This window comes from Sphingorhabdus sp. M41, assembly GCF_001586275.1.
GTDB lineage: Bacteria > Pseudomonadota > Alphaproteobacteria > Sphingomonadales > Sphingomonadaceae > Parasphingorhabdus.
The window spans coordinates 832501-946142 of the sequence record NZ_CP014545.1; the positions used below are offsets into that span (position 1 = coordinate 832501).

112 protein-coding genes, 1 tRNA gene, 2 rRNA genes and 2 pseudogenes (2 of these 117 only partly in view) are annotated in these 113642 nt (G+C 56.2%); 82 read left to right on the forward strand and 35 right to left on the reverse strand.

From position 1 onward, the window contains the following. The 7 genes and pseudogenes from AZE99_RS03990 to AZE99_RS04020 all read left to right on the forward strand — a co-directional run. Positions 1 to 1017 (forward strand): 23S ribosomal RNA (locus AZE99_RS03990); it begins 1786 nt to the left of the window's first position. Between the two features lie 157 nt (positions 1018 to 1174). After that, positions 1175 to 1289: ribosomal RNA gene (gene rrf, locus AZE99_RS03995) — 5S ribosomal RNA — on the forward strand. Between the two features lie 133 nt (positions 1290 to 1422). Further along, a tRNA-Met gene (locus AZE99_RS04000) sits at positions 1423 to 1499 on the forward strand. A gap of 129 nt (positions 1500 to 1628) precedes the next feature. After that, a pseudogene (locus AZE99_RS04005) lies at positions 1629 to 2330 on the forward strand (alpha/beta fold hydrolase); the annotation flags it as partial. Between the two features lie 262 nt (positions 2331 to 2592). Continuing rightward, positions 2593 to 3207: a hypothetical protein gene (locus tag AZE99_RS04010; protein ID WP_156472100.1), complete on the forward strand. Its 615-nt coding sequence runs from the start codon at positions 2593 to 2595 to the stop codon at positions 3205 to 3207. A 51-nt stretch (positions 3208 to 3258) separates the two neighbouring features. Next, positions 3259 to 3789, forward strand: coding sequence for a hypothetical protein (locus AZE99_RS04015; protein WP_067198273.1), 531 nt, complete (start codon positions 3259 to 3261; stop codon positions 3787 to 3789). 51 nt (positions 3790 to 3840) lie between these two features. After that, complete coding sequence (locus tag AZE99_RS04020; RefSeq protein WP_067198275.1) at positions 3841 to 4800, forward strand: FecR family protein; 960 nt, start codon at positions 3841 to 3843, stop codon at positions 4798 to 4800. Positions 4801 to 5132: 332 nt separating this feature from the next. Here the strand turns inward: AZE99_RS04020 and AZE99_RS04025 are convergent, their stop codons facing one another. Continuing rightward, positions 5133 to 6569 (reverse strand): glutamate synthase subunit beta, encoded by a 1437-nt coding sequence (locus tag AZE99_RS04025; protein WP_067198277.1) that lies wholly within the window; start codon positions 6567 to 6569, stop codon positions 5133 to 5135. Between the two features lie 21 nt (positions 6570 to 6590). After that, positions 6591 to 11243: a glutamate synthase large subunit gene (gltB, locus tag AZE99_RS04030; protein WP_067198278.1), complete on the reverse strand. Its 4653-nt coding sequence runs from the start codon at positions 11241 to 11243 to the stop codon at positions 6591 to 6593. A gap of 303 nt (positions 11244 to 11546) precedes the next feature. On the opposite strand from gltB, the gene AZE99_RS04035 reads away from it, so the two are divergent. The 4 genes from AZE99_RS04035 (at position 11547) to AZE99_RS04050 (ending at position 20024) form a co-directional block, all read left to right on the forward strand. Continuing rightward, on the forward strand, positions 11547 to 12497 hold the full coding sequence (locus AZE99_RS04035; protein WP_067198280.1) for an XdhC family protein: 951 nt from the start codon (positions 11547 to 11549) through the stop codon (positions 12495 to 12497). An 84-nt stretch (positions 12498 to 12581) separates the two neighbouring features. Then, positions 12582 to 15788, forward strand: coding sequence for an amidohydrolase family protein (locus tag AZE99_RS04040; RefSeq protein WP_067203258.1), 3207 nt, complete (start codon positions 12582 to 12584; stop codon positions 15786 to 15788). 278 nt (positions 15789 to 16066) lie between these two features. After that, positions 16067 to 17314, forward strand: a complete 1248-nt coding sequence (locus AZE99_RS04045; RefSeq protein WP_067198282.1) for a hypothetical protein — start codon at positions 16067 to 16069, stop codon at positions 17312 to 17314. Between the two features lie 397 nt (positions 17315 to 17711). After that, a complete protein-coding gene (locus AZE99_RS04050; RefSeq protein ID WP_067198283.1) occupies positions 17712 to 20024 on the forward strand; it encodes an ATP-binding protein in 2313 nt (770 codons plus the stop codon). 839 nt (positions 20025 to 20863) lie between these two features. Here the strand turns inward: AZE99_RS04050 and AZE99_RS04055 are convergent. Next, positions 20864 to 22294, reverse strand: coding sequence for an amidohydrolase (locus tag AZE99_RS04055; protein WP_067198285.1), 1431 nt, complete (start codon positions 22292 to 22294; stop codon positions 20864 to 20866). A gap of 215 nt (positions 22295 to 22509) precedes the next feature. Between AZE99_RS04055 and AZE99_RS04060 the strand changes: the two genes are divergently transcribed. After that, positions 22510 to 22773, forward strand: a complete 264-nt coding sequence (locus AZE99_RS04060; RefSeq protein WP_067198287.1) for a hypothetical protein — start codon at positions 22510 to 22512, stop codon at positions 22771 to 22773. A gap of 61 nt (positions 22774 to 22834) precedes the next feature. Here AZE99_RS04060 and mobA read toward each other — a convergent pair whose 3' ends face one another. From mobA to recF, 3 genes are all read right to left on the reverse strand, one after another. After that, positions 22835 to 23425 (reverse strand): molybdenum cofactor guanylyltransferase, encoded by a 591-nt coding sequence (gene mobA, locus AZE99_RS04065; RefSeq protein ID WP_156472101.1) that lies wholly within the window; start codon positions 23423 to 23425, stop codon positions 22835 to 22837. Between the two features lie 40 nt (positions 23426 to 23465). Next, positions 23466 to 24062, reverse strand: a complete 597-nt coding sequence (locus AZE99_RS04070) for a CHAP domain-containing protein (RefSeq protein ID WP_231862687.1) — start codon at positions 24060 to 24062, stop codon at positions 23466 to 23468. A 170-nt stretch (positions 24063 to 24232) separates the two neighbouring features. Continuing rightward, entirely contained in the window at positions 24233 to 25306 is a 1074-nt protein-coding gene (recF, locus tag AZE99_RS04075; protein WP_067198290.1) for a DNA replication/repair protein RecF, read from the reverse strand. Between the two features lie 614 nt (positions 25307 to 25920). Between recF and AZE99_RS04080 the strand changes: the two genes are divergently transcribed. The 4 genes from AZE99_RS04080 to AZE99_RS04095 all read left to right on the forward strand — a co-directional run bounded on the left by AZE99_RS04080 (position 25921) and on the right by AZE99_RS04095 (position 28877). After that, positions 25921 to 26100: a PspC domain-containing protein gene (locus tag AZE99_RS04080; RefSeq protein WP_067203260.1), complete on the forward strand. Its 180-nt coding sequence runs from the start codon at positions 25921 to 25923 to the stop codon at positions 26098 to 26100. A gap of 126 nt (positions 26101 to 26226) precedes the next feature. Beyond that, positions 26227 to 27186, forward strand: coding sequence for a cation diffusion facilitator family transporter (locus AZE99_RS04085; RefSeq protein WP_067198292.1), 960 nt, complete (start codon positions 26227 to 26229; stop codon positions 27184 to 27186). Between the two features lie 258 nt (positions 27187 to 27444). Continuing rightward, positions 27445 to 28083 carry a lysophospholipid acyltransferase family protein gene (locus tag AZE99_RS04090; protein ID WP_156472105.1) on the forward strand — a complete coding sequence of 213 codons (639 nt, stop codon included), beginning with the start codon at positions 27445 to 27447 and terminating at the stop codon, positions 28081 to 28083. Continuing rightward, the gene (locus AZE99_RS04095) at positions 28080 to 28877 is read left to right on the forward strand and encodes a DUF1295 domain-containing protein (protein ID WP_335339229.1); all 798 of its coding nucleotides are present in this window, start codon (positions 28080 to 28082) and stop codon (positions 28875 to 28877) included. The genes AZE99_RS04090 and AZE99_RS04095 overlap by 4 nt, the downstream gene beginning before the upstream one ends. 5 nt (positions 28878 to 28882) lie before the next feature. Here AZE99_RS04095 and AZE99_RS04100 read toward each other — a convergent pair whose 3' ends face one another. The 3 genes from AZE99_RS04100 to AZE99_RS04110 form a co-directional block, all read right to left on the reverse strand. Beyond that, complete coding sequence (locus tag AZE99_RS04100; protein ID WP_067198294.1) at positions 28883 to 29542, reverse strand: DsbA family oxidoreductase; 660 nt, start codon at positions 29540 to 29542, stop codon at positions 28883 to 28885. 20 nt (positions 29543 to 29562) lie between these two features. Next, positions 29563 to 29901, reverse strand: coding sequence for an ATP-dependent Clp protease adapter ClpS (gene clpS, locus AZE99_RS04105; RefSeq protein WP_067203265.1), 339 nt, complete (start codon positions 29899 to 29901; stop codon positions 29563 to 29565). A 220-nt stretch (positions 29902 to 30121) separates the two neighbouring features. After that, entirely contained in the window at positions 30122 to 30985 is an 864-nt protein-coding gene (locus tag AZE99_RS04110; RefSeq protein ID WP_067198295.1) for a phasin family protein, read from the reverse strand. Positions 30986 to 31242: 257 nt separating this feature from the next. On the opposite strand from AZE99_RS04110, the gene AZE99_RS04115 reads away from it, so the two are divergent. The 3 genes from AZE99_RS04115 (at position 31243) to AZE99_RS04125 (ending at position 33550) form a co-directional block, all read left to right on the forward strand. Further along, entirely contained in the window at positions 31243 to 32292 is a 1050-nt protein-coding gene (locus tag AZE99_RS04115; protein ID WP_067198297.1) for a type III polyketide synthase, read from the forward strand. Next, complete coding sequence (locus tag AZE99_RS04120) at positions 32289 to 32819, forward strand: isoprenylcysteine carboxyl methyltransferase family protein (RefSeq protein WP_067198299.1); 531 nt, start codon at positions 32289 to 32291, stop codon at positions 32817 to 32819. Before AZE99_RS04115 ends, AZE99_RS04120 begins: the two co-directional genes overlap by 4 nt. Before the next feature lie 350 nt (positions 32820 to 33169). Then, positions 33170 to 33550 carry a DUF1304 domain-containing protein gene (locus AZE99_RS04125; RefSeq protein WP_067198301.1) on the forward strand — a complete coding sequence of 127 codons (381 nt, stop codon included), beginning with the start codon at positions 33170 to 33172 and terminating at the stop codon, positions 33548 to 33550. A 130-nt stretch (positions 33551 to 33680) separates the two neighbouring features. Here AZE99_RS04125 and AZE99_RS04130 read toward each other — a convergent pair whose 3' ends face one another. The 3 genes from AZE99_RS04130 to AZE99_RS04140 form a co-directional block, all read right to left on the reverse strand. Further along, complete coding sequence (locus AZE99_RS04130) at positions 33681 to 34379, reverse strand: tryptophan-rich sensory protein (protein WP_067203267.1); 699 nt, start codon at positions 34377 to 34379, stop codon at positions 33681 to 33683. A gap of 199 nt (positions 34380 to 34578) precedes the next feature. Beyond that, on the reverse strand, positions 34579 to 35757 hold the full coding sequence (locus AZE99_RS04135) for a GGDEF domain-containing protein (protein ID WP_067198303.1): 1179 nt from the start codon (positions 35755 to 35757) through the stop codon (positions 34579 to 34581). A gap of 312 nt (positions 35758 to 36069) precedes the next feature. Next, a complete protein-coding gene (locus AZE99_RS04140; RefSeq protein ID WP_156472106.1) occupies positions 36070 to 38409 on the reverse strand; it encodes a TonB-dependent receptor in 2340 nt (779 codons plus the stop codon). A 343-nt stretch (positions 38410 to 38752) separates the two neighbouring features. On the opposite strand from AZE99_RS04140, the gene AZE99_RS04145 reads away from it, so the two are divergent. The 6 genes from AZE99_RS04145 (at position 38753) to AZE99_RS04170 (ending at position 42055) form a co-directional block, all read left to right on the forward strand. Next, positions 38753 to 39145 carry a host attachment family protein gene (locus tag AZE99_RS04145; RefSeq protein WP_067198304.1) on the forward strand — a complete coding sequence of 131 codons (393 nt, stop codon included), beginning with the start codon at positions 38753 to 38755 and terminating at the stop codon, positions 39143 to 39145. A 266-nt stretch (positions 39146 to 39411) separates the two neighbouring features. After that, a complete protein-coding gene (locus AZE99_RS04150; protein WP_067198306.1) occupies positions 39412 to 39771 on the forward strand; it encodes a hypothetical protein in 360 nt (119 codons plus the stop codon). 351 nt (positions 39772 to 40122) lie between these two features. Then, positions 40123 to 40404, forward strand: coding sequence for a hypothetical protein (locus tag AZE99_RS04155; protein ID WP_067198308.1), 282 nt, complete (start codon positions 40123 to 40125; stop codon positions 40402 to 40404). A gap of 251 nt (positions 40405 to 40655) precedes the next feature. After that, positions 40656 to 41288, forward strand: coding sequence for a PAQR family membrane homeostasis protein TrhA (gene trhA / locus AZE99_RS04160; protein WP_082788232.1), 633 nt, complete (start codon positions 40656 to 40658; stop codon positions 41286 to 41288). A 141-nt stretch (positions 41289 to 41429) separates the two neighbouring features. After that, positions 41430 to 41723: a type II toxin-antitoxin system RelE/ParE family toxin gene (locus AZE99_RS04165; protein ID WP_067198311.1), complete on the forward strand. Its 294-nt coding sequence runs from the start codon at positions 41430 to 41432 to the stop codon at positions 41721 to 41723. A gap of 50 nt (positions 41724 to 41773) precedes the next feature. Next, positions 41774 to 42055 (forward strand): addiction module antidote protein, encoded by a 282-nt coding sequence (locus AZE99_RS04170; RefSeq protein WP_067198313.1) that lies wholly within the window; start codon positions 41774 to 41776, stop codon positions 42053 to 42055. A 16-nt stretch (positions 42056 to 42071) separates the two neighbouring features. Here the strand turns inward: AZE99_RS04170 and AZE99_RS04175 are convergent, their stop codons facing one another. Then, positions 42072 to 43514, reverse strand: a complete 1443-nt coding sequence (locus tag AZE99_RS04175; RefSeq protein WP_067198315.1) for a hypothetical protein — start codon at positions 43512 to 43514, stop codon at positions 42072 to 42074. Positions 43515 to 43787: 273 nt separating this feature from the next. Here AZE99_RS04175 and rpsL point away from each other — a divergent pair, with 273 nt between their 5' ends. The 31 genes and pseudogenes from rpsL (at position 43788) to rimK (ending at position 64391) form a co-directional block, all read left to right on the forward strand. Continuing rightward, positions 43788 to 44159: a 30S ribosomal protein S12 gene (rpsL, locus tag AZE99_RS04180; protein ID WP_067198316.1), complete on the forward strand. Its 372-nt coding sequence runs from the start codon at positions 43788 to 43790 to the stop codon at positions 44157 to 44159. A gap of 23 nt (positions 44160 to 44182) precedes the next feature. After that, complete coding sequence (rpsG, locus tag AZE99_RS04185) at positions 44183 to 44653, forward strand: 30S ribosomal protein S7 (RefSeq protein WP_067198318.1); 471 nt, start codon at positions 44183 to 44185, stop codon at positions 44651 to 44653. Positions 44654 to 44854: 201 nt separating this feature from the next. After that, on the forward strand, positions 44855 to 46948 hold the full coding sequence (gene fusA, locus AZE99_RS04190; RefSeq protein WP_067198319.1) for an elongation factor G: 2094 nt from the start codon (positions 44855 to 44857) through the stop codon (positions 46946 to 46948). A 152-nt stretch (positions 46949 to 47100) separates the two neighbouring features. Continuing rightward, positions 47101 to 48291, forward strand: a complete 1191-nt coding sequence (gene tuf / locus AZE99_RS04195; RefSeq protein WP_067198321.1) for an elongation factor Tu — start codon at positions 47101 to 47103, stop codon at positions 48289 to 48291. Between the two features lie 121 nt (positions 48292 to 48412). Continuing rightward, a complete protein-coding gene (gene rpsJ, locus AZE99_RS04200) occupies positions 48413 to 48724 on the forward strand; it encodes a 30S ribosomal protein S10 (RefSeq protein ID WP_066744965.1) in 312 nt (103 codons plus the stop codon). A gap of 195 nt (positions 48725 to 48919) precedes the next feature. Then, entirely contained in the window at positions 48920 to 49771 is an 852-nt protein-coding gene (gene rplC / locus AZE99_RS04205; protein ID WP_082788233.1) for a 50S ribosomal protein L3, read from the forward strand. Positions 49772 to 49774: 3 nt separating this feature from the next. Continuing rightward, positions 49775 to 50401, forward strand: a complete 627-nt coding sequence (gene rplD, locus AZE99_RS04210; RefSeq protein ID WP_067198322.1) for a 50S ribosomal protein L4 — start codon at positions 49775 to 49777, stop codon at positions 50399 to 50401. Next, positions 50394 to 50702, forward strand: coding sequence for a 50S ribosomal protein L23 (locus AZE99_RS04215; protein ID WP_067198324.1), 309 nt, complete (start codon positions 50394 to 50396; stop codon positions 50700 to 50702). The genes rplD and AZE99_RS04215 overlap by 8 nt, the downstream gene beginning before the upstream one ends. 6 nt (positions 50703 to 50708) lie before the next feature. Then, complete coding sequence (gene rplB, locus AZE99_RS04220; RefSeq protein ID WP_067198326.1) at positions 50709 to 51545, forward strand: 50S ribosomal protein L2; 837 nt, start codon at positions 50709 to 50711, stop codon at positions 51543 to 51545. 2 nt (positions 51546 to 51547) lie between these two features. Beyond that, the gene (rpsS, locus tag AZE99_RS04225) at positions 51548 to 51823 is read left to right on the forward strand and encodes a 30S ribosomal protein S19 (RefSeq protein WP_067198327.1); all 276 of its coding nucleotides are present in this window, start codon (positions 51548 to 51550) and stop codon (positions 51821 to 51823) included. Further along, positions 51823 to 52206, forward strand: a complete 384-nt coding sequence (gene rplV, locus AZE99_RS04230) for a 50S ribosomal protein L22 (RefSeq protein WP_067198329.1) — start codon at positions 51823 to 51825, stop codon at positions 52204 to 52206. The genes rpsS and rplV overlap by 1 nt, the downstream gene beginning before the upstream one ends. 2 nt (positions 52207 to 52208) lie before the next feature. Then, the gene (rpsC, locus tag AZE99_RS04235; RefSeq protein WP_067198331.1) at positions 52209 to 52910 is read left to right on the forward strand and encodes a 30S ribosomal protein S3; all 702 of its coding nucleotides are present in this window, start codon (positions 52209 to 52211) and stop codon (positions 52908 to 52910) included. A gap of 24 nt (positions 52911 to 52934) precedes the next feature. Then, positions 52935 to 53366, forward strand: coding sequence for a 50S ribosomal protein L16 (gene rplP / locus AZE99_RS04240; RefSeq protein WP_067198333.1), 432 nt, complete (start codon positions 52935 to 52937; stop codon positions 53364 to 53366). 5 nt (positions 53367 to 53371) lie between these two features. Continuing rightward, a complete protein-coding gene (rpmC, locus tag AZE99_RS04245; protein WP_067198335.1) occupies positions 53372 to 53590 on the forward strand; it encodes a 50S ribosomal protein L29 in 219 nt (72 codons plus the stop codon). A 9-nt stretch (positions 53591 to 53599) separates the two neighbouring features. Next, a pseudogene (gene rpsQ / locus AZE99_RS16250) lies at positions 53600 to 53851 on the forward strand (30S ribosomal protein S17); the annotation flags it as partial. A 192-nt stretch (positions 53852 to 54043) separates the two neighbouring features. Next, positions 54044 to 54412, forward strand: a complete 369-nt coding sequence (gene rplN / locus AZE99_RS04255) for a 50S ribosomal protein L14 (RefSeq protein WP_067198338.1) — start codon at positions 54044 to 54046, stop codon at positions 54410 to 54412. A gap of 2 nt (positions 54413 to 54414) precedes the next feature. Next, positions 54415 to 54738, forward strand: coding sequence for a 50S ribosomal protein L24 (rplX, locus tag AZE99_RS04260; RefSeq protein ID WP_067198340.1), 324 nt, complete (start codon positions 54415 to 54417; stop codon positions 54736 to 54738). Further along, positions 54731 to 55318 carry a 50S ribosomal protein L5 gene (gene rplE / locus AZE99_RS04265; protein ID WP_067198341.1) on the forward strand — a complete coding sequence of 196 codons (588 nt, stop codon included), beginning with the start codon at positions 54731 to 54733 and terminating at the stop codon, positions 55316 to 55318. The genes rplX and rplE overlap by 8 nt, the downstream gene beginning before the upstream one ends. A 37-nt stretch (positions 55319 to 55355) precedes the next feature. After that, positions 55356 to 55661, forward strand: a complete 306-nt coding sequence (gene rpsN, locus AZE99_RS04270) for a 30S ribosomal protein S14 (RefSeq protein ID WP_067198343.1) — start codon at positions 55356 to 55358, stop codon at positions 55659 to 55661. Positions 55662 to 55673: 12 nt separating this feature from the next. After that, complete coding sequence (gene rpsH, locus AZE99_RS04275; RefSeq protein ID WP_067198345.1) at positions 55674 to 56069, forward strand: 30S ribosomal protein S8; 396 nt, start codon at positions 55674 to 55676, stop codon at positions 56067 to 56069. Positions 56070 to 56071: 2 nt separating this feature from the next. Beyond that, positions 56072 to 56605 (forward strand): 50S ribosomal protein L6, encoded by a 534-nt coding sequence (gene rplF, locus AZE99_RS04280; protein ID WP_067198347.1) that lies wholly within the window; start codon positions 56072 to 56074, stop codon positions 56603 to 56605. 3 nt (positions 56606 to 56608) lie between these two features. Then, positions 56609 to 56962 (forward strand): 50S ribosomal protein L18, encoded by a 354-nt coding sequence (gene rplR, locus AZE99_RS04285; RefSeq protein ID WP_067198349.1) that lies wholly within the window; start codon positions 56609 to 56611, stop codon positions 56960 to 56962. Position 56963: 1 nt separating this feature from the next. Beyond that, positions 56964 to 57734 (forward strand): 30S ribosomal protein S5, encoded by a 771-nt coding sequence (gene rpsE / locus AZE99_RS04290; RefSeq protein ID WP_067198350.1) that lies wholly within the window; start codon positions 56964 to 56966, stop codon positions 57732 to 57734. A gap of 6 nt (positions 57735 to 57740) precedes the next feature. Continuing rightward, positions 57741 to 57920: a 50S ribosomal protein L30 gene (rpmD, locus tag AZE99_RS04295; protein WP_067198352.1), complete on the forward strand. Its 180-nt coding sequence runs from the start codon at positions 57741 to 57743 to the stop codon at positions 57918 to 57920. A 45-nt stretch (positions 57921 to 57965) separates the two neighbouring features. Continuing rightward, positions 57966 to 58520, forward strand: coding sequence for a 50S ribosomal protein L15 (rplO, locus tag AZE99_RS04300; RefSeq protein ID WP_067198354.1), 555 nt, complete (start codon positions 57966 to 57968; stop codon positions 58518 to 58520). 199 nt (positions 58521 to 58719) lie between these two features. Then, positions 58720 to 60093, forward strand: coding sequence for a preprotein translocase subunit SecY (gene secY / locus AZE99_RS04305; protein ID WP_067198356.1), 1374 nt, complete (start codon positions 58720 to 58722; stop codon positions 60091 to 60093). A gap of 57 nt (positions 60094 to 60150) precedes the next feature. After that, positions 60151 to 60798 (forward strand): adenylate kinase, encoded by a 648-nt coding sequence (locus tag AZE99_RS04310; RefSeq protein ID WP_067198357.1) that lies wholly within the window; start codon positions 60151 to 60153, stop codon positions 60796 to 60798. Between the two features lie 23 nt (positions 60799 to 60821). Further along, complete coding sequence (locus tag AZE99_RS04315) at positions 60822 to 61466, forward strand: hypothetical protein (RefSeq protein WP_067198359.1); 645 nt, start codon at positions 60822 to 60824, stop codon at positions 61464 to 61466. Positions 61467 to 61597: 131 nt separating this feature from the next. Beyond that, positions 61598 to 62953, forward strand: a complete 1356-nt coding sequence (gene gdhA / locus AZE99_RS04320; protein WP_067198361.1) for an NADP-specific glutamate dehydrogenase — start codon at positions 61598 to 61600, stop codon at positions 62951 to 62953. Between the two features lie 49 nt (positions 62954 to 63002). Continuing rightward, positions 63003 to 63482 (forward strand): ATP-dependent zinc protease family protein, encoded by a 480-nt coding sequence (locus AZE99_RS04325; protein ID WP_443027805.1) that lies wholly within the window; start codon positions 63003 to 63005, stop codon positions 63480 to 63482. Positions 63483 to 63485: 3 nt separating this feature from the next. After that, positions 63486 to 64391, forward strand: a complete 906-nt coding sequence (gene rimK / locus AZE99_RS04330) for a 30S ribosomal protein S6--L-glutamate ligase (protein ID WP_067198362.1) — start codon at positions 63486 to 63488, stop codon at positions 64389 to 64391. 78 nt (positions 64392 to 64469) lie between these two features. Here rimK and AZE99_RS04335 read toward each other — a convergent pair whose 3' ends face one another. From AZE99_RS04335 to AZE99_RS04345, 3 genes are all read right to left on the reverse strand, one after another. After that, positions 64470 to 65522: a succinylglutamate desuccinylase/aspartoacylase family protein gene (locus tag AZE99_RS04335; RefSeq protein ID WP_067198364.1), complete on the reverse strand. Its 1053-nt coding sequence runs from the start codon at positions 65520 to 65522 to the stop codon at positions 64470 to 64472. Between the two features lie 131 nt (positions 65523 to 65653). Then, positions 65654 to 66415, reverse strand: a complete 762-nt coding sequence (locus AZE99_RS04340) for an SDR family NAD(P)-dependent oxidoreductase (protein ID WP_067198365.1) — start codon at positions 66413 to 66415, stop codon at positions 65654 to 65656. Positions 66416 to 66421: 6 nt separating this feature from the next. Continuing rightward, positions 66422 to 68053: an FAD-dependent oxidoreductase gene (locus AZE99_RS04345; protein WP_067198367.1), complete on the reverse strand. Its 1632-nt coding sequence runs from the start codon at positions 68051 to 68053 to the stop codon at positions 66422 to 66424. A 367-nt stretch (positions 68054 to 68420) separates the two neighbouring features. Between AZE99_RS04345 and rpsM the strand changes: the two genes are divergently transcribed. The 7 genes from rpsM to AZE99_RS04380 all read left to right on the forward strand — a co-directional run bounded on the left by rpsM (position 68421) and on the right by AZE99_RS04380 (position 74676). Beyond that, positions 68421 to 68789 (forward strand): 30S ribosomal protein S13, encoded by a 369-nt coding sequence (gene rpsM / locus AZE99_RS04350; RefSeq protein ID WP_067198368.1) that lies wholly within the window; start codon positions 68421 to 68423, stop codon positions 68787 to 68789. Between the two features lie 50 nt (positions 68790 to 68839). Further along, a complete protein-coding gene (rpsK, locus tag AZE99_RS04355; protein ID WP_067198370.1) occupies positions 68840 to 69229 on the forward strand; it encodes a 30S ribosomal protein S11 in 390 nt (129 codons plus the stop codon). 104 nt (positions 69230 to 69333) lie between these two features. Further along, a complete protein-coding gene (locus AZE99_RS04360; RefSeq protein ID WP_067198372.1) occupies positions 69334 to 70392 on the forward strand; it encodes a DNA-directed RNA polymerase subunit alpha in 1059 nt (352 codons plus the stop codon). A gap of 118 nt (positions 70393 to 70510) precedes the next feature. Beyond that, complete coding sequence (gene rplQ / locus AZE99_RS04365) at positions 70511 to 70933, forward strand: 50S ribosomal protein L17 (protein WP_067198374.1); 423 nt, start codon at positions 70511 to 70513, stop codon at positions 70931 to 70933. Positions 70934 to 71018: 85 nt separating this feature from the next. Beyond that, positions 71019 to 73163, forward strand: coding sequence for a prolyl oligopeptidase family serine peptidase (locus AZE99_RS04370; protein WP_067198375.1), 2145 nt, complete (start codon positions 71019 to 71021; stop codon positions 73161 to 73163). A 229-nt stretch (positions 73164 to 73392) separates the two neighbouring features. After that, positions 73393 to 73935, forward strand: coding sequence for a hypothetical protein (locus AZE99_RS04375; protein ID WP_067198377.1), 543 nt, complete (start codon positions 73393 to 73395; stop codon positions 73933 to 73935). A gap of 129 nt (positions 73936 to 74064) precedes the next feature. After that, the gene (locus tag AZE99_RS04380) at positions 74065 to 74676 is read left to right on the forward strand and encodes a hypothetical protein (protein ID WP_156472108.1); all 612 of its coding nucleotides are present in this window, start codon (positions 74065 to 74067) and stop codon (positions 74674 to 74676) included. A gap of 11 nt (positions 74677 to 74687) precedes the next feature. On the opposite strand, the gene AZE99_RS04385 is transcribed toward AZE99_RS04380, so the two are convergent. The 6 genes from AZE99_RS04385 to AZE99_RS04410 form a co-directional block, all read right to left on the reverse strand. Further along, positions 74688 to 75479, reverse strand: coding sequence for an SDR family NAD(P)-dependent oxidoreductase (locus AZE99_RS04385; RefSeq protein WP_067198380.1), 792 nt, complete (start codon positions 75477 to 75479; stop codon positions 74688 to 74690). A gap of 1 nt (position 75480) precedes the next feature. Continuing rightward, positions 75481 to 76542, reverse strand: coding sequence for a phosphotransferase family protein (locus tag AZE99_RS04390; RefSeq protein WP_067198382.1), 1062 nt, complete (start codon positions 76540 to 76542; stop codon positions 75481 to 75483). A 16-nt stretch (positions 76543 to 76558) separates the two neighbouring features. After that, complete coding sequence (locus AZE99_RS04395) at positions 76559 to 77644, reverse strand: Zn-dependent alcohol dehydrogenase (RefSeq protein WP_197460249.1); 1086 nt, start codon at positions 77642 to 77644, stop codon at positions 76559 to 76561. Between the two features lie 9 nt (positions 77645 to 77653). Further along, entirely contained in the window at positions 77654 to 78955 is a 1302-nt protein-coding gene (locus tag AZE99_RS04400) for an acyl-CoA dehydrogenase family protein (protein WP_067198385.1), read from the reverse strand. Positions 78956 to 79059: 104 nt separating this feature from the next. Further along, positions 79060 to 80484 (reverse strand): MFS transporter, encoded by a 1425-nt coding sequence (locus AZE99_RS04405; protein WP_231862723.1) that lies wholly within the window; start codon positions 80482 to 80484, stop codon positions 79060 to 79062. Between the two features lie 2 nt (positions 80485 to 80486). Further along, positions 80487 to 81323, reverse strand: a complete 837-nt coding sequence (locus AZE99_RS04410) for an SDR family NAD(P)-dependent oxidoreductase (protein WP_067198389.1) — start codon at positions 81321 to 81323, stop codon at positions 80487 to 80489. 231 nt (positions 81324 to 81554) lie between these two features. On the opposite strand from AZE99_RS04410, the gene AZE99_RS04415 reads away from it, so the two are divergent. The 5 genes from AZE99_RS04415 to AZE99_RS04435 all read left to right on the forward strand — a co-directional run bounded on the left by AZE99_RS04415 (position 81555) and on the right by AZE99_RS04435 (position 86163). Next, positions 81555 to 82748 (forward strand): acyl-CoA dehydrogenase family protein, encoded by a 1194-nt coding sequence (locus AZE99_RS04415; protein ID WP_067198391.1) that lies wholly within the window; start codon positions 81555 to 81557, stop codon positions 82746 to 82748. Between the two features lie 81 nt (positions 82749 to 82829). Further along, on the forward strand, positions 82830 to 83966 hold the full coding sequence (locus tag AZE99_RS04420; protein ID WP_067198392.1) for an acyl-CoA dehydrogenase family protein: 1137 nt from the start codon (positions 82830 to 82832) through the stop codon (positions 83964 to 83966). Between the two features lie 12 nt (positions 83967 to 83978). Further along, complete coding sequence (locus tag AZE99_RS04425) at positions 83979 to 84770, forward strand: SDR family oxidoreductase (protein ID WP_067198394.1); 792 nt, start codon at positions 83979 to 83981, stop codon at positions 84768 to 84770. Positions 84771 to 84841: 71 nt separating this feature from the next. Beyond that, positions 84842 to 85372, forward strand: coding sequence for a hypothetical protein (locus AZE99_RS04430; protein ID WP_067198396.1), 531 nt, complete (start codon positions 84842 to 84844; stop codon positions 85370 to 85372). Positions 85373 to 85482: 110 nt separating this feature from the next. After that, positions 85483 to 86163, forward strand: coding sequence for a DUF4197 domain-containing protein (locus tag AZE99_RS04435; protein ID WP_197460250.1), 681 nt, complete (start codon positions 85483 to 85485; stop codon positions 86161 to 86163). Between the two features lie 2 nt (positions 86164 to 86165). Here AZE99_RS04435 and AZE99_RS04440 read toward each other — a convergent pair whose 3' ends face one another. Continuing rightward, positions 86166 to 86474 (reverse strand): hypothetical protein, encoded by a 309-nt coding sequence (locus AZE99_RS04440; RefSeq protein WP_067198399.1) that lies wholly within the window; start codon positions 86472 to 86474, stop codon positions 86166 to 86168. A 727-nt stretch (positions 86475 to 87201) separates the two neighbouring features. On the opposite strand from AZE99_RS04440, the gene AZE99_RS04450 reads away from it, so the two are divergent. Both AZE99_RS04450 and katG read left to right on the forward strand, forming a co-directional pair. Further along, positions 87202 to 88098, forward strand: a complete 897-nt coding sequence (locus tag AZE99_RS04450) for an SDR family oxidoreductase (RefSeq protein ID WP_067198402.1) — start codon at positions 87202 to 87204, stop codon at positions 88096 to 88098. Positions 88099 to 88607: 509 nt separating this feature from the next. Beyond that, a complete protein-coding gene (gene katG, locus AZE99_RS04455; RefSeq protein ID WP_067198404.1) occupies positions 88608 to 90845 on the forward strand; it encodes a catalase/peroxidase HPI in 2238 nt (745 codons plus the stop codon). 918 nt (positions 90846 to 91763) lie between these two features. Here the strand turns inward: katG and AZE99_RS04460 are convergent. From AZE99_RS04460 to ligK, 5 genes are all read right to left on the reverse strand, one after another. Then, the gene (locus tag AZE99_RS04460; protein ID WP_067198405.1) at positions 91764 to 92591 is read right to left on the reverse strand and encodes an FAS1-like dehydratase domain-containing protein; all 828 of its coding nucleotides are present in this window, start codon (positions 92589 to 92591) and stop codon (positions 91764 to 91766) included. Beyond that, positions 92591 to 93739 carry an acyl-CoA dehydrogenase family protein gene (locus tag AZE99_RS04465; protein WP_067198407.1) on the reverse strand — a complete coding sequence of 383 codons (1149 nt, stop codon included), beginning with the start codon at positions 93737 to 93739 and terminating at the stop codon, positions 92591 to 92593. The genes AZE99_RS04460 and AZE99_RS04465 overlap by 1 nt, the downstream gene beginning before the upstream one ends. Before the next feature lie 188 nt (positions 93740 to 93927). After that, a complete protein-coding gene (locus tag AZE99_RS04470; RefSeq protein ID WP_067198409.1) occupies positions 93928 to 94815 on the reverse strand; it encodes an amidohydrolase family protein in 888 nt (295 codons plus the stop codon). Beyond that, positions 94812 to 95879 (reverse strand): 4-oxalomesaconate tautomerase, encoded by a 1068-nt coding sequence (locus tag AZE99_RS04475; protein ID WP_067198411.1) that lies wholly within the window; start codon positions 95877 to 95879, stop codon positions 94812 to 94814. The genes AZE99_RS04470 and AZE99_RS04475 overlap by 4 nt, the downstream gene beginning before the upstream one ends. Next, positions 95872 to 96546 carry a 4-carboxy-4-hydroxy-2-oxoadipate aldolase/oxaloacetate decarboxylase gene (gene ligK / locus AZE99_RS04480; RefSeq protein ID WP_067198412.1) on the reverse strand — a complete coding sequence of 225 codons (675 nt, stop codon included), beginning with the start codon at positions 96544 to 96546 and terminating at the stop codon, positions 95872 to 95874. Before ligK ends, AZE99_RS04475 begins: the two co-directional genes overlap by 8 nt. A 99-nt stretch (positions 96547 to 96645) precedes the next feature. On the opposite strand from ligK, the gene AZE99_RS04485 reads away from it, so the two are divergent. From AZE99_RS04485 to AZE99_RS04535, 11 genes are all read left to right on the forward strand, one after another. Further along, positions 96646 to 97791: a LysR family transcriptional regulator gene (locus tag AZE99_RS04485; RefSeq protein WP_067198414.1), complete on the forward strand. Its 1146-nt coding sequence runs from the start codon at positions 96646 to 96648 to the stop codon at positions 97789 to 97791. A 71-nt stretch (positions 97792 to 97862) separates the two neighbouring features. After that, positions 97863 to 98645 carry an NAD(P)-dependent oxidoreductase gene (locus tag AZE99_RS04490; RefSeq protein ID WP_067198416.1) on the forward strand — a complete coding sequence of 261 codons (783 nt, stop codon included), beginning with the start codon at positions 97863 to 97865 and terminating at the stop codon, positions 98643 to 98645. Further along, positions 98642 to 99664: an amidohydrolase family protein gene (locus AZE99_RS04495; RefSeq protein ID WP_067198418.1), complete on the forward strand. Its 1023-nt coding sequence runs from the start codon at positions 98642 to 98644 to the stop codon at positions 99662 to 99664. The genes AZE99_RS04490 and AZE99_RS04495 overlap by 4 nt, the downstream gene beginning before the upstream one ends. After that, a complete protein-coding gene (gene ligA, locus AZE99_RS04500; protein WP_443027815.1) occupies positions 99658 to 100113 on the forward strand; it encodes a protocatechuate 4,5-dioxygenase subunit alpha in 456 nt (151 codons plus the stop codon). The genes AZE99_RS04495 and ligA overlap by 7 nt, the downstream gene beginning before the upstream one ends. A 1-nt stretch (position 100114) precedes the next feature. Further along, positions 100115 to 100957, forward strand: a complete 843-nt coding sequence (locus tag AZE99_RS04505; RefSeq protein ID WP_067198422.1) for a class III extradiol dioxygenase subunit beta — start codon at positions 100115 to 100117, stop codon at positions 100955 to 100957. 18 nt (positions 100958 to 100975) lie between these two features. After that, positions 100976 to 101914, forward strand: coding sequence for a Gfo/Idh/MocA family oxidoreductase (locus tag AZE99_RS04510; protein WP_067198423.1), 939 nt, complete (start codon positions 100976 to 100978; stop codon positions 101912 to 101914). After that, entirely contained in the window at positions 101911 to 103080 is a 1170-nt protein-coding gene (pobA, locus tag AZE99_RS04515) for a 4-hydroxybenzoate 3-monooxygenase (protein ID WP_067198425.1), read from the forward strand. Before AZE99_RS04510 ends, pobA begins: the two co-directional genes overlap by 4 nt. Then, complete coding sequence (locus tag AZE99_RS04520; protein WP_067198427.1) at positions 103077 to 104072, forward strand: aldo/keto reductase; 996 nt, start codon at positions 103077 to 103079, stop codon at positions 104070 to 104072. Before pobA ends, AZE99_RS04520 begins: the two co-directional genes overlap by 4 nt. Beyond that, complete coding sequence (locus tag AZE99_RS04525) at positions 104072 to 104863, forward strand: CmcJ/NvfI family oxidoreductase (protein ID WP_067198429.1); 792 nt, start codon at positions 104072 to 104074, stop codon at positions 104861 to 104863. Before AZE99_RS04520 ends, AZE99_RS04525 begins: the two co-directional genes overlap by 1 nt. Positions 104864 to 104928: 65 nt before the next feature. After that, complete coding sequence (locus AZE99_RS04530; protein WP_067198431.1) at positions 104929 to 106398, forward strand: carotenoid oxygenase family protein; 1470 nt, start codon at positions 104929 to 104931, stop codon at positions 106396 to 106398. Then, positions 106395 to 107315, forward strand: a complete 921-nt coding sequence (locus AZE99_RS04535; protein ID WP_067198433.1) for an NAD(P)H-binding protein — start codon at positions 106395 to 106397, stop codon at positions 107313 to 107315. The genes AZE99_RS04530 and AZE99_RS04535 overlap by 4 nt, the downstream gene beginning before the upstream one ends. A gap of 10 nt (positions 107316 to 107325) precedes the next feature. On the opposite strand, the gene AZE99_RS04540 is transcribed toward AZE99_RS04535, so the two are convergent. From AZE99_RS04540 to desA, 6 genes are read right to left on the reverse strand one after another with little or no spacing between them, the layout of a single operon-like run. Continuing rightward, a complete protein-coding gene (locus tag AZE99_RS04540) occupies positions 107326 to 107820 on the reverse strand; it encodes a DUF3237 domain-containing protein (RefSeq protein WP_067198435.1) in 495 nt (164 codons plus the stop codon). Between the two features lie 12 nt (positions 107821 to 107832). Next, a complete protein-coding gene (locus AZE99_RS04545; protein WP_067198437.1) occupies positions 107833 to 108855 on the reverse strand; it encodes a methyltransferase in 1023 nt (340 codons plus the stop codon). Positions 108856 to 108867: 12 nt separating this feature from the next. Further along, a complete protein-coding gene (locus AZE99_RS04550) occupies positions 108868 to 109740 on the reverse strand; it encodes a CmcJ/NvfI family oxidoreductase (protein WP_067198439.1) in 873 nt (290 codons plus the stop codon). A 12-nt stretch (positions 109741 to 109752) separates the two neighbouring features. Continuing rightward, positions 109753 to 110145 carry a nuclear transport factor 2 family protein gene (locus AZE99_RS04555; RefSeq protein WP_067198441.1) on the reverse strand — a complete coding sequence of 131 codons (393 nt, stop codon included), beginning with the start codon at positions 110143 to 110145 and terminating at the stop codon, positions 109753 to 109755. A gap of 5 nt (positions 110146 to 110150) precedes the next feature. Continuing rightward, positions 110151 to 110861 carry a nuclear transport factor 2 family protein gene (locus tag AZE99_RS04560; RefSeq protein ID WP_067198442.1) on the reverse strand — a complete coding sequence of 237 codons (711 nt, stop codon included), beginning with the start codon at positions 110859 to 110861 and terminating at the stop codon, positions 110151 to 110153. A gap of 33 nt (positions 110862 to 110894) precedes the next feature. Beyond that, positions 110895 to 112298 carry a syringate O-demethylase gene (gene desA / locus AZE99_RS04565; RefSeq protein WP_067198444.1) on the reverse strand — a complete coding sequence of 468 codons (1404 nt, stop codon included), beginning with the start codon at positions 112296 to 112298 and terminating at the stop codon, positions 110895 to 110897. A 143-nt stretch (positions 112299 to 112441) separates the two neighbouring features. Between desA and AZE99_RS04570 the strand changes: the two genes are divergently transcribed. Next, positions 112442 to 113563, forward strand: coding sequence for a cobalamin-independent methionine synthase II family protein (locus AZE99_RS04570; RefSeq protein ID WP_067198445.1), 1122 nt, complete (start codon positions 112442 to 112444; stop codon positions 113561 to 113563). Between the two features lie 22 nt (positions 113564 to 113585). Here AZE99_RS04570 and AZE99_RS04575 read toward each other — a convergent pair whose 3' ends face one another. Continuing rightward, positions 113586 to 113642, reverse strand: the 3' end of a protein-coding gene (locus AZE99_RS04575; protein WP_067198447.1) for a PQQ-dependent dehydrogenase, methanol/ethanol family. The gene runs 2118 nt beyond the window's last position; the window shows 57 of its 2175 coding nt (coding positions 2119–2175); its start codon lies beyond the right edge, outside the window; the stop codon is at positions 113586 to 113588.

A 113642-nucleotide genomic window follows, 5' to 3' on the forward strand; every position in this document is an offset into this window, starting at 1 on the left:
AGGAGTGCAAGCTCTGAATTGAAGCCCGAGTAAACGGCGGCCGTAACTATAACGGTCCTAAGGTAGCGAAATTCCTTGTCGGGTAAGTTCCGACCTGCACGAATGGCGTAACGACTTCCCCACTGTCTCCAGGATATGCTCAGCGAAATTGAATTCTCCGTGAAGATGCGGAGTACCCGCGGTTAGACGGAAAGACCCCGTGCACCTTTACTGCAGCTTCAGAGTGGCATTAGGAAAGAATTGTGTAGAATAGGTGGGAGGCTTTGAAACTTGGGCGCCAGTCCGAGTGGAGCCATAATGTGAAATACCACCCTATTGTTTTCTGGTGTCTAACTTCGATCCGTTATCCGGATCAGGGACCCTCTGTGGCGGGTAGTTTGACTGGGGCGGTCGCCTCCTAAAGAGTAACGGAGGCGCGCGATGGTTGGCTCAGGACGGTTGGAAACCGTCTGTTAGAGTGCAATGGCATAAGCCAGCCTGACTGCGAGACTGACAAGTCGAGCAGAGACGAAAGTCGGTCATAGTGATCCGGTGGTCCCTCGTGGAAGGGCCATCGCTCAACGGATAAAAGGTACGCCGGGGATAACAGGCTGATGATTCCCAAGAGCTCATATCGACGGAATCGTTTGGCACCTCGATGTCGGCTCATCACATCCTGGGGCTGGAGCAGGTCCCAAGGGTTTGGCTGTTCGCCAATTAAAGTGGTACGTGAGCTGGGTTCAGAACGTCGCGAGACAGTTTGGTCCCTATCTGCCGTGGGCGTCGATAATTGAGAGGAGTTGACCCTAGTACGAGAGGACCGGGTTGAACATACCTCTGGTGTACCAGTCATGCCGCCAGGCGTGCAGCTGGGTAGCTATGTATGGACGGGATAACCGCTGAAAGCATCTAAGCGGGAAGCCTCCCTCGAGATAAGTTATCATAGAGTCGTGGAAGACCACCACGTTGATAGGCTGGGTGTGGAAGTGCGGTAACGCATGAAGCTAACCAGTCCTAATTACTCAATTCGCGCTTGTAGAATCCCGCCATCAACAACAATGTTGGAAAGCATTTTGTCGATGAACGGACAATTAAGCTCGGCCCATGGTCAACATGCACGGTATCAAACCCCGTGCATCATCTTGCCACATCGATTAAAAGACCCGTGATTACAGCTTATGCGCCTGCTTCATTGCTTGGTGGCCATAGCGCCTGTGCCCCACCCGATCCCATCTCGAACTCGGCCGTGAAACCAGGTTGCGCCGATGGTACTTTGTCTCAAGGCATGGAAGAGTAGGACGTCGCCAGGCATTGCAGCAGGCGCATAGACTATAGTCACGTGGAAATAACCCATTCACCTTTTCAAAAGCGGCCTGTCCCTCAAAGGGCCGGCCGCTTTTTTGATTCTCTGGACCGGCACATTAGCCAAACCAGAAACGTTGGCGCGGGATGGAGCAGTCCGGTAGCTCGTCAGGCTCATAACCTGAAGGTCGTAGGTTCAAATCCTACTCCCGCAACCAACAAACTCAATATATTCAAATCATTACAAGCCTCGCTGTCACCAGTGAGGCTTTTTTGCGTTCGACCTGTAAGCGTATAGGAAGCAGGATTGAGCGCCCTTATGGGCAACCGGGAGTAGGCTAGGCTTCGGCAATTCGGATAATCTGAAGGACATTGATAACGAACAGCTACTGGACCAGGTCGCGGCCGATATTCAGGAACTGATCAATCATCTCGGTATTTCGAAAGCCGAGATTGCCGGACAGACGATTGGAGCCGTCTTCGCTTTGCGCTTTGCTCGCGTCTATCCAGCCTCGGTCACCAGCCTGTTCGCCATTTCACGCGCGCCGGCATGGCGAGAAGAATGGGCGGCACAAATGCCAAAGCGTCAGCGCTTCATATTAGGCCTCGCCAAGCATATGCCGCAACTCTTGCCGCTCATCATGCGAGCCACGGTTGCCTTTATGGACAAGGGCCATGCAAAAAAACTGGTGCTTTCGTCATGCCAGATTAGCGCCGCGGATATGCAGGCTTTGAGAAATGCCGAAATTCTCGGGCTGATGGCCAAGGGATGTGAAGAAGGGCTGAAGCAGGATGTCGAGCCATTTTGCCGGGATTGCCAGCTGGCGATCATGGATTTTAGCGACGAAGCGAAGCTTCTGAAGAGGCCTTCTCACATTCTGCAGGGCGACCTCGATCAAATTGTAGACATATCGCAGTCCAAATATTTTGTGGCCAATGTTCCCGGTACGACACTGGAAATAGTCAAGGGAGCAGGACAGCTGCTGATATATAGCCACTGGGACCATGTCTTCAGAGCGATTAGAAAAAGCAAAAAGAACAGCAACTAATTGTGGCTTGTACCCAATATTGGGTATGACGGGTTTCGCCGGTCGAGCTATAGGATCCTTGGTCTGTGGAGCAGAGCCTATGCAAAAATATCTAGTCTGTGCGATTGTCTTGGCGGCCCTCTCCGGGTGCTCCGAAAACTCCCGTGCTTTTGACGAAGTTCCCGGCAATCGAGTCCAAATGGCGGAGCTGGCAAGCACAGATTCGAAAAGGAGCGATGCCGGCGGGCAGTCCCTCTGTCCCGACGACGGACCGGTCCTGCCTATGACAGGGATTTGCGAAGGCCGCGCGACCAATTATCTCAACATAGTAGATGGCGATGCACCGCAGCTTCCCGATAATTGCCACTGGTCGGTCAACGAAACCGCCGTAGCAGATCAACTTCTGCTCTATCTCGCCGCGACTTGCGATGGTAAAAAAGCCGAGCTTGGATTTGCTGGCGGCGCACATTTTGCCGAACTCAACCTGGCCTGGTCTGCGGTAGCGAATGAATCGCTGGAAGATACGGTTTTGATCCGCATTGGTAGCGCCGAACCCGGTCGCCCGTATCAAAATATCCTATTTTATGCTCAAGATGCGATGGATGATTCCGCCGCTGCCGAACAATGTATGGTCCGTCCGGCAGGAGTGGACGGATGGCCTGCCGACGCCATGGTCATTGATGTCAGCCCGGAAGAGGCGGCGAAAGCTCCAAGTGACGAACCGCGGACCGCTTGTGGCATGTTTGGACTTGATCAGGATAATTCGTCTTATTGGCGGGTGTTCCAGGGCTATAGCTGGTGGTTTCAGTTATCGCAGGATGCTTACCAGGATATAGATCCACGCTCCTTGACGCTTGTCCAACCGGACGGGACAGGTGGCTGGATGACGGTCGAATGAATTTGTCTGCACGTTAAACGGGTCCAATGGAAAATGAGGGAATAACGAGATATGTCCAAGAAAATCACTGTCGGTCTGATCGCGATGTTGGCTTTGTCCGCCTGCGGGGACGCAAAAGACGAAGGCGAGACTGACAGGATCGCTACCCAGCCGGACTCGACCGCTGAAGGCAACCATGAAACGGCGGACGCGATAAAAAGCCCAGAGACGGCGCCTGTAGAAACCAAGCAAAGCAAGGTGAGCGATAAAGCAGATCAATCGAACTCGTCGGTCAAATCTGATTCCGGGTTAAAAACTGCCGATTGCAAAATCACGTCCATACCGGGGGACACCCACTATAAGGGTGACTGCGATTTTCTTCCTCACGGGGGAGGGAGCTTCACGGTCAAGCGGTCCAATGGCCAATCATTTGTCGATGGCGTTACCGCCTTTGTTTTGGAACTTGATACCAAAACCGCAGCCGGGCTTTCCGTTCGGGATGCCAATGGTGATCTGACCTATCTGGGCACAGCCGAAAAATCCACCATCGACGGGGCCTGCTGGGAAAGCGAAAACCATTCAGTCTGTGCTTATGCGAAGTGAATCTCCGGCACCTTGATGATCACCTCACCGCTATTGGCTCAAACCGTAGGGATGAACTCTGCCATTCGGAACAATGTTGCGGTTCAGCAAACGGCAGGCGCGACAGCCCAGAAAGCGCGGATCAGACAGCCCGTCAAGATGCGCAATGTCATTACCACTCAGGCTGCGAGCACGCTTCAGATCACATTGCTGGACAGATCATCGCTGACCGTTGGTCCGAATGCCCGGTTAACCGTCAATCGCTTTGTTTATGACCCAAAGACAAAATCCAGCTCCGTTGGTACTACGGTGGTCAAGGGCACCTTGCGCTTTTTATCCGGCAAGTCGGCACGCGGCGGGCGGAACAGCATCAACACCCCCGCTGCCTCAATTGGTGTCAGAGGGACAATGGTGGAACTGGCCGTCGGTGAAGACGCTATCACAATCGGTAAACTGCAGGCTGGCCTAGCGATGGGTAGCAATGTTGATCCCCAAACTGCTTCTCTGATCGTCCTCCGGGGCCCAGGGCCCAAAGCCCAGCTCGGAGAGAAAAGCGGTATTATTGACGTGACGGCAGCAGGCAAAACCGTAACGATCACGCAACCGGGAATAGCGGTCTTCGTGCCCTTTCTGGGCGCTGCCCCTTCCGCACCTTTCCAATTGTCAAACGGCGCATATGGCGGCTTTGACAATATGCTAAGAACAACGCCAAACGCTGGTGCGGCTTCTAGCCAACAGTCATCGAACCAGAACTCTAACACGGCGAACAATTCGGCTGGGGCGGAAAATACGGCGCCGGGTCAGGGCACAGAGGCATCACAGGGAGGCAGCACCGGCAATGCAGGCGCTGGTACATCTGGTTCAGCTGGCGGCACCGGTGCAGCAGGAGCCGGATCAGGTGCTGGAATTGGCGGCGGCGCACTTGGCGGAATATTAGGCGCTCTTGCTGCTGCGGGTCTGGTTGCGGTGGCTGCGGGCGGTTCGAACGATTCGAACGTTTCGGATGGGGACGATAATCCCGTCAGCCCATAATCTGGCTTGCCTCATATATTCGCGCTCAAGCCAAATTATTGCTGCAGCGGTGAGCGGGAAGTTAAGCGAAATTGTTCGCTCTATGACTTCTCGCTCGCACGGCCTCAATCTGGAAATTGACCTGACCGGTGACCAATTTGGCGCGGCCAATAGTGCCCCCGTTCAGGTCTATTAATTGGCGACCCCGTCCGCCTCAGTGGCTGCGGCGTTGAAGGCTCCGTGGCTCTGGCGTGACTGACAGGGAAATTGCTCAGGCCCGGCGCTGATGGCCGGGACTAGTTAAGCATTAACCTGCAAGTCGCTCCGACGCTGCTTCTAGAGCAAGGACGCGGTTAGCGCGGCAGTAAACTCTTTCCCATCAGCTCCAGGTCGACGGCGCGAGCGCACTGCCGGCCTTCGCGGATCGCCCAGACAACAAGACTCTGGCCCCGGCGCATATCGCCACAAGCGAAAACACCGCTTTTGCTGGTTTTGTAGCTTACGACATTGGCGGCAACATTGCCACGGGCGTCGAGCTCAACCTCCGATTGATCGACAAGCCCCATCTTGCGCGGGCCGACAAAGCCCATGGCAAGCAGGATCAGGTCGGCTTTGATGATGAACTCGCTTCCCGCGACTTCCTGCATCTGGCCATCCACCCATTCCAGGCGAACACATTCCAGGCCTTCGACATTTCCATTCGTTCCGACGACGCGCTTGGCGAGAATGGACCAGTCGCGTTCGCAACCTTCCAGATGGCTGGACGATGTGCGCAGTTTCAACGGCCAATCGGGCCATGAGAAAGTCTTGTCTTCTTTCTCGGGTGGCTTGGGCATGATTTCAATCTGGGTGACCGAAGCGGCGCCCTGGCGATTGGAGGTGCCGACACAATCCGACCCGGTGTCGCCGCCACCAATGACGATGACATGCTTGCCGGTAGCGGTAATAGTTCCGCGCGGTGCGGCCCGCATTTCGTCATCGCCTGCGTTGCGCTTGTTCTGCTGGGCCAGGAATTCCATCGCCAGGCGAACTCCGGCCATTTCATAGCCCGGGATATCCAGCGTCCGCGGCTTTTCTGCGCCACCGGACATGACCACGGCATCGTAATTTTCCTGCAGCGATTCCATGGAAACGGTTACGCCGACTTCGGCGCTGGTACGAAATTCGACGCCTTCCGCCTCCATCTGTACCAAGCGGCGATTGATCAGATGCTTTTCCATCTTGAAGTCGGGAATACCGTAGCGAAGCAAGCCGCCCATCCGGTCGTTCTTTTCAAACAGGGTGACATTATGTCCGGCGCGAGCCAGTTGCTGGGCGCAAGCCATGCCGGCAGGGCCAGAACCAACCACCGCAACCGATTTGCCGGTTTTTTCTTCGGCGATCTGGGGTGTGATCCAGCCTTCTTCCCATCCGCGATCGACAATCGCGCATTCGATGGATTTGATATTCACTGGCACATCATCGATGTTCAATGTGCAGGCGGCTTCGCAAGGAGCAGGGCAGATGCGGCCGGTAAATTCGGGGAAATTATTGGTCGACTGCAGCGTTTCGAGTGCCGTTTTCCAGTCTCCTTCATAGACCAGATTATTCCAGTCCGGGATGATGTTGTTCACCGGACAGCCGTTATGGCAATAAGGAATACCGCAATCCATGCAGCGAGCGGCCTGATTCTTGATTTCAGATTCCGGCAGCGGAATCGTGAATTCCTCATAATGCGTCAGCCGCTCCTTGGGATCGGCATAAGTCGCTTCTTTGCGATCAATCTCGAGAAAGCCTGTTACTTTACCCACGGTCTACTCCAATATCTTCAATTATTCTGCAGCAACGATAGCGTCGAGACGCTCGGCTTCGAGTTGTTTCAGCGCCGCGGAATAATCGCGCGGCATGACTTTCACGAAACGGCCAAGGGCCTCTTCCCAATTGTCGAGAAGTTCGCTTGCTCTCTTGCTGCCGGTATAAAGTTTATGACGTTCCAGCAAAATCCTTAGCCGGGCTGCATCATGATAGAGCATGTCACCCATGCCATAATCATTCACATCGACGGGAAGCTGTTGCGGTGGTGTGGTGCCTTCGCCATCATCGCCAGCGCCATCAATCGTCTCGATGTCCACCATCGCCATGTTGCAGCGCTGACGGAACAGTCCGTCCTCGTCATAGACATAGGCGACACCACCGGACATGCCGGCCGCGAAATTGCGCCCCGTCTTGCCCAGCACGGCAATTACGCCGCCGGTCATATATTCACAGCCATGATCGCCCGTGCCTTCGACAACCGCGACCGCGCCGCTATTCCGGACCGCGAAGCGCTCGCCCGCAACGCCGTTGAAATAGGCTTCACCGGCGACCGCGCCGTAGAGCACGGTGTTGCCGACAATGATATTCTCGGTTGGATTGCGATCGACATGGCCCGGCTGTTTGACCACCACACGGCCACCGGAAAGGCCCTTGCCGACATAATCATTGGCGTCGCCGACCAGTTCCGCCGTGATACCGTGCGCGAGAAAAGCCCCAAAGCTTTGTCCTGCAACACCTTCAAACGAAAGTTGAATAGTGTTGTTCGGCAGGCCGGCATGACCATATTTTTTCGCAACTTCGCCCGACAGCATGGCACCGACCGTCCGGTTGACGTTTTTCACTTTCCGTTCGATCTTGACGGTCTGGCCATTTTCAAGAGCCGGCATCGCAGCAGCAATCAGGTCTTTGTCCAGCGCTGCTTCGAGTCCGTGGTCTTGCGTTATCGTCTGATGCAGCGGCTCACCCTCGGCGAGTTCAACCTGATGCAGCAGGCGCGACAGATCAACGCCTTCCGCCTTCCAGTGATGCAGCGCCTTGTTCATGTTGATCCGGTCAACCCGGCCGACCATCTCCTCGATCGTCCGGAAGCCCATATCGGCCATGATCTGGCGCAGCTCTTCAGCGACGAAGAAGAAATAGTTGATCACATATTCCGGCTGGCCGGTGAATTTCTTGCGCAGTTCCGGGTTCTGCGTCGCAACGCCCACGGGGCAAGTGTTGAGATGACATTTGCGCATCATGATGCAGCCGGCAGCAATCAGCGGCGCAGTCGCAAAGCCGAATTCATCGGCACCCAACAGGGCGCCAATGGCAACATCGCGACCGGTACGCAGCCCGCCGTCGACCTGCACAGATATTCTCGAACGCAATCCGTTGAGCAACAGGGTCTGCTGGGTCTCGGCCAGGCCGATTTCCCATGGCGAACCGGCATGAGTCAGCGAGGTAAGAGGCGAAGCACCCGTGCCGCCGTCATAGCCGGAAATGGTCAGGTGATCGGCGCGTGCCTTGGAAACGCCCGCGGCAACCGTGCCGACGCCGACTTCGGAAACCAGCTTCACCGAAATGCGCGCACCGGTATTCACATTTTTCAGATCATGGATCAGCTGCGCCAAATCCTCGATCGAGTAGATGTCATGATGCGGTGGCGGAGAAATCAGGCCAACGCCCGGAGTCGAGTGGCGAACCTTGCCGATATTCTTGTCGACCTTGCTGCCCGGCAGCTGGCCGCCTTCGCCCGGCTTGGCACCCTGCGCCATCTTGATCTGGATATCATCTGCATTGACCAGATATTCCGCAGTAACGCCGAAACGGCCACTGGCGACCTGCTTGATCGCCGAACGCATGCTGTCGCCATTGTCCATCGGAATGAAACGATCCGGTTCTTCTCCGCCTTCACCGGTATTGGATTTTCCGCCAATCCGGTTCATCGCGATCGCCAGCGTCGTATGCGCTTCCCGGCTGATCGAGCCGAAGCTCATCGCGCCAGTGGCAAAGCGTTTCACGATTTCGGTCGCTGGCTCCACTTCGCTGATGTCGAGCGGCTCATTGGCCAAGGTCAGTTCCATCAGTCCGCGAATGGTCAGCAACCGTTCGCTCTGCTCATTGATGGATTGGGCAAATTCGGCATAATTCTTGGGGTCATTACCGCGCACGGCATGCTGCAAATTCGCGACATTGGCGGGCGTCCATGCATGTTCTTCGCCGCGGATCCGATAGCCATAGATGCCACCCACATCGAGCATATTCTTGTATATCGGATTATTGCCATAGGCTTCGCTATGCCGGAACACGGTTTCCCCGGCGATCTCTGCCAGCCCCACGCCTTCAATCATGGTTGCCGTACCGGTGAAATATTTCTCGATAAATTCACTGGACAGGCCAACCGCATCGAAAATCTGCGCACCGCAATAGCTTTGATAGGTCGAGATGCCCATTTTCGACATGACCTTCAAAATGCCCTTGCCGATCGCCTTGATATAATTCTGCTCGACCTGTTGCGTGGTCAGCGGCAGTTCGCGGCGCACGCGAATTTCCTCGAGCGTTTCGAAGGCCAGATAGGGATTTACCGCCTCTGCGCCATATCCCGCGAGCACGCAGAAATGGTGCACTTCGCGCGCTTCGCCGGTTTCGACGACGAGGCCGGTCTGCATCCGCAGGCCCTGACGAACCAGATGATGGTGAACGGCTGCAGTTGCCAGCAAGGCCGGCATGGCGATCCGGTCCGGTCCCTTGGCGCGGTCTGAAAGGATCAGAATATTGCGGTCGGCGAGCACGGCTTCTGTCGCCGCCCAGCACATTTCCTTGAGCGCCATCTCCAGGCCGTCCGCACCGCTTGCGGCATCCCAGCTGATGTCGATGGTTTCGGTCCGGAAGGCCCCATCCAGTGCGTCTTCAACCGAACGGATCTTCAGCAAATCGGCGTTGGTCAGTACCGGCTGGTCGACCTCGAGCCGCTTGTGCGTGCCTGCGTCATGGCCGAGCAAATTGGGGCGTGGCCCGATCATCGAGACCAGCGACATCACCAGTTCCTCGCGGATCGGATCGATCGGCGGGTTGGTCACCTGGGCGAAATTCTGTTTGAAATAGTCATATAGCAGGCGCGGTTTGCCGGACAGGACGGCAATCGGTGTGTCGGTTCCCATCGACCCGATCGGATCGATACCGTCACTCGCCATGGGTTCGAGGAATTTGGTGATATCTTCCTGGGTGAAGCCGAACGCCTGCTGTCGGTCGAGCAGCGCCGCAGGATTGTCCAGCCCGTTGGCTTTCGGAGCATCCACATCGTCGAGATCGTCGAGATCGAGATCCTTCAGATTATATTGGGTCGATTCCAGCCATTTCGCATAGGGCTTCGCCTTCGCGAGATCGGCCTTGATCTCTTCATCCTCGATGATCCGGCCCTGTTCCATGTCGATGAGCAGCATCTTGCCGGGCTGCAACCGCCATTTGCGAACGATATTGTCTTCCTTTACCGGAAGCACGCCGGATTCCGATGCCATGATCACATGGCCATCATCGGTGACACAGAAGCGGGCAGGGCGCAGCCCGTTGCGGTCCAGCGTCGCGCCAACCTGGCGTCCGTCGGTAAAGGCGACCGCGGCCGGCCCATCCCATGGTTCCATCAGGGCGGCGTGATATTCGTAAAAGGCTCTGCGGTCCGCATCCATCGTCGGATCGCCGGCCCAGGCTTCCGGAATCAGCATCATCACCGCATGGGGCAGGGAGTAGCCGCCCGCGACCAGCAGTTCCAGGGCGTTGTCGAGGCAGGCAGTGTCGGATTGACCGTGCGGGATCAGCGGCCACATCTTGTCGAGGTCGGCGCCCAAAAGGTCGGACTCCATGGTCCGGCGACGGGCATTCATCCAGTTGACATTGCCGCGTACCGTGTTGATCTCGCCATTATGGGCGATGAAGCGATAGGGGTGTGCTAATTTCCACGATGGGAATGTATTGGTGGAGAAGCGCTGATGGACCATCGCCACCGCAGACGTAGTGAGCGGATCGAGCAGGTCCTTGTAAAAGGACCCTACCTGATCGGCGAGCAACAGGCCTTTGTAGACAATCGTTCGGGTCGAAAAGGACGGCATGTAAAATTCGGACAGGCCGGGCATGCCGTTTTTCTCAGCGATACCATCGAGCGGATTATGGACCTGTTTGCGGATCGCCAGAATTTTGCGTTCAAATGCATCCTGATCGGCAATGGATTCGCCTTTGCCGACGATCGCCTGGCGAATCAGGGGCATCTGGTCGAGCACGGCTTTGCCTATGCCGGTCGTGTCGATCGGCACGTCGCGCCAGCCAATAAACACTTGCCCTTCTTTGGCGATGAAGCGCTCGAAATGGGCCGTAGCATATTCCGCTTCTGCCGGGTCCGAGGGGAGGAAGCACATCGCAACCGCATAGTCACCAGCCGCCGGCAGCGTCAGCTTATCCGAATCCGCCCAATCCCGCAGCAGAGCGTCAGGAATCTGCAACAAAATCCCGGCGCCATCGCCCAGAAGCGGGTCGGCACCAACAGCTCCGCGGTGATCAATGTTGACCAGAATCTCGAGGCCACGTTTGACCGTGAGATGTGATTTCTCACCCTCGATATTCGCGACAAAACCAACGCCACATGCGTCATGTTCGTTCTTTGAATCGTACAGGCCTTGCCGTGGCGGGAAACTCATATTCCGTCCTCATATTTCAATAGGATTTTTGTAATTAAAATGCTCCTAGATGGATTTTTATGTATTTTGAAGACAAGATTTCTGCAAGCGGGCAAAGAAACATTGCGTAAGCGTCAGTTGCCGCTACGGACAACCTGCGAACTTGGCGGAAATAGGGCGCGATCCCATGGTCATTGCCGTTGTTGAAACCGGTGCCGTCACGGCTTCTTCGCCTCCAGCCAGTATGGCGATTGCCGAAATTGTCCGTATGAGGCATGAACCCGTCCGTCGGGTTTATATCGACAAGCTGCAGGACCGTCACGTTTGAACAATATTTTGCCCATCTTCGATTTTCTGCAGGTAAAAGCGGCAGCGAACCAGAAAACAGTCTTGATCACGCTGATCGCGGTAACGGGTGCGTCTACGCGCAATCCGGGCGCGCATATGGCCGTGGCAGAGGATGGCTCGTCGACGGGCTCTTTCTCCGGTGGTTGTGTGGAGGCCGCTGTGGTTGCCGAAGCGCTGGACGTGATCAATGCGGGGAAGCCGCGCGAGATCAGATTTGGTTCCGACTCTCCCTATCTTGATATCCGGCTGCCATGCGGCGGCGGCATCGACCTGCTGTTCACCCCGATAGCGGATCGCACGATTGTCCCCGATATTTTTGGCCGGATTGAACGGCGTGAGCCATTGACGCTCATTCTCGATAGCGAAAATGCTGATATCCGCTGCGAAGCAGAATCGGCGCACCGGACGTCGGTGGAGCGTTCGGGTTCGCAGATCTTGGTGCACCATCTCCCAGCAGCCAAGCTGAACATTTTGGGACACGGGCCATCGGTCGAAAGCCTGGTCAGACTGTCGAACAGCTATGGCATTGACTGTGCCGTTCTGTCTCCAGACCCCGGTGTGATAGATGCTGTTGAGGCCTTGGCGACGACCACCGATCTGCTGAAAACGCCGCAAGCGAAAACGCTGCTCGATCCTGATCCATGGACGGCCTGCATTTTCTATTTTCACGATCATGACTGGGAGGCGCATCTCATGAAGCAAGCCCTGTCTTCCCCGGCCTTTTTTGTCGGCGCAATGGGCAGCCGCAAAACCCACACACTACGGTTGCAATATCTGGCCGACATCGGTGTTTCGGCGGAACAGAGTTCACAAATGGTTGCGCCAATTGGACTGATCCCGTCCACCCGGGACCCGGCGACATTGGCCTTGTCGACTTTGGCGCAGGTGGTGGAGAGCTATCACCGGCACTTCGGTTTCAAGACATAGTCTCCAGACGCTGTTCTTTGTTTCTTCCGAAGAAAAACTGGAATAGACGATGGAAATCAGTGGATGTTGATTCCGGGGAATATCATGAAATATAGTCTTGTTACGGTTCTTGCGACGTTGCTCTTTTCAGGTGCAGCGCTGGCGCAGGACAATCCCAAAAAATCCGAAAAGGACAAATGGGATGTCAACGCGCCTACTGGCGCAACGATTAAACAGGTTCCGATCAACGTTGACGAGGGGAGCTGGATCGATGTCGATGTCAGCCCTGACGGCCAGAGCATTGCCTTTGCCTTGCTCGGCGATATTTACACCATGCCGATTTCAGGCGGAACGCCGACCCGGATCGCCGAAGGCCTGGCTTGGGAAGTACAGCCGCGTTTTTCCCCCGACGGCAAGCGCATTGCCTTTACCTCGGATCGTGCCGGGGGTGACAATATCTGGATCATGAACCGGGATGGCAGCGACAAGAAACAGGTCACCAAGGAAGAATTCCGTTTGCTCAACCAGCCGAGCTGGAGCCCCGACGGCCGCTATGTCGTGGCGAAAAAGCATTTCACCACCCAGCGCTCTCTGGGCACCGGCGAAATCTGGATTTATCACGTGTCCGGCGGTGGCGGGGTGCAACTGGTCAAGAAACCCAGCGAAAAGCATCAGAAGGAACTCGGCGAACCAATTTACGCTCCCGACGGCAAGTCGGTCTATTATACGAAGAATATCACGCCCGGTGGCACGTTCATCTATGCGCAGGACAGCAACAGCGACCTGTTCAATATCGAAAAATATGATCTGGAATCGGGTGAGGTTATCACTGCTGTATCCGGTCTAGGCGGTTCCGTACGTCCAAACCCTTCCCCCGACGGCAAGAAAATCGCCTTCGTCCGCCGCGAGATGACTCAGTCCAAACTTTATGTAAAAGATCTGGAATCCGGGATCGAACGCAAGATCTATGACGATCTTGATCAGGATGTGCAGGAAACCTGGGCAGTCACCGGCGTCTATCCGAATATGGACTGGACGCCCGACAGCCGCGAGATCGTCTTCTGGGCGGGTGGCAAGATCCGCCGGGTCGCCGCTGACGGCGGCACCTCGTCGATCATCCCGTTTCAAGTCAGCGACAGTCGTGGCGTCGCCGATGCCCCGCATCCGACAATCCCTGTAGCACCCGACAGCTTTACCACAAAAATGCCGCGCTTCGCTGCGGTGTCGCCGGACGGCCGGACCGTTGTTTTCGAAAGCCTCGGCAAGCTTTACAGCAAACCGATGAGCGGCGGGTCCGCCAAGCGGCTGACCAGTGGTTCGGAACTAGAGCTTTTTCCTTCCTGGTCGCGCGATGGCCGCTCGATCGTATTTGTCGGCTGGACCGACGCCGGACTGGGCCAGATCAAGATGGTTTCAGCAAGCGGCGGTTCGCCGCGCACCGTCACCAACCGGCCCGGCCACTACGCCCGCCCGCATTTTTCTCCTGACGGCAAGACCATCGTCTTCGAGATGAAGGATGGCGGCTATATGACCTCGCCCAAATGGTCGGTCGAGGATGGTGTCTACCGCGTGCCGGCCAGCGGCGGATCCCCCGTGCGCGTGGTCAAGGGTGCAGCCGGGCCGCAATATGGCGCGACCAGCGAGCGGATTTTCATGCTGCAGAATGAAGAAGACCAGCGCATCCTGATCAGCACCGATCTGAATGGCGAAGCCAAGCGCACCCATGCCAAGGGCGATCTGACCAACGACTATATCGTGTCGCCCGATGGCCTGAATGTCGCGTTCCGGCAAAGCTATGAAGCCTATGTCATGCCGCTGATGCCTGGCACCCAGGCAGTAGAGATCAGCCCGACCAGCACATCGCTGCCGGTCACGCGGGTCAGCGCCAATGGTGCCGACTATATCAACTGGTCCGACAATGGGCAGAAGCTGCACTGGAGCATCGGGCCGATGGTCTATTCGGCCACGACCAGCGCGCTGTTCCCCAATGCTCCCGCCGCGAAGGACGCGCCTAAATATCAGCCGCCAACCAGCGGCATCTCGCTCGAACGGACGATTGCTGCCGACAAGCCTTCGGGAACGGTTGCGCTCGCCGGCGCGCGGATTGTCACCATGGCGGGCGAAAATGGCGGGATCATCGATGATGGCGTGATCGTCATTCAGGGCAATCGCATCGCCGCTGTCGGCCCGCGCGGCGCGGTCAGTATCCCGGCTGGGGCGACCACCGTGGATGTCACCGGCAAGACCATCATTCCCGGCCTGATCGACGCGCACGCGCACGGCCCGCAGGGCAGCGACGAACTGGTGCCGCAGCAAAACTGGTCGCTGTTGCAAAATCTCGCGCTCGGCACGACCACGATCCACGATCCGTCGAGCCGCGCCAGCGAGATATTTGTCGCGGGCGAGATGCAGCGCGCCGGGATGATCCTCGGTCCGCGCATTTTCTCGACCGGCGAGATTGTCTATGGCGCGAAAGCCGCCGACGTCTATGCCGAGATCAACAATCTCGACGACGCGCTTGCCCATGTTCGCCGGCTGAAGGCGCAGGGTGGCCACAGCGTCAAGAATTACAACCAGCCGCGCCGCGAACAACGGCAGCAGGTGGTCGAGGCCGCGCGGCAGGAAAATATGCTGGTCGTGGCCGAAGGCGGTTCCCTTTTCGGCATGGACATGGCGCTGGTCGCCGACGGCAATTCGACGCTGGAACATAATATCCCGCTTGAGATTTTCTACGACGATGTCGTGCAGATGTTCTCGCAGTCGCAGACCAACTATACGCCGACCCTCGTGGTCAGCTATGGCGGTCTGGCCGGCGATCCTTACTGGCGTCAGGCCACCAACGTCTGGGAAAACCCGCTGCTCGTCCATACTCCGCCAACCATCTTGGCGGCAGATACGGTCCGCCGTACCACAGCGCCGGTAAGCAATTTTGTCGATGACGACAATGCCCGCGAAGCCAAAAAGCTGGCCGATGCCGGGGTGAAGGTCTCGATCGGTGCGCATGGCCAGCAAGCCGGTATCGGCAGTCACTGGGAACTCTGGTCCTTCGTCCGCGGCGGCATGAGCCCGGTGGAAGCGCTGGCGACCGGCACCATCGCCTCTGCCCAGTCGCTTGGCATGGCCAGTGAAATCGGTTCTCTCGAAGCGGGCAAGCTTGCCGATCTGTTGGTCCTCGACGCCGACCCCACTGCCGATATCCGCAACAGCGACAGGATCAATCGGGTGATGCTCAACGGCCGGCTCTACGATCCGCTGACAATGAACGAGGTCGTGACGGGATCCAGGAAACGCGCGGCTTATTGGTGGGAGTGACAGGTTGGGCGGTTGGCAACAGCCACAACCGTCACCCTGTTCATAAGGCCATGATCGCCAACATCCCGCCTAAAAGAACATATCTTCTTTAATTATTCAATTAAAGTCACGGTAATTGGATGAACGCCAGTTTAACAGACGTGTGAATTCGGTGAACGCCGAATGAATAGCGCGTTCAGGAACTCCGTTCGTCTCCTTTTTCAGCTCATACTGTCCCTCAGGCGGGATATTATGATCATCCTCATGTGTTGATTGTTCACCACATTAGGAGAAATGAAATGACCAATAGCATCAAGATGACCAAAAGCATCAGTGCGCCCCGGAGTGAAGGTCTGCAGCTGAAAACCGCTGACAATCTGTCCATGATCAGCATGTTGGCGATTTCGGTCAGCATGGCCGCTGGGCCCGCGCAGGCTCAGGAAATGACAGCGCCGGCTATGATTTCGCCGGTACAGGCACCACCGGCCATCACGCCGCAGCCTGCACCGACGACCCCGACAATTGCCGCACCTCCGGCAAGCAGCCCGGCTACCGTGAAGACGGCGACTAAGCCGTCCGTGACTGAGGAGCGCGCCGATGATCTTGCAAGCAAGGGCGGTTTCGACGCCGCAACCGTAGCACCTGAAGCGTTGGCCCAAATTGACAAAGAACAGCAGGAACGGAAGGCAGCAGCAGCAAAGGCTGCAGCAGCATCAGCCAGAGCGCCGGTCAAGACATCGACGCGCGCCAGCAGCGGCTTCAATACCGCCAGCATGGCCTCCAATAGTCCCGCAGATAGCCGGATTGCGGCGCAGCAGCCTGGTGCCATGGCGGGAATGACGCCCACCCCGGCTTTCGGGGCGGAAGGCGCACCCGCAACGAGTGCGGCAATCCCGAATAATATAACCACGCCGGAGACTGCGGCATCGACCGAAGCTTTCCGCGGTGAAACCGATACCGACTGGAACCTGCTTGCTGCACTGGCAGCTTTGCTCGGCGTCGGCGGTGCCGGTGCCTATGCCGCCAGCCGTCGCCGCAAAAGCAAAGGTCGGGCAGCAACCGCCGAGCGTGGCGCCAATCCCCTTCCTGCTTCGCTAAGCGCGGCAACGCTGTCAGAGGCGCGCCAGGATAGGGTCGAGCCACTGGCCCGGCCAACTGTCGACGCCGAGCAGACCGCTGTGCAGTCGCTTGAGAGCAGGGCGACGACCAAGGCGGATTTTGCCGAATTTGTCGCGAGCATGCCGGCATTTGAGACGCCGCTCGACCAGGCCAATAGCAGCGCGACACTTGGTCAGCGGCGTGTCGCAGCAGCGCCAAGGCCCTATCTGGCCAAAGCTGACCTGTCCCGCACGGCAGGATATTTTACGGCCAATGTCGACGCCATGCCGACTCCGCAAAACCCCTTCCTGACGCGGCAAAAGCGTTTGAAACGTGCCCGGTTCCTTGACGAAAAACTGTCCGGCACCAAATCGTCCAGGAGCGCTGGCCGGACAAATATAATTGGCAGAATGACAGTGTCGCGCGCGTTGGAACCGGCTTTTAGCTAAGACCGTTGCTCACCGCCGACGAGACAGGGTGATCCGTTAATTCGGGTCACCTTTTTTTTGTCTCAATAATCGCATCCGCGCCACCGCTCACGCGGATCGTCAGACCTTAATCGGTAGGCCCGTTTGACGTATATGATGCACGATCAGAAAAAAGACGGGAGGCTGTCGCATTGGGCTTCCGGGGAAATAAGAATGATGTTGCAAGACTTGGCTCCGCGCGAACTGTTTCCACATCAGGCCGTGCTTCAACCGGACAATCACCCAAGCGAGCCTGGGCGACTGGACGGACGACAAAATTTGCCAAGGCCGCTGCCAGCCGCTTTTGCTGTCGATATCTGGTGTCAGTGGGGCGGTGCCAAATGAAGACGATTTCCCTTGGGACTGAAGGACATCCTATATGCCGACGCTAGTGGAACAGCGCAATATCAAACCACTAGCGCTGCTGGTGATAAGCGTGGCGCTCATTGCGGGAATGACGACCTATTCCTTCGCCAGCATCCAGCGCTATGGGACTTTGCTGGACGAATCCGAGCAGATTGAAAAAAGGCTTTTCGCGCTCACACGGTTCGTTTCTCTCTTGAAGGATGTCGAGACCGGTTCGCGGGGCTATGCGCTTACCGGACAGCGCGAATATCTGGAGCCCTATGACCAGGGCAGAATTCAGATCGGACAGAATATGTCCCGGCTGCGGAAGTTGATGTCGGGTGATTCCGCCCTTTTTCGGCAGTTCGAGCAGCTGAGTAAATTGTCGGACGAGCAGCTGCAAAACAGCGGCCGCATCGTTGCCCAGGGATTCATGGTTCCGTTGACGGCAGCCGATCAGCTACTGCTCGACGATGGGAAGGTGACCATGGATCAGCTGCGTGATCACGTCGCCGGCATCGACGAGGCCCAGCGCGGTCTGCTTCAGCAGGCAAGCGGTGCCGCCAGTCGACAAGCCCGTTTTACGGTCGCTATCGTGGCACTCGGCATCTCGTTGAGTCTGGCTGTTCTGGGCCTGCTTGCCTTTTTCCTGAATCAGGAAGTTATCAGGCGGATGAAGGCGGAAAGCGATCTGGGTGACCTAGGTACCGAACTCGATGATCATACCGAACTCGATGATCGTATCAAGCTGCGGACCGGGCAGTTGCGCAAGAACGAAGCCCGGTTGTCGGGCATATTGGCCGCAAGCCCTGACGCGCTGATTGTCGTTGAAACCAGCGGTCTTATCTCCTTCGCCAGCAATCGGTTGCAGGACATATTCGGCTATGATCCCAAGGAAATCATAGGAAAACCGATTGAAACGCTGATGCCGAAGCGCTTCCGGAATGGGCATTCGGGCCATTTGCGGCAATTCCTGAGCGCTCCCCAGGCGCGAGAGATGGGTGCCGGATTGCAGCTGTTTGCAACCCGCAAGGACGGTAGCGAATTTCCCGTTGAAATCAGTCTGAACCCGGAAACGGAAGGCGAGGATCTGTCCGTTGTCGCCGCCATTCGCGACATCAGCGAGCGTGCCGCTGTCATGGAAAGCTTGCGCCAGGCAACCAATAAGGCGAAAATGGCAGAACTGAAATCGGAATTTCTCGCCAACATGAGCCACGAACTGCGCACGCCGATGAACGGCGTTATCGGCTTTACGGATCTTTTGCTCACCTCCGATCTGAACGAGGAGCAAAAATATCATCTTCAACTGATCGCGGAATCCGGCAGCTCGATGCTCGTTTTGTTGAACAGCATATTGGATCTTGCCAAAATAGAATCAGGCAAGTTGAAAGCTGATAACGCGCCCTTCGACATTCAGGAAGCAATCGGCAGCTCTTCCCGGTTGATGCGGGTAGCGGCGGAACAGAAGGGGCTGGCGCTGAACCTGAAGATCGACAAGGATGTTCCGCAATATATACTGGGTGACGAATATCGCACCAAGCAGGTCCTCACCAACATCGTCGGCAACGCGATCAAATTTACGTCCAGCGGCTGGGTCAGCATATCGGTTTCGGTGACTGGCGCGCCCGAGGCCCGAAAGATCGAGATCACCATCACCGACACCGGCATCGGCATTGCCCGCGAGCGCCAGAAAGAGATTTTTGACGAATTCGTTCAGGCCGACAGTTCGATTGTCCGCCGTTTTGGCGGCTCAGGCCTTGGCCTAACGATCAGCCAGCGACTGCTCGAGGTGCTCGGCGGCGGAATTTCCTGCGAAAGCGAACCGGGCAAGGGCACGAGCTTTGTCGTCACCTTGCCTCTGATAGAGGCCGGTCCGCTCCGCGATGACAGCTCCGACCACGCCGACAGGGGAGCGGAGCCGAACAAAGCCGCTCGCAACGCGCGGATACTCGTTGCCGAAGATCATGATATCAACCGGGTGCTGATAACCGCCCTGTTGCAGCAGCTTGGATATCATCCCGACATCGCCGAGGATGGCGCCATAGCCATTACAAAGATCGAACAGGCGATCGCCGAAAAACAGCCCTATTCGATCGTATTGATGGACCTGCAGATGCCCAATGTCGGTGGCATGGAGGCGACCCGCAATGTCCGCCGGATGGGTGTCTCCGGCGAAGAGCTCCCGATCATCGCCGTGACCGCCCATGCCTATCAGGAGGATATCAAGGCCTGTCACACAGCGGGCATGCAGGATCATCTGGGCAAGCCGATCATCAAGGATGATCTGGGCAGAGTGCTGGAAAAATGGTTGCCGGCGTCGATGGGGGCGGAGAAGGCCTTGGTGTAGAGACCTCGCTGCCAAAAATCCGCACGATCCAGACCGCGCCACGGCAGCACCCGCTCCGCTTATATTGCCATGATCGGCCGGTTTCTGCGACCTGCTGACCGACGCCCTGCTAAAGATCGCGCACGCCGCCGATCATCTCGGGATCGCGATGGTGATGCTTGATGTGCTGGATTGTGGCGACCCCGAGCGCATGGGAAACTAAAGGCTCTTTGTGAGAGCTATGTTTTCCGGGAATTGGCAAAGAAGAAGCCATGATTTCGAAGCTAATTTTCAACACGGATTAGCATCGCATTTGTTCATTGATGCGATCCGTGAGTTCTAAACATTGCAGTGGCAGTCGTCACAATGCCCAATCTCATCCGCTGAAAACCCCTTTCCTACACTCGCTCCAATCTTCTATCGTCCCCACCGGTCCCTTGACGCGCGCCGGACAGGCTCTTTGACAATCTGGATAAGCGGAAGACCCTGTCGCGCGCCCGAATGGATTCAGTGCACTGGATTAGCCGGCGATTCCAAAGGTTACACTAGGCGCGAGATTGCGGCCCAACAAAGCTAGGATATCTGCGCCTTTGGGGCAAAAGTCACAGAAAACAAAAGCAGGCGCCTGTGTAAAGTTCGCAGCAAGCCACAAAAATGGTCAGGCTCGCACAAAGCCACAAAGCCGCGAAGAGTTTAAAGAAGCCGCGCGATCGCTTTGCGGCTTCGTGTCTTCGCGCGAGTCCAATTTATGACCCGATCAAAATGACGGCGAGATTATTCGCACGGCTGCCAAAACAGGCTGTCCTACACCCGACCCCATGACCTAAACTCTCTTCATGAAGTCGATTCACGCGTCCCGATTATTTCCGGTAATCCAGCGGTGGATCGCGGTCGCCGAGCAGCGACTTATATTGGTAATCCGGCCCCCGCGCCTTGTCGAATTCGGCTCTGGCCTCGGCGCGCAATTCGGGGTTGGTGTACAATTCTATCGCCGCCAGGGTCAGCGTCTTGGCCGCGACCTGCACGCCCTTGAAGCCGATCGACATGCCGCTCGCCGCAGAAGACTGCCAGCTGTGTGCCGAAGTGCCGGGCACCCATGTGGCAGTGCGCAGGCCAACGGTCGGGGTGGCGTAGGAGACATCGCCGACATCGGTCGAGCCATAGCCGAGCGTCACGTCATAAGGCTGGACCTCTTCCTGACTGCCCAGCGGCAGGTCCGGCTTGTCAAAGCTGGCATATATGCCCTCGGCAAATTTCTGTTCTTCGGGCGTATAGATGACGCCGCCGACCTGCCGCAATTTGGCATCCATCATTTTCGCCAGCGGCTCGTTGACCAGCAGCGGATTGTTGCCGTGGATCACTTCCCAGTCGACCTTGGTGCCGGTGCCCATCGCCGCGCCGCGCGCCGCGTCTTCCAGCCGCGTCCAGATCGCGTCGACCTCGGCCGGATCGGGGTGGCGGACATAGTAGAAGACTTCGGCAAAGTCGGGCACGACATTGGGCGCGGTGCCGCCCTCGGTGATGACATAATGAATCCGCGATTGCTGCGGCACATGTTCGCGCATCATGTTGACCATCATGTTAAAGCCCTCGACGCCATCCAGCGCCGAGCGGGCCTTTTCCGGTGCACCGGCGGCATGGGCGGAGACGCCGCGAAAGCGGAATTTGGCCGAACGGTTGGCCAGCGTAGTGCGGGCGGCTGCCGAATTTTCATCATCGGCGTGCCAGTGCAGCGCGATATCGACATCGTTGAACAGGCCGGCGCGGACCATATAGACCTTGCCGCTGCCGCCTTCTTCCGCCGGCGTACCATAGAGCCGGATGCGACCCGGCGTGCCGGTCTGTTTCAGCCATTTGCTGATCGCGATGGCGGCTTCCACCGAACCGGCGCCGAACAGATTATGGCCGCAGGCATGGGCGGCGCTCTTGCCCTCGACCGGGCTGCGGCTGGCGACGGCGTCCTGGTTGATGCCCGGCAGCGCGTCATATTCCGCCAATATTGCGATTACCGGACCGCCCTTGCCAAATTCGGCGGTAAAGGCGGTCGGAATGTCGGCAACGCCGGAGCTGATTGTGAAGCCATTGGCCTTGAGCGATTGCTTGAGCAGATCGCTGGATTTCTGTTCCTGATAGCCGACTTCGGCCCATTCCCACAGCTGCCGCGCCGTCTTTGCCGATTCTGCGGACCGTGCATCAACCAGCGCCGATATCTCGGACATCGTGTCGGTGGTCTGGGCTTGGACGGTTGCCGGTGCAGCCGCGAGGGCCAAAATCAGGGAGAAACGGATCATAGGGGCCTCATATGTTGCGTTGGGTATGGGGTAAGTGTCGGGGCGAAGATGGCACATATGGGGGGAAGCGAGCAACAGGCTTCTTGTGCTCCACCGGTTGCGGCAAATGAGGGTCAATTGCAAAAATGCAACTCGCAGGTGCAACATTTCATATTGCAACTTAATTTCGGTCGGTCATAGTCGGCCCACAAGTTACAAACCACTGGAGTAAAACCATGCGTAAACTATCCTCCCTGATCCTCGCGGCAACCGCGCTGTCCTTCACCGTTCCAGCATCGGCTGCTGAAGCAGAGCGCAACGACCGGCTGTTTGATGCAACCGGCGCCAGCGTCGCCAAAGTGAACCGGGTAACCGATGCCGGCGATCTTCTGGTCATCTACAAGGGCAAAGTGCGGCGCATCGAAGCTTCGACTCTGTCGAACACCGATGGCAAGCTGGTTACCAGCCTGACCAAGACGGAAATCCGTCGTCTTGACTAAGCATTTTGCTTGCTAAAGATCGGCAGTGATCATCACTGCAATAGAAAGCCGGTGCTTCCCCTCAAGCGCCGGCTTTTTTTGCGTCCGCTGCGGCGGCCAGGTCTTCCGGACGATTGATGTTCAAGAACGGCTGGTCATCCGGCCAAGTCACTGATTTAGCGTCACATTGTCTGGCCAGCCATTGCAGCGACGGTGCTCGCTCTCCGGGCTGATAGGCAGCGCGGACGGCATTGACGATATCGCAGCGCCAATAGGCAAAGGTCGGATGCACGCGCTGCGGATCCCGCGCCACGGTACAGCTGCCGCTCGCCGAGAGCCGTTCGATCAGGTCCACGGGGGCAAAAGGCGCGTCGACCGGGACCGTGACAAATCCCTCGATCGCTGGCAGCATGGCCTGCAAGGCGGCTGCTACCGAGAAGATGCCGCCGACCGGACCGGCTGGCGCATCCGGATCATCTCTGATGATCGCCAGTCCGGTCCCGTAATCTTCCCGCGCCGACAGCAATATCCGGTCCGCCTTGCCGGCATATCGGCCGATCAATATGTCTACCAGCCGTTGTCCGTCAAAGCTGATGACTGCCTTGTCGCTGCCCATGCGGATCGACTGGCCGCCGGCCAGGATGACGAGGCAGGATGACGGTGGCTTGATCATATCTGTATATCGGTTTGAAGCATATCGCTTCAATCTGACCTCAGCTGCCCACTCTGTCCAGCAATTCTCCGATCAGATCCCTGGGTTCCGGATCGATTGTTCGTTCCTGATCGGCGGACTGGACCAGTTCCGCTTTCAGATTGCGGTCAAACAGTGTGCGACTTGGCCTCTGACTACCATGCTTGGAATTGGAAGATGCCCATTGCCGGCCGGTTCGTTGGGACGGCTGCGCAGGATAGATGAAGCCATTGACCGGGAAAGCGGTTGTGCCAAGCTTGCCGATCGGGGCATACCAGATACGGACCAGGCTCCAGTCATTGGCCTCTGAAACATCTTTTGCCGCGACCCGGCGCTCGATCTGACCGCGCCGACCATTGATCGGCGACCAGTTGGCATGGCTGATCAGGATCGTGCGGTCGTCGATAATTTTGCGGACCACCGCGACATGGCCGAGCCGCATGGCGCCATGGCTGGGCAAAGACAAAACTGCGCCTTCTACCGGCATTATGCCCCGCTGGTAGGTTTCCGCGGCCTGATCCCACCAACTATGGGCGTCGCCGTAAATTTTTATGCCGCTCAATTCCCGGGCAAACGGTACGCATTGCAGATAGTCATTGGCTTTGGCTGGCGCGGGCATCAAGATGGCCTGCAATACCAGCAGGACCGGAATGATTGCATTCCGAAGTGATATTACAGATTGTTTTAGAGCCGGTGTGTTCATTCAGCCGGACATAGAGGTCCGGCGGAAAGCCTAAGCTAAGGGACACCGTGAATCACTCGTAAACCATATTGCGTCCGCAGGTCAGTCTAACGTTGCGTTACCGTCCCGTCTGAAACTTCGAAGTGCAGCGATTCGTCCGGAATATCTCTGAATAAATCCGGTTCCGTGCCGGTGAGCCAGACCTGGCCACCGCGCTCGGCCAGCTTGGCGAAAAGGGCCGCTCTGCGTTCGGGATCGAGATGGGCGGCAACTTCATCGAGTAGCAATATCGGTCGCCTGTCTCGTCGATCGGCGATCAGGTCGGCGTGCGCCAGAATGATCGAGAATAGCAACGCTTTCTGTTCACCGGTCGAGCATTTTTCGGCTGGTTGCTGTTTTGCGGAATGAAAGACTTTGAGGTCGGCCCGATGAGGGCCTCGAATGGTTCGTCCCGCTGCACGGTCTGCCGCGCGATTTTGCTGGAGCATCTGAATAAGCTGCTGCTCGGAGTGTAACTGCTCATCCGCGAGACCAACCGCCGGCGTAGCGAATATCTGGCTGTCTGATTGTTCCAGTCCTTGATTCAGGGCGGATACCATGCGGTGGCGAGCCTCTGCGACTAGCGAGCCGTATCGTGCCAATTGCACATCCAAGCCGTCCATCCAGTTTTTTTCCGCTGGATGTGTATCGGCGAGGAGCCGATTCCGTTCACGTCGCGCCGCTTCGTAGCGGGCGCAGTTTCCGGCATGAGCGGGCTCTAGCGCGGTGACCAGCCGGTCGAGAAAATTCCGTCGTCCCGACGCACCCTCTGTGAACAGGCGATCCATCGCTGGCGTCAACCACAATATAGAAAGCCACTCGGCCAGATCATTGGTCGGTACAGCCGTTTCGTTGATCCGGGTTTTGCGTCGTTCTGGTGCCTCCGTGGTCGTACCGCTTCCCAGATGGACATCATCGAGTTGCGCGGCGACAGCGAAATCACCGGGGCCATTCTGACGAGCGATATCGCGGAGCGAAGCGCGACGGAGGCCGCGCCCTGGAGCGAGCATTGATACTGCTTCCAGAATATTGGTCTTGCCCGCTCCGTTCGCACCGCTGAAAACCATGAACCCGGGCGCGGCGTTCAGACGCAATTCCGGATAGTTGCGAAAGTTGTGCAGAGTGAGCTGTGACAAGGTCATGACAGAGCCGGTCACTAGCTTTCGTCAACTGTGAAGAGAAGCAAATTCGGCGAGGGCATATGTGCGGTCGGCCTTTGGAACCTCAGGGGCTAATAGTTGGGAAAAGTCACTAAATATCAGCCTAACCTAATTTGACAAGCGATGCGCGTTTTGAGCAAGGCATTGATTCATTTTGATAATCTAAAACTGGCACAGGCCGTGCAATGTATCGAACATCTTCGCAACGATACGAAAAACAGTTTTAATTCGAAAGGAAATCAAAATGTTCTCCAATGTCTCCATGAACTTCTCCGCCGCGGTAGCCGCCATTTTCACGGCCGCAGTATTTGTTGGCGCCAGCGTCGGCCCCGCAATCAGCAACGCCGCTTCGGTTGTCGCTTAAGCCCGCTTCAACACAGGAAAGGACAACTCATGTCACATAGTCTTCAAAATTCATTCTCCGCAGCTTTCGCTGCTGTCGTTTCAGCAGCACTGCTTGTTGGTGCCAGCGTCGTGCCAGCGTTGCACAATGCGTCGTCGATGGTGATCTGATGGACAGCAAAAACAAAAGCTCGGAATCCGTTCCCACCAGCTGGCCGAAATCGGTCTCATCGAACAAAGGAAGCAAACAGCCCATGAAAAATAAACTGAAACTCGACAAAGCCAATGGCAAGCTTATGGGCGTCTGCTCTGGGCTGGCCAACTGGAGTGGGATGGACGCCAATCTGCTGCGCATCATATTCGTTCTCGCAACGGTATTTGGTTTTGGTTCGGCGATTATCATCTATTTGGCGATTGGTTTGATTGTCGATTAAACCCAGTGTCTCGCCATCATATTATGATATAACATACGGAAAATATTGTATAAAAATCATAGACCGCTCTGACTAATCTGTGTAATCGAATATTTGAACATTCGCATTGCAATAGTCGGAGCGCAGATGTCCGCAGGTCATCATCACAGCCACGGGCATGTCGCCCACAGCCATCACGACCGTCATAGCGTGCATGGTCATATGCCGACAAATTTCAGTCGAGCCTTTGCGCTCGGAATTACACTCAACATCATATATATCCTCGTCGAGGTTACATTCGGCCTGCTGGCCGGATCGATGGCATTATTGGCGGACGCTGGCCATAATCTGTCCGATGTTCTCGGACTAGCCGTTGCCTGGGCTGGTGCAGAGCTGGCAAAACGGCCACCCAGCAAGCGATTTACTTACGGGCTCGGGGGTTCATCGATTCTGGCTGCATTGCTCAACGGACTATTTCTGCTGGTCGCTTGCGGCGCCATTGCCTGGGAGGCGATCGAACGTTTTAGCGCCCCCAGCCCGATTGCGTCGACCACCGTCATCATTGTCGCCTCGCTCGGCATCGTCATCAATTTTGGAACCGCGATGCTTTTCGTGCGCGGGCAGAAAGAAGATATCAACATTCGCGGTGCCTTTCTGCATATGATGGCTGATGCAGGTGTCTCGGCAGGCGTCGTGGCTGGTGGTATCGCGATCTATTTCAGTGGATTTAACTGGATTGATCCGCTGATCAGCTTGCTGATTGTCGCGTTGATCTTCTGGAGCACATGGGGATTATTATCCGAAGCCGTGCGCATGTCGCTGGCGGGTGTGCCCCGCAATATCGATGTCGAAGAGGTAATGGCATATCTTGCATCCTTGCCCGGGGTCCATGCAGTGCATGATCTGCACATTTGGCCAATGAGCACGAGCGAGACGGCCATGACAGCTCATCTGGTTTTACCTGAGGGGCATCCGGGCAAAGGTTTTCTGGCCGAGATTCAAAAGGAAATGAACAGGCTGTTTTCGATTCATCATATCACCATTCAGATCGAACTTGAAGATGAAGAAGCCGCATTATGCCAGACGGATTGTAGCGGTCAAAATTGATGAGTTTCTGAAGGCCTGGGCGAACAGTCCTGTCTCGCAAGAGAATTCCGGTGCTTGCTGCCAAGGGATAGAATTCCAACCAGCCGATGCGCCAAATCAGGATTGGTTTGTTGGCGAACCCGAAAATCTGATGCACGCAATCACCCCATTGGGCGAATGCAACGATTGCACCAACGGACATCTTTCGTTGCGCAGCCGGAAAATAGACTTATGGTCTTATGAGAAACGCGGCACTCAATCCCGCGAGAGGGAGGATGCGTGCACGACGAGATTAAACCGAACTGGTTATCGGAAATTGTTCGTCGATTTTCTGTCTTCATATTTACGATAAACGGCTGGTCCGCCGTTCAGGAAAATCCGCCACCTCGAAAAGCCGTCATCATAGCTGCTCCTCATACCAGCAACTGGGACTTTCTCTATTTTTTCGGGCTGATCAACAAGCTGAAGATCAAATCCTACTGGATCGGAAAAGATACGTTATTCAAGCCACCCTGGGGAGACATGATGCGGCGCCTGGGCGGTATTCCCGTTAACAGGTCAAAATCGCAGAATATGGTCGACGCGATGGTTAGAGAATTTGACCGGCGCGATGATTTCCTGCTGACAATTCCGCCCGAGGGTACGCGCGGTAGCGTGAAAGAATGGCGGACAGGTTTTTACTACATCGCGCTCAAGGCAAAGGTGCCATTGATAATCGGCCTGATGGACTATTCGAAACGTACGGGGGGATTGGGGCCATCCTTCATGCCTACGGGGAATTACAAGGCTGACATGCAAAAACTCAGTGACTTTTATTATAGCGTGACACCCAAATATCCCGAGAAGGCGATGCGCGACATTGTCTCGACGGAGCCGGGGGCTACCAGTGGAAATCATGAAGAAGGAGAGGCGAGTTGAACTTGATTGCAGCCTTGGGGCTGAACCTGGGGTTGTTGGTCGCGATCATGTTTGTCCTGTGGTTGATTTCCGTCCGGATCCGCGACGTGTCCTTCATCGATGCATTCTGGGCCTATGGCATGGCGATCATGGCCAGCGCATCATTCCTGCAGACTGAAAACCCAGGATCTCTGGCTTATACGATCTGGGCGCTGACGGCGCTTTGGGGTATCAGGCTGGGCACCCATCTGTTCCTGCGCTGGCGCAAGGAAGGGGTGGACCCTCGCTATAAAAAAATAATGGGTCGCGCAATGGAGAAGCAGGGCATGAGCTTCGCCAAGGCGGCTCTGCTCAAGGCCTGGGTGTTACAAATTCCGCTGCTGTTTATTGTCTGTCTGCCGGCACAGCTCGGTATATTGCTGGCGGGTCCTGACGGTCTGTCTGCTGTTTCAATTGTCGGCGCTGTGATCGCCCTTATCGGCATTGGTTTTGAAACCATTGGCGATATGCAGCTCAAGACCTTCAAGGCCAATCCGGCCAGCAAGGGAAAAGTGCTGGATAGCGGGCTGTGGAAATATACCCGCCATCCCAATTATTTTGGAGATTTCTGTGCCTGGTGGGGAATCTGGCTGGTCGCGGCGCCGATGGGATGGCCCGTCTGGTTAGCCGCAATCGGCCCGTTGTTTCTGAGTTTCACGTTGATGAAGTGGAGCGGCGCACCCTTGCTGGAGAAAAGTCTGAAACAGAACCGGCCGGCCTATGTCGAGTATATTGAACGGACTTCCACTTTCTTTCCGATGCCGCCAAAGAAATAATCTGCCTAAGCGGCTTCTTTGAGCAGCTTGTTCTCGATAATATTGGCAAAAACAGCGGCTTCCTGGGCGCCGGGTACCATGAACTTCTTGTTGAAGATGAACGCTGGCACGCCGGTAATGAACCGGTCCTGCCATTCCGCTTCCGTCGCCCTTACTTCTTCCGCAAACAGATTGGTAATGAGCAGATCGCGGGCGCGCTTTTCGTCCAGACCGACCGATGAAGCGACAGACACCAAGATATCATGATCGCTGACATCCTTGCCGTCGGTGAAATGCGCTTTGAACAAAGCCATTTTCAGCGCGGTTTGCTTGCCGGTCTCTCCAGCCCAGTGAAGCAGGCGGTGCGCATCAAAAGTGTTCACCATCCGCATCTTGTCGCCATGGCTGAATTCAAAATCCAGTTCATTTCCGGCGTTGCGCAGCCGCTCCCTGTTGGCCTTGCTTTGCTCGAGAGTAGCGCCATATTTCTGCGCCATATGTTCGGCGATGTCCTGGCCTTCCGGCGGCATGGACGGGTTCAGTTCAAAGGCATGCCATGCCAGTTCAAAGCGCGCCTTGCCTTCAAACTGGGCCATGGCTTTCTCAAGCTTCTTGTATCCAATGATACACCAGGGACACACGACATCCGAAACTATATCAACGGTGATAACGGGCGTTTCGGACATGATATTTTCCTTGGTGAGTGTCAGGCCTTTTCAAGCGTGCATTGTAGTGGATGTTCGTTCTTGCGTGCGAAATCCATCACCTGAGTGACCTTTGTTTCAGCAACTTCATAGCTGAACGTGCCGCAGACGCCGACGCCTTTCTGGTGAACATGCAACATGACGCGCGTGGCTTCATCGATGTCCATATTGAAAAACCGTTTCAGCACAAGGACAACAAATTCCATCGGCGTATAATCGTCATTGAGAATAAGCACTTTATAGGGGCTGGGCTTCTGGGTCTTGGCGCGGGTCTTGGTTGCGATGCCGAGATTTGTCTCGTCATCGTCGTCATCGGAGCCCTTGTCCGCATCGTCGCTCATGACGGGACGGTTGCCGACAAGGATTTGCCGATTGAATTTATGGAAGGGGGAAAGAATCTGCTGGTTCATCATTAGCTTCAAGATATGGTATTTTTACCCTCGAGGGCAAGTGGCGGATTGATAGTTTCGAAAGCTTTTGCGGTGACCCGTGTCAATCCAGCACAAATAAAAAGGGCCGCTCCAACGGAACGGCCCTTTTTTGATCGGAAGAAAGAGCGACTTAGGCAGCTGCTTTCAACTCCTTGCGGATTTCGCTGACGCGATCGGCAATCGGCTGATAGGCCTTGCCAGCGAGCTTCACGACAGCATCGGCATTGTTCGAAGTCTGGTCCATTACCCGGTCCAGACCGCTGCGTACATAGTCAGCCTGCTTTGCGAACATGTCCTTCGGCGTCGCGACGCTGAACAGGCCCTGCAGAGCGCGGCTGGCTTCAACAAAATTCTCGCGCGTATATTCGACGTTGGTCTTGCCGATTTCCTGAGCGCCCTTGGCAGCGATCTTGCCGCTTTCGAGCAGGGTTTCAACATTTTCGCGGTTGAATTCAACTGCGTTCTTAGACAGTGCAACGGCACGGTCAGCAGCTGCCTTGGCGCGAGCCTGAGCGTCGGCGGTCAGCTTTTCAAAGCGCGAACCCAACTTGTCAGCAGTTTTCTTGGCGGTGTTAGCAGCCTTGGTATTGGCAGCTTTGGTGTTCTTGACAACGCGTTTGGTTGCGGTGGTTTTGGTGGTAGCCATTTTCTTGGTTCCTTTGGTCATTTTGTTCAATGTGGTTTTGGCAGCTGGCTTTGCAGCGACTTTACGCTTCGCTGCAGGCTTCTTTGCCGCCGGCTTGGATGCTGCGGTTTTTTTGACAGCAGGCTTTGCCGCTGTTGCCGGTTTAGCAGCGGGAGCCACCGGCTTGTTGGTGTCGGTGGGTGCCGAAGCGTCGTCAGCTGCGGCTTTCTGGACCGGTGCGGTATCTGAAGCCGCTTTGTCGGAAATACTGGTAGCAGACGCAGCTGCAGCATAAGCCGCATCTGCAGAGAGCGAGCCGGTTACTTTTTCTGCCGGAGCAGTGGATGTTTCGTTCTTCGTATCAGCCATCGGTTGTCTCACTTCTATGTTGCAGTGCACAAATAGTGCATGCGAACGCCGAAGTCAAGAAAAATGGTGCAGTGCACAATAAAGTGTAATCCGGTGTAGAAGTGACTGGAATCTAGCTGTTATTTCCGCATGTCGGCTTCCCGGTCCCCGTGCTTGTCTGGTATAAGCCATAGTTGCGATAGTGCAATGCAACGGATTTCAGTGTTTCCATGCTGCATCTGTTGTAACAGGTGCTCGATGATTACCGAAAGTCCCCCATGTCTGTATTGAAATCTATCGCCACCGCTGTTCCCGATCACCGGATCAGTCAGGCAGAAGTGCTTGCCGTGCTGGCGAAGGCGAGGGGAGCGGCGCTTCCGGCCAGGCTGGAGCAAATCCTCGGCAATAGCGGGATCGAGCAACGCTATCTTGCCTGCGAGGCGGATTATTATCTGGAGCCGCGCAGCTGGACTGGTCGGGCGGCGATTTATGATCAAGTCGGCACCAAGCTGGCGCACAAGGCGGCCGGGGACGCACTGGGCAAGGCGGCGCTTCTGCCATCCGACATAGATGCCATTATATTGATCTCGACCACCGGCACGATGACGCCTTCTATTCCCAGTCGGATGATCGAGGCAATGGGGTTCGCCCCTTCGACACAGACGATACCGGTGTTCGGCTACGGCTGCGCGGGCAGTGTTCTCGGACTCCGGCTGGCCAATGATCTGGCGGCGGCGGGAGAGGGCCAGAATGTCCTTATGATCTCGCTGGAATTGTGCAGCCTGTCTTATGACTATAGTCAGTTCGACAAGAAGAACATGATTGCCACCGCCTTGTTCGCCGATGGCTGTGCCGCGGCGGTGCTCAGCGCCAAGGAAGGGCAGGCCGGAGCGCCAGGTTTTCGCGCCTTTGACCAGAAAACCTGGCCGGACACCCGAGATATGATGGGCTGGGACATTGGCGCTACCGGTTTCGATCTCGTGCTGGCGCGGGATATTCCGACTTTCGTAACCAATGATTTCGTACCCTTTTGCGATGCGTTTCTGGAGGCTCAGGGGGTGGAGATATCCGATCTTGCCGAACCCGCCTGCCATCCCGGCGGGGGCAGGGTGGTGGAAGCCCTGGAAGCATATTTTGCGCCGGCGATTGCCGGTATCCCGGCAACTCGCGAAGTGCTGCGTCAGCATGGCAACATGTCCTCGCCGACGGTGCTGTTCGTGCTCGAGCGTCTGCTGGCAGAGAAGCCGGACAAGCCGATCTTGCTCACCGCACTCGGGCCCGGTTTTACGGCAGCGGTCGGTATCCTTGATCCACAAGGTGCAGCATGACCGAGCCGCTTGGCGCTATTTTCACGACCAGCCCGACATTGGTAACCTGGGTGATGGTCTATATCGTGGTCCAGCGGCTGGGCGAACTGGTTCACGCCAATCGCAACACACGGCGGCTGCTTGGCGAAGGTGGGCAGGAACATGGCGCGGACCATTATCATTATTTCATCTTTCTCCACAGCGCCTGGATCGCGATCATCGCATTGCTGGCTGATCCGCAGCATAACATCCATCCAGCGATGCTGGCGCTATTCGTGGCGACGCAGATTTTGCGCGTGTGGACGCTGGCCAGCATCGGTCGTTGGTGGACGACCCGAATCATCTCCGCACCACATTTCGACCGGGTCAGGCGCGGGCCGTATAAATATGTCAGCCATCCCAATTATCTGGTCGTCGTGCTCGAAATTGCGATTGTCCCGCTGATGCTCGGTCTGCCATGGGTGGCTTTGGTCTTCTGGGTTCTCAACGCGGTGCTGCTGCGTCACCGGATCAGAGTCGAAAATGAAGTGCTCGGCGAGCGCGGCTAGTCCAGAGTTTGTTAGACATGAATCCGAGGACGAGATTTGTCTCGACTTCAAGCGGGGTTGGAACTGGACCCGCCACGGTAAAAATATTGCCGCTGGGGTGAATTGAACTTTACAAACTTTACAATGTTAAGAAAACTAAAAAAACTGCGACTTACGGCAACTACTGTGGGACCTGAGCCTACTAAACGGTGGGCGGCTCAAAACGTCAAAGAACCCATATTGAATTTATCAAAGCCGGACGATGTAGGAAAGCGATTTGCAGTAGCGGCTAGCTTGCCCCTGACAAGCAGGCCGTGTTGAGATTGCAGATTCGCCGCTTATAAGACCGACAAGCCTCGGGGAGTTACTGCGTGTCGATATTTGCCAAGATCATGATCGCGCTGATTGCTATCCTGCGTCTCTATATTGCGTGGTTCGGGATATTTGCCTGGCAGGCGCAGGGGCCGGCAACATTTCCGGACCTTCCGGCCAGCCTGTTCGAACCGACTGCAGCAATGGCTGCTAATCAAGGCGTCTATAATCTCTGTCTCGCGGCTGGCTTGATCTGGTCGCTGTTCGTCCGTGATGCTGAATGGCAGCGTAAGGTGGCAAGTGGTTTCCTGCTGTTTGTGGCTGTAGCTGGAATTTTCGGCGCCTGGCGCGTATCGCCGGATATTGCGCTGGTGCAGACGAGACCGGCGGTGATCGGCTTGCTGTTGCTATGGTTGCCGGTGGGGAAGATGCGGCGGTAACCTGCTCGCCGCCATCCTCAACTTGTTTAGCTTTCGGTGACCTGCGGCACAGGACCTCGGGCATTTGATCCATGTCTCTAGAGATTCTGAAATGAATTCAGGGTGACGAGTGATCCCTCAATTACTCCTCCTATTCGAGCGACTTTTTCATCAGTGCCGTAAGCCCCAGCACAATGGTCGCCGCAACCACGGCTGCGATCGTCAATATTATCGCCGAACCCATATTGGCTACCGCGATCCCGGCAAATCCCCAGGACACAGCAATGGCATAAGGCCATGATTTAAGCCACTGGGCGTTGAAGCCTGCGAAAAGGGTCGCCAATAACAGTGCAATCACCGCAGCTGTAAATTCCCCGACAAAGCCATATCCGGCAAGCAGCAGGCCGATGGATACGAACGAGGCGGCAGAGAGCCAGCCAGCGTAGAGGGCGACAGGCCAGCGGGCGATCCAGGCGGGCGTGGCCTTTTCAATTTTGTAAAGTGCAATCAACGCAGCGATCAACATGATCCATATCAGGATGGTGGCCCAGATCGGCGACACCAGCGCGACAGGGAGCCATATCGTTCCGACCGCCAGAGATAGTGCCAGCGCAATGCGACCTCTGTCCCATTCCGCGTCCTGCCTGAATTTGAACGCGCCCCATGCGGCATGGGCGACCAGCCACAGGTAAATCGGACCCCAGATGCTGAAGGCCCAGCCAACCGGTTGAACCGGTGGATTTAGCTGGGGTATTGGATATCTGTCCGGATCTATTCCGCCAAATTCCGGCGAAAGAAAAGGTGCAATGGCAAAGGCAATTGCGACGATAAGGAGAAGGATGGCTTTCATAAATTCCGGTTCCCGATGTTCTTCGACCAGACCATAAGGGTATAAACCATTTAGCACAGTACGTGTTTTCAGACAGGTACGCCCGGCCTGCAGGGGCAACGTTCATTGGGTGGAAGCTGGAACGACAATATTGGTTGCAGCTTTCGCGATCCAGCCAGACAGGCTTGAACGGTCTCGCCCTCGATTTGCCTTCGCTAATTCACGCAATATTGCGCAAGACCGTGCCGGCATTTCCAGTCGCTCGTTTGCCTTTTCGCTTCATTTTATAAAGCGCGCTGTCAGCGGCTTTGAGCAATTGCTCGGTACCATTGCCGTCGAGCGCCTGCACCGCAACGCCGACGCTGGCCGACGGCGTTAACACGTGGCCGCTGATTTTTGTCGGCATGGCAAAGCCGGAAAGATAGTCAGTCGCCCTAGCCAAGGCTTGGTCATGTAAAGTCACATCAGGCATGAAGATCAGAAATTCATCCCCGCCCAGACGGCCGACGATCTCGTTGGCGGTACAGCTTTGGTTTAGCCGGTTGGCGACTTCGATCAGCAAATGATCGCCCACATCATGACCGAGGTTGTCATTCACCTGTTTAAACTGATTGAGGTCGATCAAGGCAACGGCAAAACCGCTGCCGTCACTGGCGAAGGACCTTTCGGCGATTTGAAGATGGTTCATCATTGCGCGACGATTGGCCAGCCCGGTCAAGGGGTCGCTGTGGGCCTGTTTCCATATGGTGTGTCGCATGAGCAAACCGGAAATGATCTGATTGTAGCTATCGATGATGAAGCGGATCATCAGCAGCGCTATGGTGATCATGCTCCATCCCATGATCATGTCATCAAAGTCCCCGACGATAATCATCGCCGCGGCCGAAGGCATCACACCGACAAATAATACGGTAACCGCTGCTTTTTTTATGCAGGCCAGGCAATGGGCGATACAGGTCGATCCGAAAACCAGCGACATCGGAATGAACATCTGATTGGCAAACAGGTCGGTTACGATTGCATATACCGACCAGATGCTCAGAAATGTGATGATAGCAACCGAAATTATGGAGAGATTTCTCAGAATTTTTTGGGGGTTAACGCCAGAATCCGGATGTTTGGGAAGGCGCATCCACATGATCATCCGTACCATGCATCCAATGGCAAAAATTCCCATCCATGCATAGTAAATGGGTGAAACCCCTTCGTGGGCTGACAAGACCATCACCGCCACCAGATTGCAAATGGCCACCAGGTAAATCATCGGCACATGGGTCAGCGCCCGGTGCAGTTGCATTTCCTCAACCGAGGATTGAATCTCTTTTGGAATTTTTGGTGACCGCCATGGAGTTTGCCAGGATGTCTGCCAGTTTTTTTCCAATAGCGGCGCTAAATCCATATTGATGGGGCATCCTGCGATAGCGGGTTGAAATATATCGCTGAGACTAGGTGGGGGGCGTAAAAATAGGGTTAACAAATGTTTGCAACAGATGTGCAAGGCGTCGCTCGCGGGGCAGTTTGGAAGATTTTTATCCGCTATAACATAGCCTGTATCGTGGCATGAAAATAACGGGCGCCGGCCGTGCTTCTGCCTATACTCTGCCGAGTGGGCACAACCAATTTCCCGGTGAAGGCGGCAACCTTCACCGGGAATTTTCTTTATTGTTGTCCCGCAGCGGCCGACACAGCGGCTGTCGCTATACGAGACCTTCTAGAATTTCGCGCTGGCCTGAATGCCATAGAAACGCGGTTCAGCCGGGATGAATGTGGGGTAGCCGAAAGCCCCGCCGGTATTGCCGGCATCGAGCAGATAATCCTTGTTGGTCAGATTGCGGGCAAAAACCGCCAGCTCGAACCGATCTTCGCCAAAGCCGACGCCGGCCTTTGCGTTGACCAGCGTCACCGGACCCTGCGCGATCTCCGGACGGTTGGTTGTTTCGAAGAAGATTAGGCTGCGGTAAGTCACGCTTGGGGTCATGAACAGGCGCATGCCGTTGCCCAGCGGGGCATCGATCGTGAACCCGGCAGCTGCTTGCCACTCGGGCTGCAGGCGGAACCGGTTTCCAGCATAAATGCCGTTTTCAGGCTTGTCGTCGATACCGCCATCAATCCAGCCGACATTACCGAACATGGTCAGCCACTCGGTCGGTCGCACCTGAAGCTCAGCCTCGACGCCCAGATTGCTAGCCGAGCCGGCGCTTTCGGTTACGGATGATCCGACCGGCTGGCCCGAAGGATCATTGGGATCGGAAATGACGCGCGAGACCTGGAAGTCGCTGTATTTCTGATAATAGACGCCGAGCGAACCCGAGATGATGCCGGACGAGCCCTTGATGCCGCCTTCGTAATTCCATACAATTTCTTCCGGGATGACGCTGGTCGCGGTCGCCGTCTGATTGACGGTCGGCGAGCGGCGGCCCTTCGAGACGGTGGCATAGAGGTTGACGTCGTCGGACAGGCGATAGAGCGCGTTGAGGCGCGGTAGGACCGCGGTGAAGCTGTCTTCCGACCACAAGGTGCCATTGGTCGTGGTCTGGCCGGGGATGAGCGATCCGCCGGTCAGGACGCTCGCTTGTGCAACCGAATTATAGCCCGACTTGCGCTTCTCGATCAGCCCGCGAACGCCGGCGGTCAGTTCGAGACTGGGTGTCACCGTCCATCGGACGTCGCCGAACACCGAATAGCTGTCGTTGATGCCGAGGTTGGTGAATTCGGAGCTGTAGGGCAGCACGGTGGCCAGCCCTTGGGTAAGCAAAGCGGTTGCCTGAGCTGCAGCGACCGTTCCGTCGGCTGCGATGCACGGGATGCCGAGCTGCGCCCGGACCGCGGCCGATGAGCAGGCCAGAAAGGTTCCTTCTTCACTGGAAAAGGGCACCCGCTGGAAATTGTCCTCGTGGAAATAGTTCCAGCCAAACGAGGCCCGAACATTGTCGTCCTGATAAGCGAAGCGCGATTCATGGCTGACCTGCCAGCCCTGCGAATCCTCGGTAAACTCGAGATACCAGGCGGCCGAGCCGTCGGCGTCGAACACTTCCTGGCTGTCGAACTTGCGGTAGCCGTTGACGGTGGTGAAGTTCCAGCCGTCATCGAAATCATAGCTGGCGGTCAGATTGCCGTCATAGACCTCGCGGCGCAGGCCGAGATCGTCGCTGCCCAGGACCGTTGCCGAAATTCCGGCCGGCGCGCCAGACAGATTGGCTGGTCCGAACCGGTTGGCCGGGCCGGCCGAGGTCGGGAAATTGCCCGAGATGAAGGGCGTGCCGCTGTTGCGCTGCTGGTCATAGGTGCCGATCAGGTCGATGGTCAGTGCGTCGCTGGGGGTAAAGCGCAGCGAACCGCGCAGCCCGAGCTGATCCTGTGCATAGAGATCGCCCTGCCGGTCCGACAGATTTACGATATAGCCGTCGCGTTTCTTCCATTCACCAGCAACGCGCGCAGCGATCAGGTCATTGCCGACGTTCAGGTGGCCACCGACGATGCGTGAATCATAATTGCCGACACCGGCGGTCAGTTCGCCGGAAAATCCGGGTTCCGGCCGGGCCGAGAGGATGCTGATCGCGCCGACGGCCGAGGCGGTGCCGAACAAAGTCGCCTGCGGCCCCTTGATAACCTCGATCCGGTCAACGTCGTAGATCGCCTGGTAAGAACCGCGCGAGCGCGAAATATCGATGCCGTTATAATAGAGCGTGACGCGCGCCGCCTGCTGCGAGGAACCGCTGTCCGAGGTGATGCCGCGAATGACGATGCCGGGATTGTTGGCGCTCTGCTCCTGAATGTTCAGGCCGGGGACATAGTTGGACAGTTCGTCGAGATCGGACACGCCGAGCCGGTCCATTTGCGCGCTGGAAACGGCGGAAATGGTGATCGGCACGTCGGTCGATTTCTGCTCGAATTTCTGGGCGGTGACGATGATGACGTCTCCGTCGCCTTCATCGGCGATATCATCGGTGCTGGTCTGGGCGAAGGCCGGGGCCGTGCTGGCGACGAACAGCGCGGAAGCGAGGGCGATCAGCGAGGGGCGGGAGAGGGTGTTGGCGGAATATTTTGTCATGGAAGGAATCAGCCTTTTTATATGCGACACTGGAATGGATGGTGCAGTGCAGCAAAGTCGTGACGACTTGAGGTGATTGTCATGACATTTTGGATAAAGCAGAAAGACGCTAATATGACAATGGCTTGGTGGCTGACGAATGGCACATGATCACCATCCAGCACTTGTTGGCCTTGGGTAGCCGAAGGCTCAGGGGCTCCGGCGTAGGTCCGCGTTCTTAAAGGACGGCTGCAACAGGTTTAGCATGACGAACGGACGATTTCCGCTCTGGCCTCCAACCACTCGCAGGCAACCTTTTCCGGCCTTCCGCGTTAATTGTCCGAACCTAGAAAAGGACATGAATATGGGCACTCTTAATTTTCCGGAAGAAACATTTGTGGTTGTCGCGACGGGCAGGGAGGCAAAGACCTTTCATGTCAGAAGCGGCGCACTGGAGCATGACGGCGACTGGACGCCCGGCCATCTGGCCGATCAGGGCCCGTCCGGCAAATCGCCGCCCGAGCAGTCGGCGCAGGACAGCATGGAGGCGACCTTCTCGAAAATTATCGCGGAAAAATTATACGATCTCGCGCACAAGGGCGCCTTTGAGCGGCTGATCCTGGTTGCCGATCCGGAGACATTGGGCGAGATCAGGCCCTTGCTGCATCAGGAAGTGAGTGACAAGATTGTGCTGGAACAGGCGAAGACGCTGATCAATTCGCCGGTTGAGGATATCGAAAAGTCCTTGGCACAATAAAGGCCTTATGAGACGGTAGCGGCACTTGTGACGCTATCGGGCTCAGGCGAGCGACCGTTATTTTACAGGAAAGCGCCGGTGATTTTACGCCGGCGCTTTTTTGTTGAGGGCATATCAAGGCAGCGAAATCCGGTATCGCGCGACCGGAATCCGCTGTCATTGCAGCCAAAACATTCCCCCCGTCACGGGAAATATTGAGTCTGTTCAGCTTGAGCCCCGCTATGTTAGGAGTTCTGGTCACGGGTCATTGTCTTGGGGGATTATTCATGAAAAACTTCTTGTCCAGTGGCTTGATTGCCGCTTCTTTTGCACTCGCATCCGCCACGCCCGCCAGTGCGGAAATGTCGAGTGATCCGGCGTCGGACGCCGATTGTGTCGTCTCGCTCATGATGCTGACCGAACAAGCGGATAACGCCTCTGACAAGGATGCCATTGCTACGATGGCATTATATTATTTCGGTCGGCTGGGCGGCGAGGGGCAGGCCAATGCCGGCTATTTGAGTTCCCGAATGAACCGGTTCGCTGCCGAGCCAGAATATTATCTGGCGAAATCCGAGCAATGCGCGACTGACTTTGAGGGCGAGACTCAGACCCTGGAACAATTCGAAACATGGTTAACCAATTGAAGCGGGGCGTCATCCCGAACGTGATAACCTGGCGGTAGCCTTCGGCTGAGGACCGCATTGGGATCCCGCGAAGATGTGAAGCTCCTCCTATTTAGAAATGTCAGGTCGATCATGCCGCACTTGATCGACCCCCGGTGCCACGGCAGCGATTCCACGCAATCCTAACATATCAGAATTCCAGATTGGAAGAATTGGAAGCTCGTTTCTCGCGGATTGGCAGGCGCATCCGCGCGGTGGGGCGTGATGGTCTTTGGCGTGGGTGTTGTCGGCAGGAAGGTCGGGCAAAATTGCGCCAAATTGCAGCGAAAAACGTCGAAAGCATGACGTGTTTTCGCCCGAAATGGAAAAATAATGCCGGGAAATGACAATTTTCGACGTGCCGGTCAGGGCGCATTTGATTCCGCCTTCCGCGCCGCCGCCGAATATCTCGACAGGCCGGAAATGACCGCGACTGATCTGAAGGTTGCCTTCGAAGAAAATGACGCCGCGCTGATCCTCGGTGGCAGCGGAGAGCAGGATCACGCGGCAGGCGCTCTGCGCTATTCGGTTTTGGGCGCTGGGGCCGAATGGCAATATGACGCTGGAGACCTTGCTGGGCGTGCTGCGTGCGATGGGGGTGCGGTTGTCGGTTAGTGGGTGAACAGTGTATTTAGTAAACTGTCACCATAATGCCGTAATGCAAACTGCGGCTGGTGACGGGAGGCAGTTTCAAGGTACGCCGTCTGCTGGACGCATCGGCGGCCCGTCTGTGTTCGGCGATCGAGCGGTTCGAGGTCGGCGAGGGGCAGGTTGCCGCCGTTGGTTAGTGGGTGACTGTTGGCGATAAATATGCTGTCACCTTTATCCCGTCTCCAATGCCCCCCCCTTCCAAAGATTGTGATCTGATGTACCCCACGCCCGATATACAGGAACGCCGCGCCGATTTTATCGTCCATGGCATAGGATTGATTTTCATCCTGGCGGCCGGTCTGGCCTTGCTCTCGCAGGCTGCTGTCGGCCACGGTCTGGCCGTGGTCGCGGCGGTCGGGACCTATGTGGCCTGCGTGGCATTTTCTCATGTCATTTCCATGTTCTACCATTTGTCGCCTTTTCATGACCGGCGGCTGATGCTGCGCCGGATCGACCATGCGGCCATCTATCTGACTATCGCGGGAACTTTTACCCCGATTTTTGTCCTCGCGGGTACGGAGTTCAGCCTCTTCCTTCTGACGACGGTCTGGGCGCTCGCCATTCCCGCGATACTGTACAAGATATTTGGCAAGAACCTGGATTCGCGCTGGTCGCTGGCTTCCTATCTCGGTCTGGGATGGATGGGCCTTATCGGCGTGCCCGAGATGATGGAGCAGTTACCGCCATTATCATTATGGGCCATGTTGGCGGGTGGAGCCTTTTATTCGCTCGGCACGATATTCTATGTCCGCAAGGGGCGGCCCTTTCGCTATTCCATCTGGCATAGTTTTGTGATGATGGGCGGGGCGAGTTTCTTTGTGGCTATCTGGGTGGCTTTAGTGGCTTGAAGCATTGTGACAGTTCCGGCCAACTCGTCATTCCGGACTTGATCCGGAATCCAGAGCGTCTTTACCGAAGCGCATGCGGGCCCAACACCATATGTCATCTAAAGTTGACAAACTAGCCATTGTCATCTATAGTTTACACTCATGAATATTCGGCAGACCGACGCCTTTGCGAATTGGCTCAAGAAGCTGAAGGATCATGAGGCGCGGGCGCGGATCATTATGCGCGTCAATCGTTTTCGCTTCGGCAATCTTGGTGATGTGAAAGCGGTGGGTGACGGGGTCCGTGAGGCACGTATTGATTATGGTCCCGGCTACCGACTTTATTTTGTCGAGCGTAGAGGCGAATTGATCATATTGCTTTGCGGGGGATCGAAGAAAACGCAGCAAAGTGATATCGCAATGGCAAAAACATTGAAGAGAGACGTTGACATATAGCCCTTGAGGCTAAGCCCCCATAAGGGGCGTTTATGGGAAGGCATATTTAAATGGCGACCACGACAACAGAATTCGACGCTGCCGAATATCTCGACAGCCCGGAAATGATCGCGACCTATTTGAAGGTTGCCTTCGAAGAAAATGACGCCGCGCTGATCCGCACCGCGCTGAACGATGTCGCGCGCGCCAAGGGTATGACGGCGGTGGCAGCGGAGAGCAAGATCACGCGGCAGGCGCTGTACAAGGCGCTGGGTCCGAATGGCAATATGACGCTGGAGACCTTGCTTGGGGTGCTGCGAGCGATGGGGGTGCGGTTGTCGGTTAGTGGATAACAGCCCCAGCTAAATGTTATCCCGGACTAGACTCATCTTCATCTGCTTCTCGAGGTGTGAACACCATATGAGTTTTGTCACCGAAGCTATCGAGCCATTCATCTACATCAACAGGCGCAAAGTGGATTGTGCGAGAGCCAAATGGGAAAAAATCGGGTGTGTGGCTGGTAATCTGACCATCATCTTCCAAAAACAGATGCGCAGCGCCAGGCATGCTTGCTGGGTCTAGCGGCTTGAGAGCATTTGGATTATGAATGACAGACAGGCCTTCCGTCCAAGTTTCTTCGTAGCCTTCAGAATTAACAACTACCTTAAAAAACTTAGGACTGGTTGCATTGGGATCATGGTTTACCATTGTACCTTCACGTAAGGCCACAACCTTACCAGATCCGAATCCAGTTAAAATACCCATTCGATTAAACTTCGCTATAGTGCCACTATTACTGAATAGAATTGCCGAAATATGCTCAGAGTCAGGTTGATTGAAAAACCCTGAAGGTATCGACTTATCTTCCCAATCGTGTGTTTCGATTTTAGTTGGCAGAATTATCAAGTTCCCTTGTTCATCCTTTTCGTAGCCATGTTCTACTCCAAAAACATAACGTTCTAAAGCTGATCGAGAGTGGATCATTGACCCCGGTGATGAGAAATCGTGGATAGCTAGGACCAGAGGTTTGTTGGCTACGTGAGCGTGCTCCCAATACTTCTTCTTCAGTTTGCTATAAAGCGCGCTCCCAAATTTAATTGGCATATAATCGTGTAGATAGACTCGCAGCTCCTCAGCAGTATCGGTCGGTGGAGGCGGAATAATTTCTTTACCATTTTTCGTTGGGGCAACGGTAACTGCTTCAACATTAAAAGATCCCATTAATCCATCGCAGCAGAAATCTGGTACGGCATTTGAACGATCGATATCATAGCCCATTTCTCTAAAAGTTGCGAAAAGATATAGTTCCCAAATACGTTGATCAAAGCCAGTGGTTTGGAATTGTTCAACGAAGTTACCATCTGCATCTTCATACCAATGCATCATCAGAGATATGATGTCTTGAGCTGGCGAGTAGCCTTCCTGAGAGATGAACTTTTCAAAATCAGGATTGAGTGGTTGTTTTGAGACTACCGGAGTTAAGAAATCTACAGGCTCTCCGTCTTCATCGTCTTGATGAAATTCTGAGGGTGGGGCCTGGCCTGCAACAGCCATTTCTGTCCGAAGTAAATCACGCGCCGCATCTGGAGTATCGACAAACGTTGTCATACGGACTGAACGCATCCGTTTTAATGCATCCGCTGCGAATACAGTTCCAAAATAGTCTCGGTCTGTGCGGTCCTGAATAAGCATACCGACAATGCGCCCATTATCGATTTGAAAAAACTCCAGTTCGTTGGCCATCGCAAGAGCCATTGCTTTGCGCGCATATCCCGCAATGGCGTTGAATCTCGTTTCAGATATTTCTTGCATTTGCGATCGCCCTTATCTTACCAGAAGCTGTAATGCGCTGAGGATACTATTTGCCAGCAAATTGTATCTTTGACCTGTTTTGTCAAAGACCCAAATCCTCCGACCACACCCTTGACCCCCGCCCGAATCCCGTCTAAGGGCCGCGCTTCCGCTACATCGGGCTCTGCTCGAGGCTGCAGAAAACTTACATAGGCAAAACACTTGCCGCTATTTTGGGCGGTGAGAGTAACCCCTGCATTTTGCAGGACAATTCTACTATAAGGTGAAGACTTTATGCCAACGATTAACCAGCTCGTCCGTAAAGGGCGGGTGCCCCAGAAGACGAAGTCCAAGGTGCCGGCCATGGAAGCCAACCCACAGAAACGTGGCGTTTGCACCCGTGTCTATACAACGACTCCAAAGAAACCAAACTCCGCTCTGCGTAAGGTTGCCAAGGTTCGCCTGACCAACCAGCGCGAGGTCATCAGCTATATTCCCGGTGAAGGTCATAACCTTCAGGAACATAGTGTTGTCCTGATCCGCGGCGGCCGTGTTCGCGATCTTCCCGGTGTGCGTTATCACGTACTGCGCGGCGTTCTTGATACCCAGGGTGTCAAAGACCGTAAGCAGAGCCGCTCGAAATATGGCGCCAAGCGTCCTAAATAGTTTCAGTTTCGGAGTTATAAGATATGTCACGTCGTCGTCGTCCCGAAAAGCGGGTCATTTTGCCCGATCCAAAATTCAAGGATCTGATCCTTTCGAAATTCATGAACAACCTGATGATGGATGGTAAGAAATCCACCGCAGAGCGCATCGTATATGGTGCCTTTGACACGGTTGAAGCCAAGGCGAAAAAAGATCCCTTGCAGCTGTTTCATGATGCTCTCAACAATATCAAGCCGGGCATTGAAGTTCGCAGCCGCCGTGTTGGTGGTGCGACCTATCAGGTTCCCGTCGAAGTGCGTCCCGAACGCGCGCAGGCTCTGGCAATTCGCTGGATGATTTCTGCCGCTCGCGGTCGCAGCGAAACCACAATGGCCGCGCGCCTTTCGGGAGAGATCCTGGATGCGTCGAACAATCGTGGCAATGCGGTTAAGAAGCGGGAAGATGCGCACAAGATGGCTGAAGCCAACCGCGCATTTGCTCACTACCGCTGGTAGTATAAGTTTAGACCGTTCGTCCTGAGCCTGTCGAAGGGCGCTTCTCGTCAGGGAAGCATATTCTCGATCGAGGCACTTCGACAAGCTCAGTGCGAACGGACTTTATACCGTTAAAATAGACCATCACAGGGCTGGCATTGTTCAGCCCATTTCACTATAGGGCAGCCAGAATTTGGTTCCCCACATACTGGAGTACAGACTATGGCACGCAGCCATCCGCTCGAACGATATCGCAATATCGGCATTATGGCCCATATTGACGCTGGCAAGACAACGACGACCGAACGTATTCTTTTCTATACGGGCAAGTCCTATAAAATCGGCGAAGTGCATGATGGCGCGGCGACGATGGACTGGATGGAGCAAGAGCAAGAGCGTGGTATTACCATTACCTCTGCTGCGACCACCTGTTTCTGGAATGCCGACGACCGTCAGGGTCCAGAGCACCGGATCAACATCATTGATACGCCAGGCCACGTTGACTTCACCATTGAAGTCGAGCGTTCGCTGCGTGTGCTCGATGGCGCGGTAGCCTGTTTCGACGGTGTTGCCGGCGTTGAGCCGCAGTCCGAAACCGTATGGCGTCAGGCTGACAAATATAAAGTGCCGCGGATGTGCTTCATCAACAAGCTCGACCGCACCGGCGCCAACTTCAAATTCTGTGTCGATTCGATCATCGAGCGTCTCGGCGCGACGCCTGCTGTATTGTATCTTCCAATCGGTATCGAAGCCGACCTGACCGGCCTGGTTGACCTCGTCAATCAGCGTTCGATCACCTGGAAGAACGAAGATCTTGGCGCTGAATATACTTATGGCGAAATTCCTGCGGACATGGCTGACGAAGCGGCTGAATATCGCGAGAAGCTCATCGAGCTTGCTGTCGAGCAGGACGATGACATCATGGAGCAATATCTCGAAGGCAACGAGCCTGACGCAGCGACTTTGAAATCGCTGATCCGTAAAGGCACGCTGAACCAGAGCTTTGTACCCGTACTTTGCGGTTCTGCATTCAAGAACAAGGGTGTCCAGCCTTTGCTCGACGCTATTGTCGATTATATGCCGAGCCCGCTCGACGTTCCTGCCATTAAGGGCGTGTTGCTCGACGGCGAAACCGAAGATACACGTGCATCCTCCGATGAGGCGCCATTCTCCGCGCTGGCCTTCAAGGTCATGAACGATCCGTTCGTGGGTACCTTGACCTTCTGCCGTATCTATTCCGGCAAGCTGGAAAAGGGCACGGTTTTGAATTCGGTCAAGGACAAGAAAGAAAAAGTCGGCCGTATTCTCGAAATGCACTCCAATGACCGTAAGGACATTGAAGAGGCGTTCGCAGGCGACATCGTTGCTCTGGCGGGGATGAAAACCACCACGACCGGCGATACGCTCTGTAATTCCGAGAAGCCGATCATTCTCGAACGCATGGAATTTCCTGAGCCGGTTATCGAGCTCAGCGTTGAGCCAAAGACCAAGGCTGACCAGGAAAAGATGGGCGTTGCCTTGAATCGTCTTGCTGCTGAAGATCCAAGCTTCCGGGTGACGACTGACCACGAATCGGGTCAGACGATCATCAAGGGCATGGGCGAGCTTCATCTCGACATTCTGGTTGACCGCATGAAGCGTGAATTCAAGGTCGAAGCGAATGTCGGTGCGCCTCAGGTGGCTTATCGTGAATCCATCGGCAAGGCTGTCGATATTGATTACACGCATAAAAAGCAGTCCGGCGGTTCCGGTCAGTTTGCGCGTATCAAGTTCGAAGTCACTCCGGGCGAGCGTGGATCAGGCATTACCTTCAGCGATGAAGTCAAGGGCGGTAATATTCCGAAAGAATATATCCCGTCGGTTGAAAAGGGTATGCGCGAAACGGCTGAAACCGGCTCGTTGATCGGCTTCCCGATCATCGACTTTGACATCCGTGTCTATGACGGTGCCTATCATGATGTTGATAGTTCGGCGCTGGCATTTGAAATCGCCGGTCGTGCAGCAATGCGCGAGGCGGCTCAGAAATCCGGCATCAAACTGCTTGAACCAATCATGAAAGTTGAAGTCGTGACACCGGAAGACTATCTTGGTGATGTGATCGGCGATCTTAACTCTCGCCGTGGTCAGATCCAGGGTACTGACACACGCGGTAACGCTCAGGCTGTGAACGCCATGGTGCCGCTTGCCAACATGTTCGGTTATGTGAACGAATTGCGTTCCTTCAGTCAGGGGCGCGCACAATATTCGATGCAATTCTCTCACTATGAGGAAGTGCCGAACAATGTGGCAGAAGAGATCAAGGAGAAAATGGCTTAACCGCCACTCCTTTTCGAGGTAACGCGCTTTCCTTTTGTGCAGGTCCGACGGGAAATCCCCCGGACCGGCAAAAGGGTGTTGACAGAATTAGAGAGTCTCGCCAAAGCGCGGCGCAGACTATCAAGATGATAGAAAATCAGAGGTAAAATAAAATGGCTAAAGAGAAGTTTGAGCGCAACAAGCCGCACTGCAACATCGGCACCATCGGTCACGTTGACCATGGCAAAACGACGTTGACCGCGGCGATCACCAAAGTGCTTGCTGAAACCAGCGGCGGTAAGGCTGTTGACTTTGCGAACATCGATAAAGCTCCTGAAGAGCGCGAGCGCGGCATCACCATTTCGACGGCACACGTTGAATATGAAACCGAAGCCCGCCACTATGCGCACGTCGATTGCCCAGGCCATGCTGACTATGTGAAGAACATGATCACCGGTGCTGCTCAGATGGATGGTGCTATTCTTGTGGTTAACGCTGCTGACGGCCCAATGCCACAGACCCGTGAGCACATCCTGCTCGCTCGTCAGGTTGGCGTTCCTGCGCTTGTTGTTTTCATGAACAAGGTTGATCAGGTCGACGACGAAGAGCTGCTTGAGCTGGTTGAAATGGAAATCCGCGAGCTTCTGTCTTATTATGACTTTGATGGCGACGCTATTCCAATCGTATCCGGTTCTGCCCTGGCTGCGCTCGAAGGCCGCGACGACGAAATCGGCAAGAACAAGATTCTTGAACTGATGAAAGCTGTCGACGAAGCCATTCCTCAGCCAGAACGTCCAGTTGACCAGCCATTCCTGATGCCAATCGAGGACGTGTTCTCGATCTCCGGTCGCGGTACGGTTGTAACCGGCCGTGTTGAAACCGGCATCGTGAATGTTGGTGACGAATGTGAAATCGTCGGTATCAAAGATACCACGAAGACCACCGTTACCGGCGTTGAAATGTTCCGCAAGCTGCTCGACTCCGGTCAGGCTGGCGACAACATTGGTGCATTGATCCGTGGCGTTGACCGTGAATCGGTTGAACGTGGTCAGGTTCTCTGCAAGCCAGGTTCGATCACCCCGCACACCGAATTCTCGGCTGAAGTTTACGTGCTGTCGAAAGACGAAGGTGGTCGTCATACGCCTTTCTTCGCCAACTATCGTCCGCAGTTCTACTTCCGCACGACCGACGTAACCGGTGAAGTGATCCTTCCTGAAGGCACCGAAATGGTTATGCCTGGTGATAACGTCACCATCGGCGTGAAATTGATTGCTCCAATCGCTATGGATCCAGGTCTTCGCTTCGCTATTCGCGAAGGCGGCCGTACTGTTGGATCAGGGGTTGTCAGCAACGTAACAAAGTAATATAGAAACGCCTCGCTGCCCGGATCGGTGATTCGGGCAGCCAGATTTTTCGCCGCTCCGGCCTTTTCGCTAGAAAATCGGGGCGGTTTATTTTTGGCTCTTTGACATTGGTAACAGGTACATGGAAACGCAAAATATTCGCATTCGCTTGAAGGCATTCGATCATCGGGTTCTGGATCAGGCGACCGGCGATATCGCTGACACTGCACGCCGCACTGGCGCGCTCATCCGTGGACCGATACCTTTGCCAACGCACATTGAAAAATTCACCGTAAACCGCGGACCGCACGTAGACAAAAAGTCTCGGGAGCAGTTCGAGGTGCGGACTTATAAAAGGTTGCTCGATATCGTGCAGCCAACGCCGCAGACTGTCGATGCTTTGATGAAGCTTGACCTTGCTGCAGGTGTAAATGTCGAGATCAAGCTGGCCTGAGCCAACTGATTTAAGATTTCCGCTTCGGCGGAAATCGGACGAACGACAGGATACCGCCGGATTTAACCGGGCAGCGTCCTCCGTCTCGTTCCGGAATTTCCGGAACAATTACAGCCCGGACGGGGTGACGCATGACAATTTGGGCTGGCAAGCCGGACGAAATGGTTCGTTCGGCCTCTGTGAAGGAGATTGATCGTGCGTACAGGCGTGATCGCGAAAAAAATGGGGATGACCCGCTTGTTTCAGGAAGACGGACGGCATGTGCCGGTTACCGTTCTTTCCCTGGAGGAATGTCAGGTTGTTGGAGCTCGCAATCAAGAACGTGATGGCTATTTTGCCGTTCAACTTGGTGCAGGTGCCCGTAAAGCGAAAAATGTAAACAAACCGCAGCGTGAAGCTTTTGCCAAGGCAGAAGTTGAGCCAAAGGCGCGTGTTGCCGAATTCCGGGTCGATAGCGAAGATGCTTTGCTCCCCATCGGTGCTACCGTAACTGCTGACCATTTCATTGCCGGCCAGATGGTCGATATCCAGGGTGTTACCCAGGGTAAGGGCTTTGCCGGTGCAATGAAACGTTGGGGTTTCGGCGGTATGCGCGCAACTCACGGTGTTTCTATCTCTCACCGTGCCCATGGTTCTACTGGTCAAAACCAGGATCCGGGCAAGGTTTTCAAGGGCAAGAAAATGGCCGGCCATATGGGTGCGAGAAACCGCACTCAGCAAAATCTGGAAATCGTCCGTACAGACGCCGCTCGCGGTTTGATCTTTGTACGCGGCAGCGTTCCCGGTTCCAAGGGTGGCTGGCTTCTGGTCAAGGATGCAGTGAAAGTTGCTCTTCCAGAAGGCGTTCCATTCCCGGGTGCCATGCGCCGCAATGCGGATGAAACGGCAACGGAAGATGCGCCAGCTGGCATGATCGAAGCGGATGCAGCGATTGAAGCGCCAGTCGGTCCAACCGATGCAGAAGTAGCGGCAGCAGCCGACGCTCCGGCAGAAAAAACGGCAGATGAGAAATCTGATGCTGCAGATGATGCAGGGAAGGAGGGCTAAGCCATGAAATTGAAAGTGATAACCCTCGACGCCAAAGCCAAAGGCGACATCGAATTGAACGATGACGTTTTCGGTATCGAAGCGCGTGCAGATATTCTTCACCGTGTCGTCAACTGGCAGCGCGAAAAAGCACGTGGAACGGCCCGTCCGACCCGCGAGCGTTCAGACGTTGCCCGCACCGGCAAGAAATACGGCAATCAAAAAGGCGGCGGTACTGCTCGTCATGGCGATCGTCGTGCTCCTATCTTCATCGGTGGTGGTAAAGCCCACGGTGCCCGCAAGCGTGACTTCAACCCATCGCTGAACAAGAAAGTTCGCGCTTTGGGTCTGAAAATGGCGCTGAGCGACAAGCTGAAGAACGAAAACTTGATCGTGCTTGAAAATATCGATCTGAAGGAAGCCAAAACACAGGCGCTTCTGGCCCAGATCGCAAAGCTCGGTTTCGGCAAATCAGCTCTGATCATGGACGGTGATGCTGTGAATGAGGCTTTCTCGAAAGCTTCGAACAACATTCCACGCGTCAATGTGATGCCAGCTGCTGGTGCCAATGTTTATGACATCCTGAACCACGAAACCCTGGTGCTGACGCGCGCAGCGGTAGAAAAGCTGGAGGCGCGCTTCAATGGCTAAAAAAGAAGCTGTCGATATTCGTCATTATGACGTAATTGTCGGCCCGCACATCACCGAGAAATCGACCTTGCTCAGCGAGCATAATGCTGTGGTATTCAAGGTTGCGAACACCGCAACCAAACCACAGATCAAGGCAGCCATCGAGGCGTTGTTTGATGTCAAAGTCAAGAACGTCAACACGTTGGTGCAAAAGGGCAAGACCAAGAAGTGGAAGGGTCGTCCCTACACTCGCAATGACATCAAGAAGGCTGTTGTCACTTTGGCCGAAGGCCAGACCATTGACATCACCACGGGAGTTTAAGGGCACATGGCATTAAAATCCTATAAACCGACAAGCCCCGCCCGGCGTGGTCTTATCCTGGTCGACAAGAGCGGCCTCTGGAAAGGCAAGCCTGTCAAAAAGCTTGTCGAAGGCAAGAACAAAACCGGTGGCCGGAACAACAAGGGCCACGTGACATCGCGCGGCATTGCTGGCGGTCACAAGCAGAAATATCGTCTCGTCGACTTCAAGCGGCGTAAATGGGATATGGCTGCTACGGTTGAACGGCTCGAATATGATCCGAACCGCACCGCCTTTATTGCGCTGATCAAATATGAAGACGGCGAACTGGCCTATATCATTGCACCGCAGCGTCTCGACGTTGGCGATAGCGTGATTGCTGGTCAGAAGACGGACGTGAAGCCAGGCAATGCGATGCTTTTGTCGCAGATGCCGGTTGGTACGATCGTTCACAATGTCGAAATGAAGCCAGGCAAGGGCGGTCAGATCGCTCGTTCTGCTGGTGCTTATGTTCAGATTGTTGGTCGTGATCGCGGCATGGTTATTGTTCGCCTGAAAAGCGGCGAGCAACGCTACCTGCGTTCCGATTGCATGGCGACCGTTGGCGCGGTTTCCAACCCGGACAATTCGAACCAGAACTTCGGCAAGGCAGGCCGCACCCGCTGGAAAGGACGTCGTCCTCTTACTCGCGGTGTTGCGAAAAACCCAGTGGATCACCCGCATGGTGGTGGTGAAGGCCGGACTTCCGGTGGTCGTCATCCAGTTACGCCATGGGGTAAGCCAACCAAGGGTGCCCGTACCCGTAGCAATAAATCGACTGACAAGATGATCATCCGGTCGCGTCACGCGAAGAAGAAGAGGTAAGCATGGCTCGTTCCATCAAAAAAGGTCCATTTGTTGACCTCCACCTGCTGAAAAAAGCGCAGACTGCGCAGGAAAACAGTGTTCGTACACCGATCAAGACCTGGTCGCGTCGTTCTACCGTATTGCCTGATTTCGTCGGCCTGACCTTCAGCGTTTACAACGGCATGAAGTTCATCCCGGTTTCGGTGAATGAAGACATGGTCGGTCACAAGCTTGGCGAGTTCGCACCTACGCGTAACTTCTACGGCCATGGCGCTGACAAAAAAGGCAAGAAATAATGGGTAAGGCATCATCACCCCGCCGTGTTGGCGACAATGAAGCTTTGGCTGTAGGCAATTCCATTCGTGGTTCTGCCCAGAAGCTTAACTTGGTTGCACAACTGATCCGCGGCAGAAAAGCAGAAGACGCTTTGAACATCCTGTCCTTCTCGAAAAAGTCGATGGCCAAGGATGTCAGCAAGGTTCTCGCTTCAGCAATTGCCAATGCCGAGAATAATCACAATCTGGATGTTGACGCACTGATCGTTCACGAAGCGAGCGTCGGCAAGTCTATCACGATGAAGCGCTGGAAAGCGCGTGCTCGTGGTCGTTCAGCCAAGATTATCAAGCCATTTAGCCGCGTTCGCATTGTCGTGCGCGAGCATGAAGAGGAAGAGGCGTAACCATGGGTCAAAAGAGTAATCCTATCGGGCTTCGCCTGCAGATCAACCGGACCTGGGACTCTCGCTGGTATGCGGAAGGATCCAACTACGGCGATCTCTTGATGGAAGACATCAAGATGCGGAAATATATCTTTGAGAACCTGCCACAGGCAGCGATTTCAAAGGTTGTGATCGAACGTCCGGCCAAGACATGCCGCGTTTCGATCTATGCTGCACGTCCGGGCGTTATCATCGGCAAGAAAGGCGCGGATATCGAAAAACTGCGTCGCAAGCTGAGCGACATGTCCTCCGGTGACGTATCTTTGAACATCGTCGAAATCCGCAAGCCGGAAGTCGACGCGAAGCTGGTGGCGCAGGGCATTGGTGATCAGTTGATCCGCCGCGTTGCTTTCCGTCGTGCCATGAAGCGTGCGGTTCAGTCCGCTCTGCGTTTGGGCGCTGAAGGAATTAAGATTGTTTGCGGTGGCCGTCTCGGCGGAGCAGAAATTGCTCGCGTGGAATGGTATCGCGAAGGCCGCGTGCCGCTTCATACGCTGCGCGCCAATATCGACTATGCCGAATATGAAGCGCTTACCGCTTATGGCATTATTGGTATCAAGGTCTGGATTTTTAAAGGCGAGATATTGGGTCACGACCCGATGGCTCAGGATCGGTTGAATGTGGAAGCACAGACTTCCGGCGTCCGTCCGCAGCACCAACGTTGATTTTTGAGGAATAGGTAGAGCATCATGCTGCAACCCAAGAAACATAAGTTCCGCAAGGCTTTCAAAGGCCGGATTAAAGGCAAAGCGCCAGGTGGCTCTAGCCTGAATTTCGGTAGCTATGGCCTGAAAGCCATGGAGCCTGACCGTATTACTGCGCGTCAGATCGAAGCGGCTCGCCGCGCGATCACGCGTCACATCAAGCGTCAGGGCCGGTTGTGGATCCGGATTTTCCCGGACGTGCCAGTATCCAAGAAGCCTGCCGAAGTTCGTCAGGGTAAGGGTAAGGGCTCGGTAGAATATTGGGCTGCTCGGGTTAAGCCAGGTCGGATTTTGTTCGAACTGGACGGCGTTCCCGGACCGATTGCAGCGATCGCTTTCGAGCGGGCAGCGATGAAGCTCCCGATCAAGACAAAGGTTGTGGCCCGCCTCGGCGATACGTCACATCTGGAAGGTTAAGCTAGATGAGCATGAAAACAGAAGATTTGCGGACCAAAACCGACGATCAGCTCGAGACCGAACTGGGCGAACTGAAGCGCGAGGCATTTAACCTGCGTTTCCAGGCTGCGACCAATCAGCTCGAAAAACCAAGCCGGACGCGGGAAGTGCGTCGCACGATCGCCCGGATCAAAACATTGCAGGCCGAGCGTGCAAGCGCCGCTCCCGCAGAAGCTAAGGCGTAAGGAACCGATATGCCAAAACGTATTCTCACCGGCACGGTTGTGTCAGACAAGGGCGACAAGACTGTTGTCGTCAATGTCGAACGCAAGGTTAAGCACCCGCTTTACGGAAAAATCATCCGGCGCTCGAAAAAATATCATGCGCATGATGAGAAGAATGAAATCAGCCTGGGCGAAACCGTACGGATTGAAGAAACCCGTCCGATTTCCAAGCTGAAGACCTGGAAAGTTCTGGAACGGGTCGGCGCAGCAGCCGGTGTTGCAACGCCAACGGTCAGCGAGATTACGGCAAGTGATCCGAAAGACGAAAAGGTCAAGGCACCAGTGAAGCCAGCGGCAGAAGAAAAAGCCGAAGCTACGCCAGCCGCCGAATAGTTTAGAATATCCCGGGTCTGCCGGGATGACGAAGTAGGAAACGCCCGGTAGATCCGGGTTTATGAAGAAGGAATTGGATCCATGATCCAGATGCAATCGAACCTGGAGGTCGCTGACAATAGCGGCGCCAAACGCGTGCAGTGCATCAAGGTGCTGGGCGGCTCGAAGCGTCGCTTTGCCGGCGTCGGCGACATCATTGTCGTGTCGATCAAGGAAGCAGCGCCGCGCGGCAAGGTCAAGAAGGGCGACGTTCACCGTGCGGTGATTGTTCGTACCAAGAAAGACATTCGTCGCAAGGACGGATCGGTCATTCGGTTCGACAGCAATGCAGCGGTTCTGGTGAATAATAACCAGGAGCCAATTGGCACCCGTATTTTTGGCCCCGTGGTTCGCGAACTGCGTGCGAAAAAGCATATGAAAATCATCAGCCTTGCGCCGGAGGTAATTTAATCATGGCCAACGCAAAAATCAAAAAAGGCGACACCGTTGTTGTTCTGTCCGGCAAGGACAAGGGCAAATCGGGTGAAGTCACGAAAGTGATGCCGAAAGATGGCAAGTGCATCGTTTCCGGTGTGAATATTGCTATTCGCCACCGCAAGCCGACCCAGGCAAGCCCGCAGGGTGGACTGGAACGTCGCGAAGCGGCGATGCACATCAGCAAAGTGGCTCTGGCTGACCCGAAAGACGGCAAGCCGACGCGGGTCCGATTTGAAAAGACAGAAGACGGAAAGATGCAGCGTATCGCTGTAAAGTCCGGGGAGAAGGTCGATGGCTGATAAAAAATATATTCCGCGCATGCGCACGAAATATGACGAGGAAATCGTCAAAGCGATGCAGGAAAAATTTAACTATTCCAACCACATGGAAGTGCCTCGGATCTCGATGATCACGATCAACATGGGTGTGGGCGAAGGCAGTCAGGACAAGAAGAAAGTCGCGACTGCTGCTGCAGAAATGGAATTGATTGCTGGTCAGAAGCCAGTGATCACCAAGGCGAAAAACTCGATCGCGACGTTCAAGTTGCGTGAAGGCATGCCGATTGGTTGCAAAGTCAATCTGCGCCGGGAACGCATGTATGAATTTATCGATCGTCTGGTGACGGTCGCAATGCCACGTATCCGGGATTTCAGGGGTCTGAATCCGAAAAGCTTTGACGGTCGTGGCAATTTTGCCATGGGCCTGAAAGAGCAGATCATTTTCCCCGAGATCGCCTATGACAACATCGACGTTGTCCGCGGCATGGACGTGATCGTGACGACAACAGCAAAAACAGACGACGAAGCGCGTGCGCTTCTGGCATTGTTCGGTTTCCCGTTCCCCAAAGAGGAACAATCGGAAGAAAAAGAAGCCGCGTGAGCGCGCTTCATTATACGGAAGGACGAGAACTTAAGTCATGGCGAAACTGAGTTCCATTAACAGAAACGAAAAACGCAAACGGATGGTGAAGAAATACGCCGGCCGTTATGCGAAACTGAAGGCGATGGCATCGGATCAGTCTCTTGACGAGACAGAACGTCTGATGGCGCGCCTGAAAATGGCGGAAATACCGCGCAACGCGAATCCAACCCGCGTGCGCAACCGCTGTGAAACCACAGGACGACCGCGCGGTTATTACCGCAAGTTCCGCCTGTGCCGCATCGAGCTAAGGGACATGGCCAATAAAGGTCTGATTCCTGGCGTAACGAAATCAAGCTGGTAAGGGAGAGATAATATGGCTTTTACCGATCCCTTGGGTGACATGCTCACCCGTATCCGTAATGGACAACAGGCACGCAAAGACAGCGTCGTAACACCTGCGTCCAAACTGCGTGGTGCCGTCCTCGAAGTGTTGCAGCGCGAAGGTTATATTCGTGGCTACAGCGAAGAAGAGGTCAACAAGCACCCCGGTCTGCGGATTGAACTGAAATATTTTGAAGGGCAGCCGGCAATTCGCCACGTGGCCCGTGTTTCAAAGCCTGGTCGTCGCGTCTATAGCGGTTCGGAAGATCTGCCACGGGTTCGCAACGGCTTGGGCATAACAATCGTATCGACGCCACAAGGTGTTCTCTCTGACGCAGAAGCGCGTCAGGCGAAGGTCGGCGGCGAAGTACTGGCTGAGGTATTCTAATCATGTCCCGTATTGGCAAAAAATCAGTGGCTATTCCGGACGGCGTCACTGCCGTGATGGAAGATGGTCTGGTCAAGGTCAAAGGACCAAAGGGCGAGCTTTCGACCCCGATGGTTGATGATCTGACCTATGAACTGGGCGACGGTGGATTGCTGGTCAAGCCAGCAAACAAGTCGAAAACCGCCCGTGCATTCTGGGGAATGCAGCGCACCTTGGTTCAGAACCTGGTCGACGGCGTAACCGCCGGCTTCACCAAGGTTCTGGAAATCAACGGCGTTGGTTATCGTGCAGCAGCTCAGGGCAAGAACCTGAACCTGCAACTCGGTTACAGCCATGATGTGAACTTCGCGATCCCGGACGGTATCGAGATCAAGACACCGGACCAGACGACGATCGAAATCACCGGCATGGACAAACAGCAAGTTGGCCAGGTCGCTGCTGAAATCCGGCGCTGGCGCAAGCCCGAGCCGTATAAAGGCAAGGGTATCAAATATCGCGGCGAATATATTTTCCGCAAAGAAGGGAAGAAGAAATAAGCCATGGCGAATATTTCTCAGTTCAAACGGCGCCAGCAACGCGTACGCAGCAAATTGCGGAAGCGCGGGCTCTCAAAGCCTCGTTTGTCCGTCCATCGTACGAGCCGGCATATCTATGCTCAGGTCATCGACGATGCCGAGGGCAAAACGCTGGCTTCCGCTTCGACCATCGACAAGGCGTCTACAGTCAAGACTGGCGCGGATAGCAATGCTGCTGCCGACGTTGGCAAGCGCGTAGCTGAAGCTGCCAAGAAGGCAGGCGTTAAAGAAGTAATTTTTGACCGTGGCGGGTTCCTGTTTCACGGACGTGTGAAGGCTCTGGCCGACGCAGCACGTGAAGGCGGATTGGAGTTTTAATATGGCTGATGACAAAACAACACCAGAAGGCGCGGCACAGCCGGGCACCACTGGCGAAGGCAATCAGCCGGTAGCAGCTGTAGCGGCTGAAGCTAAAACGGGCGGCGCTCCTGATCGTCCTGCACGTGGTGGAAACCGCGGCGGCGGCGGTGGCAATCGTGATAACCGTGGCGGCGGTCGCGACAATCGTGGCGGCGGACGTAACAATCGCGGTGGCCGTGGCAACAATGACGGCGGCGAAGAGCTGATCGAGAAATTGGTCCACATCAACCGCGTTTCCAAGACTGTTAAGGGCGGTAAGCGCTTCGGTTTTGCTGCACTGGTTGTGGTTGGCGACGGCAAGGGCCGCGCGGGCTTCGGCAAGGGCAAGGCACGCGAAGTGCCGGAAGCCATTACCAAGGCAACTGCTGCTGCAAAGAAATCGATGGTTCGTGTACCGCTTCGTGAAGGCCGTACGCTGCACCATGATGGCACTGGCCAATTTGGCGCCGGTAACGTCACCGTTCGTTCGGCACCTGCTGGTACCGGTATCATTGCCGGCGGTCCAATGCGTGCCGTTTTCGAAAGTCTCGGCGTTTCAGACGTTGTGACCAAGTCAAATGGTACAGCCAATCCTTATAACATGATCCGCGCAACCTTTGCTGCGCTGGCAGATCAATCGAGTCCCAAATCCGTGTCCCAGCGACGCGGCAAGAAAGTGACCGATCTGCTTGCACGTGCTGGCGGTTCGGCTGCTGAAGTGGCAGCAGATGCCGCAGCAGTTACGGAGTAATTTTTGATGGCTAAAATTAAAATCAAGCAGATTGGATCTCCGATCCGTCGTCCGGAATCCCAGCGCAAAACGCTGATCGGTCTCGGCCTCAACAAGATGCACCGTGTTTCCGAACTGGAAGATACCGCTGAAGTCCGCGGTATGATCGGCAAAGTACATCACCTGGTGGAAGTTCTTGAAGGGTAAGACCCGAGACTTCCGTGCGACTAAAAGCGAAAGCGAGTACACGACATGAAATTAAACGAACTTAAAGACAATGATGGCGCGCGCAAATCGCGCATGCGTGTTGGCCGGGGCATAGGCTCGGGCAAAGGCAAAACCGGCGGACGCGGCCAAAAGGGCCAGAAGTCCCGTTCCGGTGTTTCGATCAACGGATTTGAAGGCGGTCAGATGCCGCTCCACATGCGTCTCCCGAAACGCGGTTTCAACAACCCGTTCGGCACCGACTATGCGGAAGTCAACCTGGGCATGATCCAGAAGTTCATCGACAGCAAAAGCCTCGATGGCAAAGGCACGATCGATCACGCAACGCTGAAAGCTGCTGGTCTGGCTCGTGGCGGCAAGGACGGCGTCCGTCTGCTTGCCAAAGGCGAATTGAAAGCCAAAATCACGATCACCGTTGCCGGTGCTTCGAAAGCTGCAGTTGCAGCGGTCGAAAAAGCGGGCGGCAAGGTCGAAATCCTTCCAGCGGGTGGCGAACGCCGACCCAAGGGCGAGAAAAAAGCTGTAGCTTCTAAGCCTGCACGCGAGAAAAAAGCCTTGAACAAGGCGAAAAAGAACGATTGATCTTCGAGAGGCGCTAGATTTAGCGCCTCTTTTTCTGGCCCCTTGTTTTTGATGCACTAACATCCGATATGGGGCGGGTTGCATAGCTGCAAAAGCAGCTATTCATCTCCGGAGATTGCAGCAAGTCGCAATAGTTGGAGATGGGCCTCTGCCTCCGCAGGGGCGCGTTGCAAACTAATAGTGGGCAGGGAAGTCAAGCATGGCATCAAGAGCCGATCAGGTCGCAGCGAATCTAAGCCTGGCAAAATTTGGCGAAGCGACCGAATTGCGTAAACGTATCTGGTTTACGCTTGGCGCGCTTATCATTTTCCGTCTTCTCAGCTTCGTTCCGCTGCCAGGCGTGGATCCAGTCGTACTGGCTGATCTTTATGATCAGACCCGTGGCGGCGTTCTCGATATTTTCAACACATTTTCAGGCGGTTCGCTCGAGCGGATGAGCCTGATTGCGCTGGGCGTGATGCCCTATATTACCGCTTCGATTGTGGTTCAGCTGGCGGCTGCATTGTCGCCGACACTGGCTGCGGTCAAAAAAGAAGGCGAATCCGGGCGCAAGAAACTCAATCAATATACCCGCTATGGTACGGTTGGTCTGACCGCCGTCCAGGGCTATTTCATTGCCGTCGGCCTTGAAAGCTTCGCCTCCCAATCGGGTCTGCAAGCGGTTGTCGAGCCTGGCTATATGTTCCGCGTTGGCGCGGTTATCAGCCTTGTCGGCGGTACATTGTTCCTGATGTGGCTGGGTGAGCAGATCACCAGCCGCGGTATCGGTAACGGTATCTCGCTGATCATCATGGCCGGTATTGTCGCCCAGATGCCGACCTTCGTCGCCAACCTTATGGAAGGCAGCCGCAGCGGTTCGATCAGCGCTCTGACGATCGTTGGCCTGATTGTGATGGTTGCCGGACTTATATTGTTCATCAGCTTCATGGAGCGGGCCCAGAGAAGGGTGCTGATCCAATATCCGAAGCGCGCCACCCAGCATGGGGTAATGCAGGCCGATCGCAGCCATTTGCCGCTGAAGGTGAATACCGCAGGTGTTATCCCGCCGATTTTCGCCTCCTCTCTGCTGCTGATGCCGCTGACGGTGAGCCAGTTTGCCGGAAACGCGACATCTGGAGAAACGGCATTCGGCGATTTTGTTATCATGCTGAACCAGTATCTCGCGCATGGTCAGCCACTCTACATGGCGCTTTACGCAGCGGGCATAATCTTCTTCTGTTTCTTCTACACCGCAGTTGTCTTCAATCCGGAAGAAACCGCAGAAAATCTCAAGAAAAATGGTGGTTTCGTCCCTGGCATTCGCCCGGGCAAGAATACGGCTGATTATCTCGACTATGTGCTGACCCGGATTACCGTGGTTGGCGCGGCCTATCTTGCCTTTGTCTGTGTTCTGCCGGAATATGTCATGGCCCAGACGAGCCTGCCGATCTTCTTCCTTGGCGGTACCAGCCTGCTGATCGTCGTCAATGTGACGGTCGACACGGTTACCCAGATTCAGAGCCATTTGCTGGCGCTGCAATATGGCGATCTGCTCAAAAAAGCGAAACTCAAGGGAGGTCGGCGTAAACGCTGATTTTCACACGCGTCAATTTTTGCATTAGAATAATTACATCATCACGGGGGTAATCGTATGGACATCATCTTGTTGGGGCCACCAGGTGCCGGGAAGGGGACCCAGGCGGGCCGTCTTGAGGATGAACACGGCATGGTCCAATTGTCGACGGGCGATATGCTGCGGGCTGCGGTTAAAGCCGGGACCGAAGTAGGACTGAAAGCCAAGGCGCTGATGGAAGCCGGCGAGCTGGTCCCCGATGAAGTGGTTTCGGGCATCATTGGTGACAAGCTGGACGAACTCGGTCCCGATAAAGGCGTGATCTTTGACGGCTATCCCCGGACAGCCGCGCAAGCTGAGTCGCTCGACGAGATATTGTCGGCAAGAAACCGCAAGCTTTCCCATGTAATCGAACTTGCCGTTGACGAAGACGCGCTGGTCGAGCGGATCACTGGCCGGTTCACCTGCGGCAATTGTGGTGAAGGCTATCATGACACGTTCAAACAACCTGCATCGGAAGGTGTCTGTGATGTGTGTGGCAAAGGTGAATTCAAGCGCCGTCCCGATGACAATGAAGAAACCGTGCGCACCCGCATGAAAGAATATCGCGCCAAGACAGCGCCGATCCTGCCGATCTACGAAGCGCGCGGGATCGTGCACAAGGTGGATGGCATGGGCAGCATGGCAGAAGTCAATGATGCGATAGAGGCCGTCCTGTCGCTCTGAACAATTTCACTGGAGATAGGGTCATGGCTAAGCTGGCATTTCACGCAATTTTGGGAATGGCAGCGCTTTGCAGCGTGACCGCCGCGCAAGCGGAAGTGACCAATAGCACCGACAACGGCTTTACCGTGCAGCATCAAACTCTGATTTCCGGTGACAATGAAGCGGTCTGGAAGGCGATGATCGCGCCGTCTCGCTATTGGAACCCCGATCACAGCTGGTCCGGCAATGCCGAAAACTTCTATCTCGTGCCGCAGGCCGGTGGTTGTTTTTGTGAACTGATCCGCACGACGGCGGATGACAATATCAAAAGCTCCGAGGGCAGTGTTCAGCATCTGCGCGTGATCTATGCGCACAACAACAAAATGCTGCGGCTGTCTGGCGGTCTGGGCCCGCTGCAGGGTGAGGCCGTAACCGGAACGTTGACCATGTTGCTCAAGCCACAGGGTGATAGCACTGCGGTCAGCTTTACCTATAAGGTGGGCGGCTATATGGAATTTCCCGTCGATCAAATCGCTCCCGCTGTGGATGGCGTGATCGGCGAACAATTGGCTCGCCTGTCGGCGTTGTTTGCCGAACCGGAACCGTCAGCTGCCGATGCGCCGGACAAGGTGCCGGACCAAGTCGATGGTGATGAGGGCGACACGGCTGAAGGCCGCGATCAAGGCTGATTTCGGCTTAGCTTCAACACTTTACCAAGTCCGTTGAATAGTTCTATGAGGGTTCCATACCCGTTGTCGACTCGAGGAGGTCGACAGCGATAATCGGGTCGCGCTGATATACAATATTGAGGGGGTATAGTATGGCCGTTTCCGATCATGTGGATTTTCCGACATTCATGGAGGGCGTCAAGAAACGCAATCCGGGGCAACCTGAATTCTGTCAGGCCGTCCAGGAAGTCGCGATGGATATTTTCGATTTTATCGAAGATAAGGAAGCCTATCACACAGCACAGATCCTGCGGCGGATTGCCGAGCCTGACCGGGTGGTATCCTTCCGTGTCTGCTGGGAAGACGATAATCATTGCGTACGTGTGCAGCGCGGCTTTCGTGTCCAGAACAATAATGCCATCGGCCCGTATAAAGGCGGTATCCGTTTCCACCCGAGTGTCACCGAAAGCGTCCTGAAATTTCTCGCATTCGAGCAGACGTTCAAAAACTCGCTGACCGGACTGCCGATGGGCGGCGGCAAGGGCGGTGCGAACTTCAACCCCAAGGGCAAGTCCGATGCCGAGGTCATGCGTTTCTGCCAGTCTTTCATGACCGAGCTTTATCGCCATATCGGCCCGGATACGGATGTTCCCGCCGGCGATATCGGCGTGGGCGGACGTGAAATCGGTTATATGTTCGGCCAGTATAAGCGGATCACCAACCGCTGGGAAGGCGTGCTGACCGGCAAGGGCATGGAATATGGCGGTTCCCAGATGCGGCCCGAAGCAACTGGATATGGCGCGGTCTATTTCATGGAAAATATGCTCAAGCACCGGAATGACGCGATCGCTGGAAAGACAGCGGTGATTTCCGGATCCGGCAATGTGGCAACCCATGCAGCCGAGCAGATTACCAAGCAGGGCGGCAAGGTCCTGACGCTCTCGGACAGCGGCGGCTTCATCCACGATCCTGATGGCATCGATCAGGAGAAGATCGACTGGGTGAAGCACCACAAGACGCACACGCGGGGCCGGATCAGCGAATATGCCGATCATTTCACCGGCGCATCCTATCACGACGGCGCGCGCCCGTGGAGCGTGCCCTGTGATCTGGCTCTGCCCTGCGCAACGCAGAATGAGCTGAATGAAGAAGAAGCCAGGGAACTGGTCGCCAACGGCGTGATCGCGGTTTCGGAAGGCGCGAACATGCCGACGACGCTGGACGGGGTCCATGTCTTCCACGATGCCAGAATCATGTATGGACCGGGCAAGGCTGCCAATGCGGGCGGCGTTGCCGTCTCCGGTCTTGAAATGAGCCAGAATGCGGAGCGCATCAGCTGGAACCACGAGCGGCTCGGCGAGATGCTGACCGAGCTGATGGAAGGCATCCATGGCAAATGTGTCGAATATGGCGATCAGGGCGATGGCTATGTCGACTATGTGAAGGGTGCCAATATCGCGGGCTTCAAGAAAGTCGCCGATGCCATGCTCGCATATGGTGTCGTCTAGGCTATAATTATCTTGCGCAAAAATGTGCCATCGGCCAGATCATGGGTCGATGGCGCAAGCAAATAACCCAAAGAGCAAGCAGCTCCCCAAGAAGCTCAAGGAACCATGCGAAATAGGATGGTGCGAGCTTATCGACTTGCCGGAATTCGGCGTGAGAAATCTTCATGCCAAGGTTGATACGGGGGCGGCGACATCCTCGCTTCATGCCACCCGGATCAAACCATTTGACAAAGATGGCGAACCATATGTGCAATTCACTATCCCGATGGGATCCGGCACCCCTGACTATCATTGCGAAGCGCGGGTCTACGGACAGCGCCGAATAAAGAGTAGTAATGGTGTCATGCAAACCCGTTATGTGGTAGAGACAGTCATGAAGCTCGGGCCACTGGAATGGGTCGGGCATATGACGCTTGCCAATCGGCAATCGATGATATTTCCGGTCCTGATAGGTCGCCGGGCGCTGAAGAGGGGCTTCCTCGTCAACAGCGCCAAGCGCTGGATGCTGGGCCGGCACGAAGAAAGATAATTTATGAAAATTGCCATGCTTGCCCGGAATCCCAAACTCTACTCTCATAAGCGTCTGGTGGAGGCGGCGGAAGAACGCGGCCACGAACTGAGAATCCTCAACACATTGCGCTGCACGATGAACATCACCTCGCACCGGCCCAGCATATTGTACAATGGCGAAACGCTCACCGGTTTTGATGCCGTGATCCCGCGCATCGGCGCATCGATCACCCATTATGGTCTGGCCGTGCTACGCCAGTTCGAAATGATGGGCGTATGGCCACTGAACGAAAGCGTTGCTGTCGGCCGTTCACGCGACAAGCTGCGCTCGATGCAGATTTTTGCCAAACATGGCCTGGGCCTGCCGGTCACGGCTTTTGCCCATGATCCGAAGCAGACCGACGAGGTGTTGAAGATTGTCGGCGGTGCTCCGGCGGTGATCAAGCTTCTCGAAGGAACGCAGGGCATTGGTGTGGTGCTGGGAGAAACCAACAATAGCGCCAAGTCGGTGGTCGAGGCGTTTCGCGGTCTGAACGTCAATATTCTGGTGCAGGAATTCATCAAGGAAGCAGGATCGAGCGACATCCGGATTTTCGTTGTCGGCGGCAAGGTTGTTGCGGCGATGATGCGAACTGGCGCGGAAGGCGATTTCCGCTCCAACCTCCATCGCGGTGGTTCGGCAAAAATGGTCAAGATCACACCGGAAGAACGGTCGACGGCTATCCGCGCGGCCAAGGTCATGGGGCTGAACGTGGCGGGCGTCGACATATTGCGCGCCAATCACGGTCCAGTGATCATGGAAGTGAACAGCTCACCGGGTCTCGAGGGCATTGAAGCGGCGACCGGCAAGGATGTCGCTGGCCAGATCATCGAATTTATCGAGGCAAAGGCGAAAGCCGGTAATACCAAGACCAAGGGCAAGGGTTAGTCCTACTGCCTGTATCGATCAGCCTGCTGGAGCCTTAACCGGTTCCGGCAGGCTATCGTAACTTGAACCTCTGGACTTCTAAATAACCTCATCCTCGTCGAGCAGCTGGTTGCTGGTGATCTCGCCTTCGATCTGTTCCAGCCTTTCTCCGACCGTATGGAATATTCTCACTTCAGCAATATGGAGCAGCGCGTCGCCCTGGTTGACGACAGGCAGGTTGCTGTGGCCGATGACAATGCCATCTACCGGGGAGAGGATCGCTTCTTCGCCATCGCCGAATATGTCGCTGATACAGGCGACGGTGTCGCCCTTGTGGACCTTGCTGCCGGATGGCGAGATCAGTCGGCAAATCCCGCCCCGGGTAGAGCGCAGCCAGACCGTGCGGGTTGTCTGGGCAGGGGGCGCGCCGCGCTTGCCTAGCCGCTTGGTGTCGATCATCTCCAGTTTCTTGAGTACCCGCAAGATGCCGTTAACCCCGGTAAGAACTGAAAATTCGTCGAAGCGCAGGGCTTCTCCGGCTTCCATGAGCAGCATGTCGACGCCGGCTTCCCGGGCCAGCGCGCGCAGCGAACCGGGGCGCAATTCCGCCTCGATGACAACCGGCGGCCCGAATTCGAGCGCCAGTTCCTTGAGAACGGGATTGCCTGAAGCAATCCGGATCTGCGGCAGATTATAACGATGTTGCGCGGCGCTATGGATGTCGATGCCCAGCGAGCAGCGGTCGATAACCTCGGTCGAGAAAATATTCGCCAGTTGCGATGCCAGCGAGCCTTTTTCGGTGCCCGGAAAAGACCGGTTGAGATCGCGGCGGTCGGGCAGGTAGCGGCTGTGGTTGATGAAACCGAACATGTTGACCACTGGCACGAAGATAACCGTTCCCGCCATGCGGGAGGGGTGGAGTTTCTTCATCACCCGGCGGATGATTTCGGTGCCGATGATCTCGTCGCCGTGGATCGCGGCGCTGACAAAAATCGTCGGCCCGGTGCGTTTGCCGTGAAATACCCGCACTTCCATATTGGCCTGCATGCCGGCAGAGAGATCGCTGATCGGAATGGCAATATTGCGAGTCTTCCCCGGTTCAATCGTCTGCCCCGCTATTTCAAACAGGTCATATTTGTTTCTGTTGGTCATTCAATCCCCCGATCTATCCGGCTCTATGGCGCGGGAGTTTTGTGAATCGCAAGGCAAATCATACCTAAGCCGCGCCGCCGGAGGCAGGGCAGTCAAATTTGCTATTTCGTTAGGGCTGGCGCCAGCAATGCTCAGACCGCCAGCCAGCCGCCGTCCACCGGAAGCGTGGCGCCGCTGATATAGGCCGCATCATTGCTGCTGAGCCAGAGCACGGTCCGCGCGATGTCCTCGACCTGACCGATTTTCGCCAGAGGAACGTCATTGATAATCGGCGGGGGCCAGTCTTCGCCCGCGGAACTGCGCAACATCGGTGTGTCGATGGGGCCGGGAGCAAGGCCGACAACGCGGATGCCATATTGTCCATTTTCGATGGCAGCCGATTTCGTCAGCGACACCAGCGCCGCTTTCGATGCCGCGTAAAATGCCGCGCCTGCATAGGCCACTCGAAAACCCTGAACCGAGGCGATATTGACGATTACGCCCGATTTGCGGGGGATCATATATTGCAGGGCGTGCTTCATGCCGAATATCGCGCCTTTGACATTCACGCCGAATACCCGATCCAGATTTTCGCTTGTCTGTTCTGCAATCGGGACCCACTCGCCGAGCATGGCTGCATTATTGACCAATATGTCGATCGCTCCGGTCTTGTCCGCGGCCTGACCGACAAGGTCGGCGACGGCCTGTTCATTTCGCACGTCGCAGTTTCGGGTCACCAGCGTGCCGGCCCCGTCCGGGTACAAGGCGCGGGTTTCGGCCAGGCCGTCGTCATTGACGTCCGCAGCGATGACGGACGCACCCGCCGCTGCATAGGCGAGCGCAATCGCCCGGCCCATCCCGCCGGCGGCGCCGGTAACCACTACGGATTTTCCTTCATGGGCGAGATCAGTCATCTTCCTTCACTCCTCGAAAAATGGCGTGCCGGCAGCATGCCGTCCGGCGAGAAACCCGAACACCATGCCGGGGGCGATGGTGCCGCCAGGACCGCCGTAGGTCATGCCCATTGCCGAGGCCATGACATTGCCCGCAGCATAGAGCCCGTCGATGACCTTGCCATCAACGTCCAGCACCTGTGCATTGCGGTTGGTTTGCGGCCCACCCTTGGTGCCGAGCGCGCCGCTCTTGACCTCGATGGCAAAAAACGGCCCCTCGGTGATCGGTCCGAGAGTGGCGGCGGGACTGTTGCGGTGGCTCGGATCGCCCCACCAAATATCATGAGCCGCTTCGCCGCGCCCGAAATCTTCGTCGCAACCATCCTCGGCCATCCGGTTCCATTTTTCCACCGTCGCTTCGAGCGCGCCTTCCGGCAAGTCGAGATTTTTGGCCAGCCCGGCCAGCGTCTCTGCGCGCATCACCCATTGCGGCGGCATTTCGCCGGGCAGGCCGCCCATCATGCCAAAGCCATAGGCGTCGATATAGCCCTTGTCGAAAATCAGCCAGCAGGGCAGGTTGGCATAATCGAAGGCCGACACGTCCTGCTCGTGGAAGGCGGCGCCAAAGGCGTTGTAGTTCGCGGCCTCATTGACGAACCGCTGGCCCTTTTTATTGACCATGATCGACCGGGGAAGCGAGCGTTGCCCGGCCACCAGAGTCACTCCTGTCGATACGATCTCGCGGGGGACTTCGTGAACGGGCATCCACCATGCTTCGCGCATATTGCCAAGCTTTGCGCCGACCCGCATGGCCATTTTCAGCCCGTCACCGGTATTGGTCTGGATGGAGACGGGATGGGTCATCGGACCGCGCAGGAATGCCCGTTTCAAATCTTCATCCCACTCGAAGCCGCCGGTTGCCAAAATGACGGAGTCTGCGAATTCATCCCGCCTCCTGCCGTCTGTCTCTACGCTCACCCCTGTCACTCGGCCATCCTGGCGGATCAGTTCGATGGCCCTGGTTCCGGTCTCGGGCTCGATTCCCCGGTCCAGACATGCCCTGAGCAAGCGCCCCATCAGGGCCTGTCCGCTGCCGCGTTCATCACGACTGGCCCTTCGATCCAGTTCCTCCTCGCTCAACGGTTCCGGCTGGGCCTGTCCAAGCGGTGAATCAAAAATCGAATAGCGGGGGTCGGGATAATAAGGCGAGGGGGTTATCCGATCGGCCCATTCCCCCAGTTCGTCGAAAGGGTAAAGCGGACAGTCGACGGAGCGGCCTCCGTGGACCATGCCGCCCGGATGTTCGGCATGATAGTCGGGGAATTCCGGTATCGGCCGGAAAATTACCGGGCTGTTTTCCTCCAGATGCTTCATCATCGCCGGTCCCGCATCAAGAAAGGCCTCGGCCAGATCTTGCGGGATCATGTCATGGGACAGGGACATCAGATATTTCAGCGCATTTTCGCGACTGTCTTCGACGCCCAGTCCGTCTTCATGATGGTTGTTGGGAATCCACAGCATGCCACCAGACCAGGCCGTCGTACCGCCAATCTGGTCGTGTTTTTCGAAAACCCGAACCTCGGCGCCGGCATCATGGGCTGCAACGGCAGCAGTCAGGCCGGAGCCGCCGGTTCCCAATATTATCACACGGCTTGCCATAGTCGATCCTCCGGTCGAATTTGCGATTCTATCCCTTGATCGGCGAGCCTCAACCCGGCAACCACTATCAATAGTGCCAAATCACCGGAATCCGGGCGCTGCCAAACGATCGCAGACAGGATTTGCATAGGGGCGCAAATCTGCTTATCGGTTGCGGACTTTGTCTCAGAATCTGTTGGCAAACCGCATTCTTCCGCGCTTGACACTGCAGCCAACACAAACTAAATAAAACGCATTCGAAACCAATTTGAACCGGCAACACCCTTCGTGGTGCGCGCTGGTTTTGTGCGTTTCGGGTGTGTTTTTAACGACTTAGCGATGAGATAGGGTCCGGCGAATCGGAGCCTGTGGAGCATGGAGAAATATATTGGCACGTATTGCTGGGGTAAATATCCCCACTAACAAGCGCGTAATCATTGCGCTTACCTACATTCACGGTATCGGACGCACGGCTGCGGCTGAAATTGTTGAAAAATTGAAGATCGATCCAACCCGTCGGGTTCAGGATCTCACCGATCAGGAAATTTTGCACATTCGTGAAACCATTGATGCCGATCATACGGTTGAAGGCGATTTGCGGCGTGAAGTTGCAATGAACATCAAGCGTTTGATGGATCTGGCCTGCTATCGCGGCCTGCGTCATCGTAAAGGCCTGCCGGTTCGCGGACAGCGTACGCATACCAATGCGCGCACCCGTAAAGGCAAGCCCAAGGCGATTGCTGGCAAAAAGAAATAAGACTTGTCTTCGGATAAGTGTCTTCAAGATATTAGGTAGGAATTGATCACATGGCACGCGAACCGCAGCGCATAAAGAAGAGCGCGCGCAAAAACATTTCGGCAGGCGTAGCGCACGTCAACGCCACTTTTAACAACACGATGGTCACCATCACCGATGCCCAGGGCAATGCGATAAGCTGGTCCTCCGCAGGCATGATGGGTTTCAAGGGCTCTCGTAAGTCGACACCTTATGCCGCTCAGGTTGCAGCGGAAGACGCTGGCAAGAAAGCGGCTGACCATGGTGTGCGGACTCTCGAAGTCGAAGTGAAAGGTCCTGGCTCCGGTCGTGAATCTGCTCTTCGTGCGCTTCAGGCTGTTGGCTTCACGATCACCTCGATCCGTGACGTAACACCGATTCCGCATAACGGTGTTCGCCCATCGAAAAGGCGCCGCGTCTAAAACCGCTCGAGTTTCTGGGACGGGCCGGTTGGCCGGTCCCACGTTTTTAAAATTCAGAGCGGTATGACGACCACACCCGCTCTTTGAACTACTAGGGGAAGTCCATGACTGTCAATATGAAGAACTGGCAAGAACTGAAGAAGCCCAACGTCCTCGACATCAAACCCGGCGGTGATCCGAAGCGCAAAGCGACATTTGTTGCTGAACCTCTGGAACGCGGTTTTGGTCTGACGATGGGCAACGCGCTGCGCCGCGTGCTTCTGTCCTCGCTTCAGGGCGCGGCAGTTACCTCGATCAAGATCGAAAATGCCCTGCATGAATTTTCCTCGCTTCCCGGCGTTCGTGAAGATGTGACCGACATTGTTCTGAACATCAAGCAGATCGCTCTGAAAATGGAGAGCGAAGATGCGAAGCGCTTGCAGCTCTCCGCAACCGGTCCTGCAGAAGTCAAGGCTGGCGACATTGCCGTCTCCGGCGACATTGAAATCATGAACCCTGAAATGGTTATCTGCCATCTCGACGAAGGCGCTTCGCTGAACATGGAGCTGACCGTCAATGTCGGTAAGGGCTATGTTCCTGCAATCGCCAACCGTCCGGCCGATGCGCCGATTGGTTTGATCCCGATCGACTCGCTCTATTCGCCGGTCCGTCAGGTGTCCTACAAGGTCGACAATGCCCGCGTTGGTCAGGAACTGGACTTTGACAAGCTGAACCTCACCATCGAAACCGATGGCACGGTTACCCCGGAAGATGCGATTGCCTATGCAGCCCGCATCTTGCAGGACCAGCTGCAGCTTTTCGTACATTTCGAAGAAGCTCTGGAACAGGTGTCTTCGCCAATCGGCATGGCCGCTCAGCAGAGCCAGGCAGAAAGCGATGCCAACCAGCTCAACCGCTATCTTCTCAAGAAGGTCGACGAACTGGAACTCAGCGTCCGCTCTGCCAACTGCCTCAAGAACGACAATATCATCTATATTGGCGATCTCGTGCAGAAGACCGAAGCCGAAATGCTGCGTACCCCGAACTTTGGCCGCAAGTCCTTGAACGAAATCAAGGAAGTGCTGTCCAGCATGGGTCTGCGTCTCGGCATGGACATCCCCGGATGGCCGCCTGAAAATATCGAAGAAATGGCCAAGAAGCTCGAACAAGAGCTGCTCGGTTAATTTTACCGTCATCCCGGCGCAGGCCGGATTGACGACAAGAGGTCTGTTGGTGATGCCTCTATAAAATCACCTGCTGCGGGGTACCTCATACGGCCCCATAACGAACGAAGGAAATATTATGCGTCATAGAATGAAGGGCCGCCGTATGCAGCGGACCGGTGCTCACCGTCAGGCTCTGCTGAAGAACCTCGCGGCTGCACTGATCAAGCACGAACAGATTCTTACGACTGTTCCCAAGGCGAAAGAATTGCGCCCTGTCGTCGAAAAGCTGATCACGCTCGGAAAAAGAGGTGGCCTGTCCAACCGTCGTCTCGCGCATGCACGTCTGATGGACGAAACCCAGGAAAAGAAACTTTTCGAAGTTCTGGCTGACCGTTACGCCGAACGCAGCGGTGGTTACACCCGTATCGTTCGCGCTGGTTTCCGTGGTTCCGATGCTGCCCCTATGGCGATCATCGAGCTGGTTGACCGGGACGTTGACGCGAAAGGTCAGGACAGTGGTCCCGACCAGAGCGTACAGGATGAATACGAAGACGCCTAAGTCCTTCATCCAGGATACAGTTTCAATTGATATGAGAGGCCGTGAGCGATAAGCTTGCGGCCTCTTTTCTTTTGCCGAGGTGAATATGCGCAGATTGACCCTTTTGACATTGGCCATGGGATTGGCCGCAACTTCACCTGCGCTGGCCGCGCATCATGAAAATAAGGAAACCCCGCTGACCTACCCCGAAACCAAGACGGTCGATGTCGTTGAAGAGCAATTTGGCGAATATATTTCGGACCCCTATCGCTGGCTGGAAAATGACGTACGCGAGGATGCCGAGGTGGCCGCATGGGTGAAGGCAGAAAATGCCGTCACCGATGCCTATCTCCAAAAGCTCGAAGGCCGCGACGTCCTGGCGAAATCAATGGAAGCATTGTTCGATTATGATGATCTGGGCATCCCGGAAGAGGCCGGTGGAAAATATTTCTACGAACGCAAGAGCGGGGGGCAGAATCAGGCCGTGCTTTACGTCCGTGACGGCGTGGACGGGGAAGAACGCGTGCTTCTTGATCCGGCTACATGGTCGGACGACGGCGCTACCGCGCTCGCCGGCTGGAAACCGTCCGGTGACGGCAGCCTGCTGGTCTATGCGATTCAGGATGGCGGATCCGACTGGCGCACGCTGAAGGTGATCGATGTAACAACCGGCGAGGTCAAAGCGGATACGGTCGAGTGGGCCAAGTTTACCGATCTGGCGTGGATGCCGAAAAATTACGGCTTTCTCTATTCCCGTTTCCCTGAGCCGGACGAAGGAGAGGCATTCCAGTCATTGAATGCAGACCATGCGGTTTATCTGCACCTTATCGGCACCGATCAGGCGCAGGATACCAAAGTCTATGCGACACCTGAGCAGCCCGAACTCAATCATATTGCCCAGCTGACCTCAGACAAGGAATGGGTCATCATCACGTCTTCTTCGGGAACCGATGAGCGTTATGAAGTCACATTGATCAAGGTTGATGCACCAAAGCTGGAAACACGCAAGCTGGTAAGCGGTTTTGACAATGACTGGCGACTGATCGATGGTGTTGGCGACACGCTCTATTTCGCGACCAACAAGGATGCACCGCGGCTGCGCGTGGTCAAAACCGATCTGAGCGCGGAACAGCCGGAATTTACCGAGCTGGTTGCGGAAAGCGATGCGGTGGTCAACGGGACGATGATCGTCGGTGACCGGCTGGTCGTCAGCTATCTCGTCGATGCGAAAAGCGAGCTTTCGATTTTCGATCTCGACGGCAAGGCGCTCGGGACTCTCGATCTTCCCGGACCGGGGCAGGTGGGCGGTCTCAGCGGTTCGATGAAGAGCGATGAAGGTTTCTTCACCTTTGAAAGCTTCAACCGGCCGACCACGGTCTTTCGTTATGATCCGTCATCTGCGCCAACAATCTGGGCGGAGCCATCCTTGCCATTTGATCCCGAAGCGGTCGAAGTGACCCAGCGCTTTTACGAAAGCAAGGACGGCACCAAAATCCCGATGTTCCTGGTCCACATGAAGGGGCAGGATCTGGCCGATGGCGCGCCGACGCTGCTTTATGGCTATGGCGGGTTCAATATCTCGGTATTGCCGCAATATAAACCGGCCTGGATGGCCTGGATCAAGGCGGGCGGCGTGTTCGCCTCGGCCAATCTGCGCGGCGGCGGCGAATATGGCAAGGATTGGCATGATGGTGGCCGCTTGCAGAACAAGCAGAACGTCTTCGACGATTTTATCGCTGCTGGTGAATATCTGATCGCCGAAGGCATTACGCCCGAGAATGGACTGGCGATCGAAGGCCGTTCCAACGGCGGATTGCTGGTCGGCGCCGTTACCAACCAGCGGCCCGATCTGTTCACCGCCGGTCATGCTGCAGTCGGCGTGATGGACATGCTCCGCTTCGACCGGTTCACGGCTGGCCGCTATTGGGTCGACGATTATGGCTATCCTGACAAGGAACAGGATTTCAAGAGCCTGCTCGGTTATTCGCCTTATCATAATCTCAAGAACGGCGTCGATTATCCTGCTCTGATTGTCTCGACCGCCGACACGGATGATCGGGTGGTTCCTGGCCATAGCTTCAAATATACCGCGCGGTTGCAGGCGCTTGATACGGGTGATGCACCGCATCTCATCCGGATCGAGACCCGGGCCGGCCATGGCAGCGGCAAGCCGACCGACAAGGTGATTGAGGAATATTCCGATATTTACGCCTTTCTGGCGCACGCGATCGGTCTTGAATTGACAAAATAATCTGTCACCGGCGTGATCGTCTTGCGACTGAATCGCCGTTGAACTGGCTATATCGCCCGAGGATGGATCGGTCATGTAGCCGTGTATTCACCTTCATATCGTTCATAAAAATGGCGCCTAATATGAACACTTCCTGTCAGGCCAGTTCAGTCTTCACTCAAGCCGACTCACCTAGAAGGGCTTTGCAAGCTCGGGAAAAGGTTTCGGGCAGTGTGAAAGGAAAGTGGACATGAACAAGTTGAACAAGGCTCTTGTCGGAACCGCTGCTGCTGCTGCAATGGCCGTTTCTGCTACCCCCGCAATGGCCAAGGATGGTCGCAACGGCGGACCGAGTGCTGGCGAGGTGATCGCCGGTGTCGCGATCATTGGCGCGATTGCCGCGATTGCGAGTTCCGGCAACAAGGACCGGGGATATCGCGATAATGATTATCGCAACAATAATTATCGTGGCGATCGTTACCAGAATGACCGTTATTCAGAGTCCCGTTTTGGCAATGGCTATCGTCAGATCGGAGAGCGTCAGGCGGTAAACCGCTGCGTGCGAGCCGCCGAAAGTGGCGCGACCAGTCGCGGCCGAGCATCGGTAACCGACATCCGCGATATTGACCGGACGCGCTATGGTTACCGGGTCAAGGGCCAGATTGAAGTTGAGCAGGGCCGTGGTCGCTATCAAAGGAACAGTTATTCCGATCGTGGCAAATTCACCTGCTATATTGAAGGCAACAGAGTGAGCGACGTTCAGTTTAGCGGTCTCCGATATGCTCGGCGCTAAGCCGCATCCCACATTTAGAACAAGGACGGACGGTTCAGCCGGGAGACAGGCTGGACCGTCTATCTGTCGTCCAATGGCAGGTGTTAGGGTATAAGATTTGCGCAAAACGGGGTAATTGACATGACCAGAATGACCAGATTTTCGGCCCTTGCAGCGTCTGCCGCGCTGATCTTCACAGGATTTTCGCCAGCGATGGCTGCACCGATGCACAGCGGGACCACCATCGCAACGCCGATCGATGCGGGCGCACTCGGCTGGACCGCCGCCAGTGACAAAGCGCAAGGGTGGGGCGGATATCGGGGCTATCGCGGCCATCGCCGCCATCGCGACCGGATTGACGGTGGCGACATATTGGCTGGCATATTGGTGATCGGCGGCATCGCTGCCATTGCCAGCGCAGCATCAAAAAACAACCGTGACCGGCGCTACGAAGATCGCGATTATCGCAGCGACAACCCGCGCTATGATGATTGGCGGGCAAACCCGCGCGAGGACAGCAGATATGATCGGGGAACCGGTGATATGGAATCGGCGATAAATGCCTGTTCCGACGCCGCTGAACGGCAAGCTGGTCGCGATGCGCGCGTATCTGCAATCGAGTCAGTTGTCCGTGACGGCGAAGGCTGGCGAGTCGAGGGCGCATTGTCGAATAGCGACCAGCGCACATTTCTGTGCGGCGCCAGAGAAGGCCGCGTGGATTTCGTGCAAATCGGGAATGGTGACCTCGCTTTCGCGAATTAAAACCCGGCCGATTAAACCGCTGTCCGGCCAAATTCCTGACGAGTGACCGGGTGCGATGCGCTGAGGCCCCCGTCAACGGCAATGGCCTGGCCATTGACATAGGATGAGCGGTTAGAGGCCAAGAACAGCGCTACTTCCGCCATTTCCATGGGGGAAGCACCGCGGCGCAACGGATTGAGATAGCCGAGCCGGTCTTCCTTGCCCTTTTCCCGGGCCTTGTCGTAGATGAACTGGGTCATGCCGGTTTCGGTGATACCGGGACAGATGGCGTTGCAGCGGACATTGGATGTCGCGAACTGCTGCGATGCGACTTTTACCAGATTGATCACGCCCGCCTTGGACGCCGAATAGGCTGGTCCACCGGCGCCAGACCGGATGCCGGCGACGCTGGCGGTGCAGATGATGGAGCCGCCGTGCTTGCTTTCGGCGATCACTTTGCCGGCATATTTGCAGGCGAGAAACGGCCCGATCAGATTGACGCGGAGCACTTCCTGCCATTCGGCGACGCTGCTGTCGAAAATTCCCTCGAACCCGCCACCGATTCCGGCATTGGCAAAGAAGACGTGCAGGTCGCCAAAGCGTTGCTCGGCGGCTTCCACCAGCATTTCGACATCGCCTTCCGATCCGGCATCGGCCTTGATTGCGATGATATTGCCTTCGGAGCCCTTGGCGGTGTCCTCGACCGCGTCGGTGACATCGCTGGCGATGACCTTCGCGCCATGTTCGGCAAAGAGCAGGGCAGAGGCCCGTCCGATGCCGCTACCGGCACCCGTGATGATCGCAACTTTGCCTTTGAGGTCCATCTTATGCTCCTGCGCGTTTGGCGGCTTCCCATCCGGCTTGTGCCAAGGGTGTCACCCGGTCCGACATTTCGGCCGCGGCGGCGCTATTGGCGGTGCCATCGGCGACCCGCTTCTGAATGCCCTGCAGAATAGCAGCAATCCGGAACAAATTATAGGCCAGATACCAGTCCATCGGCGGCAGCTCGGACATGCCCGATTTTTCGCAATAGCGGGCAATGGCTTCCTCGCGTGAAGGGATGCCAAGTGCGGCGAGGTCGACGCCCTTCAATCCACTGCGGCCCTCCGGCTCCATCTCATAGGCCATCAGCCAGTAAGCGAAGTCCGCGATAGGATCGCCGAGGGTCGAGAGTTCCCAGTCAAGAACCGCGATGACCTTGGGTTCGTCATGGGCAAAAATCATGTTGTCGAGCCGGTAGTCGCCATGGACGATGCCAAAGCTTTTCTGTTCCGGGATGGTTTTGGTCAGCCACTCGATGAGCCTGTCCATCTCGGGAATTTCCTGCAGCTCGGACAGCCGATATTGCTGCGTCCAGCGGGAAATCTGGCGCTCGCAATAATTGCCGGGCTTGCCGTGCTTTTCCAGTCCCAGCTCGGCCGGATCATAGCTGTGCAGCAGGGCCAATGTGTCGATCATCTCGAAATAGATGGCCTTGCGCTCTTCCGGATTGCTGTCGGGTAATGTGCCGTCCCAGAATGTCCGTCCGTCGGCCATGCCCATGATGTAGAACATCGTTCCGATCACGCTGTCGTCTTCGCACAGGCCATAGGGCTTGGCGACCGGGAAGCCGGCAGGATAGAGGCCGGCAATCACGCGAAACTCGCGATCAACCGCGTGGGCCGAGGGCAGGAGCTTGCCCTTCGGTTTCTTGCGCAAGACATAGGAAGTCGTCGGTGTATCGAGCTTGTAAGTCGGATTGGATTGTCCGCCCTTGAACTTGGTCAGGGTAAGCGGCCCGGTGAAGCCTTCTACATTGGCCTCCATCCAGCGCGCCAGACTTGCTTCGTCGAGTCTGTCCTTTTCCGGCACTTCCATCGTGCCGGTCATATCGTCCTGTGGATTCATGGAAGTCCCTCTTCCTTTAGCTGAAGACAATCACGGACCGGGCCGCGTCACCTTTTTTCATTTTCTCAAAACCGTCATTGATCTGCTCAAGCGGAATTGTCTCGGCGACAATACTGTCCAAATCGAGCATTCCGCGCAGATAAAAGTCGACCAGCCGCGGGATATCAACCGGGAAGCGGTTTGCCCCCATCAGTACGCCCTGCAATTTTTTGCCGGAGAGCAGATCCATCGCGCTGAGACCGACCTTGTGGTCGAGCGGCATCATGCCGAGAATGGTTGCTGTGCCGCCGCGTTTCAGCGAGCCGACCGCAAGTTCGCCCGACGCCGGACGACCGACCGCTTCGATCGCATGATCGACGCCGCCCTTGGTCATTTCGACAATCTGTCCGGCTGCATCGTCGGCCATCGCGTCGACCACATCGGTGGCCCCCAGCTTGATCGCCAGATCGCGCTTTTCCTTGATCGGATCGGCGGCGATGATCCGTCCGGCACCGGCGATCTTCGCTGCGTTGATGGTGGCGAGGCCAACCCCGCCGCAGCCGACGACGGCTACGGTTTCGCCCGGTGTTACCTTGCAGGCGTTGAAGATCGTACCCGCTCCGGTGGTCACTGCGCAGCCGATCACGGCGGCGCGATCCAGCGGCATCTCGGGATCGATCCGCACGCAGGCATGTTCGTGGATCAGCATCTGCTCGGCAAAGGCCGAGAGATTGAGCATCTGTCCCACCATCGTCCCGTCTGGCCGGGTGATCCGCGGCGCTTCATCTTCACCGCGCCGCGTGTCTGCGCCGAGGCACAGGGACATCCGGCCGGACACGCAAAATTCGCAATGCCCGCAATAGGCCGACAGGCAGGACACCACCGCATCGCCGACGGCGACGGTGCGAACTTCGCTGCCAATCGCCTCGACAATGCCCGCAGCCTCATGCCCCGGAATGGCGGGCAGGGGATGCGAATAGGTCCCGTCGATAAAATGCAGATCCGAATGGCAAAGCCCGCAGGCTGCCGTCCGGATCAGCACTTCATGCGGTCCCGGTTTGGAGATGACGACGTCTTCGATGACGAGCGGTTTGCCCGCTTCGACCAATACTGCTGCCTTCATTATCTGCTCCTAGCGAGTGACGGCGAGATCACCTGATGAAAAATCTTCCTTCATCTTGCTGCCGTCGGCGGTTTCGGCATATTTGCCATATTCCATCTTGGCGATCGTGCGATTGTGGACTTCGTCCGGACCATCGGCGAGCCGCAGGGTCCGTTGATGCGCATAAGCGCTGGCAAGGCCATAATCGTTGGATACGCCACCGCCGCCATGGGCCTGGATCGCATCATCAATGATCTTCAGCGCCATATTCGGAGCCTGGACCTTGATCATGGCGATTTCCGCCTTGGCATATTTGTTGCCGACCTTGTCCATCATGTCCGCCGCTTTCAGGCAGAGCAGACGGCTCATGTCGATATCGATCCGGGCACGGGCAACCCGCTCGTCCCAGACGCTATGTTCGGAGATGCGCTTGCCGAAAGCGATACGCGATTGCAGACGCTTGACCATTTTCTCGAGCGCTTCTTCAGCGACGCCAATGGTGCGCATGCAGTGATGGATACGACCGGGTCCGAGGCGACCCTGGGCAATTTCAAAGCCACGCCCTTCGCCAAGGATGACGTTCGCCGCAGGAACGCGGACGTCCTTCATCTCGACTTCCATATGGCCATGCGGTGCATCGTCATAGCCGAAGACCGGCAGGTGACGGATGACTTTAACGCCGGGCGCGTCGGTGGGCATGAGAACCTGGGACTGCTGCGTATAGCGGCTGCCCTCGAAGGTGGTCTTGCCCATGACGATCGCGATTTTGCAGCGCGGATCGCCGAGGCCGGATGACCACCATTTGCGGCCGTTAATGACATATTCGTCGCCATCGCGGACGATTGCGGTTTCGATATTGGTTGCATCGGAGGAGGCAACGGCTGGCTCGGTCATCAGGAAGGCAGAGCGGATTTCACCGTTCATCAACGGACGCAGATATTGCTCTTTCTGTTCCAATGTTCCGTAACGGTGGAACACCTCCATATTGCCGGTATCGGGAGCCGAGCAGTTGAACACTTCGGAAGAAAAGCCAACGCGGCCCATTTCTTCGGCGCAAAGCGCATATTCGAGGTTGGTGAGGCCGGGGCCTTCAAATTCGAACACATCGTCGACATGGGTCAGATTGGGATTGGACGGCGGCATGAACAGGTTCCAGATGCCGGCTTCCTTGGCCTTCTTCTTCTCTTCCTCGACCACTTGCAGAACTTTCCAGCGTTCGCCGGTTGATTCTTCCTCGTGGAAGTCAGCCATGCGGGGACGGAGGTGAGTCTCGATATGGTCGCGCACCCGGTTGCGCCAATATTCCTGCTTTTCAGTGAGATCAAAATCCATGCCCTAGTCCTTTTCTTTTTTAACTATGCGATTAACTTATCAGAGGCGGTCTGGCTTTGCCACCGCGAAAACGACTAGCCAGAAGAGTTTTTATTCTGCTGCCGTCATTTCACCTTCGGCATTGCCGCGGCGAGCTTCGATATGCGCTCGCCATGGTCCTGCTCACTCAGTGGAAATAAAGTGTAGGCCCATGCGCCGGCAAATCCAATCACGGTCACCATCGCAACGAAAATCAGCGCCAGATTGTCGACAATCGCCGGATCCACAGTTCCGGGCACCGCCTGAGAGGGCAACTGGATGAAGGAAATGATCAGCCCGGAAAGCAGGATACCCATGCCGCCGACCATTTTCTGCATGAACCACATGCCGGAAGAGAACAGCCCTTCGGTGCGTTTGCCGACTTCAAATGCATAGGCATCGGTGACATCCGCCATCATCGACATTGTCAGGATCATGGCAGAGATGCTGGCGCCAATTCCGATGACGAGAAAGGTGAACAGGACGGGTATCAGATAGGGTGAGCCGGGTTCGGCAAAAAGCCCGGCCATGCGCAGCCAGTAAGGCGCAGTGCCCACGATCACGGCGAACAGCGTCAATAATGCTGCTCCTTTGGGTTTCCCGGTCCGCTTGGAAATCGGAGTGACTATCAGAAATGCCATTATGACCCCGATAAACAGGACGGCGGAATAGAGTGTCATTTCCGCAGAACCGAATTCCCAGACGTGAGTGAGCAAATAAGGCGTCATCGAGAACAACAGGCCCTGATTGGTAAATGCGAAAACGCCCGCAAACATCAGCAACAGAAAGGGCGTGAAACGAAATGCCGACAGCATTTCCGAAAAGCCTTCGGCGCTTTTCGGCGGGCTGTTTTCGGCTTTATAGCGACCGACCATCCTGCCATGTGTGCTGACAGCCGAGACCAGAACGGAAACAGCCATGATGCAGGCACCGACGATGGCGAATGTGGAATAGCCATCGACGTTGAGCAGTCCGACCGGATATTCCTCGCTTGGTACAAGCAGGATGCCATAAGCGAGAACCATGATCCCCAGTCCGCTCGCCCAGCCGAACAGGGTGCGAAAGCGCAAGGTGCTGGTGCGGTCGTGATAATCCCGGCTGAGTTCGGGAAGCAGCGCAAGCGAGGGAACCTCGTAAGCGGACAAAGTGATCCGGACCAGCATTGCCATCGTCAGAAGATAGAAGAATTGCAGCGTGGCGCTTGTTTCGGGAGGATGCCACAATAGCAGCCATGCGATCGCGATCGGCAGGGCCGCTCCGTATAGCCACGGGTGGCGACGCCCGATCGGGGTTCTGGTCCGGTCCGTCATCTGGCCGATCAGGGGATCGATGAACGCATCGACGAACAGCGCAATGGCAATCGCCAGACTGACGACATCGGCGCGCATGCCGACAACCTGGTTATAATAATAGAGCAGGAAAACGGAAAAACCGTTATCCTTGATCCCATATGCTGAGGCGCCGAAGCCGTATAATATCTTGATTTTAAGCGGCAGCTTGTCCGAAGTCACCGTCAACGCAGATGCTCCGGCAGGATCGCATCCAGCATGCCCGGTATTTCGGGGTTCCAGCTGCCTTCGGTGCCGACGAGCATGCCCCCATCGACCAGCAAATGGGTGCCGGTGACGAAGCCTGCTGCATCCGACGCCAGATAGGCTGCTGCCTCGGCAATGTCATTGGGTACGCCTGGACGGGCAACCGGCTGGACACTGGCTGCGGCCTGACCCAGAACCGTATTTATCGCTTGCGCCTCTTCCTTGTTGGCGCCGACGGTCGCGGCGAAAATATTGGTCTGGATGAACCCCGGGCAGATCGCATTCACCCGGATTTTATATCGGGCAAGCTCGGCAGCAGCGACTTTGGTCAGATGCAATACGCCGGCCTTGGCGGTGGAATAGGCAATCGGTCCATAGCCGGCCTGAAACGCGCAGATGGAAGCGGTATTGACGATCGCTCCGCCGCCGCGTTGCTTGAGATGCGGCGCCGCGTGGCGGATGCCCATGGCGACAGATTTGAGCAGCAAGGCCATGGCAAAATCCCAGTCATCACCACTGATCTCGTCGATCGGAGCGCGCGGCCCACCGGCACCTGCATTGTTGAACACAATGTCGATGCCCCCGGTCTGCTCCGCGGCATAGTCCATCAGAGCCTTGATCTCGGCTTCCCGGGTGACATCACATTTCTTGAACAGAAAATTTTCACCAAGTGCGGATAGCATCGCGGTGCCTTCCGCTTCGTCGATATCGCCCATGACGACGGTGGCGCCCTCGCGCAGGAAAAGCTCGACACTGCCGCGTCCAATTCCCGATGATCCGCCGGTTATGACGGCGGTCTTGCCCTTAAATCGCATCCTCTTGCGCTCCCTTTTTTCTTGTCATTAAAGCGGTGATACCTTGCAGCGTCAATCACTTGTGCTGGCCAAGCTCGTTTCCGTTACGGAATTCGAAAGACTGGTCGGTCGTGGTAGAATTTTGCGTCCAATTCTCCGATTATTTTTGACTTCAGGCCAAGGGAATCGTTGAATCAATCGACGCAATTATGATAGTCCAACTTTAATTAATCAATTAAAAGGAAATTCGTGATGTCCGATCTGGAAACCTTCCGCGCGGAGACCGCTGCCTGGCTCGAGGCCAATTGCCCGCCAGAGATGCGTGAACCGATGACAGGCGAAGACGATGCCGTCTGGGGCGGACGCAATGCGACGTTCAAGCCGGGGCAGAAAGAATGGCTGAATATCATGGCCGCCAAGGGCTGGACAGTACCCGACTGGCCGAAAGAATATGGTGGCGGTGGACTGTCACGGGCCGAAGCAAAAATTCTCGGTCAGGAAATGGCGCGGCTCAGATGCCGTTCGCCATTATCGAGCTTTGGAATCTGGATGCTCGGCCCCGCGCTGCTGCATTTCGGCACCGAAGCGCAGAAGAAGCATTTCCTGCCGCCGATCGCACGTGGTGAAATCCGGTGGTGCCAAGGCTATTCCGAACCGGGGTCCGGTTCCGATCTGGCTTCGCTGCAAACCAGCGCCGTCGACAAGGGCGATCATTTCGTCATCAACGGTCAGAAAATCTGGACCAGCTATGCTGACAAGGCCGACTGGATCTTCTGTCTCACCCGGACCGACAAGAATGAAAAGCACAAGGGCATTTCGTTCATGCTGTTCGACATGACTAACGAAGGCGTGACGACCAAGCCGATCGTCCTGATTTCCGGTCAGTCGGCTTTCTGCGAGACATTCTTCGATGATGTCAAAGTGCCAAAGGAATATGGCGAGGGCGTTTCCTCGGTCGTCTATGAAGTGAACAAGGGCTGGGACGTTGCCAAATATCTGCTGGGCCACGAGCGCAGCATGATTTCCGGCGGCGGTTCGGAAGGCGCGACGTCGCTTGGCGCCAAATTTGCCGACCAGGTTGGACGTGATGCAATGGGTCGTCTTGACGATCCAATGCTACGCGCGCAAATGGCGGAAATGGATATTGAAGTCCTGGCTTTCCGTGCCATGGCGGAACGCTTTGGCGATACGTTCAAGGCAGGCCTCTGCCACCCCGCTCAGCCCAATATGATGAAATATGCCGGCACCGAAATCAACAAGCGCCGCCACGAGCTGATCATGTCGGCCGGCGGCAGCGAAGTGCTGGAATGGGAAAGCGACGCGACCAATGGCGGGATGACCGCCCGCAGCTGGCTGCGGACCAAGGCGAACAGCATCGAGGGCGGCACCAGCGAAGTGATGCTGAACGTCATATCCAAGCAGATATTGCGACTGCCCGGCGCCTGACAGGTCATATCCCATTGCCATGATGGCGGGACCGGCTCGTGCCCGACCCCGCCGCGCACAATTTCAGACAAGGACTAGAACATGCCGCTTTATTTGAACGACGACCAGCAGATGCTCCACGACAGTGCAGCCGAATTCATGAAGGGCGAGGCGCCCGTAGCACATCTTCGCGAATTTCGGGACAAGCAATGCAAGGACGGTTTCTCCCACGCCTTGTGGAAGCAATTCGCGGAAATGGGTTTTACCGGCATATTGATTGGCGAAGAGGAAGGCGGCCTCGGGCTCGGTCATGTCGAAGCGGGCGTGGTGCTTGAGGAAATCGGTCGCAATCTTACGCCTTCACCCTTTCTGACCACGGCGGTAGCGGGCGTGGAAGCGCTCAACGCGGGCGGCAAGGCTTTGCGTGACAAATATTTCCCCGGCATCATTGCCGGTGAGACAGTGCTTGCGCTGGCGATTGACGAAGGCACGAAACATCGTCCGGACCAGATCAGCATGGCCGCGACCCGTGAAGGCAATGGGTTCAAGCTGGACGGCAAGAAGCAATTTGTCGTGCAGGGTGGTTCGGCCGATATGCTGATCGTGGCCGCGCGGACCAGTGGGTCGGCGGGTGATGAGAAGGGGCTCACTCTTTTTGCTGTCGACACCAATGCGCCAGGCGTGTCGCGAGACAGTGCCCGGCTGGTCGACAGCGCTGTAGCCGCCCATGTGCAGTTTGACGGCGTGACGGTCGATGCCGATGCGGTAATCGGCGAGGTTGACGACGGCGATACGGTTCTGCGACGCTTGCTGAACGCTGGTCGCTCCGGTGCCGCTGCCGAAACACTCGGCGTGGGCGCTGGCTCCATGGATATCACCGTCGACTATATCAAAGGCCGCAAGCAGTTTGGCGAATTGATCGGTTCGTTTCAGGCGCTCCAGCATCGCATTTCCCATCTCTACAGTGAGATGGAAATCGCCCGGGCAACGGTATTGAAAGCGCAGCAAATGCTCGACGAAGGTTCTTCCAAGGCGGAACTGATGGTGTCGGTAGCGAAGGCCAAGGCCGGCAAGGCAACCGCGCTGTCGGTCAAGGAAGGCGTCCAGATGCACGGCGGCGTCGGCATGACCGACGAATATGATATCGGCCTCTATATGAAGCGTGATCGCGCGCTGCAGGAATTCATGGGTGATGTGAATTATCACACCAATCTCGTTGCGGAAATGCACGGCTATTAAAGGGACTTACTGATGGATTTTAACAAACTTTTCTCGCTCGAAGGCCGTGTCGCCCTCGTCACTGGTGGCCAGCGCGGTATTGGCGCAATGATCACCGAAGGATTTCTGGCACAGGGTGCCAAAGTCTATATTTCCGGCCGCAAGGCAGATCAGGGCGAAGCCGCTGCTGCCGAATTTGGCGAAAATTGCACCTATATCCAGGGCGATATTTCGACCTATGAAGGCTGTAAGGCCCTGGCTGCGGAAATCGCGTCGCGCGAAGAGAAGCTCGACATATTGGTCAACAACGCCGGTGTCGCCTGGGGCGCGGAATATGTCGATTTCCCCGAATCCGGCTGGGACAAGGTCATGGATACCAATGTGAAAGGCCTGTTCTTCCTGACCCAGGCGCTGCACCCGCAATTGAAAGCGGCTGCGAGCATGGAACGTCCGGCCAAGGTCATCAACATTGCGTCGATCGATGGCTTGAAAGTCAATCCTTGGGAAACCTACAGCTATCAGGCTTCGAAGGCAGCGGTCATTCACCTGACCCGCAAAATGGCTTCCAAGCTGGTGCAGGAAGATATCATCATGACCGGAATCGCGCCCGGCGCCTTTGCCTCGTCGATGAACAAGGCTGCTCGCGATCATGAAGACGCGGTTGAAAAGGGCATACCGGCGAAACGCATCGGTCGGCCGGAGGACATGGCATCTGCAGCGGTATTTCTGGCCAGTTCCGCTGGTGACTATGTCGTGGGTTCGACGCTTCCGGTCGATGGCGGCGTGGTCAATGCACCCGGACCCGGAACGTCGATCGACGCCTGATTCCATCGCCGAGCTTGACGAAATATACTCCAGACTGTATTAATATAGCAATACAGTCTGGAGGAATCGACATGTCCACGAAATATCTGATTTTACTGGCCGCGCTGCCGCTGCCCCTGTCGGCTTGCAGCAAGGTTGAAGATGGCTCGGATGACGGATCCGGAATGTCGATCGACTTTAGCGACGACAGCAAGTCCGATGCCGAAAAGATTAAAATCGGTGGCGGCGGGGAAGACAGCAAATTCTCGATCAAGGCTGATGGCTTTTCGATGGAAGTCGACTTGCCTTCGATCACGCTCGACAGCGACGATTTCGACATGAACGATGTCGACCTCTATCCCGGGAGCCGGGTGACCAGCTTTGATATTCAGGACAAGAGTGAGCAGGGCGGCAAGGTCAAGATCAGCTTCAAGGCACCGGTGGGCGTTGATAAGCTGGCGGATTGGTATGAAACCCAGCTGAAGGCCAATGATTTTGAAGTTGCGCGGGACGGAAGCAATCTGTCCGGAAAAACCGAAGAAGGCGATCCCTTTTCGCTGACACTGACGGAAGTGTCCGGCGATCAAAGCAAAGGCGTGCTGGAGTTTTCCGAACGAGAATAGTCTCTGCAATAGCTGCGATTTGCACGATTTTACCGGCATCGCTCGCGCCGTTCAGACGCAAGGCATGGAAATATGCTATGACTTCCTGAAACATATCAGGAGAAATGCTCATGCCTTGCCGGAAAACCTCTAGCAGATTGATCGCCGCCATCGCCCTCACAACGGCTCCGCTGGCGCTTGTATCGCTCATGACGACACCGGCTTTTGCGCAAACTTCTGGCGTGAAGGGCATTTTGGGCGATGCATCCGACAATGCGCTCGACAAGCTTTCCGAACCCGGTGCCTTTTATGCTGACAAGGCTGTGCGGATATTGCTGCCTGGCCCATTGCAGAAGGCGACCAGCATCTTGCGTTTTACCAGCAAGGCAGGTCTGACCAAGGATATCACCAAAACGCTCAATGATGCAGCCGGCAAGGCCGCTCTTGAAGCCAAGCCGGTGTTTCGCTCGGCGATTGATGGTCTGACGCTGCAAGATGGAGTCGGTATCGTAACCGGCGGCGAGGCGGCCGGTTCCGAATATCTCCGGCGTACTTCTGGGGAAGAGCTGGCGCTCAAGGTTCGTCCGCTGGTCGAAAAAGCCCTTGGCGACCTGGGTGCTTACGAGCAGGTTGAGAAGCTTGGATCGGTTTCCTCGCTGGGCGGGGCAGATATTTCGCGTGATGGCCTGACCGACAGCGTCACAGAACAGGCTATGGATGGCATATTTGCCTATATCGGCAAGGAGGAAGCGAACTTCCGTCGCAACCCGCTCGACAAAGGCAAAAATCTGCTAAAGGAAATTTTCCAATAGTCTCATAATGATAGGGCGTATTTAGCCCGGGAAAAGTGAATTTTCAGTTGCATATCATGCAACACGTCGAGCTGCGTTCTCAATTGAAACCTACTTCCTATGCGACCATCTGCAGCCTGTAAGTTACGCAGGAAAAGAGATGTGTGATCGGCGTTGGAATAAGGAACAAATCCATGAGAACGCTTTTCAATATTATCGCCGCCCTTTCCGTTAGCAGCATCCTGCTGTTCACAACGGTTCAGGTCTAAGGCAAAAGTTACAATCCCGGCAGCCTCCTCCTCCTCCTGATCGAGGCGCCGGGATTGGTCCAAAGGTTCGGCTCTTCCACCATCCATCCCATCGGAAGGGTCGGACCAGCGGACAAAAATTTAAAAACTCCCCATCTATTTGAAACACACCGTTTATCCACCGCTTCGGCAGGAGTTTTCCACCGATAAGTAGATAGCCTGTGGATAACTTGCCATTTTCGACTTGGAGCGACTCGATATCAGGGAGCATATATAAGTCATCGGAAGGCAATCGGACGAACCAGCGACCAGTCAGCAATGACCCGCAGGACAGCCCGGGAACCGGAAGATGATCGAAATGACCAGTTTGTTTTTCGCAAGAAAAGGAAAAGGATCTTTCGATCGATGATCGGAGAAAGTCCGAAAAGGGAAGGCGCAAGCCCGAACGGATCAGACGGACGAAGACCATCGGGTGACTGGATCACATTCGGGTTGGAAACCGAAGCGAAGAAGCGCAAGCGGACACGTGGAAAACAGCCAACCATTAACGGATTTGAACCGGAAGCCGGACGCCGAACAAGCGGCCACCGGAATCGCAAGAGGAAGGTAGTCCCAACAGAGGCGCAGCGGGAGCTTATCTTCGGATAAGCTCCCGTTTTTTTTGGATCAGGGCTTTCACCCTGCTGTGACATGATTGCGCAGACAAGGCCTGTCCCAAATATCACCTTCCCCGTTGCGTCATTACTGCTAGTTTGAATGTGCCGACTCATGCAGCATGAGCGGCACAACGAGAAAAACAGGACAGGATGATATGGATACCAGCAAACTCATGTTCCGCGATGGTCTGATGCAGGGCGAACGCATATTGGTGACCGGCGGCGGCACCGGTCTGGGCAAGGAAATGGCGGAAGGCCTGCTCAAGCTCGGGGCGGAGGTCCATATCTGCGGACGACGCGGCGAAGTATGTCAGGCGACGGCCGAGGAACTGGTGGCAAAACATGGCGGCAAGGTCGTGCCCCATCCCTGCGACATTCGCAGCGCAGAAATGATCAGCGAGATGAATGATATCATCTGGCAGCAGCATGGTCCGCTCACCGGGCTGATCAACAATGCGGCCGGCAATTTCATTTCCCGTACCGAGGATCTGTCGATCCGCGGCTTTGATGCCATTGCCAATATCGTCTTCCGCGGCACATTCTATATGACTCACGATATCGGCAAGCGCTGGATCGAGGGCAGAACTCGCGGCAATGTTGTTTCAATCCTCACCACCTGGGTCTGGAATGGCAGCGCTTTCACCGTGCCCAGCGCGATGTCCAAGGCCGGAATCAATGTGATGACCCAGAGCCTGGCCGTTGAATGGGCGCGTTACAATATCCGCCTGAACGCCATTGCGCCGGGCCTGTTCCCGACCGAAGGCATGTCAGCGCGCCTGAACCCGACCGGCAGCGACGATGACCGCAAACGCAGCGGCGCTCCGATGAACCGGCCCGGCGAAATGCACGAGCTTGCCAATCTCGCTGCTTTCCTGCTCGGTCCCGGTGTCGAATATCTCACTGGTCAGACCATCGCTATCGATGGCGGCAGCTATCTTGCGGGCGGCGGTAATTTTTCCCAGTTGCTTGGCTGGGGTGACGATGAATGGAGCGCTGCAAAAGACGCGATTCAGGGCCAGAACCAGAAAGACCGGGCCAAACGGACGGTTTAAGATCGGTGCGCTGGTCGCTGCCGCGCGGACGGCAGGGCGACGAATTTCGAAGCCGGCGCCACTGGATCTGTTGGGCGTAAACCATATATTTTCGATTTTTTATGATTCGCGTGCTGTTTTTCGACGGAACAGTGATCGCCATCACAGCGCCGGTTAAAAGTTTCGGTTAACAAAATCTTGCGGCACCGAACTGATGGAGCACATATTCCGCTCCATCCCGGTGCCGCACAAACCCTTTATGGGTATCCAGGAGAAGTTCGACGGTTTATGCGACCCGACCGTCGAGCTTCTTTTGGCATGTCCGCATTCCGTGCACTGCAGGCTGTTTGCCGGCTCCCGCTCTTCCCCATCGCCCATTCGCGATTCTGGGAATGCGATTATCTAATCTTCGAGCGGAGATAATCGACAGGTTCGATCACTCTCAGGAAATTTACTGATTTCGTCATCTGCTCGAGTGAGCCTAAAGTTTCGGCCGTAACGATATTCGGGAAGAACAACAGGAGAGAAAGATGTTCAAATCACAAGTTTCGCTATTCGCCTTACTGGCCGCGTCGATGACGCCGCTGGTGATGGCAAGCCCGGCGCAAGCCCAAAAAACGGTAGTCCAGGATCCACCGGGCGCAATGTCCAACAAGGACTGGTGGCCGCAAAGCCTCGATCTTGCAGCGCTTCGCCAGCATGAGGCGCAGTCCAATCCTTATGGTGCCGACTATGATTATGCGGCTGAATTCGCTACCCTCGATCTTGCTGCGGTCAAGGAGGATATCCGCAAGGTTCTGACCACGTCGCAGGACTGGTGGCCAGCCGATTATGGTCATTACGGACCTTTCTTCATCCGCATGGCCTGGCACAGCGCCGGTACCTATCGCGTCGGTGACGGACGCGGCGGCTCGGATGGCGGCGAACAGCGTTTTGAACCGCTCAACAGCTGGCCCGACAATGTCAGCCTCGACAAGGCCCGCCGTCTGGTCTGGCCAATCAAGCAGAAATATGGCCGGAAATTGTCCTGGGGCGATCTGATGGTGCTGGCCGGCAATGTCTCGCTTGAAGATATGGGTTTCAAGACCATCGGTTTCGCCGGTGGCCGCGTTGATGCCTTCCAGCCGGATCTGGTCTTCTGGGGTCCGGAAGCCAAAATGCTGGCTGACAACCGTCGCGACGGCAAGGGCAATCTCAAAGGTTCGCTCGCAGCGACCCAAATGGGCCTGATCTACGTCAATCCGGAAGGACCGAACGGCAATCATGATCCGATCTCGGCTGCTGCCGATATCCGCCGTGCATTCGGTAATATGGCGATGAACGATGAGGAAACGCTGGCACTGATTGCTGGTGGTCATACGTTCGGCAAGGCGCATGGCGCGCACAAGCCCGAAGAATGTATGGGTGCCGAGCCTTCTGCTGCCGGTATTGAAAGTCAGGGCATGGGCTGGGCCAATAAATGCGGCAAGGGCAATGCCGAGGATACGATTACCAGCGGTCTCGAAGGTGCCTGGTCGGCCAATCCGATCGCCTTTACCAATCAGTATCTTGACAATCTGTTCGGTTTCGAATGGGTCAAGGCCAAGAGCCCGGCCGGTGCTACGCAGTGGATCCCGAGCGACCCGAATGCTGCAAACATGGTTCCTGACGCCCATATCCCGGGCAAGACCCATGCGCCGATCATGTTCACGACCGACATTGCGATCAAGGAAGATCCCGGTTTCCGCAAGATCGCCGAGCATTGGCACAAGAATCCCGATGAATTCGCGGCGGCCTTCGCTCGCGCCTGGTTCAAGCTGACCCATCGCGATCTCGGACCATCGGCTCGCTATGTTGGCGCCGACGCACCGAGCCAGAGCTTCATCTGGCAGGACCCGTTGCCCGCAGCGGACTATGCGATGATCAGCGATGCCGACGTTTCGCAGCTCAAGTCGAAAATTCTGGCTTCCGGCCTGTCGACTTCGGAACTGGTGCGCACCGCCTGGGCCTCGGCTTCGACCTTCCGTGGCAGCGATATGCGCGGCGGGGCCAATGGTGCGCGGCTGCGGCTCGAACCGCAACGCGGCTGGGCGGTCAACGACAAGGCGGAACTGACCAAGGTGCTCGGCAAGCTTGAAGCGGTCCAGAAGGACTTCAACAAGGGCGCCAAGGGCGGCAAGAAAGTGTCGCTGGCTGACCTGATCGTTCTGGGCGGCAATGCAGCGATCGAGCAGGCGGCAAGCAAGGCTGGCCACAAGGTCAGTCTGCCGTTCACACCCGGACGCGTCGATGCGACGCAGGAGCAGACCGATGCAGCGTCCTTTGCCTATCTCGAGCCCAAGGCGGACGGTTTCCGCAACTATTATGCCTCCGGTGCCGATCTGGCTCCAGCAGCGGCACTGGTTGACAAGGCCGACGCGCTCAACCTGACGGTACCGGAAATGACGGTGCTGCTCGGCGGGTTGCGGACGCTGAATGCGAACGCGGGCAATTCGTCCAACGGCGTGTTCACGGATAAGCCGGGTCAGCTGAGCAATGACTTTTTCGTCAATCTGCTCGACATGAAGACCAAATGGGCGAAGTCGGAGAAGAACGCAGGATTGTACGAAGGCCATGACCGCGACACCGGCAAACTGGTCTGGACTGCAACGCCGGTTGATCTGATTTTCGGATCCAATTCGGAACTGCGCGCCGTCTCGGAAGTTTACGCTTCTGATGATGCGGGCCAGAAATTTGCCGACGACTTTGCGGCAGCCTGGACCAAGGTGATGAACGCCGACCGTTTCTAGGTTACGTTTGAATGTTAGAAAGCCCGGTAGCCGCAATCCGCAGCCGCCGGGCTTTTCTTTTGCGTGATCATGCTTCGACAGGCTCAGCACGAACGGAGAGGTCGTAATCGTCCTTGTGCGGATCTAATTGAAATCACGATTTTCCCTTAATTACTGCGACTAGTCTCTCGAGAGTTTCCTGATTGGGCAGAACACGCGCGAAGGCGCGAAGCCGCGAAGGAACAAATTGGTGCACCACCCTTTGTGTCTTCGCGCCTTCGCGCGAGGAATGTAGATCCGCGTCCCTCTCTCCCGTTCGTCCTGAGCTTGTCGAAGGACGAGTGCGCGCAACCGTGCTTCGACAGGCTCAGCACGAACGGAGAGTGTGGTGCCATCCTTATTTGGATCCATGGATATTATGCTTGTTTCATAAACATTGGGCCATTCCGCCGAGAGCGATCCCATCCTCCGAAACGCGCGCGAAGGCGCGAAGCCGCGAAGGGAAAAGGATGCGCGTCACGCTTTGCGTCTTCGCGCCTTCGCGCGACAAATTCTCATCCACCTGCCGCTCCCCCGTTCGTCCTGAGCCTGTCGAAGGACGGGTGCGCGCCATCATGCTTCGACAAGCTCAACACGAACGGAGAGTTTGGCATCGTCCTCGTGTGGATCTCACTGAAATTACGGTCTCCCCTGAATATTTCGCCTTTCCTACACCGTGCCGGATCGCTTATTCTCGCAACCGTTAGGCTCTTTGACATTCTGGATATAATCGAAACGGCATTGCTAGACCGCCAGCAACCGGACCGGATTTTGCGTCAGGTCGAAAGGTCACACTCGGCGCAAGGCCGGCGAAGAGAAAACGGCAAGAATTTGCGCCTTCGGGGCAAAGGTCACAGAAAATAAAACGATACGCTGCTGTAAGGTTCGCAAGGGCGGTGCCTAGATCGTCGCCTGAGCGCTCATGATCTCTTTGCCGTCATGGCTGATCACGGCGAGCGTGATATTGTCGCCCTCCTGCCTGCCGACAAGATATATTGCGGCATTGGCAAAGGCAGGCGCTTGGCCCCGAAACGAAAAGCTGGAGAGCTGATTTGCACCCAGTTCGCTTGCTGCGAGGTCTAGCAACAATGTCGCCATCAGCGGGCCGTGCACGACAAGGCCGGGATAGCCTTCTTCCTGCATCGCATAGGGCTTGTCATAATGGATGCGGTGGCTGTTGAAGGTCAGCGCCGAATAGCGGAACAGCAAGGGCTCGGACGGGATGATTGTCTGCTGCCAGTCCCAGCCCTGAAGTTCCGGGGCGACGCTGTCGGTCTGACTCGCCGGTGAGGCAGTGGCGGCCGGTTCGCGATAGACGATATTCTGTCGTTCCCTGATGGCAACCCGTTCACCCACGCGCATTTCATGATCGACGGCAACAAATACCAGATCGCCGGACTTGCCCGACTTTTCCTCGATCGAGGCGACGGTCGACACGCGCGCCACTGTATCACCGAGCTGCAGCGGATGGTCAAAAGAAACGCTGCTCGACGCCCACATGCGGCGGGGCAGGGGGATGGGTGGCAGGAAGCCGCCTTTTGCCGGATGGCCGTCCTCTGCCAATTGCGCAGTCGGTGCATCGGGCAGGCAGAGGCACCAGTGCAGCCCCTGCGGAATGTCGTCGGTGACCGGCCGGTCGATGGTCGCGCAAAAGCGTTGCAGCAGACCCGGCGTAATCACATCATGGCGTGTCTCGCTCTTGCCGATCCAGTCTGCCCAGTCGGCCATCAATAGCTCCTCGGCAGGCCCAGCACATGTTCGGCGACATAGGAGAGGATCATATTGGTGCTGATCGGGGCGACCTGATAGAGGCGGGTTTCGCGGAATTTGCGCTCGACATCATATTCGGCGGCAAAGCCGAAGCCGCCATGGGTCTGGACACAGGCTTCTCCCGCTGCCCAGCTGGCTTCGGCGGCGAGCATCTTGGCCATATTGGCTTCCTCGCCGCAATTTTCACCCGCTTCATATTTGCGCAGGCCTTCGTGGACCAGCAGTTCGGCCGCGCGCATCTGCGCATAGGCGCGGGCAATCGGGAACTGGACGCCCTGATTCTGGCCGATCGGCCGGTCGAACAGGACTCGCTCCTTGGCATAGGCTGTTGCCTTTTCGATGAACCATTTGGCGTCACCGATACATTCCGCCGCGATCAGCAGCCGCTCGGCATTCATGCCGGAGAGAATATAGCGAAAGCCATTACCTTCCTCGCCGATCAGATTGGCGGCGGGCACGCGCATATTGTCGAAGAACAATTCGGTGGTGCTGTGGTTCATCATCGTCTCGATCGGCCGGATGGTCAGCCCGTTGCCCAATGCCGCGTTCATGTCGACGAGGAAGACCGACAGGCCATCGGTCCGCTTGCTCACCTGATCGCGTGGTGTGGTGCGGGCGAGCAACAGCATCAGATCGCTATGCTCGGCGCGGCTGGTCCATAATTTCTGGCCATTGATGACATAGTCATCGCCGTCTCGCTTGGCGAAAGTCTTGAGCGCCAGAGTATCGGTGCCGCTGGTCGGCTCGGTCACGCCAAAGGCCTGCAAGCGCAATTCGCCGGTGGCGATCTTCGGCAGATACTGGCTTTTCTGCTCGTCCGACCCGTGGCGGAGCATCGTGCCCATGATATACATTTGCGCGTGGACGGCGCCGCCATTGCAGCCCTGCGCCTGAATTTCCTCGAGGATTGCCGCTGCCGCAGAAATCGGCAATCCGGCGCCGCCAAATTCTTCGGGGATCAGTGCCGCAAGATATCCCGCCTCGCCGAGCGCAGCGACAAAGTCGCTCGGATATTCGCGTGCCTTGTCACGAGCGCGCCAATATTCGCCGGGAAATTTCTGGCAAAGCTTGGCAACCTCTTCGCGTATATCGCTGTAATCCTGCATAAATTCCTGTCCTTCAATCTTCTGCGGCTGACCAGCTGTGCTGCTTTTCCGGCAGTGACGGTAAAAGACACATTACCTGCACAGCGCCCGTTCGGCGGTCATCTTCAGATTGATTGAAACGAACTTGGCCGGAAGATCAACTGCCAATCACGCGATGACCGGTCCGGCGACAGTTGTGAGGCTGCTCGTCAGAGAGTCTCCGGCCAGTAGAGCCGCACCGGATTGTCGACGAGCAGCTTGCGCTGGAGGTCCCCGGTCACCGCAATTCTCGGGATCATATCGACCAAGTGACCGTCGTCCGGAATGTTCGATTGCATATTGGGATGCGGCCAGTCGGTGCCCCATATGACGCGATCTTGATAATCCTCGACCAGCGGCCGGACCGCTGTGGCAAAGTCATTCCAAGGATCACCGCTGGCATCGAGCCGGTCGGGGCAGGTTGCCTTGAACCAGATATCGGGGCGGGATTCGAGCAAGGTCCGGAAGGCTTTCATCTCCGGTCCGTCGGGGCCCTGGCTGACATCCGGGCGGCCCATATGGTCGACCACCACCGGCACCGGTATCGCATCGATAAAGGCGCGCATCTCGTCCAATATGTCGGCTTCGAAATAGATCACCACATGCCATCCCGCGGGCAGGCGACCGGCGACCTCGAGAAACTTGTCCTTGGGGGCATTGTCGACGAGCCGCTTGAGAAAATTGAACCTTACACCGCGAATGCCGCCTTCGTGCAGCGCCGCAAGTTCGGCCTCGCTGATCGCCGGATCAACCACAGCGACGCCGCGCGCCCTGCCGTTCGATCTGGCGATGGCATCCAGAGTCGCGCTGTTATCGGTACCGTGGCAGCTCGCCTGCACGATGACATTGCGCTCAAAACCAAGATGGTCGCGCAAGGCAAAGAGCATGTCCGGCCCTGCATCGGCTGGCAGATATTTAGCCTTCGGGCTGAACGGGAATGAAGCCTGCGGGCCAAAGACATGGCAGTGGGCGTCCACCGCGCCCGGCGGCGGAGTGAATGCCGGTTTCGACGGATTGCCATGCCAGCTGATGATCCGGCCCTCTGAATCGGCGCTCATGCGAAAATTTCTCCATCCATCAATTTGCGCGCGGTCCGCAGCATCGCAGCGCTGGTCACATTGCCTCCGTCATCCACTTCCATGACGCAGGTGGTCTCGCCGGTGGGATGTTCCACCGACATGGTTTTGCGATTGCCTTCGGGGATATCGGCAACCTCGGCAGCAGGAGAATCTTCGATCAGGCAGGCTGTGGCAACCGTGACGGCGGCGAGCACGCCGACGCTGGCATGGGCGCGCTTGGGGATGAAGCTGCGCACGGTGATCGCACCGCCGTTTCTGGGTGCGGCGACCAGCATCATCTTCGGCACAGATTTCTCCGCAACATCGCCGAGATTCATCCGCTCGCCAGCGGCCAGCCGTATCGCTTCGATCCGGGCCTTCACCTCTTCGGCTGCATCCAGTTGCTCACGGCTTTCACAGCCGGTGGCGCCGACATCCTCCGCCTTCATCACGATGCAGGGCATACCATTGTCGATCAACGTGCAGCGCACATCGTTGATAATGTCGACAGCATTGCCGGTTGGCAGCAGGGCCCCGCAACTCGATCCCGCCGTATCGCGAAACTCTAGCGGCACCGGAGCCGCGGTGCCGGGGACGCCATCGATCCGGGCATCGCCGGAATAGACCGGCATACCGCCCGAGGTTTCGACCGTGGCGACTGCGGTTTGCGCGGTATTCTCCATGAAAATCGCGACCCTGGTCTGCTGGCCCGTGGCGGCAACCAATCCGCGCTCGATGGCAAAGGGGCCAACGCCCGCCAGAATATTCCCGCAATTCTGCGCATCACTTACCAGCGCCTGATCGACAAAGACCTGCAGAAACAGATAGCCGACATCGATACCCTTGCGATCGGATTTGCGGATGACCGCGACCTTGCTGGTCAGCGGATCGGCGCCGCCCATGCCGTCAATCTGTCGCTCATCCGGCGAGCCCATGATGCGGAGCAGAAACGCATCCCGTTCCGCTCGATCGGTGGGTAGATCCTCTGCGAGAAAATAGCCTCCTTTTGACGTCCCGCCGCGCATCCACATGACACGGGCCGAGGTCATCGGAGCATCAGACATATTTCAGGCCTTCTTTCTCCAGCCGCTCGCGCATATTATACATATCGAGGCCGAGGATGCCGCTTTCCAGCTTCTGCCTTTTGTCTTCTTCATTGGCTTCCCGCTCCTGTGCTTTCTTCAGTACTTCGGCGGCCCTTTCGCGCTGAACGACACAGACGCCGTCATCGTCGGCGACGATCACATCGCCCGGATTGACCAGCGCACCGGCGCAAACGACCGGAACGTTGACCGATCCCAAAGTATTCTTGACCGTGCCCTGAGCGAATACCGCCTTCGACCAGACCGGGAAATTCATTTCGGTAAGATCGCGGACATCCCGGACACCGGCATTGATGATCAGCCCACGACCGCCGCGCGCTTGTGCTGATGTCGCAAGCAGATCACCGAAATAGCCATCTTCGCAGGGACTGGTCGGTTCCAGAACTAAAATATCGCCTTCCTGCATCTGCTCGATCGCGACATGGACCATCCAGTTATCGCCGGGTGCGGCGGATATGGTGACGGCATTGCCGGCGACGCGCGCACCGGCATAGATTGGCGTCATGTGCGAGGCCATAAGGCCGGTTCGACCCTGCGCTTCGTGGACTGTCGCCACGCCGCATTTGCCAAGGGCATCGACCAGTTTCAGATCGGTCCGTTCAATATTCTGGACTACGATATTTGCCATTTTCAAATCCTCCAACAATCATATCAATGTCGCAGGCAAGGCACGATTGCGCAATTTGGAACTTGGGCAGGGCTATAAGATTGTGCTAATCCTTGTTTCATGGAAATTTGGGACCTCAACTTGCGCCATTTGTACGCAGCCATGGAAATCTGCGAAAAAGGCAGCATAAGCGCTGCGGCAGATGCGGTAAATCTTACCCAGCCGGCGATAACCCAGGGGTTGGTGAAGCTCGAGACATTATTGGGACAGCCGCTTTTCGAACGTCATCCGGATGGCATGACCCCAACCGCCGCCGCGGTCATATTTGCCCCGAGGATCGAGGCTGCTTTGGCCAATATCGGTTCTACTCGTGTGACCATGGCGCAATTGCGTGCTTTTCTGTCAGTCGCAGAGCACGGTAGCTATCCAACCGCCAGCGCCATGTCAGGGCTGGCGCAACCGTCCCTGCACCGTTCGGTCGCCAATCTTGCCATTGCCCTGAAGCGCAAATTGCTGGAACGACGCGGCAAGGGCATGGCGCTGACCACGCAAGGGCGTGCGCTGGCCCGCTCCTTCCGTTTGGCTCGTGCGGAACTCGCGGCCGGATTGTCTGAACTGGAGGCGCTCAAGGGTCGGGAAACGGGCGTGATATCAATCGGCGCCATGCCCCTGTGCAGAGCCCGTCTATTGCCCAAGGCAGTGGCACAATTTCATTCAGCTTATCCCGAAAGCGAAATCCGGATCGTCGAGGGCAGCCACGCCGAACTGATCGAACCGCTGCGCGACGGCGAACTGGATCTGTTGATCGGAGCGCTGCGCGATCCATCTCCCGGCGATGATGTGCAGCAACAGTCGCTTTTCGAAGATCATCCGGTGATCATCGGTCGGCACGATCATCCGCTGAAGAACCAGCGGAGCGATCTGGAAAAACTCGCCAGTTATCCCTGGATCATTGCCGCGCCCGGTACGCCGCTGAGAATGCGCTGGGAGCAGATGTTCGAATCTGCGGGCGTAGCTTGCCCGGGTGTCCCGATAGAATGCGGTTCGGTCATCACCATTCGCCAGATATTGCTCGAAAGCGATTTCCTGACCCTGCTTTCGCCCGATCAGGTTGCTGTCGAGCTGGAGGCTGGGTGGCTGTCGGCAATCGGCGAGCCGCCGGAAGGCCTGCACCGGACCATTGGCACAACGACGCGTGCTGGCTGGATGCCAACCGTGATGCAGCGGGACTTCATGGCCATGCTTGAGGAAGCCTCGAATAACTGAATTCGCTTTAGCTTATAGCTGGACTTGCTTTCCAATTAGCAGATTCTGTGGCTTCCGGATAGCAAGAAGCCATGATTCAACCTGTCTCTCTTATCGGTTTCGGCGAAGCGGGATCAACCTTTGCCAAGGCGGGCGGCTGGGGTGATCGTGCGCGGGTTTATGATATCAAGGACAAACAGCCGGAATATGCAACAGCTGGCGTGACCGGATGTGCCGAGTTGCCACAGGCCTTGAAGAATTCACCTGCGATAATCAGTCTGGTGACCGCTGGCCAGGCGCGGGCTGTTGCAGAAATGGCTGCAAGAAGCATCGCGCCGGGTGCATTTTATTTTGATATGAATTCGGTGGCACCCGATACCAAGCGCACCGCTGCGGATCTTATCGGCGATGCCAATGGACGCTATGTTGATGTCGCCGTCATGGCACCGGTCCACCCCGCCGAACTGTCCGTACCGCTGCTGCTTTCGGGCGTCGATGCAGCCAAAGGCGCTGCTGTTCTGGCAGATATCGGTTTTGACAATATTCGCGTTGTGGATGGAGAGGTCGGCAAGGCATCATCGATCAAGATGATCCGTTCGATCATGGTAAAAGGTATCGAGGCACTGACGGCAGAAATGATGCTCGCTGCTCATGAAGCTGGGGTCGCCGATGACGTTCTGCAATCGCTCGGCCCGGAATGGGCTGGAAAGGCGGCGTATAATATCGAGCGCATGACAACTCATGGACTACGCCGGGCCGAAGAGATGGAAGAAGCTGCCTTGACCCTTGATGCTCTGGGGATCGAGCCGCTGATGACAAGAGCCACGATATCCCGCCAGCGGGAAATGGCGAAGAAGGAAGGATTGGCAGCATGAGCCTGATTATCGATTGTCATGGTCATTATACCACGGCGCCGGCCGCGCATAATGAATGGCGGGAGGCCCAGAAGGCGGCTTTTGCGTCGGGCGATGCAGTCGGGCCTTATCCCGAAATTTCGGAGGACCAGATCCGCGAAACGCTCGAGGCAAACCAGATCAAGCTGCTGAAAGAGCGCGGTGCCGACATGACGATATTTTCGCCTCGCGCATCGGCGATGGCGCCGCATATCGGCGATGAAAGCGTGGCGAGAAAATGGGCGCAGGTGAATAATGACCTGATCAAGCGCTGCGCCGATCTTTATCCCGAGACGTTCGTGCCCGTCTGCATGCTGCCGCAAAGCCCGAAGGCGGATATGCAGGGCAGTATCGAGGAACTGGAGCGCTGCGTCGACATGGGTTTTGTCGGCTGCAATCTCAATCCCGATCCCGGTGGCGGCAAGTTTGAACATCCGCCGCTGACCGACGAATATTGGTATCCCTTCTACGAGAAGATGGTCGAACTGGACGTGCCGGCGATGATCCATGTTTCGGGCAGCTGCAATCCTGCCATGCACGCCACCGGCGCTTATTATATTGCCGCAGACACGATTGCCTTCATGCAATTCATCCAGGGTGATCTGTTCAGAGATTTTCCGGATCTGCGATTCATCATTCCGCACGGCGGCGGCGCGGTGCCCTATCATTGGGGGCGTTATCGCGGCCTGGCCGACATGCTCAAGCAGCCCGATCTGTCCGGCCATGTGATGAACAATGTCTATTTCGACACCTGCGTCTACCATCAGCCGGGCGTCACTTTGCTGGCCGATGTGATCGACAACAAGAATATATTGTTCGGCAGCGAAATGGTCGGCGCCGTTCGCGGTATCGATCCGCAAACAGGCCAATATTTCGACGACACCAAACGCTATGTCGATGCGCTCGATATTTCTGATGCGGAGCGTCATGCGATTTTTGAGGGCAATGCACGGCGGGTCTACCCCCGGATGGACGCCCAATTGAAGGAGAGAGGATTGTGAGCAAGAGCCAGGATCGGGATATCCATGAATATCTCGCCGAACTGGAGGATATTCCGGGAACCCGCGTGTTCACCGCAGCACGGGCACGCAAGGGCTATTGGCTGAACCAGTTTGCGATGAGCCTGATGAAACCTGAAAATCGCGAGGCCTGGAAGGCGGACGAGAGAAAATATCTCGATCGCTGGCCGATGACCGACGAGCAGAAGGAAGCCATATTGGCGCGCGACTATAACCGTTGCCTCGATCTGGGCGGCAACGTCTATTTCCTGGCCAAGGTGTTTTCGACGGACGGGCTGAGCTTTGCCGAGGCGGTCTCGACTATGACCGACATGAGCTTTCCCGAATATCGGGACATGATGATGAAAGGCGGGCGGTCGGCTCAGGGCAATCGCTCGATCAAGGCCAATCTTGCCAGCGCGACCGCCGAGAATAACAAGGGAGTGAATTGATATGGCGCGTATTACAGCCGGTGTCGGCAGCAGCCATGTTCCGCTGCTCGGCGTAGCGGTCGATCAGGGTAAGACGGAAGATGAATATTTCGGCCCGATATTCAAAGGCTATGAATGGACGAAAAACTGGGAAAAGGAAGAGAAGCCGGATGTGATAATCCTGGTCTATAATGACCATGCTTCTGCCTTTGACATGAAATTCATTCCGACCTTCGCCATTGGCTGTAGCGAGAGCTACAAGCCGGCGGACGAGGGCTGGGGGCCGCGCGACGTGCCGGATGTCGAAGGCCATCCCGACCTCGCCTGGCATATAGCGCAGAGCTTGATCCTCGACGAATTTGACATGACGATCATCAACGAGATGGATGTCGATCACGGCCTGACCGTGCCGATGAGCATGATGTATGGCCAGCCCGAGAAGTGGCCGGTGAAAGTGGTGCCGCTCGCGGTCAACGTTGTCACTTATCCGGTGCCCTCGGGCAATCGCTGCTGGGCGCTGGGCGAGGCGATCAAACGCGCGGTGGAGAGCTTTCCGGAAGATCTGAACGTACAGATCTGGGGAACCGGCGGCATGAGCCATCAGTTGCAGGGGCCGCGCGCCGGTCTGCTCAACCGCGAATGGGACAATAAGTTTCTCGATCTGATGGTCGGCGATAGCGATGCTGCGCGTTATATTCCGCATATCGAATATCTGCGCGAAACCGGCAGCGAAGGCATTGAAATGGTGATGTGGCTGATCATGCGCGGTGCGCTGGGCAAAAAGACGAAATGCCTGCACCGACACTATCATATCCCCTGCAGCAACACGGCGATCGGGCATATCGTGCTCGAACCCGACAATTAATTCGACGGAGAATATATCATGAGAATTGCACTCGCCGGTGGCGGCGCTTTTGGTGAAAAACATCTCGACGGCCTGAAGAACATCGAAGGTGTCGAGGTTACTGCCTTGGTTGGCCGGCGGCTGGAACCGACGCAGGCGATGGCCGAAAAATATGGGGTCGGTTTTGCGACCACCGATTATGAAGCGATGCTGGAGCGGGATGATGTCGATGCGGTGATATTGGCCACACCGACGCAGATGCACGCCGACCAGGCAATCAAGGCGATGAATGCCGGCAAGCATGTCGAGGTGGAAATTCCGCTGGCCGACAGCTGGGCCGATGCCGAGGCAGTGCTGGACAAGCAGAAGGAAACCGGCCTTGTCTGCATGGTCGGCCACACCCGGCGCTTCAATCCCTCCCATCAATATGTTCACAAGAAGATTGCGGCTGGCGAGTTCAATATCCAGCAAATGGACGTACAGACCTATTTCTTCCGCCGCCAGAATATGAACGCCAAGGGCCAGCCACGCAGCTGGACCGACCATCTGCTCTGGCACCATGCGGCACATACTGTCGATCTGTTCGCTTATCAGGCCGGCCCGATCATCCAGGCCAATGCCATCCAGGGGCCGATCCATCCGGAACTGGGCATTGCGATGGACATGTCGATCCAGCTGAAGGCGGAAAGCGGCGCGATCTGCACCTTGTCGCTCAGCTTCAACAATGACGGGCCGCTGGGGACCTTCTTCCGCTATATCGGCGATACCGACACCTATATTGCGCGCTACGACGACCTGGTGAACGGCAAGGAAGAGGTCATTGACGTGTCCAAGGTCGATGTGTCGATGAACGGTATCGAATTGCAGGACCGCGAATTCATTGCTGCCATCCGCGAAGGCCGCGAACCGAACAGTTCGGTTGCGCAAGTATTGCCTTGCTACAAGGTTCTTCACGATCTGGAGCAGCAGCTCGGGTGAAAACCCGGGTTGCCATAATTGGTGCGGGGCCGGCTGGATTATTATTGGGTCATTTGCTCCGCGCCGAGGGTATCGACTGTGTCATCGTCGAGCGCCGGGCACCGGAATATGTGCTGGGCCGGATCAGGGCAGGCGTTCTGGAACGCACAACCACGGATCTGATGGACCGGCTGGGCATTAACGAGCGATTGAATGCCGAGGGGCTGAAGGAAGCAGGCTTCGCGCTTGCCGATGGCGAACGGCTGATCCGCATCGATACGCTGGGCCTTACCGGCAAATATGTGACGGTCTATGGCCAGACCGAAGTGACCCGCGATCTGATGGATGCGGCTGCCGAACGCGGCCTCGAGATCATCTACGAAGCAGCAGATGTTTCGCTCCACGATGTCGATAGCGACATTCCCTATGTCACCTTCGAAAAGGATGGTGCGGGCCAGCGCTTGGACGCGCAATTTATCGCCGGTTGTGATGGCTATTATGGTCCGTCACGAAAGGCGATTCCTGCTAAAGTGGCGAAGGAATTCGAACGCGTCTATCCGTTCGGCTGGCTGGGCATGTTGGCCGACGTTCCGCCCTGTCATGACGAACTGATCTACGCCAATCACGACCGCGGATTTGCGCTTGCATCGATGCGGTCGAAGACGCGCAGCCGCTATTATATCGATGTTCCCCTGACCGAGAAAGTCGAGGACTGGTCTGATGAGCGCCTTTGGGATGAACTTGCTGTCCGCCTCGGCCCGGAAGCGGCGGCCAATATCACGCGCGGGCCGTCGATCGAGAAAAGCATCGCGCCGCTGCGATCCTACGTGTTCGAGCCGATGCGCCATGGCCGTCTGTTTCTCGCCGGGGACGCAGCGCATATTGTTCCGCCGACCGGTGCCAAGGGATTGAACCTCGCCGCATCCGATGTTGCCTATCTGTCCGACGCATTGATCGGCTTTTTCAAACAGGGCGATAATGATGCCATCGCGGGCTATTCGGCAAAAGCCTTGGCAAGAATATGGAAGTCGGAACGCTTCAGCTGGTCGCTTACCAAGCTGATGCACCGCTTTCCCGAGGATGGACCGTTTGAACGGCAAATGCAGATGGCGGAACTGGACTATATCGCAAGCAGCGTTGCTGCGCAGACAAGCATCGCGGAAAATTATGTAGGGCTACCTTTATGAGCATTTCAAAACGCACCATCAACGGCCACAGCGTCAATCCGGTCGGGCTCGGCTGCATGTCTCTATCCTGGGCCTATGGCGTGCCGCCGCCGGAAGAGGATGCATCGAAGCTGCTGCACCGTGCGCTCGATCTCGGCTATGATCATCTTGATACGGCGAATATTTACGGACTTGGTCATAATGAAACGCTGATCGGCAATGCTCTGAATGGTCGCCGGGAAGAGTTTTTCCTCGCGACCAAAATGGGGCTGGTGATTGATGGCGACAGACGCGGTGTTGATTGCAGCCCAGCGGCGATCCGCCGATGTGTCGAGGAATCTTTAATCCGCCTGCAAACCGATCATATCGATCTCTATTATATGCACCGCCGGGACTTTAATGTGCCGATTGAGGAATCGGTTGGCGCGATGGCGGAGCTTATCAAGGAAGGGAAAATCGGCAGCATCGGATTGTCCGAAATGTCCGCCGAAACCTTGAGAAAAGCAGCGGCGGAGCATCCCATTGCGGCGGTTCAGACCGAATATTCGTTGTGGACGCGAAATCCGGAAATTGCGGTTCTCGAAGCCTGCCGTGAACTGGGCACAACGCTGGTTGCCTTCTCTCCGGTTGGGCGCGGCGTTTTGGCCAATGGCGTGCGCGATGTGAATGCGCTGGCGGAGAAGGATCTGCGCCGCAACATGCCCCGTTTCAACGAAGACAACTGGCCGAAAAACCTGCATTTGGTCGATCAGTATAATGCGATCGCGGCGGAAGAAGGCGTAACCCCGGCGCAGCTTTCACTGGCCTGGGTCTTGTCCAGAGGCGAACATATTGTCGCTATCCCCGGAACCGCTGCCATCGCCCATCTCGAGGAAAATCTCGCTCGCTGGGACTGGGAACCTTCAGCTGAAACGCAGGCGCGGCTCGATGCGCTGATCAATCAGGCAAGCGTCGCCGGACCACGCTACGGTGAGATGATCCAGAAAACCATCGACACCGAGGAATTTGCCTGATGACGATCGATGCCATTATCAATTACGCGGCGCGCACCGATTTTCGCCAGCGCTATTATGCCAATGATCATAGCAAGGATACGGTGGTGGTCGAAGGCCGCTTGATGCCCTTGATCGATGCCAGGGCTTGCGCGCCGAATCTGGACAAAGAAGGCTTCAAGCTCGTGCACCACGCCAGTGCCGTGACGGATTTTACCGATCGGGCCCAAATTGCCGCGATCCATGCCGATGAAATCATCGCGCTGCTCAAGGCTGAAACCGGTGCAGATATGCTCATCGTTTCAGGTCCGGGAATCTTGCGCTTCAGCGAAAAAAGCGCCGAGGCCGGCGCGCATAACAACAGCATGCCGGCCCGCTTTGCCCATATCGACACCAGTGCGGAAACGGCCAGAGGATTTGCGCAGGCCAGCCAGCCGGAAGGCACCAAGGTTCGCCGCTATGCCCATTATAATGTCTGGCGCTCTTTTTCAGGTCCGCCGCAGGACGTGCCGCTTGCGCTCTGTGATGCGCGGTCCGTCAGCGCGGATGATCTGCTGATCGCCGACGCTCTGTTCGATGAAGCGGGCAAGCCGGACTGGGGCTTCGAAAGCTATCTCATCGCGCATGATGATGCGCATCGCTGGCACTGGTTTTCCGATATGGCGATTGACGAAGCCCTGATCTTCAAGACCAGCGATTCCGAATATCAAAACCCGGTGCCGCATGTTGCCTTTGATCACCCGCAGGTGCCGGAAGACTGCCATCCCCGCGCCAGTGTGGAGATGCGAGCCGTCGCCTATTGGTACGACTGACCGAGCTTGCGCAGCCAAGCCATTTGCGCTAGAAAACTAACAAATGTTATTGTTGGGAGAGTGGCATGGCAGAATTTCCGGGAACGCCTGATTATTTCGGGCTCAACAAGCCCATTGGTCGGGAATATGATCACACGGATCTGGAAGTAGAAGGAAAGATACCGGCAGAAGTGGCGGGTACGTTTTTCCGCGCGGTTCCGGATCCGGCCTATCCTCCGTTCATCGAAGATGGCGCTGCGTCCTTGTCCGGCGACGGCATGATTTCTGCCATAAGGCTGGGTGACGGCAAGGCTGCTATCTCAATGCGCTATGTTCAGACCGAACGCCACAAGGCCGAGGACGCGGCTGGCGAAGCGATATTCGGTAAATATCGCAATCCCTATACCGACAAGCCCGAGGCAAAGGGGCTGGACCGGACGGTCGCCAACACCACGCCGATCTGGCACGCCGGACGGCTGTTGCTGGCGAAGGAAGATGGCAGGCCCTATCGGGTTGACCCGAACACGCTCGAAACCATCGGCTCGCATGACTTTGGCGGAAAGCTGAAGTCCGAAACCGTGACCGCCCACGCGCGCATCGACCCGGAGACCGGCGAGATGTTCATGTTCGGCTATGAAGCCGATGGCCTTGCCTCGACCAAAGTGGCCTATTTCATTGTCGACAAGGATGGTGAACTGACCCGCGAACAATGGTTTGATGCACCCTATTGCGCGATGATGCACGATTTCACGATCACCGAAAACCATGCGCTATTCCCGATCTATCCGACGACTTCCGACCTCGACCGGCTGAAGGCGGGCGGCGATCACTGGGGTCATGAAATGGAGCTGGAAAGCTGGGTCGGCGTGATGCCGCGCTATGGCGATGTGTCCGAAATGCGATGGTTCAAGGGGCCCAAGGGCGTGTCCTGTTATCATATGATGAACGCGCATGAAGATGCCGACGGACGCATCCTGTTTGATCAGTGCCTTTCCAATGTAAACGCATTTCCGTTCGTGCAGCGCGTGTCGGGGCTCAACATTCCGCCATGGGAAATGGGCGGCAGGCTTGCCCGCTGGACGCTCGACATGAACAGCGACAGCAATGAAATTGTCGAAACGTCCATTGGTCCATCGGGCGACTTTCCGGTCATAGCGGCAGACAGGCAGGGCAGGGATTATGACCATGGCTGGATATTGACGATGAACCCCGAAATGCTGGGACCACCAGTTTTTGGGGGGCCGGTTGGCGTGATGTTCAATATGCTGATGCGCATCGATCTGAATGGCGGACCACCGCAGGCCATGCCATTGCCTCCCGCGCATTGTATCGAGGAGCCTGTGCATGTGCCGTCGACACAAAATGGCCATGAAGGATGGCTGGTCGCAGTTGTTGACGAACAGACCGGACCGGAAGATTTCAAACATCAATGCTGGATCATCGAGGCTGGCAATGTTGGAGCCGGACCGGTCGCGAAAATTTCGATACCGGAGAGGCTGCGGCCGCAAATCCATGGCTGGTGGGTCAGCCAGGCAAAGCTTGACGCTGCCGCATGACGAAAATTGTCATTACCGGCGCGTCCGGTCAGTACGGGCGCTCGGCCACCGACAAGCTAATCGCCATGGGGCGTGGAGAAGATCTGATCCTGATCTCGCGGACGCCAGCCAGGCTGGATGATCGCATCGCGCAAGGCTGCACGGTGCGATATGGCGATTTCGACAAGCCGGAGACTTTGGCTGAAGCAGTCGCGGGTGCCGACAGGATGTTGCTTATATCCGGCACCAGGGTTGGCGCACGTGTACAGCAGCACAAAGCGGCCGTTGATGCAGCGGCCGCCAACGGTGTGCAGCATATTGTCTACACCAGCTTCGTCAATGTCGAGGAGGACAATCCCGCGATAGTCACCATCGACCACCGCGAAACGGAAAAGCTGATCCGGCAAAGCGGCTGCAGCTGGACCTTCATGCGCGATGCCCATTATGCCGGCGCGATGATCCTGAATGCCGGGCCCGGCTTTATCGCGTCGGGCCTCTGGCAGACGAGCACGGCCGGCGGCAAGGAAGCGATGGTCTGGCGAGAGGATTGCGTGGCTAGCGCCGTTGCGGTGCTGACCCAGGATGGCCACGAGAACAAGGCCTATCCGATCACCGGACCAAGCAGCGAAAATTTTGCCGAGGTCGTGGCCATGCTGAACGATATTGTCGGCTGCGCGGTCCAGCTGGCCGAGACGGATGATGACGGCATGTATGCCATGTTCGATGCGATGGGCATCCCGCGCGAACCGATTGATGACCAGACAGTCGCCGGCATTCCCTGGAACAGCGATGACATGGTCAGTTTCGAGCGCAGCATCCGCGAAGGCTATCTGGATATCTGTACCGATGACGTGGAAAAACTGACCGGCAGGAAAGCCCGTTCCGTGCGCCAGATGATCGAGGAAAACCGGGCGTTTCTGAAGCAGCAGATTCCCTGAAAAAAGCTTCTCAGGTCAGCGCATAATAGCGCAGTAAATTGCCGTCCGGCTTGCGTTCGCCCACGCCAACAAAGACATGGCGGGTCAGCCAGTCATGCTTGCCCGCGGATACTTCGAAGGTCGGCTGGCCGCGCAGATAATAGTCAGCATGATCAACCGCAGGCCCATTGTCGAAAGCCCATGCGCGAAGCCGGTTCATCGCGTCGGGGGAACGGCCCCAGAGAAAGCCTCGGTTCTGCATATAGATGATCGTCCCGTCGTCTTCTTCCAGGCAATAGCGGGCATCAAAGCGGGCGGTATCATCCTCGCCGAAATGCGCATAGTCACCGCCGGAATTGGGGATCGCCTTGCCGCGCAATCTGGGTCCTTCAAATGTGCCCTCATCGACCAGCACGGCGCTGCGCATCCCGCCTTGCGGCAAGCCCGGGATACTGAGCACGCGGGTGAATTTGAGCCGGCATTCAAAGGCAAATTCGAGATGCGGCTTGTCCATGGTCGATAGCATGTCGGTTCCCTTTTACGGTTTGTCTGCAGTGACCAGCGAATAATATCCGCCGCCGGTGCGTTCTGCCTGAACGTTGACGAAGCCGACGCTTTCCAGAATTTCGGTAAATTCCGGCAGCGAATATTGCCGGCCTCTGGTTCCCAGCAGCATGAGCATGGAGAAGGCCGCCGCGACGAGCGGCCCGGTGCCATGATCATCCATCAATATTTCATGGAGCATGATCCGGCCTCCGGACGGGAGCGCCGCGAAAGACTTCCCGGCCAGCAATTTGCATGTCTCGTCCGACCAGTCATGGAATATATTGGAAAAGAAATGGGCGTCATATCCTGTGGGCCAGTCCTGCCGGAACATGTCGACCGCGACAGTAGCGACCCAGTCAGCAGCACCTGCATTTTCGATATAGCGCTGCGCGGATACGCACATGGTATCAATCTCAAGCACTGTCGCATGGAGGGCAGCATTCGCCTGCGCCATTTCGATCGAGAAAACAGCCGAGCCGCCGCCGACATCCAGCAGTCTTTCGATTTTGGAGATTACCGGCAGTTGCGCTACGGCTTTTGCAGCCGCAATACTGTGAGAATTCATGAACGCCGCGATATGGTCGGCCATTTCCTGAGGCAGCGCTCCACGCTCCCATTCCTCGGTGTAGGAAAGGCTTTCGGACCCTTTCTCGCCGGTCTGAAGCGTTTCGACCATCTGCTTGTGCAGCGGCATTGCTTCCTGAAAACTGCCAAGCAGAGGGCCATAATAGCCTTCCGCTTCCGGATGCATCCAGGTGCGGGCCAGCGCCGTGGAACGCCATTTGCCACCCCGCCGTTCGACCATGCCGAGGGCAGCCAGCAATCCGAGATGGATGCCGAGAGCCCTGGCTTCCGCGCCCAGCCGTTTGGCCAGAGCCTCTGTCGTCAGTGCTTCACCGGAAATCGCGGCAAATGTGCCGACTTCATCTGCCGCCGTAATGCAGGGCAGAAAATAAGGCGTTAGCCACAGATCCCAAAATGCACCATCGTCACTCGTGGCGGGTAGCGCGGTCATGGCTTTCTGCTCCTAGTCATTGGTGAAATAGGCAGTGCCGCGAAATTCGAAACTGCGGCGCTCGATCGCATCCGGGCGGCTGGTGTCGGGAAAGGCGGTATGCGGCGCGCGCCATGCGCCGCTATGGTCGGAATCGTAGAATTTGATGAAGATAATCTCATCTTCCGTCATGTCCGGAAAATACCACCAGCGGTGATCGGGCGAATGGCGGAATATGGTCGCGGCCATCATATCCTCCTCGCCCGGGATCTCGGCAAACAGGTCATCGCCGGTCGGAATGACATCGACATCGACTTTTGTATTATGCGTGCCTTCCCCGTCCTTAACAGACGGCCCCTCGCAGAGGGCCAGGGGCCAGTCCTGCGGTGGTGGCGATAGCACGCGCCATAGGGAAAAGCAGATGAAGCGATCATAGCCTTTGCCGTCGGGCCGCTGCGCCCGATAGAGCATCTCCGCCAGCCTGTTCGCCGACTTCTCGGTGAAGTCGACATGGGCTTCGCCAGCCGGCGGCTGCATTTCCTTGCTGGTTTTTCCCGATGTGCGGATCATTCCGCCCATCGGAATGACAAGATCGGCACCGGTCATGCGCTGGACCACTTGCTGCACCTGTTTGGCATATTCGCCGTCGGGTCCGTAATTGGCGGTCCAGTCTTTTATGTCGGTGTGGTGCCGGTCGATGGCAAAGCCATGTTCGTCGAGCGTGAATGGCCCGGCCAGTCGCGCGTTCCTTATTTTTACATCATAAGGCGCATATTCGCCGGTATTATATTCTTCGCCGGGTGCCCAGAAACGGCGGTTGATCAGCGAAGTCGGCAACAGATACTGGATCTTTGCGTCAATTTCAGCGGTGGCGGGACTCAATGCGGCGTCGCTATCAGCGGTCATTCTCTAATCCTCCTAAAAGTCCAGGCTGCCCCTTCGCTCGACAAAGCGCCAGCCGTCAGCCGTCAGCGTCAGGCGATCCTGATAGCTGCCGACTTTTGGTGCCTGGTCGGGGCCGGTGAAGAGCAATATCTGGCTGGAAGCCGTTGCTGTGCCACCGGGTGAGACCATGACGCGTATATTGGCGCAGATATGACGCGAGGCTCGTTTCGGACGGGCGCGAAACGCTGCCAGAATCGCATCGCGTCCTTCGACAAAATCATCGGGTGCAGTGGGCCTGCTCATCCGGCCGTCCGCCACATAAAGCGCGGCGACCGCAGTCCAGTCACCCGCATCAATCAGCGCCGCATAATCGATGATCAATCGCTCACAGGCGCGTTCCGCGATCAACAGGTCCACTGCATCCATCGGCGTCAGTCCTTGAACCCTTCGCGGGCGCGGCTGTTGTCCACGACAATCGGTTCGCCGGTTACCGGGTGAGGATAATGGAAATCGACAATGTCCGTGGCCGGCCAGAGGCGCGGTACCGGGTCAATCAATTCATCGGGGCCCAGCGGATCTTCCGGGAAACAGGTCGTCGCCATCGGGATGAAGTCGATCGGCGTCTTCTGCCAGCCGTCGGCGAAACTGCCGTGCCAATGCGGGAAATAGCGCAATGCCTTGATCTTCCAGACGCCGCTTTCGCGAACATATTCATTCTCGTAAATGCCGCCTTCCCACCAGGCGCGGGCATCGCCTTCCGCCGTTTCGTGCAGGCCTGCCTGCATCATCGAACGTCCGCGTACCTGGGCGGTCTTGCGATCATTGGCGACATCTATGACCATTTGCAGCTGCGGGTGATCGAGCAGCCAGCCATATTTGGGGCCATTGTGGCCGGCGGTGAATATATTCTGGAACCGTTCCTTGTACAGGCGCTCTACGCCGGCCCTGCCTTTGTAAATGCCGCCGAGAAACCACACGTCACCATCTTCGGCGAACAGGTCGACACATTCGTTATATTGCGATTTGTCGATGAAATATCCGTATGTATATTGAAGTCGTCGGATCTGGTTTACATCCTGTTCAATCCCCAGTTCATGCTCCAGCTTGTCAATGCGCGCCGTCAGAGCTGCAATCTCAGACATATTATAACCCTCTCGTTTTATTGTTTATTTTGTTTATTTTGCTGATTTAGTGCGCCAGCTCTCGGCGTAGGCGGTGCGCGCAACTTCCGAATAGGGAGTCGGTGCGACGATCGCCTTGATCGTTACCTGCCGATGCGGCTCGACGGTCGGCTTGCTGGTGCCGCCATCCGGCTCGCCCCAGATGAAGTCGACCTCGGTGCCCGGCTCGGCATATTTTTCGTCGACCATCGCCAGCGTCAGCATCTTGCCTTCATTGGCGGTATAGCCGATCCAGGTGGACAGGCCGATCAGCTCGCCGTCGACTTCGACCCGGTCAAACGGATGCATCGCATAGACCGCGCTCGGGAAGTCTATGAATTTCGCGCGCAGCCCCTCTTTTTCAAACTGGGTATAAATGGCATCTGTCACCGATGCATTGTCGAGCGCCAGCGTGACCTTCTTGCGCTTGGGCTGCTCTGCCATTTTTTCGAGCGCCGCGCGGCCGATGAAATCATGATCGAATTTCACAAAAAATCCGTAACCCAGATCCCAGGGGCTGAGATAATAGCCTTCGACGCTGTCGGGAACATAGCTGCCTCCGATGGAGGCATTGGCTTCATAATCCTTGCCGGTCAGCCATTCGCGATAGGGCTTCATCGCCTCGCCAGTATAGATGGCTGGCAGCGGGGAGGGGATCCAGCCCGATTCGAGCGTGTTGGATGAATAGGTACGGCCGCCGACCAGTTTCATGTCATGCGCTTTGCCGGCTTCGACCAATGCGCTGTGCACCGCTTCGCGCTCTTCCCAGGGACCCATGAGTTCATATCCGGGCTGACCAGCCATACCGTGCCGCAGGGCGTGGACTTTCTTGCCGCCAATTTCCATCCAGCACATGTGGAAGAATTTCAGTTCCGGAGCCGGCTTGCCGGTTACATCTTCAATCACCTTGGCGGAATTGGGACCTTGCACCTGATAGCGATAGTGCCGCCGGTTTTCCGGATCGGGCCGCGCAGCGGTCCGTTCGTCATAGGTGAGCGTCACGTCATGATCACCGGTTTCCGCGTGGAAGGTAATCCAGTTCAGCGTCGGCGCTCGGCCGACAAGGTTGAATTTATTCTCGGCCAGATAGAAGAGGATGACATCACCGATCACGAAGCCATCGTGGCTGACGGGCACAAACTGCTTGGCGCGGTCCGGGACAAAATTCTTGAAACTGTTGATGCCAATGCCATTCAGAAATTCGAACGCATCCGGGCCTTCAACCATCAGTTCGGCCATATGATAGGATTGGTTGAACAATACACAGCTGTCATTCCACGCCCGCTGCTCGACGCGCCAGTTGGAAAATTCCGCCGGAACGCCGGGATAGACATTTGGTCCAACCTGCTGGTTGCGCAAAAGCTCAACGGTGTCGCCCGCTTTTTCCAGAATCTGCTCAAGTGATTGTTGATTTGCCATCGGTCCATTGCTCCTAAGAATATTTTATGCGCAACAATTTTGGTTGCAAGTTTGACTTTCAATATGTTTGTATGTGTTGCATACCAGAACGTCAATTGCAATTGTAAGCAAGGCATACAAAAATATAAAGATCGGGAGATGGGATGAAGATTGCAACCACACATGTTGGAAGTCTGCCAAGGGGCGACGAACTGGTTCCGCTCCTGCTCGCCCGCGATCACGGCGAGCCCTATGACGAAGCGGAATTCGATGCCAAGGTTCAGGCGGCTATATCCGCTGTCGTAGACCAGCAGATTGCAGCGGGTGTTACCTATGTCAGCGATGGCGAACTCGGCAAGGTTGGCTATTCCACCTATATGACCGAGCGCTTGTCCGGCTTTGGCGGCGATGTACCGCGCAAACCCGCGCTGGATCTCGCGCCGCTGCCCGAGTTTCGCAAGAAGCTGGGCGCGATCATGGGTGATCAGGAATTTGTCCGTGCGGCCTGCATCTCCGAGGTCAAGCTGGTCAATCTCGAGCCTTGTCATGAAGATATCCGCCGGTTCAAAAAGGCTACCGAGGGCAAGTCCGTCGAGGGCTTTATGAATGCCGCTTCGCCCGGTCTGATCACCGCATTCCAGCCGAATCAATTTTATCCGACGCATGAAGCCTATCTGGCTGATCTGGTCGACGCCATGCGTCCCGAATATGAAGCCATTGCCGAAGCCGGATTCTTTCTGCAACTGGATTGCCCCGATCTCGCGATGTCGCGTCACACCGGCTATCAGGATGCCAGCGAGGCAGATTTTCTCAAGATCGCCGAGGCCAATGTCGAGGCGTTGAACGCAGCGACGGCCAATATTCCCAGGGACAAGTTGCGGATGCACATCTGCTGGGGCAATTACGAGGGGCCGCATGATCACGACATTCCGCTGGAAAGCATTGTCGATCTCATCCTGAAGGCACGTCCCGACACGGTTCTGTTCGAGGCCGCCAACCCGCGCCACGAACATGAATGGAAGGTCTGGGCAGACGCGACGATTCCGGACAGCAAAATATTGGCGCCGGGCCTGATCGACACCTGTTCCAACTATGTCGAGCATCCGGAGCTGATTGCCCAGCGGCTCGAACATTTTATCGATATCGTCGGTGTTGAGCGGGTTATCGCATCGACCGATTGCGGCTTCGGAACCTTCGCCGGATATGGCAAGATTGATCCACAGGTCTGCTGGAAAAAGCTCAAGGCACTGAGGGAAGGGGCGGATATCGCCGCTGCTCGCCTTTAAATATTGGCCGAGTCGCCTTGGGCTAATAGTTGGACAATATCGCCAGGCTAGGAGCATCAAGCGGCACGCCCGCCTTCTT

Excerpts from the sequence above, each read along its gene's own strand:
- AZE99_RS04010 (WP_156472100.1), top strand. The coding sequence starts at position 2,593 with ATGACAGGGATTTGCGAAGGCCGCGCGACCAATTATCTCAACATAGTA.
- AZE99_RS04015 (WP_067198273.1), top strand. The coding sequence starts at position 3,259 with ATGTCCAAGAAAATCACTGTCGGTCTGATCGCGATGTTGGCTTTGTCC.
- AZE99_RS04020 (WP_067198275.1), top strand. The coding sequence starts at position 3,841 with ATGAACTCTGCCATTCGGAACAATGTTGCGGTTCAGCAAACGGCAGGC.
- gltB (WP_067198278.1), bottom strand. The coding sequence starts at position 11,243 with ATGAGTTTCCCGCCACGGCAAGGCCTGTACGATTCAAAGAACGAACAT.
- AZE99_RS04040 (WP_067203258.1), top strand. The coding sequence starts at position 12,582 with ATGAAATATAGTCTTGTTACGGTTCTTGCGACGTTGCTCTTTTCAGGT.
- AZE99_RS04045 (WP_067198282.1), top strand. The coding sequence starts at position 16,067 with ATGACCAATAGCATCAAGATGACCAAAAGCATCAGTGCGCCCCGGAGT.
- AZE99_RS04050 (WP_067198283.1), top strand. The coding sequence starts at position 17,712 with ATGCCGACGCTAGTGGAACAGCGCAATATCAAACCACTAGCGCTGCTG.
- AZE99_RS04055 (WP_067198285.1), bottom strand. The coding sequence starts at position 22,294 with ATGATCCGTTTCTCCCTGATTTTGGCCCTCGCGGCTGCACCGGCAACC.
- AZE99_RS04060 (WP_067198287.1), top strand. The coding sequence starts at position 22,510 with ATGCGTAAACTATCCTCCCTGATCCTCGCGGCAACCGCGCTGTCCTTC.
- mobA (WP_156472101.1), bottom strand. The coding sequence starts at position 23,425 with ATGATCAAGCCACCGTCATCCTGCCTCGTCATCCTGGCCGGCGGCCAG.
- AZE99_RS04070 (WP_231862687.1), bottom strand. The coding sequence starts at position 24,062 with ATGCCCGCGCCAGCCAAAGCCAATGACTATCTGCAATGCGTACCGTTT.
- recF (WP_067198290.1), bottom strand. The coding sequence starts at position 25,306 with ATGACCTTGTCACAGCTCACTCTGCACAACTTTCGCAACTATCCGGAA.
- AZE99_RS04080 (WP_067203260.1), top strand. The coding sequence starts at position 25,921 with ATGAAAAATAAACTGAAACTCGACAAAGCCAATGGCAAGCTTATGGGC.
- AZE99_RS04085 (WP_067198292.1), top strand. The coding sequence starts at position 26,227 with ATGTCCGCAGGTCATCATCACAGCCACGGGCATGTCGCCCACAGCCAT.
- AZE99_RS04100 (WP_067198294.1), bottom strand. The coding sequence starts at position 29,542 with ATGTCCGAAACGCCCGTTATCACCGTTGATATAGTTTCGGATGTCGTG.
- clpS (WP_067203265.1), bottom strand. The coding sequence starts at position 29,901 with ATGAGCGACGATGCGGACAAGGGCTCCGATGACGACGATGACGAGACA.
- AZE99_RS04110 (WP_067198295.1), bottom strand. The coding sequence starts at position 30,985 with ATGGCTGATACGAAGAACGAAACATCCACTGCTCCGGCAGAAAAAGTA.
- AZE99_RS04115 (WP_067198297.1), top strand. The coding sequence starts at position 31,243 with ATGTCTGTATTGAAATCTATCGCCACCGCTGTTCCCGATCACCGGATC.
- AZE99_RS04120 (WP_067198299.1), top strand. The coding sequence starts at position 32,289 with ATGACCGAGCCGCTTGGCGCTATTTTCACGACCAGCCCGACATTGGTA.
- AZE99_RS04130 (WP_067203267.1), bottom strand. The coding sequence starts at position 34,379 with ATGAAAGCCATCCTTCTCCTTATCGTCGCAATTGCCTTTGCCATTGCA.
- AZE99_RS04135 (WP_067198303.1), bottom strand. The coding sequence starts at position 35,757 with ATGGATTTAGCGCCGCTATTGGAAAAAAACTGGCAGACATCCTGGCAA.
- AZE99_RS04140 (WP_156472106.1), bottom strand. The coding sequence starts at position 38,409 with ATGACAAAATATTCCGCCAACACCCTCTCCCGCCCCTCGCTGATCGCC.
- AZE99_RS04145 (WP_067198304.1), top strand. The coding sequence starts at position 38,753 with ATGGGCACTCTTAATTTTCCGGAAGAAACATTTGTGGTTGTCGCGACG.
- AZE99_RS04150 (WP_067198306.1), top strand. The coding sequence starts at position 39,412 with ATGAAAAACTTCTTGTCCAGTGGCTTGATTGCCGCTTCTTTTGCACTC.
- AZE99_RS04155 (WP_067198308.1), top strand. The coding sequence starts at position 40,123 with ATGCCGGGAAATGACAATTTTCGACGTGCCGGTCAGGGCGCATTTGAT.
- trhA (WP_082788232.1), top strand. The coding sequence starts at position 40,656 with ATGTACCCCACGCCCGATATACAGGAACGCCGCGCCGATTTTATCGTC.
- AZE99_RS04165 (WP_067198311.1), top strand. The coding sequence starts at position 41,430 with ATGAATATTCGGCAGACCGACGCCTTTGCGAATTGGCTCAAGAAGCTG.
- AZE99_RS04170 (WP_067198313.1), top strand. The coding sequence starts at position 41,774 with ATGGCGACCACGACAACAGAATTCGACGCTGCCGAATATCTCGACAGC.
- AZE99_RS04175 (WP_067198315.1), bottom strand. The coding sequence starts at position 43,514 with ATGCAAGAAATATCTGAAACGAGATTCAACGCCATTGCGGGATATGCG.
- rpsL (WP_067198316.1), top strand. The coding sequence starts at position 43,788 with ATGCCAACGATTAACCAGCTCGTCCGTAAAGGGCGGGTGCCCCAGAAG.
- rpsG (WP_067198318.1), top strand. The coding sequence starts at position 44,183 with ATGTCACGTCGTCGTCGTCCCGAAAAGCGGGTCATTTTGCCCGATCCA.
- fusA (WP_067198319.1), top strand. The coding sequence starts at position 44,855 with ATGGCACGCAGCCATCCGCTCGAACGATATCGCAATATCGGCATTATG.
- tuf (WP_067198321.1), top strand. The coding sequence starts at position 47,101 with ATGGCTAAAGAGAAGTTTGAGCGCAACAAGCCGCACTGCAACATCGGC.
- rpsJ (WP_066744965.1), top strand. The coding sequence starts at position 48,413 with ATGGAAACGCAAAATATTCGCATTCGCTTGAAGGCATTCGATCATCGG.
- rplD (WP_067198322.1), top strand. The coding sequence starts at position 49,775 with ATGAAATTGAAAGTGATAACCCTCGACGCCAAAGCCAAAGGCGACATC.
- AZE99_RS04215 (WP_067198324.1), top strand. The coding sequence starts at position 50,394 with ATGGCTAAAAAAGAAGCTGTCGATATTCGTCATTATGACGTAATTGTC.
- rplB (WP_067198326.1), top strand. The coding sequence starts at position 50,709 with ATGGCATTAAAATCCTATAAACCGACAAGCCCCGCCCGGCGTGGTCTT.
- rpsS (WP_067198327.1), top strand. The coding sequence starts at position 51,548 with ATGGCTCGTTCCATCAAAAAAGGTCCATTTGTTGACCTCCACCTGCTG.
- rplV (WP_067198329.1), top strand. The coding sequence starts at position 51,823 with ATGGGTAAGGCATCATCACCCCGCCGTGTTGGCGACAATGAAGCTTTG.
- rpsC (WP_067198331.1), top strand. The coding sequence starts at position 52,209 with ATGGGTCAAAAGAGTAATCCTATCGGGCTTCGCCTGCAGATCAACCGG.
- rplP (WP_067198333.1), top strand. The coding sequence starts at position 52,935 with ATGCTGCAACCCAAGAAACATAAGTTCCGCAAGGCTTTCAAAGGCCGG.
- rpmC (WP_067198335.1), top strand. The coding sequence starts at position 53,372 with ATGAGCATGAAAACAGAAGATTTGCGGACCAAAACCGACGATCAGCTC.
- rplN (WP_067198338.1), top strand. The coding sequence starts at position 54,044 with ATGATCCAGATGCAATCGAACCTGGAGGTCGCTGACAATAGCGGCGCC.
- rplX (WP_067198340.1), top strand. The coding sequence starts at position 54,415 with ATGGCCAACGCAAAAATCAAAAAAGGCGACACCGTTGTTGTTCTGTCC.
- rplE (WP_067198341.1), top strand. The coding sequence starts at position 54,731 with ATGGCTGATAAAAAATATATTCCGCGCATGCGCACGAAATATGACGAG.
- rpsN (WP_067198343.1), top strand. The coding sequence starts at position 55,356 with ATGGCGAAACTGAGTTCCATTAACAGAAACGAAAAACGCAAACGGATG.
- rpsH (WP_067198345.1), top strand. The coding sequence starts at position 55,674 with ATGGCTTTTACCGATCCCTTGGGTGACATGCTCACCCGTATCCGTAAT.
- rplF (WP_067198347.1), top strand. The coding sequence starts at position 56,072 with ATGTCCCGTATTGGCAAAAAATCAGTGGCTATTCCGGACGGCGTCACT.
- rplR (WP_067198349.1), top strand. The coding sequence starts at position 56,609 with ATGGCGAATATTTCTCAGTTCAAACGGCGCCAGCAACGCGTACGCAGC.
- rpsE (WP_067198350.1), top strand. The coding sequence starts at position 56,964 with ATGGCTGATGACAAAACAACACCAGAAGGCGCGGCACAGCCGGGCACC.
- rpmD (WP_067198352.1), top strand. The coding sequence starts at position 57,741 with ATGGCTAAAATTAAAATCAAGCAGATTGGATCTCCGATCCGTCGTCCG.
- rplO (WP_067198354.1), top strand. The coding sequence starts at position 57,966 with ATGAAATTAAACGAACTTAAAGACAATGATGGCGCGCGCAAATCGCGC.
- secY (WP_067198356.1), top strand. The coding sequence starts at position 58,720 with ATGGCATCAAGAGCCGATCAGGTCGCAGCGAATCTAAGCCTGGCAAAA.
- AZE99_RS04310 (WP_067198357.1), top strand. The coding sequence starts at position 60,151 with ATGGACATCATCTTGTTGGGGCCACCAGGTGCCGGGAAGGGGACCCAG.
- AZE99_RS04315 (WP_067198359.1), top strand. The coding sequence starts at position 60,822 with ATGGCTAAGCTGGCATTTCACGCAATTTTGGGAATGGCAGCGCTTTGC.
- gdhA (WP_067198361.1), top strand. The coding sequence starts at position 61,598 with ATGGCCGTTTCCGATCATGTGGATTTTCCGACATTCATGGAGGGCGTC.
- AZE99_RS04325 (WP_443027805.1), top strand. The coding sequence starts at position 63,003 with ATGGCGCAAGCAAATAACCCAAAGAGCAAGCAGCTCCCCAAGAAGCTC.
- rimK (WP_067198362.1), top strand. The coding sequence starts at position 63,486 with ATGAAAATTGCCATGCTTGCCCGGAATCCCAAACTCTACTCTCATAAG.
- AZE99_RS04335 (WP_067198364.1), bottom strand. The coding sequence starts at position 65,522 with ATGACCAACAGAAACAAATATGACCTGTTTGAAATAGCGGGGCAGACG.
- AZE99_RS04340 (WP_067198365.1), bottom strand. The coding sequence starts at position 66,415 with ATGACTGATCTCGCCCATGAAGGAAAATCCGTAGTGGTTACCGGCGCC.
- AZE99_RS04345 (WP_067198367.1), bottom strand. The coding sequence starts at position 68,053 with ATGGCAAGCCGTGTGATAATATTGGGAACCGGCGGCTCCGGCCTGACT.
- rpsK (WP_067198370.1), top strand. The coding sequence starts at position 68,840 with ATGGCACGCGAACCGCAGCGCATAAAGAAGAGCGCGCGCAAAAACATT.
- AZE99_RS04360 (WP_067198372.1), top strand. The coding sequence starts at position 69,334 with ATGACTGTCAATATGAAGAACTGGCAAGAACTGAAGAAGCCCAACGTC.
- rplQ (WP_067198374.1), top strand. The coding sequence starts at position 70,511 with ATGCGTCATAGAATGAAGGGCCGCCGTATGCAGCGGACCGGTGCTCAC.
- AZE99_RS04370 (WP_067198375.1), top strand. The coding sequence starts at position 71,019 with ATGCGCAGATTGACCCTTTTGACATTGGCCATGGGATTGGCCGCAACT.
- AZE99_RS04375 (WP_067198377.1), top strand. The coding sequence starts at position 73,393 with ATGAACAAGTTGAACAAGGCTCTTGTCGGAACCGCTGCTGCTGCTGCA.
- AZE99_RS04380 (WP_156472108.1), top strand. The coding sequence starts at position 74,065 with ATGACCAGATTTTCGGCCCTTGCAGCGTCTGCCGCGCTGATCTTCACA.
- AZE99_RS04385 (WP_067198380.1), bottom strand. The coding sequence starts at position 75,479 with ATGGACCTCAAAGGCAAAGTTGCGATCATCACGGGTGCCGGTAGCGGC.
- AZE99_RS04390 (WP_067198382.1), bottom strand. The coding sequence starts at position 76,542 with ATGAATCCACAGGACGATATGACCGGCACGATGGAAGTGCCGGAAAAG.
- AZE99_RS04395 (WP_197460249.1), bottom strand. The coding sequence starts at position 77,644 with ATGAAGGCAGCAGTATTGGTCGAAGCGGGCAAACCGCTCGTCATCGAA.
- AZE99_RS04400 (WP_067198385.1), bottom strand. The coding sequence starts at position 78,955 with ATGGATTTTGATCTCACTGAAAAGCAGGAATATTGGCGCAACCGGGTG.
- AZE99_RS04410 (WP_067198389.1), bottom strand. The coding sequence starts at position 81,323 with ATGCGATTTAAGGGCAAGACCGCCGTCATAACCGGCGGATCATCGGGA.
- AZE99_RS04415 (WP_067198391.1), top strand. The coding sequence starts at position 81,555 with ATGTCCGATCTGGAAACCTTCCGCGCGGAGACCGCTGCCTGGCTCGAG.
- AZE99_RS04420 (WP_067198392.1), top strand. The coding sequence starts at position 82,830 with ATGCCGCTTTATTTGAACGACGACCAGCAGATGCTCCACGACAGTGCA.
- AZE99_RS04425 (WP_067198394.1), top strand. The coding sequence starts at position 83,979 with ATGGATTTTAACAAACTTTTCTCGCTCGAAGGCCGTGTCGCCCTCGTC.
- AZE99_RS04430 (WP_067198396.1), top strand. The coding sequence starts at position 84,842 with ATGTCCACGAAATATCTGATTTTACTGGCCGCGCTGCCGCTGCCCCTG.
- AZE99_RS04435 (WP_197460250.1), top strand. The coding sequence starts at position 85,483 with ATGCCTTGCCGGAAAACCTCTAGCAGATTGATCGCCGCCATCGCCCTC.
- AZE99_RS04450 (WP_067198402.1), top strand. The coding sequence starts at position 87,202 with ATGGATACCAGCAAACTCATGTTCCGCGATGGTCTGATGCAGGGCGAA.
- katG (WP_067198404.1), top strand. The coding sequence starts at position 88,608 with ATGTTCAAATCACAAGTTTCGCTATTCGCCTTACTGGCCGCGTCGATG.
- AZE99_RS04460 (WP_067198405.1), bottom strand. The coding sequence starts at position 92,591 with ATGGCCGACTGGGCAGACTGGATCGGCAAGAGCGAGACACGCCATGAT.
- AZE99_RS04465 (WP_067198407.1), bottom strand. The coding sequence starts at position 93,739 with ATGCAGGATTACAGCGATATACGCGAAGAGGTTGCCAAGCTTTGCCAG.
- AZE99_RS04470 (WP_067198409.1), bottom strand. The coding sequence starts at position 94,815 with ATGAGCGCCGATTCAGAGGGCCGGATCATCAGCTGGCATGGCAATCCG.
- AZE99_RS04475 (WP_067198411.1), bottom strand. The coding sequence starts at position 95,879 with ATGTCTGATGCTCCGATGACCTCGGCCCGTGTCATGTGGATGCGCGGC.
- ligK (WP_067198412.1), bottom strand. The coding sequence starts at position 96,546 with ATGGCAAATATCGTAGTCCAGAATATTGAACGGACCGATCTGAAACTG.
- AZE99_RS04485 (WP_067198414.1), top strand. The coding sequence starts at position 96,646 with ATGGAAATTTGGGACCTCAACTTGCGCCATTTGTACGCAGCCATGGAA.
- AZE99_RS04490 (WP_067198416.1), top strand. The coding sequence starts at position 97,863 with ATGATTCAACCTGTCTCTCTTATCGGTTTCGGCGAAGCGGGATCAACC.
- AZE99_RS04495 (WP_067198418.1), top strand. The coding sequence starts at position 98,642 with ATGAGCCTGATTATCGATTGTCATGGTCATTATACCACGGCGCCGGCC.
- AZE99_RS04505 (WP_067198422.1), top strand. The coding sequence starts at position 100,115 with ATGGCGCGTATTACAGCCGGTGTCGGCAGCAGCCATGTTCCGCTGCTC.
- AZE99_RS04510 (WP_067198423.1), top strand. The coding sequence starts at position 100,976 with ATGAGAATTGCACTCGCCGGTGGCGGCGCTTTTGGTGAAAAACATCTC.
- AZE99_RS04520 (WP_067198427.1), top strand. The coding sequence starts at position 103,077 with ATGAGCATTTCAAAACGCACCATCAACGGCCACAGCGTCAATCCGGTC.
- AZE99_RS04525 (WP_067198429.1), top strand. The coding sequence starts at position 104,072 with ATGACGATCGATGCCATTATCAATTACGCGGCGCGCACCGATTTTCGC.
- AZE99_RS04530 (WP_067198431.1), top strand. The coding sequence starts at position 104,929 with ATGGCAGAATTTCCGGGAACGCCTGATTATTTCGGGCTCAACAAGCCC.
- AZE99_RS04535 (WP_067198433.1), top strand. The coding sequence starts at position 106,395 with ATGACGAAAATTGTCATTACCGGCGCGTCCGGTCAGTACGGGCGCTCG.
- AZE99_RS04540 (WP_067198435.1), bottom strand. The coding sequence starts at position 107,820 with ATGCTATCGACCATGGACAAGCCGCATCTCGAATTTGCCTTTGAATGC.
- AZE99_RS04545 (WP_067198437.1), bottom strand. The coding sequence starts at position 108,855 with ATGACCGCGCTACCCGCCACGAGTGACGATGGTGCATTTTGGGATCTG.
- AZE99_RS04550 (WP_067198439.1), bottom strand. The coding sequence starts at position 109,740 with ATGACCGCTGATAGCGACGCCGCATTGAGTCCCGCCACCGCTGAAATT.
- AZE99_RS04555 (WP_067198441.1), bottom strand. The coding sequence starts at position 110,145 with ATGGATGCAGTGGACCTGTTGATCGCGGAACGCGCCTGTGAGCGATTG.
- AZE99_RS04560 (WP_067198442.1), bottom strand. The coding sequence starts at position 110,861 with ATGTCTGAGATTGCAGCTCTGACGGCGCGCATTGACAAGCTGGAGCAT.
- desA (WP_067198444.1), bottom strand. The coding sequence starts at position 112,298 with ATGGCAAATCAACAATCACTTGAGCAGATTCTGGAAAAAGCGGGCGAC.
- AZE99_RS04570 (WP_067198445.1), top strand. The coding sequence starts at position 112,442 with ATGAAGATTGCAACCACACATGTTGGAAGTCTGCCAAGGGGCGACGAA.